General features: G+C 72.2%; 104 protein-coding genes (1 of these 104 only partly in view). 50 read left to right on the top strand and 54 right to left on the bottom strand.

Annotated features, from left to right (window positions below):
* From AB0M80_RS30705 to AB0M80_RS30695, 3 genes are all read left to right on the top strand, one after another.
* Positions 1-1054, top strand: the 3' portion of a protein-coding gene (locus AB0M80_RS30705; RefSeq protein ID WP_364571899.1) for a sensor histidine kinase. The gene continues 146 nt to the left of window position 1, outside the view; only the last 1054 of its 1200 coding nucleotides appear in the window; the start codon falls outside the window, past its left edge; it ends in the stop codon at positions 1052-1054.
* On the top strand, positions 1042-1698 hold the full coding sequence (locus AB0M80_RS30700) for a response regulator transcription factor (protein ID WP_364571897.1): 657 nt from the start codon (positions 1042-1044) through the stop codon (positions 1696-1698). The genes AB0M80_RS30705 and AB0M80_RS30700 overlap by 13 nt, the downstream gene beginning before the upstream one ends.
* Before the next feature lie 71 nt (positions 1699-1769).
* Positions 1770-1961: a hypothetical protein gene (locus AB0M80_RS30695; RefSeq protein ID WP_364571895.1), complete on the top strand. Its 192-nt coding sequence runs from the start codon at positions 1770-1772 to the stop codon at positions 1959-1961.
* Here the strand turns inward: AB0M80_RS30695 and AB0M80_RS30690 are convergent.
* Complete coding sequence (locus AB0M80_RS30690) at positions 1958-2371, bottom strand: MarR family transcriptional regulator (protein WP_364571893.1); 414 nt, start codon at positions 2369-2371, stop codon at positions 1958-1960. The two genes, AB0M80_RS30695 and AB0M80_RS30690, sit on opposite strands and share 4 nt — an antisense overlap.
* A gap of 80 nt (positions 2372-2451) precedes the next feature.
* Between AB0M80_RS30690 and AB0M80_RS30685 the strand changes: the two genes are divergently transcribed.
* On the top strand, positions 2452-3600 hold the full coding sequence (locus tag AB0M80_RS30685; protein ID WP_364571891.1) for an MFS transporter: 1149 nt from the start codon (positions 2452-2454) through the stop codon (positions 3598-3600).
* Here AB0M80_RS30685 and AB0M80_RS30680 read toward each other — a convergent pair.
* The 9 genes from AB0M80_RS30680 to AB0M80_RS30640 form a co-directional block, all read right to left on the bottom strand.
* The gene (locus AB0M80_RS30680) at positions 3530-3916 is read right to left on the bottom strand and encodes a hypothetical protein (protein WP_364571889.1); all 387 of its coding nucleotides are present in this window, start codon (positions 3914-3916) and stop codon (positions 3530-3532) included. The genes AB0M80_RS30685 and AB0M80_RS30680 overlap by 71 nt on opposite strands.
* Positions 3917-4032: 116 nt before the next feature.
* Positions 4033-4599 carry a TetR/AcrR family transcriptional regulator gene (locus AB0M80_RS30675; protein ID WP_364571887.1) on the bottom strand — a complete coding sequence of 189 codons (567 nt, stop codon included), beginning with the start codon at positions 4597-4599 and terminating at the stop codon, positions 4033-4035.
* 59 nt (positions 4600-4658) lie between these two features.
* Entirely contained in the window at positions 4659-5975 is a 1317-nt protein-coding gene (locus AB0M80_RS30670) for an ABC transporter substrate-binding protein (protein ID WP_364571885.1), read from the bottom strand.
* Positions 5962-7038 carry a branched-chain amino acid ABC transporter permease gene (locus AB0M80_RS30665; protein WP_364571883.1) on the bottom strand — a complete coding sequence of 359 codons (1077 nt, stop codon included), beginning with the start codon at positions 7036-7038 and terminating at the stop codon, positions 5962-5964. The genes AB0M80_RS30670 and AB0M80_RS30665 overlap by 14 nt, the downstream gene beginning before the upstream one ends.
* Entirely contained in the window at positions 7035-7886 is an 852-nt protein-coding gene (locus tag AB0M80_RS30660) for a branched-chain amino acid ABC transporter permease (RefSeq protein ID WP_364571881.1), read from the bottom strand. Before AB0M80_RS30660 ends, AB0M80_RS30665 begins: the two co-directional genes overlap by 4 nt.
* Before the next feature lie 33 nt (positions 7887-7919).
* Positions 7920-8627 carry an ABC transporter ATP-binding protein gene (locus tag AB0M80_RS30655; RefSeq protein ID WP_364571879.1) on the bottom strand — a complete coding sequence of 236 codons (708 nt, stop codon included), beginning with the start codon at positions 8625-8627 and terminating at the stop codon, positions 7920-7922.
* Positions 8620-9426, bottom strand: coding sequence for an ABC transporter ATP-binding protein (locus AB0M80_RS30650; protein WP_364572182.1), 807 nt, complete (start codon positions 9424-9426; stop codon positions 8620-8622). Before AB0M80_RS30650 ends, AB0M80_RS30655 begins: the two co-directional genes overlap by 8 nt.
* Before the next feature lie 230 nt (positions 9427-9656).
* Positions 9657-10637 carry an ABC transporter substrate-binding protein gene (locus AB0M80_RS30645; protein WP_364571877.1) on the bottom strand — a complete coding sequence of 327 codons (981 nt, stop codon included), beginning with the start codon at positions 10635-10637 and terminating at the stop codon, positions 9657-9659.
* 350 nt (positions 10638-10987) lie between these two features.
* Entirely contained in the window at positions 10988-12364 is a 1377-nt protein-coding gene (locus AB0M80_RS30640) for a serine hydrolase domain-containing protein (RefSeq protein WP_364571875.1), read from the bottom strand.
* 118 nt (positions 12365-12482) lie between these two features.
* On the opposite strand from AB0M80_RS30640, the gene AB0M80_RS30635 reads away from it, so the two are divergent.
* The gene (locus AB0M80_RS30635; protein WP_364571873.1) at positions 12483-13202 is read left to right on the top strand and encodes a TetR/AcrR family transcriptional regulator; all 720 of its coding nucleotides are present in this window, start codon (positions 12483-12485) and stop codon (positions 13200-13202) included.
* 69 nt (positions 13203-13271) lie between these two features.
* Here AB0M80_RS30635 and AB0M80_RS30630 read toward each other — a convergent pair whose 3' ends face one another.
* Positions 13272-13898, bottom strand: a complete 627-nt coding sequence (locus tag AB0M80_RS30630) for a thioesterase domain-containing protein (RefSeq protein ID WP_364571871.1) — start codon at positions 13896-13898, stop codon at positions 13272-13274.
* A 186-nt stretch (positions 13899-14084) separates the two neighbouring features.
* Here AB0M80_RS30630 and AB0M80_RS30625 point away from each other — a divergent pair, with 186 nt between their 5' ends.
* A complete protein-coding gene (locus AB0M80_RS30625; RefSeq protein WP_364571869.1) occupies positions 14085-17171 on the top strand; it encodes a BTAD domain-containing putative transcriptional regulator in 3087 nt (1028 codons plus the stop codon).
* Between the two features lie 176 nt (positions 17172-17347).
* On the top strand, positions 17348-18118 hold the full coding sequence (locus tag AB0M80_RS30620) for a GntR family transcriptional regulator (RefSeq protein ID WP_364571867.1): 771 nt from the start codon (positions 17348-17350) through the stop codon (positions 18116-18118).
* Between the two features lie 13 nt (positions 18119-18131).
* Here the strand turns inward: AB0M80_RS30620 and AB0M80_RS30615 are convergent, their stop codons facing one another.
* From AB0M80_RS30615 to AB0M80_RS30600, 4 genes are all read right to left on the bottom strand, one after another.
* A complete protein-coding gene (locus tag AB0M80_RS30615; protein ID WP_364571865.1) occupies positions 18132-19448 on the bottom strand; it encodes a hypothetical protein in 1317 nt (438 codons plus the stop codon).
* Complete coding sequence (locus AB0M80_RS30610; protein WP_364571863.1) at positions 19445-19843, bottom strand: PTS mannose transporter subunit IIAB; 399 nt, start codon at positions 19841-19843, stop codon at positions 19445-19447. Before AB0M80_RS30610 ends, AB0M80_RS30615 begins: the two co-directional genes overlap by 4 nt.
* Before the next feature lie 115 nt (positions 19844-19958).
* Positions 19959-21584, bottom strand: coding sequence for a PTS system mannose/fructose/sorbose family transporter subunit IID (locus tag AB0M80_RS30605; protein ID WP_364571861.1), 1626 nt, complete (start codon positions 21582-21584; stop codon positions 19959-19961).
* 7 nt (positions 21585-21591) lie between these two features.
* Positions 21592-22068, bottom strand: coding sequence for a PTS sugar transporter subunit IIB (locus AB0M80_RS30600; RefSeq protein WP_364571859.1), 477 nt, complete (start codon positions 22066-22068; stop codon positions 21592-21594).
* Between the two features lie 403 nt (positions 22069-22471).
* Between AB0M80_RS30600 and AB0M80_RS30595 the strand changes: the two genes are divergently transcribed.
* A complete protein-coding gene (locus AB0M80_RS30595; RefSeq protein WP_364571857.1) occupies positions 22472-23416 on the top strand; it encodes an MBL fold metallo-hydrolase in 945 nt (314 codons plus the stop codon).
* Positions 23417-23428: 12 nt separating this feature from the next.
* Here AB0M80_RS30595 and AB0M80_RS30590 read toward each other — a convergent pair whose 3' ends face one another.
* Complete coding sequence (locus tag AB0M80_RS30590) at positions 23429-23926, bottom strand: MarR family transcriptional regulator (RefSeq protein ID WP_364571855.1); 498 nt, start codon at positions 23924-23926, stop codon at positions 23429-23431.
* A 74-nt stretch (positions 23927-24000) separates the two neighbouring features.
* On the opposite strand from AB0M80_RS30590, the gene AB0M80_RS30585 reads away from it, so the two are divergent.
* Positions 24001-24924: an EamA family transporter gene (locus tag AB0M80_RS30585; protein WP_364571853.1), complete on the top strand. Its 924-nt coding sequence runs from the start codon at positions 24001-24003 to the stop codon at positions 24922-24924.
* Between the two features lie 37 nt (positions 24925-24961).
* A complete protein-coding gene (locus AB0M80_RS30580) occupies positions 24962-26158 on the top strand; it encodes a glycoside hydrolase family 64 protein (protein WP_364571851.1) in 1197 nt (398 codons plus the stop codon).
* Here AB0M80_RS30580 and AB0M80_RS30575 read toward each other — a convergent pair.
* Positions 26155-26331 (bottom strand): hypothetical protein, encoded by a 177-nt coding sequence (locus AB0M80_RS30575; RefSeq protein ID WP_364571849.1) that lies wholly within the window; start codon positions 26329-26331, stop codon positions 26155-26157. The genes AB0M80_RS30580 and AB0M80_RS30575 overlap by 4 nt on opposite strands.
* Positions 26332-26658: 327 nt before the next feature.
* On the opposite strand from AB0M80_RS30575, the gene AB0M80_RS30570 reads away from it, so the two are divergent.
* Together AB0M80_RS30570 and AB0M80_RS30565 are read left to right on the top strand one after the other, a co-directional pair.
* Complete coding sequence (locus AB0M80_RS30570; protein WP_364571847.1) at positions 26659-27219, top strand: sigma-70 family RNA polymerase sigma factor; 561 nt, start codon at positions 26659-26661, stop codon at positions 27217-27219.
* Positions 27216-27662 (top strand): hypothetical protein, encoded by a 447-nt coding sequence (locus AB0M80_RS30565; RefSeq protein ID WP_364571845.1) that lies wholly within the window; start codon positions 27216-27218, stop codon positions 27660-27662. The genes AB0M80_RS30570 and AB0M80_RS30565 overlap by 4 nt, the downstream gene beginning before the upstream one ends.
* A 1-nt stretch (position 27663) precedes the next feature.
* Here AB0M80_RS30565 and AB0M80_RS30560 read toward each other — a convergent pair whose 3' ends face one another.
* Positions 27664-28785 (bottom strand): S8/S53 family peptidase, encoded by a 1122-nt coding sequence (locus AB0M80_RS30560; protein WP_364571843.1) that lies wholly within the window; start codon positions 28783-28785, stop codon positions 27664-27666.
* 201 nt (positions 28786-28986) lie between these two features.
* Here AB0M80_RS30560 and AB0M80_RS30555 point away from each other — a divergent pair, with 201 nt between their 5' ends.
* Positions 28987-31566 carry a CHAT domain-containing protein gene (locus AB0M80_RS30555; protein ID WP_364571841.1) on the top strand — a complete coding sequence of 860 codons (2580 nt, stop codon included), beginning with the start codon at positions 28987-28989 and terminating at the stop codon, positions 31564-31566.
* A gap of 192 nt (positions 31567-31758) precedes the next feature.
* Positions 31759-32565: a lipase gene (locus AB0M80_RS30550; protein ID WP_364571839.1), complete on the top strand. Its 807-nt coding sequence runs from the start codon at positions 31759-31761 to the stop codon at positions 32563-32565.
* Here AB0M80_RS30550 and AB0M80_RS30545 read toward each other — a convergent pair.
* Genes AB0M80_RS30545 through AB0M80_RS30535 form a run of 3 tightly spaced genes read right to left on the bottom strand, consistent with a single transcriptional unit; the run spans position 32555 to position 35429 of the window.
* A complete protein-coding gene (locus AB0M80_RS30545) occupies positions 32555-33397 on the bottom strand; it encodes an ABC transporter permease (RefSeq protein WP_364571837.1) in 843 nt (280 codons plus the stop codon). The two genes, AB0M80_RS30550 and AB0M80_RS30545, sit on opposite strands and share 11 nt — an antisense overlap.
* The gene (locus tag AB0M80_RS30540; RefSeq protein WP_364571835.1) at positions 33394-34305 is read right to left on the bottom strand and encodes an ABC transporter ATP-binding protein; all 912 of its coding nucleotides are present in this window, start codon (positions 34303-34305) and stop codon (positions 33394-33396) included. Before AB0M80_RS30540 ends, AB0M80_RS30545 begins: the two co-directional genes overlap by 4 nt.
* On the bottom strand, positions 34302-35429 hold the full coding sequence (locus tag AB0M80_RS30535) for a hypothetical protein (RefSeq protein ID WP_364571833.1): 1128 nt from the start codon (positions 35427-35429) through the stop codon (positions 34302-34304). The genes AB0M80_RS30540 and AB0M80_RS30535 overlap by 4 nt, the downstream gene beginning before the upstream one ends.
* 196 nt (positions 35430-35625) lie before the next feature.
* Here AB0M80_RS30535 and AB0M80_RS30530 point away from each other — a divergent pair, with 196 nt between their 5' ends.
* The gene (locus AB0M80_RS30530; RefSeq protein ID WP_364572180.1) at positions 35626-36678 is read left to right on the top strand and encodes a class I SAM-dependent methyltransferase; all 1053 of its coding nucleotides are present in this window, start codon (positions 35626-35628) and stop codon (positions 36676-36678) included.
* Here AB0M80_RS30530 and folP read toward each other — a convergent pair.
* On the bottom strand, positions 36668-37546 hold the full coding sequence (folP, locus tag AB0M80_RS30525; protein ID WP_364571831.1) for a dihydropteroate synthase: 879 nt from the start codon (positions 37544-37546) through the stop codon (positions 36668-36670). The two genes, AB0M80_RS30530 and folP, sit on opposite strands and share 11 nt — an antisense overlap.
* A 97-nt stretch (positions 37547-37643) precedes the next feature.
* Between folP and AB0M80_RS30520 the strand changes: the two genes are divergently transcribed.
* On the top strand, positions 37644-38300 hold the full coding sequence (locus AB0M80_RS30520; protein WP_364571829.1) for a rhomboid family intramembrane serine protease: 657 nt from the start codon (positions 37644-37646) through the stop codon (positions 38298-38300).
* On the opposite strand, the gene AB0M80_RS30515 is transcribed toward AB0M80_RS30520, so the two are convergent.
* Together AB0M80_RS30515 and AB0M80_RS30510 are read right to left on the bottom strand one after the other, a co-directional pair.
* Positions 38293-38796 carry a YceI family protein gene (locus AB0M80_RS30515; RefSeq protein WP_364571827.1) on the bottom strand — a complete coding sequence of 168 codons (504 nt, stop codon included), beginning with the start codon at positions 38794-38796 and terminating at the stop codon, positions 38293-38295. The two genes, AB0M80_RS30520 and AB0M80_RS30515, sit on opposite strands and share 8 nt — an antisense overlap.
* Positions 38793-39350 carry a hypothetical protein gene (locus tag AB0M80_RS30510; RefSeq protein WP_364571825.1) on the bottom strand — a complete coding sequence of 186 codons (558 nt, stop codon included), beginning with the start codon at positions 39348-39350 and terminating at the stop codon, positions 38793-38795. The genes AB0M80_RS30515 and AB0M80_RS30510 overlap by 4 nt, the downstream gene beginning before the upstream one ends.
* A gap of 122 nt (positions 39351-39472) precedes the next feature.
* On the opposite strand from AB0M80_RS30510, the gene AB0M80_RS30505 reads away from it, so the two are divergent.
* On the top strand, positions 39473-42220 hold the full coding sequence (locus AB0M80_RS30505; protein WP_364571823.1) for an AAA family ATPase: 2748 nt from the start codon (positions 39473-39475) through the stop codon (positions 42218-42220).
* A gap of 141 nt (positions 42221-42361) precedes the next feature.
* Positions 42362-43102, top strand: a complete 741-nt coding sequence (locus tag AB0M80_RS30500; RefSeq protein WP_364571821.1) for a serine protease — start codon at positions 42362-42364, stop codon at positions 43100-43102.
* Positions 43103-43165: 63 nt separating this feature from the next.
* Here the strand turns inward: AB0M80_RS30500 and AB0M80_RS30495 are convergent, their stop codons facing one another.
* Together AB0M80_RS30495 and AB0M80_RS30490 are read right to left on the bottom strand one after the other, a co-directional pair.
* Positions 43166-43993, bottom strand: coding sequence for a hypothetical protein (locus AB0M80_RS30495; RefSeq protein ID WP_364571819.1), 828 nt, complete (start codon positions 43991-43993; stop codon positions 43166-43168).
* Positions 43994-44165: 172 nt separating this feature from the next.
* Positions 44166-44792, bottom strand: coding sequence for a helix-turn-helix domain-containing protein (locus tag AB0M80_RS30490; RefSeq protein ID WP_364571817.1), 627 nt, complete (start codon positions 44790-44792; stop codon positions 44166-44168).
* A gap of 85 nt (positions 44793-44877) precedes the next feature.
* Here AB0M80_RS30490 and AB0M80_RS30485 point away from each other — a divergent pair, with 85 nt between their 5' ends.
* The 4 genes from AB0M80_RS30485 to AB0M80_RS30470 all read left to right on the top strand — a co-directional run bounded on the left by AB0M80_RS30485 (position 44878) and on the right by AB0M80_RS30470 (position 49834).
* The gene (locus tag AB0M80_RS30485; RefSeq protein WP_364571815.1) at positions 44878-46593 is read left to right on the top strand and encodes a TIGR03086 family metal-binding protein; all 1716 of its coding nucleotides are present in this window, start codon (positions 44878-44880) and stop codon (positions 46591-46593) included.
* Between the two features lie 401 nt (positions 46594-46994).
* On the top strand, positions 46995-47576 hold the full coding sequence (locus AB0M80_RS30480) for a TetR/AcrR family transcriptional regulator (RefSeq protein ID WP_364571813.1): 582 nt from the start codon (positions 46995-46997) through the stop codon (positions 47574-47576).
* Between the two features lie 20 nt (positions 47577-47596).
* Positions 47597-48769, top strand: a complete 1173-nt coding sequence (locus tag AB0M80_RS30475) for a Glu/Leu/Phe/Val dehydrogenase dimerization domain-containing protein (RefSeq protein ID WP_364571811.1) — start codon at positions 47597-47599, stop codon at positions 48767-48769.
* A 36-nt stretch (positions 48770-48805) separates the two neighbouring features.
* The gene (locus AB0M80_RS30470; protein WP_364571809.1) at positions 48806-49834 is read left to right on the top strand and encodes an LLM class flavin-dependent oxidoreductase; all 1029 of its coding nucleotides are present in this window, start codon (positions 48806-48808) and stop codon (positions 49832-49834) included.
* Here the strand turns inward: AB0M80_RS30470 and kstD are convergent.
* Together kstD and AB0M80_RS30460 are read right to left on the bottom strand one after the other, a co-directional pair.
* Positions 49831-51561 carry a 3-oxosteroid 1-dehydrogenase gene (gene kstD, locus AB0M80_RS30465; protein WP_364571807.1) on the bottom strand — a complete coding sequence of 577 codons (1731 nt, stop codon included), beginning with the start codon at positions 51559-51561 and terminating at the stop codon, positions 49831-49833. The genes AB0M80_RS30470 and kstD overlap by 4 nt on opposite strands.
* Before the next feature lie 142 nt (positions 51562-51703).
* The gene (locus tag AB0M80_RS30460) at positions 51704-52894 is read right to left on the bottom strand and encodes a cytochrome P450 (RefSeq protein ID WP_364571806.1); all 1191 of its coding nucleotides are present in this window, start codon (positions 52892-52894) and stop codon (positions 51704-51706) included.
* Positions 52895-53109: 215 nt separating this feature from the next.
* On the opposite strand from AB0M80_RS30460, the gene AB0M80_RS30455 reads away from it, so the two are divergent.
* The gene (locus AB0M80_RS30455) at positions 53110-53814 is read left to right on the top strand and encodes an SDR family NAD(P)-dependent oxidoreductase (RefSeq protein WP_364572178.1); all 705 of its coding nucleotides are present in this window, start codon (positions 53110-53112) and stop codon (positions 53812-53814) included.
* Here AB0M80_RS30455 and AB0M80_RS30450 read toward each other — a convergent pair.
* Entirely contained in the window at positions 53811-55091 is a 1281-nt protein-coding gene (locus AB0M80_RS30450; protein ID WP_364571804.1) for a 6-phospho-beta-glucosidase, read from the bottom strand. The genes AB0M80_RS30455 and AB0M80_RS30450 overlap by 4 nt on opposite strands.
* 193 nt (positions 55092-55284) lie before the next feature.
* Between AB0M80_RS30450 and AB0M80_RS30445 the strand changes: the two genes are divergently transcribed.
* Positions 55285-56310, top strand: a complete 1026-nt coding sequence (locus tag AB0M80_RS30445; protein WP_364572176.1) for a carbohydrate kinase family protein — start codon at positions 55285-55287, stop codon at positions 56308-56310.
* A 92-nt stretch (positions 56311-56402) separates the two neighbouring features.
* Here the strand turns inward: AB0M80_RS30445 and AB0M80_RS30440 are convergent, their stop codons facing one another.
* Both AB0M80_RS30440 and AB0M80_RS30435 read right to left on the bottom strand, forming a co-directional pair.
* Positions 56403-58463: a PQQ-dependent sugar dehydrogenase gene (locus AB0M80_RS30440; RefSeq protein WP_364571802.1), complete on the bottom strand. Its 2061-nt coding sequence runs from the start codon at positions 58461-58463 to the stop codon at positions 56403-56405.
* Between the two features lie 144 nt (positions 58464-58607).
* Positions 58608-59462, bottom strand: a complete 855-nt coding sequence (locus AB0M80_RS30435) for an alpha/beta hydrolase (protein ID WP_364572174.1) — start codon at positions 59460-59462, stop codon at positions 58608-58610.
* Between the two features lie 101 nt (positions 59463-59563).
* Between AB0M80_RS30435 and AB0M80_RS30430 the strand changes: the two genes are divergently transcribed.
* Positions 59564-60130, top strand: a complete 567-nt coding sequence (locus AB0M80_RS30430; protein WP_364571800.1) for a CGNR zinc finger domain-containing protein — start codon at positions 59564-59566, stop codon at positions 60128-60130.
* A 50-nt stretch (positions 60131-60180) separates the two neighbouring features.
* On the opposite strand, the gene AB0M80_RS30425 is transcribed toward AB0M80_RS30430, so the two are convergent.
* From AB0M80_RS30425 to AB0M80_RS30410, 4 genes are all read right to left on the bottom strand, one after another.
* Positions 60181-60936: an SDR family oxidoreductase gene (locus AB0M80_RS30425; RefSeq protein WP_364571798.1), complete on the bottom strand. Its 756-nt coding sequence runs from the start codon at positions 60934-60936 to the stop codon at positions 60181-60183.
* 64 nt (positions 60937-61000) lie between these two features.
* Complete coding sequence (locus AB0M80_RS30420) at positions 61001-61828, bottom strand: hypothetical protein (RefSeq protein WP_364571796.1); 828 nt, start codon at positions 61826-61828, stop codon at positions 61001-61003.
* A complete protein-coding gene (locus AB0M80_RS30415) occupies positions 61825-63045 on the bottom strand; it encodes a cytochrome P450 (RefSeq protein WP_364571794.1) in 1221 nt (406 codons plus the stop codon). Before AB0M80_RS30415 ends, AB0M80_RS30420 begins: the two co-directional genes overlap by 4 nt.
* Before the next feature lie 98 nt (positions 63046-63143).
* Positions 63144-63872 carry an SDR family oxidoreductase gene (locus AB0M80_RS30410; RefSeq protein ID WP_364571792.1) on the bottom strand — a complete coding sequence of 243 codons (729 nt, stop codon included), beginning with the start codon at positions 63870-63872 and terminating at the stop codon, positions 63144-63146.
* Between the two features lie 170 nt (positions 63873-64042).
* Between AB0M80_RS30410 and AB0M80_RS30405 the strand changes: the two genes are divergently transcribed.
* Both AB0M80_RS30405 and AB0M80_RS30400 read left to right on the top strand, forming a co-directional pair.
* Positions 64043-65617, top strand: coding sequence for a discoidin domain-containing protein (locus AB0M80_RS30405; RefSeq protein ID WP_364571790.1), 1575 nt, complete (start codon positions 64043-64045; stop codon positions 65615-65617).
* Between the two features lie 77 nt (positions 65618-65694).
* Complete coding sequence (locus AB0M80_RS30400; protein ID WP_364571788.1) at positions 65695-66321, top strand: class I SAM-dependent methyltransferase; 627 nt, start codon at positions 65695-65697, stop codon at positions 66319-66321.
* A gap of 58 nt (positions 66322-66379) precedes the next feature.
* Here the strand turns inward: AB0M80_RS30400 and AB0M80_RS30395 are convergent, their stop codons facing one another.
* On the bottom strand, positions 66380-67396 hold the full coding sequence (locus AB0M80_RS30395; RefSeq protein WP_364571786.1) for a S1 family peptidase: 1017 nt from the start codon (positions 67394-67396) through the stop codon (positions 66380-66382).
* A 152-nt stretch (positions 67397-67548) separates the two neighbouring features.
* Positions 67549-67845: a GNAT family N-acetyltransferase gene (locus tag AB0M80_RS30390; protein ID WP_364571784.1), complete on the bottom strand. Its 297-nt coding sequence runs from the start codon at positions 67843-67845 to the stop codon at positions 67549-67551.
* A 201-nt stretch (positions 67846-68046) separates the two neighbouring features.
* Between AB0M80_RS30390 and AB0M80_RS30385 the strand changes: the two genes are divergently transcribed.
* The 7 genes from AB0M80_RS30385 (at position 68047) to AB0M80_RS30355 (ending at position 75020) form a co-directional block, all read left to right on the top strand.
* On the top strand, positions 68047-70224 hold the full coding sequence (locus tag AB0M80_RS30385; protein ID WP_364572172.1) for a germacradienol/geosmin synthase: 2178 nt from the start codon (positions 68047-68049) through the stop codon (positions 70222-70224).
* A 118-nt stretch (positions 70225-70342) separates the two neighbouring features.
* The gene (locus AB0M80_RS30380) at positions 70343-71134 is read left to right on the top strand and encodes an MBL fold metallo-hydrolase (RefSeq protein WP_364571782.1); all 792 of its coding nucleotides are present in this window, start codon (positions 70343-70345) and stop codon (positions 71132-71134) included.
* Positions 71131-71712 carry a VTT domain-containing protein gene (locus tag AB0M80_RS30375; protein ID WP_364571780.1) on the top strand — a complete coding sequence of 194 codons (582 nt, stop codon included), beginning with the start codon at positions 71131-71133 and terminating at the stop codon, positions 71710-71712. Before AB0M80_RS30380 ends, AB0M80_RS30375 begins: the two co-directional genes overlap by 4 nt.
* Positions 71709-73814: a phage holin family protein gene (locus tag AB0M80_RS30370; protein WP_364571778.1), complete on the top strand. Its 2106-nt coding sequence runs from the start codon at positions 71709-71711 to the stop codon at positions 73812-73814. Before AB0M80_RS30375 ends, AB0M80_RS30370 begins: the two co-directional genes overlap by 4 nt.
* Entirely contained in the window at positions 73811-74041 is a 231-nt protein-coding gene (locus tag AB0M80_RS30365; RefSeq protein ID WP_364571776.1) for a glutaredoxin domain-containing protein, read from the top strand. The genes AB0M80_RS30370 and AB0M80_RS30365 overlap by 4 nt, the downstream gene beginning before the upstream one ends.
* On the top strand, positions 74038-74268 hold the full coding sequence (locus AB0M80_RS30360) for a ferrous iron transport protein A (protein WP_364571775.1): 231 nt from the start codon (positions 74038-74040) through the stop codon (positions 74266-74268). Before AB0M80_RS30365 ends, AB0M80_RS30360 begins: the two co-directional genes overlap by 4 nt.
* 11 nt (positions 74269-74279) lie before the next feature.
* On the top strand, positions 74280-75020 hold the full coding sequence (locus tag AB0M80_RS30355; protein WP_364571773.1) for an SAM-dependent methyltransferase: 741 nt from the start codon (positions 74280-74282) through the stop codon (positions 75018-75020).
* Between the two features lie 117 nt (positions 75021-75137).
* Here AB0M80_RS30355 and AB0M80_RS30350 read toward each other — a convergent pair whose 3' ends face one another.
* Positions 75138-75929: a TetR/AcrR family transcriptional regulator C-terminal domain-containing protein gene (locus AB0M80_RS30350; RefSeq protein ID WP_364571771.1), complete on the bottom strand. Its 792-nt coding sequence runs from the start codon at positions 75927-75929 to the stop codon at positions 75138-75140.
* A gap of 75 nt (positions 75930-76004) precedes the next feature.
* Between AB0M80_RS30350 and AB0M80_RS30345 the strand changes: the two genes are divergently transcribed.
* The 3 genes from AB0M80_RS30345 (at position 76005) to AB0M80_RS30335 (ending at position 79575) form a co-directional block, all read left to right on the top strand.
* Positions 76005-78278 (top strand): excinuclease ABC subunit UvrA, encoded by a 2274-nt coding sequence (locus AB0M80_RS30345; protein WP_364571769.1) that lies wholly within the window; start codon positions 76005-76007, stop codon positions 78276-78278.
* On the top strand, positions 78275-79078 hold the full coding sequence (locus AB0M80_RS30340) for a siderophore-interacting protein (RefSeq protein WP_364571767.1): 804 nt from the start codon (positions 78275-78277) through the stop codon (positions 79076-79078). The genes AB0M80_RS30345 and AB0M80_RS30340 overlap by 4 nt, the downstream gene beginning before the upstream one ends.
* Positions 79079-79158: 80 nt before the next feature.
* Positions 79159-79575: a nuclear transport factor 2 family protein gene (locus AB0M80_RS30335; RefSeq protein WP_364571765.1), complete on the top strand. Its 417-nt coding sequence runs from the start codon at positions 79159-79161 to the stop codon at positions 79573-79575.
* Here AB0M80_RS30335 and AB0M80_RS30330 read toward each other — a convergent pair whose 3' ends face one another.
* Both AB0M80_RS30330 and AB0M80_RS30325 read right to left on the bottom strand, forming a co-directional pair.
* Positions 79576-80139 (bottom strand): TetR/AcrR family transcriptional regulator, encoded by a 564-nt coding sequence (locus AB0M80_RS30330; RefSeq protein ID WP_364571763.1) that lies wholly within the window; start codon positions 80137-80139, stop codon positions 79576-79578.
* 133 nt (positions 80140-80272) lie between these two features.
* Positions 80273-80977: an SDR family oxidoreductase gene (locus AB0M80_RS30325; protein WP_364571761.1), complete on the bottom strand. Its 705-nt coding sequence runs from the start codon at positions 80975-80977 to the stop codon at positions 80273-80275.
* Positions 80978-81079: 102 nt separating this feature from the next.
* Between AB0M80_RS30325 and AB0M80_RS30320 the strand changes: the two genes are divergently transcribed.
* Complete coding sequence (locus tag AB0M80_RS30320) at positions 81080-81571, top strand: helix-turn-helix domain-containing protein (RefSeq protein WP_364571759.1); 492 nt, start codon at positions 81080-81082, stop codon at positions 81569-81571.
* 49 nt (positions 81572-81620) lie between these two features.
* A complete protein-coding gene (locus AB0M80_RS30315; RefSeq protein ID WP_364571757.1) occupies positions 81621-82775 on the top strand; it encodes an AAA family ATPase in 1155 nt (384 codons plus the stop codon).
* Between the two features lie 4 nt (positions 82776-82779).
* Here AB0M80_RS30315 and AB0M80_RS30310 read toward each other — a convergent pair whose 3' ends face one another.
* Complete coding sequence (locus AB0M80_RS30310) at positions 82780-83784, bottom strand: LacI family DNA-binding transcriptional regulator (RefSeq protein WP_364571756.1); 1005 nt, start codon at positions 83782-83784, stop codon at positions 82780-82782.
* A gap of 155 nt (positions 83785-83939) precedes the next feature.
* On the opposite strand from AB0M80_RS30310, the gene AB0M80_RS30305 reads away from it, so the two are divergent.
* From AB0M80_RS30305 to AB0M80_RS30285, 5 genes are read left to right on the top strand one after another with little or no spacing between them, the layout of a single operon-like run.
* On the top strand, positions 83940-85019 hold the full coding sequence (locus AB0M80_RS30305) for an ABC transporter substrate-binding protein (RefSeq protein WP_364572170.1): 1080 nt from the start codon (positions 83940-83942) through the stop codon (positions 85017-85019).
* The gene (locus AB0M80_RS30300; RefSeq protein WP_364571754.1) at positions 85016-86572 is read left to right on the top strand and encodes a sugar ABC transporter ATP-binding protein; all 1557 of its coding nucleotides are present in this window, start codon (positions 85016-85018) and stop codon (positions 86570-86572) included. The genes AB0M80_RS30305 and AB0M80_RS30300 overlap by 4 nt, the downstream gene beginning before the upstream one ends.
* Positions 86565-87527 carry an ABC transporter permease gene (locus AB0M80_RS30295; RefSeq protein WP_364571752.1) on the top strand — a complete coding sequence of 321 codons (963 nt, stop codon included), beginning with the start codon at positions 86565-86567 and terminating at the stop codon, positions 87525-87527. The genes AB0M80_RS30300 and AB0M80_RS30295 overlap by 8 nt, the downstream gene beginning before the upstream one ends.
* Positions 87524-88504: an ABC transporter permease gene (locus AB0M80_RS30290; protein WP_364571750.1), complete on the top strand. Its 981-nt coding sequence runs from the start codon at positions 87524-87526 to the stop codon at positions 88502-88504. Before AB0M80_RS30295 ends, AB0M80_RS30290 begins: the two co-directional genes overlap by 4 nt.
* 28 nt (positions 88505-88532) lie before the next feature.
* Entirely contained in the window at positions 88533-91031 is a 2499-nt protein-coding gene (locus AB0M80_RS30285) for a LamG-like jellyroll fold domain-containing protein (RefSeq protein ID WP_364571748.1), read from the top strand.
* Positions 91032-91157: 126 nt separating this feature from the next.
* On the opposite strand, the gene AB0M80_RS30280 is transcribed toward AB0M80_RS30285, so the two are convergent.
* The 5 genes from AB0M80_RS30280 to AB0M80_RS30260 all read right to left on the bottom strand — a co-directional run bounded on the left by AB0M80_RS30280 (position 91158) and on the right by AB0M80_RS30260 (position 95482).
* On the bottom strand, positions 91158-91814 hold the full coding sequence (locus tag AB0M80_RS30280; RefSeq protein WP_364571746.1) for a TetR family transcriptional regulator: 657 nt from the start codon (positions 91812-91814) through the stop codon (positions 91158-91160).
* An 18-nt stretch (positions 91815-91832) separates the two neighbouring features.
* A complete protein-coding gene (locus AB0M80_RS30275; protein WP_364571744.1) occupies positions 91833-92249 on the bottom strand; it encodes a PGPGW domain-containing protein in 417 nt (138 codons plus the stop codon).
* A complete protein-coding gene (locus tag AB0M80_RS30270; RefSeq protein ID WP_364571742.1) occupies positions 92228-93676 on the bottom strand; it encodes a serine hydrolase domain-containing protein in 1449 nt (482 codons plus the stop codon). Before AB0M80_RS30270 ends, AB0M80_RS30275 begins: the two co-directional genes overlap by 22 nt.
* 118 nt (positions 93677-93794) lie before the next feature.
* The gene (locus tag AB0M80_RS30265; protein ID WP_364571740.1) at positions 93795-94397 is read right to left on the bottom strand and encodes a CE1759 family FMN reductase; all 603 of its coding nucleotides are present in this window, start codon (positions 94395-94397) and stop codon (positions 93795-93797) included.
* The gene (locus tag AB0M80_RS30260) at positions 94394-95482 is read right to left on the bottom strand and encodes an LLM class flavin-dependent oxidoreductase (RefSeq protein ID WP_364571738.1); all 1089 of its coding nucleotides are present in this window, start codon (positions 95480-95482) and stop codon (positions 94394-94396) included. The genes AB0M80_RS30265 and AB0M80_RS30260 overlap by 4 nt, the downstream gene beginning before the upstream one ends.
* Before the next feature lie 107 nt (positions 95483-95589).
* On the opposite strand from AB0M80_RS30260, the gene AB0M80_RS30255 reads away from it, so the two are divergent.
* From AB0M80_RS30255 to AB0M80_RS30245, 3 genes are all read left to right on the top strand, one after another.
* A complete protein-coding gene (locus AB0M80_RS30255) occupies positions 95590-97023 on the top strand; it encodes a hypothetical protein (RefSeq protein WP_364571736.1) in 1434 nt (477 codons plus the stop codon).
* Positions 97024-97156: 133 nt separating this feature from the next.
* Positions 97157-99208 (top strand): DNA topoisomerase IV subunit B, encoded by a 2052-nt coding sequence (locus tag AB0M80_RS30250; protein ID WP_364571734.1) that lies wholly within the window; start codon positions 97157-97159, stop codon positions 99206-99208.
* A 28-nt stretch (positions 99209-99236) separates the two neighbouring features.
* On the top strand, positions 99237-101720 hold the full coding sequence (locus tag AB0M80_RS30245; RefSeq protein ID WP_364571732.1) for a DNA topoisomerase (ATP-hydrolyzing): 2484 nt from the start codon (positions 99237-99239) through the stop codon (positions 101718-101720).
* A 45-nt stretch (positions 101721-101765) separates the two neighbouring features.
* Here AB0M80_RS30245 and AB0M80_RS30240 read toward each other — a convergent pair whose 3' ends face one another.
* Together AB0M80_RS30240 and AB0M80_RS30235 are read right to left on the bottom strand one after the other, a co-directional pair.
* On the bottom strand, positions 101766-103034 hold the full coding sequence (locus tag AB0M80_RS30240; RefSeq protein ID WP_364571730.1) for an RICIN domain-containing protein: 1269 nt from the start codon (positions 103032-103034) through the stop codon (positions 101766-101768).
* Between the two features lie 28 nt (positions 103035-103062).
* Positions 103063-104889: a glycoside hydrolase family 3 N-terminal domain-containing protein gene (locus AB0M80_RS30235; RefSeq protein WP_364571728.1), complete on the bottom strand. Its 1827-nt coding sequence runs from the start codon at positions 104887-104889 to the stop codon at positions 103063-103065.
* A gap of 153 nt (positions 104890-105042) precedes the next feature.
* On the opposite strand from AB0M80_RS30235, the gene AB0M80_RS30230 reads away from it, so the two are divergent.
* The gene (locus AB0M80_RS30230; protein WP_364571726.1) at positions 105043-105534 is read left to right on the top strand and encodes a DUF664 domain-containing protein; all 492 of its coding nucleotides are present in this window, start codon (positions 105043-105045) and stop codon (positions 105532-105534) included.
* Positions 105535-105610: 76 nt separating this feature from the next.
* On the opposite strand, the gene AB0M80_RS30225 is transcribed toward AB0M80_RS30230, so the two are convergent.
* From AB0M80_RS30225 to AB0M80_RS30200, 6 genes are all read right to left on the bottom strand, one after another.
* Positions 105611-106102 carry a YbaB/EbfC family nucleoid-associated protein gene (locus AB0M80_RS30225; protein WP_364571724.1) on the bottom strand — a complete coding sequence of 164 codons (492 nt, stop codon included), beginning with the start codon at positions 106100-106102 and terminating at the stop codon, positions 105611-105613.
* Complete coding sequence (locus tag AB0M80_RS30220; protein WP_364571722.1) at positions 106099-106488, bottom strand: YbaB/EbfC family DNA-binding protein; 390 nt, start codon at positions 106486-106488, stop codon at positions 106099-106101. Before AB0M80_RS30220 ends, AB0M80_RS30225 begins: the two co-directional genes overlap by 4 nt.
* A 6-nt stretch (positions 106489-106494) precedes the next feature.
* Positions 106495-107622, bottom strand: a complete 1128-nt coding sequence (locus tag AB0M80_RS30215; protein WP_364571720.1) for a C40 family peptidase — start codon at positions 107620-107622, stop codon at positions 106495-106497.
* Complete coding sequence (locus tag AB0M80_RS30210) at positions 107619-107966, bottom strand: hypothetical protein (RefSeq protein ID WP_364571718.1); 348 nt, start codon at positions 107964-107966, stop codon at positions 107619-107621. Before AB0M80_RS30210 ends, AB0M80_RS30215 begins: the two co-directional genes overlap by 4 nt.
* Before the next feature lie 109 nt (positions 107967-108075).
* Positions 108076-108822, bottom strand: a complete 747-nt coding sequence (locus AB0M80_RS30205; RefSeq protein ID WP_364571716.1) for a thioredoxin domain-containing protein — start codon at positions 108820-108822, stop codon at positions 108076-108078.
* Between the two features lie 66 nt (positions 108823-108888).
* Entirely contained in the window at positions 108889-109395 is a 507-nt protein-coding gene (locus tag AB0M80_RS30200) for a MauE/DoxX family redox-associated membrane protein (protein WP_364572168.1), read from the bottom strand.
* Between the two features lie 87 nt (positions 109396-109482).
* Between AB0M80_RS30200 and AB0M80_RS30195 the strand changes: the two genes are divergently transcribed.
* A complete protein-coding gene (locus AB0M80_RS30195; RefSeq protein WP_364571714.1) occupies positions 109483-110313 on the top strand; it encodes a glutamate ABC transporter substrate-binding protein in 831 nt (276 codons plus the stop codon).
* Positions 110310-112700, top strand: coding sequence for an ATP-dependent helicase HrpB (gene hrpB / locus AB0M80_RS30190; RefSeq protein ID WP_364571713.1), 2391 nt, complete (start codon positions 110310-110312; stop codon positions 112698-112700). Before AB0M80_RS30195 ends, hrpB begins: the two co-directional genes overlap by 4 nt.
* Positions 112701-112791 lie beyond the last annotated feature (91 nt).

Genomic DNA, 112791 nt, shown 5'->3' with positions numbered 1-112791 from the left:
CCCGGCGATCCGGCTGTCGCGGTGGCCGGTCGGGGTCGACCGCCGCCGCGCCGCGCGCCGCCTCGGCGAGCCGATCCCCGAGCCGTACCGGGCCGGCTCCCCGCTGAAGGACCCGGCCACCCGCCGCGACCTCGCGTGGCTGGCGATCCACGCCGCGACCGGGATGATCATCGGTGCGCTGGCGTTCGGCCTGCCGGTGGGCGCGGTCCAGCAGGTGATCACGGTCTTCGTCTGGCCCCTGGTCCCCGGCGGGCTCGAAGGCTCGCTCGGGATCGTCGTCGACTCCTGGCCGCGGGCCGCGCTGAACCTGCTCGTGGCCGCCGCCATGATCGCGGCGAGCCTGCAGCTGCCGCGCGTCGCGCGCTGGCAGGCGCGCACCGCGCGGAAGCTGCTCGCCCCCGCCCCGGGGGTCGTGCTGGCGGACCGGGTCGCCGAACTGACCGCGACCCGGGCGGCGGCGCTGGAGGCGCACGGCGCCGAGCTGCGCCGCATCGAGCGCGACCTGCACGACGGCACGCAGGCGCGGATCGCGGCGGTCGTGCTGCAGCTGGGCGTCGCCGGCCAGCTGTACGACCGCGACCCGGCCACCGCGCGCGATCTGCTGGTCAAGGCGCAGGACACCGCGACCGACGCGCTGGCCGAGCTGCGCACGGTCGTTCGCAGCATCCACCCGCCGCTGCTGAGCGAACGCGGCCTGGCCGGGGCGGTGCGCGCGCTCGCCGAACGCTGCCCGGTCCCGGCCGCCGTCGACGTCCGGTCCGAGGCCGGCCGCCCGGCCGCGGTCGAGGCCGCCGCGTACTTCGTCGTCGCCGAGGCGCTGGCCAACGTCACCAAGCACGCCGACGCGTCCCGGGTGGACATCACGCTCGGCGGCACGGCGAGCCTGCTGTGCCTGGAAATCCGCGACGACGGCCGCGGCGGCGCCGACGAGGCCGGAGGCAGCGGATTGGCCGGCATCCGCCGCCGCGCCGAAGCCTTCGACGGAACCCTCACCCTGACCAGCCCACCCGGTGGGCCGACCGTGCTGCGAGTGGAGCTGCCATGCGGGTCGTGATCGCCGAGGACGACGCTCTGCTGCGCGAGGGCCTCGCCCTGCTGCTGAAGACGGCGGGCATCGAGGTGGCCGCCGCGGTGGACAACGCCGAGGACTTCCTCGCCTTCATCGAGGGCGACCGCCCCGACGCGGTCGTGATGGACGTGCGCATGCCGCCGACCCACCGGGACGAGGGTCTGCGAGCGGCCGTGCGCGCCCGCGAGATCCACCCGGCGCTCCCGGTGCTGGTGCTGTCCGCGCACGTGGAGACGAGCTACGCGGTCGAGCTGCTCGCCGACGGCGTCGGCGGGGTCGGCTACCTGCTCAAGGAGCGCGTCGGCAAGGTCGAGCGGTTCCTCGACGCGCTCCGGCGGGTCGCGAAGGGCGGCACGGCGATGGATCCCGAAGTGATCGGGCAGCTGATGTCCCGCCGCCGCGCCGCGGATCCGCTGGCCGCGTTGACCGCGCGGGAGCGTGAAGTGCTGGCGCTGATGGCCGAGGGCTACAACAACAGCACGATCGCCGAGCTCCTGGTCGTCAGCGACGGCGCGGTGCTCAAGCACATCAGGAACATCTTCGCGAAGCTCGGGCTGCCCTCCGACGAAGGTGCCGGGCACCGGCGGGTGCTGGCGGTGCTGGCCTACCTCGGCCGGGACGCGGGGTAGCGCAGGCACCACCCCGGATCCGGGTGCGGACGGCATCGTCTCGGTTCCTCTCCGGTCCTAACGTTCCTGTCATGACCGAAACCAACGTCTCCACCCGCACTTCGACCGCCGTTTCCCTCTGGCTGGTCCTCGTCGTCAGCTCCGCGGTCAACGCGGGCGGTCCCTTGGTGGGCCTGGACTTCACCGTCCGAATGATCGCCGGCGGCGTCGCGATCGCGGCGATCGCGGGGCTGATCACCCACTACGTCCGCCGCAAGCGCTAAGCCTCCGCCGAGAGGGCTTTCAGCAAGTCTCGCAACGCTTCCTGCTGGTCGGCCCGCAGCGAACCCAGCGGCGACCCGTCACCGAGCAGCTTCAAGGCCTCCTCACGACGCTGGAGACCTGCCGCCGTGAGGACGATCTGCTTGGCCCGCCGGTCCGTGGGGTGCGGGTGGCGCTTCAGCAGGCCGCGCTCCTCGAGGCGGTCCAGCACGAACGTCGCGTTCGAAGCTTCGCACGCCATGCGCGCCGCCAGCTCGCGGGCGGTGATCGGCTCCGACAGCTCGCGCAGCGCCACCACCTGGCTCGGGGTGAGCCCCATGGTGTCCGCGACCCGGCGGACGTGGCCGTCGAGGGTGCGCGCGAGCCCGTGGACCAGCTTGCACACGTCGCGGTCGATCTCCTCGCTCCCCATGCCCCGACTCTAGCGGTCATGGTTCGAGCTGTGATAGTTCTAGTTCGAAAGATATCAACTCGAACTATCTGGGGGTTCGCGTGGCCGTCTTTTCCCTGATGCTCGTCGTGTTCAGCCTCACGACCGGCGAGTTCGTGGTGTCCGGCATCCTCCCGGACGTCGCGGGCGGGCTGGCCGTCCCGCTTTCGGCGGCCGGGCTGCTGACGACCGCCTACGCGCTCGGCATGATCGTCGGCGGCCCGGTCGTCACGCTGCTGACCGCGCGGGTCTCCCGCAAGCCCCTGATCATCGGGCTGGTCACCACCTCCGTGCTGGCGAACGCGGCGTCCGCGGTCGCGCCGGGGTACGCCGTCCTGCTGGTTTCGCGGGTGCTCGCCGGCCTGGTCGTGGCGACCTTCTTCGCCGTCGCGATCGCCACTGCGGCGACGGACGCCCCGCCGGGCAAGCAAGGCTCGGCCGTGGCCAGGGTGGCGCTGGGCATGAACCTCGGCATCGTCCTCGGCGCCCCGCTGGGCACGTTCGTGGGACAGCACCTCGGCTGGCGCGCGACGTTCTGGTCCGTCTCGGCCGCCGCGGCGGTGGCGCTGCTGGCGGTGCTCCGGTTCGTCCCGGACCGGCCGTCGGCGACGACCGGTCCGGTGGCCGGGGAACTGCGGGTCTTCGCGGACCGCCGGGTGCAGCTGGCGATCGCGCTCACCGCGGTCGGCAACGTCGGCGTCCTGACGGTCTTCACCTACCTCGCCCCGCTGCTGACCGAGGTCGGCGGCTTCCCCGCCGGCGCCGTGCCGGTGCTCCTGCTCGGCTACGGCGCCGGCGCGGTCGCCGGCAACGCCCTCGGTGGCCGGCTGGCAGACCGGACGCTTCTGCCGTCACTGGCCGGGTTGCTCGCCGCGCTGGCCGGCGTGCTCGCCCTCGCCTGGCTGAGCGGCGGCAATCCGGTCGCGACCGTCGTGTCGACCGTCCTGCTGGGCGCGCTCGCCTTCGCGATCGTGCCCGGCATGCAGACCCGCGTGATCACGGCCGCGGGCGCCGCGCCGACGCTGGCCGTGGCGGTCAACGCGGCCGGCTACCAGCTCGCCGCGGCGTTCGCCGGCTGGCTGGGCGGCCGGGTCCTCGACGCGGGCGGCGCGCGGCCGATCTACCTCGTCGCCGCTCTCTTCACCGTCGCCGGGCTGGGGATCGCCCGGTATTCGCTGCGCCGGGACCGGCGGGCGTCGGCACCGTCGTGACGAGCGACGTCCGCAGCGGCACGGCCAAGGCCAGCGCCGCCACGACGAGCGCCGCGGCGATCCAAAAAGGACTCACCGCGGTCAGGAGCGCGCCGGCGAGCACGGGACCGGCCGTGGCGCCGAGGTTGAGGGCCGCGGTCGCGAAGGACCCCGCCATCGTCGGTGCGCCGGTCGCGAGGTGCAGGATCCGCGCGGTCGGGGCCAGCGCGATCCAGCCGGCCAGCAGCAGCGGACCGCCGAGCGCGACAACCTGGCCGGGCCACCGGTCCGCGAGCCGCCCCGCCGCCGTGACGCCGGCGCCAGGTAAGTGATGCACCCGGGAAGCGGGAGTTACCGGGCTGCCGGGATGACCGGCAGCCCGGTCCTGGACGCTTCGGGGCTCGACATGCGCCCGACCCTACCGGATCGGCCGCCGAACGGACGAGCCGTCCACTAAGGACGGAGACTGCGGAGCATCAGGTCGGCGAAGTGCGCCCCCACCTGTTCGCCCGACAGCTCGCCTTCGGGGTGGTACCACATGCCCAGCCGGTGGATGGCGCCGAAGTGGTAGTTGATCACCAGGTCGGCCGGGACGTCGTCGCGGAAGAGCCCGGCCCGCTGGCCTTCGGCGACCAGGTCCCGCACCCGCTCGTGGTAGGTGCGCCGCTCGGCCCGCACCTGGACCTGCTTGGACTTCTCCAGCAGCGGGAACGACTGGAAGAACACGGTCGCCGCGTCGAGGTCGGCGATGCTCGTGACGACGACGTCGGCGACGATCGCGTGCAGCCGCTCCGGCAGCGGCAGGTCCGACTCGGCGATCGTCACCATCCGCCGCGTCTGCATCCGCAGCATCGCGGCGTAGATCTCGAAGAGCAGGTCGTCCTTGGACTCGAAGTAGTGGTAGAGGCCGCCCTTGGTGACGCCGGCCGCTTCGACGATCTCCCGGACCGTCGTCGCCTCGAAGCCCTTCTCTGCGAACAGCCGCACCGCCGCCCGCACGACCTTGTCCCTGACCGTCATGGCGCCACCCTATGTGAGCGGGTGGGCCGGGCCGTGTCCACCACAGCCCGGCCCCTGCCTCACTTGCTCAGCAGGTTGACCTGCTCCGGCGTCGCGCGCTCACCGGCGTATGGCGTGATCGCCCCGGTGCCGCGGTCGGTGACAGCCGGTGGCTGGATCACCGTCGTCGTGGTGTCCGGGTTGATCTTGAACACGTACGCGCCGGTGTAGCCGGCGTGCGAGTCCTTCGAGAACCCGAACGGCGTCAGCCCGGGCCCCTTGAGCACGCCGGAGCTCATCGCGTCGACCACCTTCTGCCGCGTCGGGTCCGGCCCGGCCGCCTTGAGCGCCTGCCCGAACGTGTAGGCCTGGACCATGCCGAACAGCACGGTGTTGGTGAACGGCTCCTTCGCGATGTACTTGTCGTGGATGCCCTTGAAGTAGGCGACCCACGGGTCCGACGTCTGCGCGACGTCGGGCAGGTACCCGGTGCCGATCAGGCCGGCCAGCAGCTGCCCGCTGGAGACGCTGGCGCCGCCGCGCTTGGCGAAGTCCTGCAGCAGCCCGGCCAGCGTCGCCGGGTCCGCGCCGATGCTGCTGACCACGAACTGCGGGTGGTAGCCGATCTTCGCCGCGGCCAGGATGGCCAGCGCGGTGAACGCCGGGATGCAGGCGCAGACGACGACCTCGGCGCCGGCCGCCTTGAGCGCGGACAGCTGCGGCGTGACGTCGGTGTTGGCGCTGTCGTAGCCCTGCCGGACGACGGCCTGGTCCTTGACGAACTGGTCGAGCCCGGCCTGGGTGTCGCGGCCGACGTCGTCGTTCTGCGTGAAGTACCCGATCTTCTTGCCGGCGAAGTGGTCCTTGATGTACTTGCCCTGGACCTTGCCCTCGCGGGTGTAGTCCACCTGGTACCCGAAGGTCATCGGCGCCTTCTGCGGGTTGTCCCAGGCGAGCGCGCCCGAGGACACCAGCAGGTCCGGCACGCCTTCGGTGTTCAGGTAGTCGACGACCTTGGAGTGGGTCGGCGTGCCGAGCCCGCCGACGATCGCGAACACCTTGTCCTGCAGGACGAGCTTCTTCACGACCTCGACGGTCTTCGTCGGGTTGTAGCCGTCGTCCTCGACGCGGTAGTCGATCTTGCGGCCGTTGATCCCGCCGCCGTCGTTGATCGCCTGGTACACCGCGCGGGCGCCGGCGGAGATCTTGCTGTACCCGGGCGCGGCCGGGCCGGTGAGCGGCTGGTGGGTGCCGATGACGACCGTGTCTTTGGTGACGCCGACGGCCGAATCGGTGGCGGCTTGCCCGCCACCGCCGTCGCTCTCCCCCGCGCCGCCGCACGCGCCGAGTGCCAGTGTCAGGACCGCGATCCCGGCGACGGTTCTAGTGGTTCTCATGGATCTCCTTCTGCTCGGCGGATCGACGGAGAAGCCCGCGCAGCCACTGGAACCCGCCCTGGATGCCGCGCGGGAAGGCGAGCACGACGACGATGAGGATCACGCCGTACACCGCCAGCGGGAGGTTGTTGGCCACGTCGGTGTTCAGGTGCAGGACGTCGGCGAGGTCCTCGGACCAGGCCTGGAAGTACACGAGCGCGACCGCGCCCCACAGCGCGCCCCACAGGGAGCCGAGCCCGCCCAGCACCACGGCCGCGAGCAGGCTCAGCGACAGCGCGGGGGTGAACGAGCCGGGCGCGGCGGTGCCGAGCAGGAACGCCTGCAGGCCACCGGCGAGCCCGCCGCACACCGCGCTGACCAGGAACGCGAGGATCTTCGTGCGTCCGACGGCGATCCCGCCCAGCGCCGCGGCGACCTCGTCGTCGCGGACCGCGCGGAAGTCGCGGCCGAGCCGGCCGCGGACGATGTTCACCACCAGCACCAGCGCGACGAGCACGCTGAGCCAGACGATCCAGGTCTGCCACCGCAGTTCCGGGACGACGCCGACCACCGCGGCCGGTCTGCTGTGGACGGTGAAGCTCAACCCGTTGCTGCCGCCCAGCAGATCCGGGAACCGGCGGGTGAGCGCGGGCAGGCCGACGGCCAGTGCCAGGGTCGCCCCGGCGAGGTACGGGCCGCGCAGCCGGGCCGCCGCGGCGCCCGCCAGCAGCCCGGCGAGCCCACCGGCGGCCGACGCCAGCAGCAGGTCCGCCCACAGCGGGAACGACGGGACGCGGCGCACCAGCAGCGCCACCGTGTAGGCGCCGATGAACATGAAGGCGCCGTGGCCCAGGGAAACCTGCCCGGTGAGGCCGGTCAGCAGGGTCAGCCCGGCCACCGCGATCAGGTAGTAGCCGATCGTCGCGATGCGCAGGTTGGTGAACTCGTCGGTGACCAGGGTCAGTGCCACGATCACCGCGAGCGCCCCCAGCGCGGCCAGCGCGTGGACGAGCAGCGGCGGCAGGGCCCGGCGCTTCTCCGGCGTGTCCACCCGGGTTTCCGGGAGTTCCGTGCGCACGCTCATACCCGCCTCACCTTGGCCCGGCCGAACAACCCGGCGGGCCGCAGCGTCAGCACGACCACCAGGATCGCCAGCGCGGCGATCGTCACCATCTCCGGTCCGAGGTAACCGGACACATAGGACAGTCCGACGCCGAGGACGAACCCGCCGGCGATGGTGCCCAGCGGGTTGTCGAGGCCGCCGAGCACCGCCGCGGTGAGCGCGTAGACGAAGACGCCGTCCAGCACGTTCGGGAAGAGGAACGGCGGGGTGGCGAGCAGCCCGGCGAGCGAGCCGACGGCCGCGGCCAGCCCCCAGCCGGCGGTGAGCATCAGCCCGACCCGCACGCCGAGGGTCCGCGCCACTTCGGGAGCGAACGCCGCCGCGCGCATCCGCAGGCCCAGCGGCGTGTACTTGAACACCACCAGCACCACCGCGGCGATGGCGAGCACCACCAAGACCACGAACAGGTCGTTGGCGGAGAACCGGCCGCGGAAGTCGAACGCGTACGGGAACGCCAGCGGCTCGTTGGACCAGATCATGCCCGCGACCGCCTGCAGCACCAGCAGAAGCCCGAGGGTGACGATGATCGAGCTGAGCTCGGAGCGGTGCCGCAGCGGCCGGATCAGCAGCCGTTCGGTGGCGACGCCCAGCACGGTCCCGGCGACGATGGCGACGGCGAAACCGAGCCAGTAGCTGCCCGTCGCCTTCGTCACCGAGTACGCGAGGTACGTCGAAATCAACGCGAGGGCGGGTTGCGCGAAGTTCACCACCCGGGTGGCCCGGTAGATGATGACCAGGGCGAGCCCGAGCGCCGCGTACACCGCGCCGGCCGAGATCCCGCCGAGGGTCAGGTCGAAGAAGTCCTGCATACCGGACCAGTCACCTCCCGATCGGAGAAAGAGTCAGAAACCGAGGTAGGCGTGGCGGAGGCCGTCGTCGGCCAGCAGTTCCGCCGCGGTGTCGACCGCCACGACGCGGCCGAGCGCGAGGACGTACCCGCGGTCGGCGATGGACAGCGCGCTGTGCGCGTTCTGCTCGACGAGCACGACGGTGAGCCCGGTGGAAGCCCGCAGATCGCGCAGGATGCCCATGATCCGGGCGGTGATCAGCGGTGCGAGGCCGAGCGACGGTTCGTCGAGCAGCAGCAGGCCGGGCCGGCTCATCAGGGCGCGGCCGATGGCCAGCATCTGCCGTTCGCCGCCGGAGAGCGTCGAGGCGGGTTTGGCCGAACGTTCTTCCAGCGCGGGGAAAAGCTCGTACATCTCCCGGCGGGCGGCCGCGCGGTCGGCCCGGTCGCGCCGCCACAGAGCGCCCAGCCGGAGGTTCTCGTCGACGGTCAGCTCGGTGATCACCCCGCCGCCTTCGGGCACGTGCGCCACCCCGCCGCGGGCGATGCGGTCCGGCGCCAGCCCCGTCAATTCCTTGCCGGCCCAGGTGATCCGGCCGCCGCGGGCGGGCTGCAGGCCGCTGATCGTGCGCAGCAGCGTCGTCTTGCCCGCGCCGTTCGCGCCGAGCACGGCGGTGATCGCGCCGCGCTCGACGGTGATGCCGACGCCGTCGAGCGCGCTGACCGCGCCGTAGGCCACGGAAAGCTCTTCGATCTCAAGCACCGGGCGCCTCCTCGGCGGGGTCGCCGAGGTACGCCTCGGCCACGCGGGGGTCGGCCTGGATCTCGGCCGGGGTGCCGGCCGCGATCACCTCGCCGAAGTTCAGCACCACGACCCGGTCGCAGACCTCCATGACGAGGTCCATGTGGTGTTCGACGAGCACGACCGCCATGTGCCGCCGGAGCGAAACGATCAACGTCGAAAGCTCGGCGAGCTCGGCGGCCGACAGCCCGCTCGCGGGTTCGTCGAGCAGGAGCAGATCGGGGTCGGCCACGAGGGCGCGGGCGAGCGCGACGCGTTTCCGCACGCCGTAGGGCAGAACGCCGGGTAGCCGGCCGGCGAGGTCGGCGATGCCGAGCTCGCCGAGGGTTGCGCGGGCGCGGGTGGCCAACGCGGCTTCGTCGCGCGCCGAGCGACCGGCGCCGGCGAGCGCGGGGAGCAGGCCGGTCCGCGCGTGGCGGCCCGCACCGGCCATCACGTTCTCGAGCACGGTCAGCCCGGGGAACAGGCCGAGGCCCTGCAGCGTCCGGACGATGCCGAGCCGGGCGAGGTGCTCGGGGCGGTGCCGGACGAGCGGCCGTCCCCGCCACAGCACGCGGCCCGCCTGGGGCCGGACGAACCCGCAGACGACGTTGAACAGCGTCGTCTTGCCCGCGCCGTTGGGTCCGATCACCCCGACGACGGTGCCGGCGTCGACGCTCAAGTGGACGTCGTGCAGGGCGGTGAGCCCGCCGAAGCGCACGGTGAGGCCGTCGACCACGAGCAGGTCCTCGCCGGGCAGAGCCTCACCAAGAGGGGTCATCATCGACTCTCCCGTCTCTCCCGTCCCACTATGTGGACCAGGCCGTACCGCGCGGTCGGTATGAAGAGGGTGGGCTGCGGCGGCGGTCGTGTCAAGGTGCGAATCGCCGAAACCGGACCCGGCGCGGAACTTTCGAAGTATCCGGCGGCCGCGGGAAGTCCTGGCCGCACGAAGAAGGGCGGGTGCGCAGCTTCGCGCACCCGCCCTTTCTTCGTACTGCCGGTCTCCGCTCAGCCGTTGCCGGTCTGCGGCGCGATCATCGAGGAAGCGTCGATCCTCGTCTGGACGACGCCCAGCTGCCGCAACAGGTCCGGCACCCGCTGGATGCGGCGGGCGTCCAAAGTGGAGGCGAACGCGGGCATCACCATCAGGCTGGCGATGTCCTGGTCCACGCGGGCGTTGCGGACGACGAGCGGTTCGATCCGGGCGCGGTCCACCGCCGCACGCGTGGCGTTGAGCATCGCGCGCTGGAACGCGGCGAGGGTCTTCGGGTGGTCCTGGACCCACTTGGCGGTGGCGCCGTAGCCGGTGAGCGGGAAGTTCTGCGTGCTGCCGCTGGCCGCGTCGACCACCGGGTACGCGCCGGCCGTCCGGGCGGCCTGGGTGAGGAACGGCTCCGGCTGGTAGGCCGCGTCGACCCGGCCCTGCGCCAGCGCGGCGCTCATTTCCCCCAGCGGCATGGGGACCCACTGCACGTTGCCGGGGTCGACGCCGTGGTCGCGCATCACCGACCGGGTCAGCACGTCCGAAGCCGCGTTCTTCGAGCTGATCGCGATCCGCTTGCCGCCGAGGTCCTTCACGGTCTTCACCGGGGAGTTCGGCACGGTGACGACCTCGTTGCTGCGCGGGCTCGCCGAGGTGCCGTCGGTCACCAGCTTCACGTCCGCGGAACCGCTGTTCTTCGCCAGGAAGAACAGCGTGTAGGTGGACAGCGCGAGGTCGTCCTGGCCGTTCGCCATCCGGGTCAGCGTCTCCTGACCGCTGGCGCCGACGTCGGTCTGCACTTCGAGGCCTTCGGCCTTGAAGTACCCGCCCTCCTGCGCCAGCCACAGGGGAGCGAGGTCGACGGTGGTGAGGATGGCGACCCGGATCGACGGCTTTTCGACGGCACCGCCGCTCTTGGACCCGCCGGGCTGACTGCACCCGCTCAGGAGGGCGACGACGACCAGAGCGAGCACGGCGAGCCGGCGTGTCGAGGCGCGTTGGGGCATACCACTCCTCGGAAAAGAATCTTCAGACCACGGAATCCGGCTCGTCGAGCCGTGATTCGCCGGACTGTAGATGACGATTTCCGCGGCCGCAAATCGTTGCCAGTAACTGCCGGCGCGGTGATCACCGCAGGAAACAAACCCACGAGAACCCGGTACAGAGGGTGATCGATGTCCGCCAACCGGACCAGCACATCACTGCAGATGCTCGCCACCAGAGCGTGACGACGCCGTCACCCGACACATCCGGCGACCCATTCGAAAACGAATCGCGCACGTGCCGTCGAATAGCCGAAGACGAATTGCGCACACCGGCTTCGGTCCGAAAAAAAGGGCGCCCGCCGTTGGTCCGGTCAGGCCACCTTCGGCGTCGCCCGCATGCCGACGTACACACAGCCGGTGCCGTCCTCGAGGGTCCAGAACACGACCGGCAGCCAGTCGTCGCCGAACGCACCGTCGGCCCGTCCGGCGAACACGGTCTCCGACACGGCGATCAGGTCCGACTCGATCGCCGGCGCCAGGCCGGCCATGCCGTCGACGAACGCGTACCGCAGGTGCGGGACGCCGTCGCGCTCGGACATGGTGATTTCGACGCCCTCCCGCCGGTAGGTGCCCGCACGGTCGCCGAGGCGGACCGGAACCGGCTGCGCGGGCGGGCCGAACGGGGCGGGCATGCGGACGCCGGCCAGTTCGCCGAGCAGTTCCCGGAAGAGGTCCGAGTAGAGCCGCCGGGCTCCGCCGCCGTTGGTCAGCAGCACGGCCGCCACACCGGCTTCCGGGGCCACGCGCAGAAAACCGTACTGGCCGATCGTCGCGCCGTCGTGGCCGAAGCCGGGGGTGCCGTCCCAGTCGTAGAGCGTCCAGCCGAGGCCCCAGCCGTCGGAGTCCACCGTCCACTTGTCGGGGCAGTCGGTTTCGCGCCGCTGCATCGCGGCGACGGTTTCCGGGCGCAGCAACCGGGTTCCGTCCGGCGCGGTGCCGCCGTCGAGGTGCATCCGGGCGAGCCGCAGGACGTCGGCCGCGGTGGCGCACAGGACGCCGCCGTACGGCCCGGCCGAACGCGGCAGCGGGTTCCACACCGGCGCCGGATCGGGGTCGGTACCCGCGGCGCCGAGGTGCCCCATGGCGGCGCGGAACCGGAGCACCTCTTCGGGCAGCGTCACCGTGTGCGTGAGGCCGAGCGGCACGCAGAGCCGGTCCCGGAGCGCGGCGTCCCAGGTCTGCCCGGTGAGCACCTCGACGATCCGGCCGAGCACGTTGTAGCCGACGCTGCTGTAGGAGATGCCCGTCCCGGGCGGACAGTCGAGCGGGACGTCCGCGGCCGCCTCGACGTAGGCGGCGAGGCAGTCGTCGCCGCGCCCGGTGTCGTGGGTGAAGTCACAGGTGAGCCCGCTCGTGTGGGACAGCAGCTGACGCGCGGTGATCGTCTTCGACGCGCCCGCGTCGGCGACCGTGAAGTCCGGCAGCACGGCCCGGACCGGGGCGTCGAGGTCCAGCGCGCCCTCTTCGGCGAGCTGCATGACGAGGGTCGCGGTGTGGATCTTGGTGATCGAGCCGACCTGGAACAGCGAGTCGGTCGTCGCGGCCACACCCGTGCCGCGGTGCAGCACGCCGGTGGCGAGCTCGTGGACCTCGCCGTCGACGAGCACGGCCAGGGTGGCGCCCGGGACGTGGTGCGCGGCGCGCAGTTCGTCGAACCGGCGCTGCCAGCGGGCGGAGTCGAAAGTCATCGAGCGTCTCCTTCATGCGTACAGTGTTCCCTTGTTGCGCACACTGTACGCATAACTGAACGTCGTGCGCAAGGGGCGTACATCGTGCGCTACGCTGCACCTGACGAGAGGAGGCCGGATGGCGGCCGATGAGCAGCCCGTGGCGTCGGTGTGGACGCGGCCGCAGCGGCGGCGGGAGCAGCCGGCACTGAGCCGGGCGCAGATCGTGGCCGAGGCCCTCGACCTGCTGGACACCGAAGGCATCGAAGCGCTGAGCATGCGCAAGCTCGGCGCACGCCTGGACGCCGGTGCGACTTCGCTGTACCGGCACGTGGCGAACAAGGACGAGCTGCTCGAGCTCGCCGTCGACGAGGTCTACGGCCAGATCGAGGTGCCGGACCTCTGGGGCAGGGACTGGCGTGCGGCGGTCACCGTCTGCGCCGAAAGCGCGCGGGCGGTGCTGGTGAAGCACACGTGGATCGCCTCCGTGCTCGGCCAGGTCGGGTTGTCGTACCTGGGACCGAACGTGATGCGGCTGAACGAGCGCATGCTGGGCCTGTTCGAAGCCGCCGGGTTCGGCCTGGCCGAAGCGGACCTGGCTCTCAGCACGGTGATGGCGTACGTGATCGGCACGGGCACCACCGAGGCCGCCTGGCTCACGACGCTGGCGCGAAGCGGCCACACCGAGCAGGACTGGGTCGACCGCCTGCGCCCGGCGGCGATCGAAGCGACCAAGCCGTACCCCCGGCTGCACAAGCTGGCCACCGGGGCCGAGACCGACGCGGCGACGGCCCGCGGCGACGGATTCCGCTACGGCCTCGACCGCGTACTGGACGGCCTGGCCGCCCGCCTCGGCTGATCCGCGGCCGCCACGGCGGGCGCGGCGGGCGCGGCGAACCGACGCGGGCCGGGCGTGGCCGCGCCCGGGTTACGCCTCGGTCAGCTTCGACGGCGTCCCGGGCTCCTGCACGGCCAAGGCGGAGATCAGGTAGGCCGACCGCAGGACCGCGTCGCGCAGCAGGGCGGCGCTGTCCTGCGCCCGCGCCGGCGTGAGGACGAACCCGGCGCTCGTGTGCTCGCTCCAGCCGGTCATCGCCTGCGGATCGCCGAACCCGCGGATCGGGCACGGCAGCGGCGGTGCGACGGGCAGGTGCGCGTCGCTGCCCAGCAGGCTGACGTCGGCGCGGCCCGCCTGCTCCGGCACGGCCCGCGCGGCCCGGTCCGGCGGCGGCTGGTGCGCCACGACGAGTGCCCGCGAGACCCCCAGTCCCGCGGCCACCCGCCGCTGGGCCAGCCGGTAGGCGACCAGTGCGCCGAGCCCGGCGCCGAACAGCACGTGCGGGCTCTCGAGGACCTCGGCCAGTTCCGCGGCCAACGCCTCGACCAGCAGCCACATGTCCCGGTACGGGTGCTCGTCGCAGCGTCCGCCCCGCCCGGGCAGCTCCACGACCTGCACGGCGATCCTCGGATCGCGCCAGGCGCGGTAGCGGCCGGCGGCTTCCCCGGCGTCCGGGAAACAGACGAACAACAGGCGCTCGACGTCGTCTCTGTCCACCCGTGGCCTCCCTTCCTGCCCGCCGGCGGTTGCCAATCCGGCCGAAAGCAGGCGGACACGGCCTGGAGCCGGCCCGCTCACCGGCACCTTCCGCCGTGACTGCCGGTCGGATTGGCAACCACCGGCACAGTAGGGTCGACCACAGCACTTCCGTTCCGCTTCGGTCCGCCTTCCGGGGGGCAATACGTGCGCTACCGCCTGCTCGGACCGGTCACGGTCCTCGGCGACACGGGCGCGATCCGCCCCGGTGGCCAGAAACAGACCTCCGTGCTGGCCGCGCTGCTGCTGAACCCCAACCGCGTGGTCACCGAAGACCGCCTCATCGACCTGACCTGGGGCGAAAACGCGCCGCCGAGCGTCCGCGGGCGGCTGCAGGTGCACATCTCGGAACTGCGGAAGCTCCTCGGCCGCGACGTCATCGTGCGGCGCGCGCCCGGTTACCTCATCGAGGTCGCCCCCGGCGACCGCGACCTCGACGTGTTCGACGACGAGGTCGCCAAGGCCAGGGCCACTTCCGGGCCGGACGCCGTCGCCCACCTGCGGGCCGCGCTGGCGCTGTGGGAGGGCACCCCGCTCGGCGGGGTCAGCGAGGCGCTGGCCGAGCACGAGGGCCCGGTGCTGGCCGAACGCCGGCTCGTCGTGCTGGAGGAGCTGTACGAGCAGGAGCTGGCTTCGGGACGGCACGGCGAGGTGGCCGGGGAACTGCGGCGGCTCGTCGACGAACACCCGTTCCGCGAGCGCCTGCGGGCCGCGCTGATGCTCGCGCTGCACCGCTGCGGCCGCACCCCGGAAGCACTCGAGACGTACACGCGGGCGCACGACCTGCTGGTCGACGAACTGGGCATCGAACCCGGCCAGGCCCTGCAGGACCTGCGGATGCGGATCCTGCGCGGCGAAGGCGAACCGGCGCCGCCCACCGCCGCCCCGGTCACGCCGCGGCCCGCCGAACTGCCGCTGGACGTCCGCGGGTTCGCCGGCCGGGCGCCGGAGCTGGCCACGCTCGACGAACCCGGGGACGTCTGGGTGATCACCGGTACCGCCGGCGTCGGCAAGACCGCGCTGGCCGTGCACTGGGCCCACACCGCGCGGGCGCGCTACCCCGACGGCCAGCTGTACGTGAACCTGCGCGGCTTCGACGCCGACGACGAGCCGCTCACCCCCGCGGTCGCGCTCGCGCAGCTGCTGCGGACCCTCGGCGTCGACCTGCGGGACGTGCCGCCGGGCGTCGACGACCAGAGCAAGCTCTACCGGTCGCTGCTGGCCGACCGGCAGGCCCTGGTGGTGCTGGACAACGCCCGCGACACCGCCCAGGTGCTGCCGCTGCTGCCGTCGTCGGGCCGGGTGCTGGTGACCAGCCGCCACCGGCTCGACGAGCTGGTCGCCCGCGTCGGCGCGCGGTCGCTGGGCCTGGCGCAGCTGCGTGAGGACGACTCCCGGGCGCTGCTGACCGCCCTGCTCGGCGACCGGACCGCCGCCGAGCCCGAGGCCGCGGCCGAGCTGGCCCGTCTCTGCGGCCACCACCCCCTGGCCCTGCGGATCGCCGCGGCGAACACCGGGGTCGCCAGCATCGGCGAGCTGGTCGACGAGCTGCGCGGGGATCCCCTGGCCCACCTCGGCTTCGACGGGGCCGGGGAAAGCGCCGTCGCCAAGGCGTTTTCGGTGTCCTACCAGGCGCTGCCACCAGGGCTGCGGCAGGCGTTCCGGCTGCTCGCGCTGGTGCCGGGGGCCGACTTCACGGCGGTCGCCGCGGCGGCCCTGCTGGACGTGCCGGCCGTGGAGGCGACCCGGCGGCTGCGCGGGCTGACCGCGGCGAACCTCCTCGAGGCGCACTCGCCCCGCCGCTACCGGTTCCACGACCTCGCCCGGCGCTACGCCGAGCAGTGTGTCCGCGCCGAGGAGGACGAACCCGCGCGGGACCGGGCGTGGGAACGGCTGTTCACCGGCTACTGCGCGGCCGCGGACGCCGCCGTCGCGCTGCTCGGCGCGCGGATCGTGGCGCTGCCCCGCGAAGACGCGCCGTCGGCGCCGAGCCCGGTCGTCTTCGCCGGCGCGGCCGAAGCCGTGGCCTGGCTGGACGTCGAGGTGCCGAACCTCTCGGCGGCGCTGCGGCAGGCCGCGACGCGCGGGCCGTACCCCGGCGCCTGGTACCTCGCCGACGCGTTGCGGCGGTTCTTCCACGACCACGGCCGCCGCGCGGAATGGCTCGAGCTGGCCCCGATCGTGCTGCGGGCGGCGCAGGACCACGGCGCCCAGCCCGCCGAAGCGCTGGTGCACCTGTCCATCGGCGGCGCGTACTTCCGCGAAGGCCAGCACGAAGCCGGCATCCGGCACTCGGAGAAGGCGGTGCTGGCCAGCCGGGCGTGCGGGTGGCGGCAGTGCGAGGCCACGGCGGTGGCGAACCTCGGCGCGATGCTGGAGTGGACCGGCCGGCTCTCGGAGGCCGTCGAGCACAGCCGTCGCGCGATCCAGCTGTTCCGCGAGCTGGCCAACCGGTCGGGCGAAGCCCTCGCACTCAATTCGCTCAGCTGCCACTACCGGCAGCTGGGCCGGCTGGAGCAGGCCGAGGACTGCCTGGTCGAGGCGATCGCGCTGGCCCGCAAGGAGGACCTCGCGTTCTGGGAGGCCGCCAACCTCGCCGACCTCGGCTGGGTGCTGCTCGCCACCGGGCGGCTGGCGGAGTCCGGGGAGGTCCTCGACCAGGCGTTGCAGGCCTTCCGCGCCATCGGGTCCAGCTTCGGCGAGGCCACCGCGCTGAACGTCGTGAGCGCGCTGCAGATCGCCCGCGGCGAGCACGCCTCGGCGGCACGGACGGCGGAAGGGGCCCTCGAGTGCGTCCGCCGCGACGGCGACCGGCAGGTCGAAGCCGCCGCGCTGATCGCGCTCGGCCGGGCGGAAGAGAGCCGGGGCGACCTCGACGCCGCGGAACGCGTCCTGCGCGAGGCCAGGGAGCTGACCGCGGAGTCGGGACTGCGGGGCCAGCTGGCCGAAGCGGCCGCGACGCTGGCGCGGGTCCTCGCCGCCGGCGGGCGCGCGGCCGAAGCGGGCGAACACGCGCGCACGGCGCTCGACGCGGCCCGGGCGGGCGGGTTCCGCCTGGTCGAAGCGGAGGCGCTGCTGGGACTGGCGGCGGTCGAAGCGGCGACGGGCCGGTCGACGCTGGCCGGCGGAACGGCCCGGGAGTCCCGCGCGCTCTACCGCGCCGTCGGGCACGTCACGGGCGAGTCCCTCGCCGCGGACTTCCTGGCCCACCTCGACGACCGTGCCCCAGGCTGAGCCGCAGCCACCGCCACGCCATCGGGCACCTCACAAGGGGAAGTCCTCGCTGCGAATTTCCTGGCCCACTTCGACCACCGCACCCCGCGAATTTCCTGGCCCACCTCAACGACCGCACCCCAGGCTGAGCCGCGCCGGGTGTTACCTCCGTGCCCGCGGCGCGACATACTGAAGCCATGCCCCGTCCGAAACACGTCCCCGCGAGCGATCTGCGCCTCCCGGACGCGCTGCAGCCGGGGCGGCCGAAGGGCGATCAGCTCCGCGAAATCCTGGAAACCGTCGCGAACGAGGTCGGTCCCGGCCGGCTGATGCCGTCGGAGCGGTTCCTCGCCGAGCACTTCCAGGTCGCGCGCGGCACCGTGCGGCAGGAGGTCAACCGGCTCGTCGCGGACGGCGTCCTGTACCGCCAGCACGGGACCGCGACGTTCACCGCGGAACGGCAGACGGCGCACATCGACATGCTGACCTCGTTCACCGAGGACATGCAGGCCCGCGGGGTGGTGCCGAAGACGAAGGTGCTGCACGCGGAGGTGGAGAGCGCGGGCCCGCGCATCGCGGGGCGGCTGAACGTGCCGCCGGGCGCCCGGGTGTTCCGGCTGGAGCGGCTCCGCTACGTCGAGGACGAGCCGTTCGCGGTGGAGCGCACCAACCTGTCCGTCGACCGGTTCCCGGACATCGAGCTGTTCGACTGGGAAACCCAGTCCCTGCACCGGACGATCGAGGAACGCTGGGGCGTGCGCGCCGAGTGGAACGACACGGCGATCTCCGCGGTGCTGCCGAACGGCCACGACGCGGCGTTGCTCGGCATCGAAGCCACTCAGCCGTGCCTGATCATCGAAGGCACGCTGCACGACCAGAGCGGCGGCGTCATCGAAGCGGGCCGGTCGCTGTACCGGGCGGACCGCTACACGGTGTTCACGCAGGCTCGGCGCAGCCCGGCCTCCTGAGCGGGGCGACCGCTCACTCACGGCAGCAGCTGAGCTGGTGCGCCCGCAACACCTTCAGGCAGTGCTCCACCAGCACGTCCGCGGCCTCCGGGCCGAACAGCGTCACGTACGACTCGTAGATCCCGTCGCGGTGTCCCTCGGCGTCCGGCAGGTAGCCCAGGTACCCGTCGGTGTAGCCGATCACCCGCGTGTGCCGGAACGGGCTCCCCCGCCGGATCCGCAGCCCCAGCGACGCGAACAGCTCGAACGGCGTGTGCAGCCAGGCGATCTCCCCGAGTGACACCACGCTGACCGGCACCTCGGCGCAGCCGGTCGGCCGGCCGCCCGCCGCCATCGTCGCCAGCATCGCGCAGCCCTCGTAGCGGGTCTGCGCGATCCGGACCGCCGGGTGGTCCTCGCCGTGGTGGGCCAGCTCGCGCTGCCACTCCGTCTCCGCCGCCTGCCGCAGCTCCAGGCTGTCCTCCAGCGAAGGCACGTCGCGGTAGGGCAGGTGCAGCGTGGACCGGGTCAGCTGGACCGGGCCGGCGGCCGCGAGCGGTGAAGCCACCGCCGCGAGCGTGCGCGCGATCGACGTCGCGAGGTGGCCGCCGAGCGTGCGGACCTCGGCGTGGTCGCGGCCGCGGCGGACGAACCGCGAGCTCGCGTCCCCCGCGGCGCCCTGCAGGAAAGCCGCGATGGGCTGCCCGGTCAGCGTGGCCAGCTCGCGGCGGGTCGCACCCGGCCAGTCCGCCGACCAGGCGAGGTTGTCGGGGCCGAGCACCGTGGGGTGGCTGGCGTAGTCGAACAGCAGCGCGGCCGGGGTGCCGTCGTCGCGACGCAGCTCGAGCACGCCGAACGACGTGTCGTGCGGCCCGTCGGGCCGGTAGCGGTTGCCGCCGACGGCCTCCGTCTCCCCCGCGTGCCAGCGGGCCCGGACGCGGCCGCGGCCGGCGCGCAGCCGCAGCGCGGCGCCGGTGACCTTCTCCGCCACGGCGCCGACCAGCCCGGCGTCGCGCCGCCCCGGCAGCCCCGGGTGCAGCGGGCCGGTCCAGCCCTCGGGCCCGGAATGCGTGTGCGACGCGCAGACGAGCACCCGGTCCGGGTCGATGCCCACCGCCGCGGCGACCGCGTCGGCCAGGGTGCGGGTGAGCCCGGCGTCGACCGCGAGCGCGTCCAGCGCGACCCACACCACGCCCGGGTCGTCCTCGGTGGACAGCCAGATCAGCGACGCCTCGAGGTCGTCGTGGGTGCCGGTCGCGACGCCGTCGCGGGCCAGGTAGCCGCCGAGCGGGTGCCCAGGCCCCGGCGTGATCCGGACGTCTTGCGCGGCGAGCAGGAGCGCGGCGGTCACCAGGTCGATTCCAGGACGTCGACGACGCCGTCGCGGCCGGCGGCGCGGGCCACCCCGGCGAGCTCGGTGACGTCGCCGGTCGTGTGCAGCAGGACTTCCAGCAGCATCGGCAGGTTCAGCCCCGAGACCAGCTCGATGCGCGGGCGCACGCCGGGCACGGCGGCCAGCGCGCGGACGGCGTTGAACGGCGAGCCGCCGTGCAGGTCGGCGAGCACGAGCACGCCCTCGGCGTCGTGGGCCAGCGCGAGCAGCCGGGCACCGAACTCCTCCGGGCTGTCGCGCGGGCTCAGCTCGCAGACCTTCAGCCGCGACTGCGGGCCGAGGATCATCTCGGCGGCCTCCCCGACGCCGGACGGCAGGCGGCCGTGGCCGGCGAGGATGATCGGGACGGACATGGCGCCTCTCCTAAGCTGTGTCGTTCGTCAGCCATCCGACCACAGTCACGGCCGGATGGCTTTCGTGGCAACGGCTCCCTATCGCTCGTGGGGCGGCCTGCTTTTGGCCGGATTGCTAATTCTTCGCCGGGGCCGGCGCGAACCAGCCGAGCCACCCCAGGACGACTCCGGCGGCGACGACGACCGCGATGACCCAGACCGGCCGCAGCCGGGCCTTGGCCGTCAGCAGGTAAACCCCGGCGGTGACCAGCACCGGCAGCAGGAACGGCAGGAGCTCGTCCAGCCGGTCCTGGATCGCCACGGCCTGGGTCACCGGCTGCCCCTGGACCGTGGTGGTCTGCCGGTAGGTCAGCGTGGTGACGACCTTGACGATCGACGGGATGAACCCGCCGAGCACGACGAACCCGAGCACGGTCGCCCCCTGCGCCACGCGCGCGAGCGCGCCGGCGGCGAGGTGCCCGGCCAGCCGCTTCCCTTCACGGTAGGCGAACCCGAACTGCCAGCGCCGCACCAGCGCGTACGGCACGAGCACCATCACCGCGGCGAAGGCGGGCCCCAGCCAGTTGCCCTGCAGCGCCCACGACGCGCCCATGGTGAAGACGATGCTGTTGTACAGCGCGAAGACGAGCGTGTCGCCGATGCCGGCCAGCGGGCCCATCAGCGCGACCTTGGTGCTCGCCGCCGATTTCGGTGTGCCCGCCTCCTCCAGCGCGACGCTGGAGCCGAGGATCAGCGGGCCGCCGATGAGCACGGAGGTGTTGAAGAACTGCAGGTGCCGCTGCAGGCCGGCGACGTAGTCGGCCTTCTCCGGGTAGAGCCGGCGCAGCACCGGTTCCATCGAATACGCGAACCCGAGTGCCTGCATCCGCTCGTAGTTCCACGAGATCTGGCTCGACCAGAAGTACCGGCGGAACGCGCGGCGCAGGTCCTGTTTCGTCAACCGAGGGTCCACCGGGGACTCTTCGGGGGACCCTTCCGTGGACTCGGGGACGACGATGGCCGGTTCGTCGCGTTTCAGCGTCACGAACAGCATCGCGACCGCGACGCCGATCAGCGCGATGCCCAGCACCGGCAGGTGCAGGTAGGCGAACCCGACGAACCCGATGAGCAGCAGGTACCAGTACCGCGACAGCTCCATCATGCCGAGCAGCAGCGCGAAGCCGACCGCCGGCAGCAGGGACCCGGCCAGCGTCATGCCCTGCACGAACCCGGCGGGGATGCTCGCGGTGATGTCCTTGACCAGCCCGCCGGACGCGGCGAGCGCGGCGAGGAACGTCGGGACGGCGCGCACCGCGACCCACGGGAGGAGGCTCACCCAGTGGATCACGGCCAGCCCGCGCGCGTTGCCGTCCGCGGCGTGGCCGTCGGCCCGGTGCACCAGCGCGGTGGTGACCATCTTGCCGACCGGGTCCAGCGCCGACAGCAGGATCGCCGCCGGCAGCCCGACACCGAGGCCGATCGCGGCCTGCGCGGCGGGGTTGCCGGTGGCGCCCGCGGCCAGCGCGGTGCCGACGATCGCGCCGGTCTGGTAGTCCGGGATCGTCGCGCCGCCGTAGGTGTAGACGCCGAGGGCGGCCAGCTCCAGCGTCGCGCCGATCAGCAGGCCGAGCAGGGGGTGGCCGGTGATCAGGCCGGCCACCGAGCCGGCGATGAGCGGGCGCTGGGCGTAGATCAGGAACGGGCCGAGCCCGTCGTAGGTGCAGTAGATCGCCCAGAGGGTCAGGGCCAACGCGACGAGCATGCTCCGGCTACAGCCCTTTCCGGTCGAGCAACGGGACGAACTCGGCGGGCTTGTCCTGCGGCAGCAGCTGCGTGACCAGCGGGACGCCCGCGGCGGCGAGCTTGCGGTAGGCGTCGGCCTCGTCCGCGGTGACCGCGACCGAGCGGGTGACCATGGTGTACGCGGCGCCCGGCCGGGGTGCGACGTTGCCGACGTTGACGACCTCGGGCCGCAGCCCGCCCTCGACGAGGCGGAAGACGTCCTCGGGGTGCTTGGCGATGATCATCATGTCCGTGCCGGCTTCCACGGCCAGCGTGGCTTCGACGGACAGCACGTCGGTCGGCAGCCCGCGGGCGGCCTGCGGGAGCAGCATCCGCTGGAGGTCGTCGGCGGCGACGTCGTCGTTGCAGACGATCAGGCGGCGCACGCCGAGGCGGCGGGTCCACGCGACGGTGACCTGCCCGTGGATCAGCCGGTTGTCGATCCGGACGTGTGCCCCCGCCATGTTTCTCCTCCCGGACGGCAGGAGACATACTGGTTCGTACCAGTATGTGTGTCAACTGCCGGTGACCGGCCTCCGCGCGGCCGACGGAAGGACCCCTCAGACCTTCCGTCAGCCCACGAGCGCGAAGTCCCCCTGGATTTTCTCCCGGACCCTCCCATAAAGGTATATACCAGTATGAACGGTCGTGATCGACTGTCAAGACCTTGACCGCGGAACAATCCGGGAAATTCTCGACCGATCAACCGACCGAAATTGCCGAAATTCACCTTCGCGAAATGCAGGCGGCCGACACGACCGCGACCGGGCCGCCACCGTGGTCACCCAGCGCGAACATTCCGGGAGAATCCGCGCAACCTGGCCCGGCCACCGTCGTTAACCGCATCGTCCGTCCAGGGGAGGAAACATGCCGGCCGTCAGATCGAACATCGTCCCGCTCCGGCACGCGCGGCCGGGAGTGGTGGCGTACGTGAAGAGCCCGGCCGAGTGGTTCGTCGCGAACAGCGGCTGGATCCAGGGCAGCGAGGGCGTCGCCCTGATCGACACCTGCGGCACCGAGCAGGCGACACTGGAGCTGCTGCGCGACGTCCGCAAGTACGCGGGCGACCAGGAGCTCACGGTCGTCATCACGCACGCGCACGGCGAACACCACAACGGTCTCGGCGTCGCGCTGCGTGACGGCGGGACCGCGCTGGCCGCCCCCGGCAGCCTCGAACTGGTCAAGGCCGGGCCGCAGACCTACGGCAACGTCTTCACCTACACCCGGTGGGGCGTGCTGGAGCCGCCGGAGCCGGACGCGGTCCGGCCGGTGACCGGCCGGCACCGCCTCGACCTCGGCGGCGCGACGGCCGACGTCGTGGCCGTGCCCGGCGTCGCGCACACGGCGGGCGACCTGGTGGTGTACGAGCCGCGGTCGGGCACGTTGTTCACCGGCGACCTGGTGTTCATCGGCGACACCCCGATGGCGGTGCACGGCTCGATCCCCGGCTGGCTCGACGCGCTCGACTGGCTGCAGGACACGTTCCGCCCGCGCACCCTGGTGCCCGGCCACGGCCCGGTGGCGAATCCCGGCCACACGGCCTTCCACGCGATGCGCGTCTACCTGGAGTGGCTGCTGGAGGCGACCGCGCGCCAGGCCGACTTCGCGAAGCTGGCGAAGCAGGCGTCCCTGCGGTGGCCCACGTGGCGCAACCCGGAGCGGCACATCGGGAACCTGATGCGCGCCTACGCCGACCAGCACGACCGCAAGCTCGACGTCGACCTGGCGATCGACGCGGTGCTGGCCGCCGCGGGCGGCCGCATCGACCTCGACTCCCTGCTGGGCAGCGAACCGGTCCGCCGGATTTCCTAGGCCCCAGACGGGTCAGGAGCCCGCGCCACCCAAACTCTCCAGGAGCGTCCGCAGGGTCGCGGCGAGCTCCTCGCGCTCGCCGGCGTCCAGCGCGGCCAGGATGCGGTGCTCGGTTTCGACGTGGTCGGGCAGCGCCCGGTCGATCAGCTCGCCGCCGGTTTCGGTCAGCTGCACGCAGACTCCGCGGCCGTCCGCCTCGTTCGGGGTGCGCTCGACCAGGCCCAGCGCCTCCATCTTGTCGAGGCGCTGGGTGATGGCTCCGGACGTGACCATCGCCGAGCGCATCAGCTCCGTCGGGGTCAGCCGGTAGGGCGGCCCGCTGCGGCGCAGGGTCGCGAGGACGTCGAAGGTCGCGCGGTCCAGGCCGTGGCGGGCGAACGTGCGGCGCAGTTCCGCGTCGACCAGCGCGCCGAGCCGGGACAGCCGGCCGATCACCGCCATCGGGGACACGTCGAGGTCGGGGCGCTCGGCGTGCCACTGCGCCAGGACCCGGTCCACGTGGTCGGCCATCCTCACAGCGTAACCGATGCCTTAGCGGTAAGTAAGTAGTGCTATTTACCTTAGCTGTGAGGTAAACTGACTTAGTGCTAAACAATCGGCTCGCCCTCCTCCTCGTGACCGCGCTGGCCCCGGCCATCTGGGGCACCACCTACCTCGTCACCACCGAGTTCCTGCCGCCCGGCCGCCCGCTGCTGGCCGCCGTCATCCGCGCCCTGCCCGCCGGCCTGCTGCTGGTCGCCCTCACCCGCCGGCTGCCGAAGGGCGACTGGTGGTGGCGGTCGCTCGTGCTCGGCACGCTGAACATCGGCGCCTTCCTCGCGCTGCTGTTCGTCGCCGCCTACCGGCTGCCCGGCGGGGTCGCCGCCACCCTCGGCGCCCTGCAGCCGCTGCTGGTCGCGGGCCTGTCCACCGGACTGCTCGGTGAACGCCTGACCCGGCGCACCGTGCTCGCCGGCGTCGCCGGGGTGGCCGGCGTCAGCCTGCTGGTCCTGCAGTCCGACGCGCGCCTCGACGCGATCGGCGTCGCCGCCGCGGCCGGCGGTGCGGTCGTCATGGCCACCGGCGTCGTGCTGAGCAAGCGCTGGACGTCCCCCGCACCCCTGCTGGCGACGACCGGCTGGCAGCTCGTCGCGGGCGGGCTGGTGCTCGTGCCGGTCGCACTGGCCGTCGAAGGCGCACCGCCGCCGACGCTGTCCGGGGCGAACCTGGCGGGCTACGGCTACCTCGCGCTGATCGGCGCGGCGCTGGCGTACGCGTTGTGGTTCCGCGGGATCCGCGCGCTGTCGGCCACGCACGTGACGTTCCTCGGGCTGCTGAGCCCGCTCGTCGCGACCCTGCTCGGCTGGCTCGTGCTCGGCCAGCGGCTGACGCCGTGGCAGCTGCTGGGCGCCGGGATCGTGCTCGCCGCCGTCGTCCTCGCCCAGCGGCGGGCGTTGCTCCGGTCGGGGGCTGATAATTATCAGCCTTTGACAACCGCTCACCGGGACACCGACTCTAAAATGGTCTGAACAACTTGCGATCATCGGCCTCGACGAGGAGGCGCCCGTGCGCACGACAATGCCCTTCCGACGGCGGCTGGGGGTGCTCGCCGCGGCGACCGCGACCGCGGCCGGCCTCGCCACCGCCATCGCCCCCGCCGCCGACGCGGTACCGGCCACCATCCCGCTGAAGATCACCAACAACTCCGGGCGCAGCGACCCGGTCTACGTCTACGACCTGGGCACGAACCTGGCGACCGGGCAGCAGGGCTGGGCCGACGCGAACGGCACGTTCCACGCCTGGCCCGGCGGCGCGGTGCCGCCCATCCCGGCCCCCGACGCCGCCATCCCCGGCCCCGCCAACGGCCAGTCGAGCACCATCCGGATCCCGAAGTTCTCCGGCCGGATCTACTTCTCCTACGGGCAGAAGCTGGTGTTCAAGCTCGCCACCGGCGGGCTGGTGCAGCCGGCGGTCCAGAACCCGGCCGACCCGAACGTGAACATCCTCTTCAACTGGTCGGAGTACACGCTCAACGACGGCGGACTCTGGATCAACAGCACCCAGGTGGACATGTTCTCCGCGCCGTACGCGGTCGGGGTGCAGCCCGCCGGCGGCACCACGAGGAGCACCGGCCACCTCAAACCGGGCGGCTACAACGGTTTCTACACGGCGCTGCGCGGCCAGCCCGGCGGCTGGGCCAACCTCATCCGCACCCGCTCCGACGGCACGGTCCTGCGCGCGCTCGCCCCGAGCCACGGGATCGAAGCCGGCGCGCTGCCCGCGAACGTGCTGCAGGACTACATCGACCGCGTCTGGACGAAGTACAGCTCCTCGACGCTGACCGTGACACCGGTGGCGGACCAGCCGAACGTGAAGTACTACGGCCGCGTTTCGGGCGGCACCATGAACTTCACCAACACCTCCGGCGGGTTCGTGACGGCGTTCCAAAAACCGGATTCCGACAGCGTTTTCGGCTGCTACAAGAACCTCGACGCGCCCAACGACGTCCGCGGGCAGATCTCACGCACCCTCTGCGCGGGGTTCAACCGCTCGACGCTGCTGACCAACGCGAACCAGCCGGACACCAGCGCGGCCGGCTTCTACCAGGACGCGGTCACCAACCACTACGCGCGCAAGATCCACGCGCAGATGGTGGACGGCAAGGCCTACGGGTTCGCGTTCGACGACGTCGGCCACCACGAATCCCTGGTCAACGACGGCAACCCGGCGACGGCCTACCTGACGTTGGATCCGTTCAACTAGAGCCTCACCACGACCGGCGACACCGGCGTATCCCCGAGCGACGTGCCCCGGGGTGCGCCGGTGCTCGCCGGAACGGGCACCGCCCGGCCCCTCACCTCCACCACCGGCGGCCCGCACACCACCAGCTCCACCACGAGCACCGGTACGACGACCACCGCGGTCCACCGGGACATCCGGGCCTTCGCCCCGGGCCGGGGGCTCCGCCACCCGCAACCCCCGAAAAGCCCCTGTGACATCCGGGCCTTCGCCCCGGGCCGGGGGCTCCGCCACCCGCAACCCCCGAAAAGCCGTATTCGCATGATCGGTTCACCCCGATCCGTCTCCACCACTCCCACCGGGCACACGGCGGCCGCCGCGGAGACGGTTCAGCGCGAACGAGGTATTTCCCGCGCCCTCACCGGATCGGATGAGCGGGGGGAAGACCGTGAAGGAGTCCCCTGATGGCGTACGGGTCCAAAGGGTCGCTCTTGGCTAGGCTGAGTGGGTCAAGCGGAGGTGAAGTGGACACCACGACCCTGCTCGAGGCCGCCGCGCGCGGCGACCAGGCGGCCTGGGACGCCCTGGTCGACCGGTACGCCAGCCTGCTCTGGTCGATCGCGCGCGCCCACCGGCTTTCCGACGCCGACGCGGCCGACGTCGTCCAGACGACGTGGCTGAAGCTCGTGGAAAACTTCGGCCGGATCAAGGATCCGGAGCGGCTGCCCGGCTGGCTGGCCACCACCACCCGGCACGAGTGCCTCCGCCAGATCCGCCGCGCCGGCCGGGAACGCCCCACCGACGACCAGGTCTGGGAGAGCGAGCCGGCGCCCGGCGCGGGCGTCGACGCGGCTCTGCTGCTCGACGAGCGCGACGCCACGCTCTGGCGCGCGCTCGGCCTGCTGTCCGACCAGTGCCGCCGGCTGCTGCGCGTGCTCATGGCCACGCCCCCGCCGTCGTACGCGGAGGTGGCGGCCGCCCTCGACATGCCGATCGGCAGCATCGGCCCGACCCGGCAGCGCTGCCTGGGCCGGCTGCGCGAGCGGGCCGGCCAGGCCGGGCTCAGGACGGAGGACCGGACATGACCGGCGACGACGAACTCATGGACGTCCTGCGGGCAGCCGCGGCGCAGGCGGACCCGGTGCCGGACCTCGTGCTGCGCCAGGCCCGCGCGGCCTTGGTCACCCGCAACCTCGACGCCGAGCTCGCCGCCCTCGCCTTCGATTCGGACCTGGCGGAAGCCGGCGCGGTCCGCGCGGACGGCGACGACGTCCGGTTGCTGTCGTTCGAGTCGGCGCAGGTGTCGGTGGAACTGCAGGTGGAGTACGCGAACGGCCGGGTCGCGCTGCGCGGCCTGATCACCGGCGCGACGGGCGACGCGGTGATCGAGGTGGCCGGCGAACGGCACGTCCGCCCGATCGGCGCGGAAGGCTGGTTCACGGCGGCGGGGCTCCCACGCGGCGCGACCCGGGTGCGGGTGACCGCCGCGGACGGCACGGCGGTCACCACCGGCTGGGCGAGCCTCTAGGTCACTCGGACACGTGGGGCACGTCGATGCTGCCGTTCAGGTCGAACACGGTCATCGGCTCGGCGGCCTTGAGCACCTCCGCGGCGGCTTCCCGGGCGTTGAGCCCGTTCGCGGCCATCAGCGCGGCGATCTTCCCGGTGACGATCGCCGCCGAGAAGGAAGTACCGCTCCAAACCGCGTAACCGTTGAACTTCGGTTCTTCGTCCGGCGGCTGTGCCGGGTAGCCCGGGTGGAAGTACGGGCCGACCACGTCGACCCCGTCGGCGTAGGCCGCGATCCACGGCCCGAAGTTGCTGAAGTCCGCGACGCGAAGGGTGCCGGAGTGGTCGGCCGAGCCGACCGGCAGCACCAGCGCGTGCTTGTCGTCGACCTCCCCGGGGACCGTGGGCGCGAGCTTGATCCCGGCCGGGTAGACCCGCTGCCGCATCCCCCGGTTCCCCGCGGAGGCGACCACGACGGTGTCCGGGGACAGCCGGCGCAGCGCATCCTCGATCGCCTTCGGCGGCCGGTCCTCGAAAGTCTGGCCCGAGAACGACAGGTTGATCAGGGTGACCCCCTCCCCGCGGAGGTCGTCGAGGGCGTTCGCGACCGCCAGGTCCTCGGCGTCACCGCTCTGCTCGTCGATCACGCCCTTCACCCGGACACCGACGTCCGGCCCCACCTGCTTCAGCACCACCCCCGCGACGAACGTCCCGTGCCCGGCGGAGCCGGCCGGGTTCCCGTCTTCGCCGCGGACGACCCGGACCGTGTCCTCCGGCTCGTAAGCGACGCGTTCGCCGAGGAACTCGTGCGGGTGGCGCTCCCGGAGCACGATCCCGGTGTCGATCACCCCGGCCCAGTGCCGGATGTCGCCCGCGGGCACCGGCGTCAAGGTGTCGTCCGTGGGCTTCGGGCGCAGATCGCTCCAGATGATCCGGTCCAGCCCGAACAGGTGGTTCGGGCTCGCGCCACCGCTCCGCAGCGCCGCCAGCACCTCCGGGACGGAGCGCGCGCCGGTGAAGCGGCGCAGCGAGCCGGCACCCCCGGCCGGGTGATAGCCGAACCCTGCCAGTTCGGCTTGGATCGCGGCACAATCGTCGGCATGGACCAGCAGCTCGCCTGCTCGATGGCGGTATCGCGGCATGTCTTCCCCTCCGGGACCGGTCATGGGTGAACGGGTCGGCAGCCCGATCCGCGAACTCCTCCATCTGATACTGCGCCGATCGGTACCGATCCGACCACAGCCACGGCCGAATGACTTCGCAATGACGATTACCTGCCGCGCGGGGGCCGGCCTGCTTTTGGCCCGATCGATACACCCCGGCCGGCGCGGGCACCAGCGCTGATGACCGGTGCACTGGCCAAGGCCGTCGCCGCGGCGGACCTCGCGTTCACCGCGCCGGCCAAGGCGCGGGCACTGGCCGGCGCCGCACTCGCGGAAGCCGGCGGCCACCCCGAGGCCGCCGCGGTGGCCGAGCACGCGCTCGGCCTCGCCGGGGTGTCCATGGGCCACCTGACCGACGCCGAAACCCGGTTGCGGACCGCGTTGCGGCTGGCGGACGGCGCCGGGCTGCGCGAACGGGCCGCCCAGACGCGCGGGGTGCTCGGCTACGTGCTGACGCTGACCGGGCGCACGGCCGAAGCGCTGCGCGAGCTGGACCGCGCGATGCCCGAGCTGACCGGGCCGCCGGCGGCGCGGCTGCGCATGCAGCGGGCTGTCGTGCTCACCGAAATCAGCCGGTTCGGTGCCGCCGCCGCGGAGTTCGCGGCCGCGCTCGACACGCTGCGCGCGGCGGGCGGGGACGACCTGATCGAGGCGACGATCCGCACCAACCGCAGCATCGTGCTGGCCCGGCTCGGCGACTGGCGGGGCGCCGAGGAAGACCTGCGCCAAGCGGAAAGCGGGTTCGCCGCGACCGGCCACATCGGACGGACGGCGATGGTGTGGCAGAACCGCGGGCTCGCCGCCACCGTCCGCGGCGACGTCCCGGCCGCGCTGACCGCCTACGACGAAGCCGACGCGCGGTACCGGGAGGCCGGCACCGACCCCGGCCTGCTGCCGATCGAGCGCGCCGAAACCCTGCTGTCCGTCCGGCTGATCGCCGAAGCGCGCGAAGCCGCAACCGCCGCCGTCACCGACTACGAACGCCGGCGCAACGCCGTCGACCTCGTGCAGGCGCGGCTGCTGCTGGCGAAGGTCGCGCTGCTCGACGGCGACCCGGGCACGGCGTTGCGCGAAGCGTCGCTGGCGCGGCGATCCGCGGCCCGGCAGCACCGGCCGGGCTGGGCCGCGCTCGGCGGTTACCTGGCTCTGCGGGCCCGCCGCGACAGCGGGCTCCCGACGACGGCGATGCTCCGGTCGGGCCGGCGCACGGTGGCGGCGCTGACCGAGGCGGGCTGGGTGGTCCCGGCCTTGGACGCGCGGCTGATCGTCGCGTCGCTCGCGTTGGCGCTCGGCCGTCCGTCAGTCGCGGAGGCGGAGCTGACGGTCGTCGGCCGGGCCGGGCGCGGCGGCCCGGCCGAGATGCGGGCCCGCGCCTGGCACGCGACGGCGTTGCTGCGGCTGGTCCACGGCGACCGCCGGGGCGCGGACGCCGCGGTGCGCGCCGGGGTCCGGGTGATCGACCGGTTCCGGGCCGGGCTGGGGGCGAGCGAGCTGCGCGCCCACGCGTCGGGCCACGCGAGCGAGCTGACCGGGCTGGGCCTGCGGCTCGCCGTCGAAGCGGGCCACCCGGAGGCGGTGCTGCGCTGGGCGGAGCAGCGGCACGCCGGCGCGCTGCGGCTGCGGCCCGTCCGGCCGCCGGACGACGAAGGCCTGGCCGCGGACCTCGCCGCGCTGCGCCAGGTCGCCGTCGATCTCGCCACGGGCACCGGCCAGGCGCCGGCTCTGCTGCGCCGGCAGGCCCGGCTGGAGAAGGCGGTGCGCGACCGGGCCCGGCACACCGCGGGAGTGTCTGCTTCGGACACTCGCATCCCGGCACGCGCGGAGCTGGCCGCGGCGCTGGGCCCGGCCACGCTGGTGGAGTACCTGGAACTGGACGGGCGGCTGACCGCGCTCGTCCTCGGCGGCGGCCGGCTCCGGCGGTGCGAACTGGGCCTGGCGGCCGAAGCCGCGGAACACCTGGACGAGCTGCGGTTCGCCCTGCGGCGGTCGGCGTTCGGCCTCGGCTCGTTCGCGGAACTCGCCGGGCGGACGGCACGGCGCCTCGACGACCTGCTGCTGGCCCCGCTCCCGCTCGCCGACGGCCCGCTGGTGATCGTGCCGACCGGGCGGCTGCACGAACTGCCGTGGCCGGCGCTGCCGTCCTGCCGGGGACGTCCGGTGTCCCTGGCGCCGTCGGCGGCGCTGTGGCACCGCGCGGCGACCGCGCCCCGCGGCGAAGGCGGGGACCACGTCGTGGTGGCCGGTCCCGGGCTGCCCCACGCCGCCGCGGAAGCCGCCGCGCTGGCCCGCCGCTACCCGGGTGCCCGGCGGTTCACCGGCCGCACCGCGCGGGTGGAGCCGGTGCTCGCCGCGCTCGACGGCGCCGCGCTCGGCCACCTCGCCGCGCACGGGGTGTTCCGCACGGACAACCCGCTGTTCTCGTCGCTCCGGCTCGCCGACGGCCCCCTGACGGTGTACGACCTGCAACGGCTGGCGCGCCCGCCGCGTCAGGTCGTGCTGTCGGGCTGCGACTCGGGCCGGTCGGCGATCCACGCGGGCGACGAGCTGCTGGGCCTGGCTTCGGCGCTGCTCGCGCTGGGCACGACGAGCCTGGTGGCGACGGTCCTCCCGATCCCCGACGACGCCGGGCGCGCCCTGATGGTCCGCCACCACCGGCACCTCGCGGCGGGCCTCGGCCCGGCCGCGGCACTGGCCAGGGCCCAGGCCGACCTCCCGGACTCCCCCGCCGCAGCCAGTTACGTCTGCTACGGCGCAGGCTAACCCCGCAACCCGCGTGATCCAGCCCGTAACCCGCGTGATCCACCCCGCAACCCGCGTGATCAGGCCCGTAACTCGCGTGATTAAGGCCGTAACTCGCGAGTTCCGGCTTCAATCACGCCAGTTCCGGGTTCAATCACGCCAGTTACGAGCCTGATCACGCCGGGGTGGCGCGAACCGGGTCATCATGGAGCGGTGCGGATCACGGCTTGGTGGCGCGGCATCAGCCCGCGGCGGCGGCTGATGCTGAGCAGCGTCGCCGCCGTCGTGGTCGCCGTCGTCGTCGCCACGGTCATCGCCACCTCCGGCGCGAAGGCCGCGCCGGAGGCCGGGACGCCCGACCAGAACAAGCCTGGTCCGGTACTGCTCGTGCCCGGCTACGGCGGTGGCCGGGGTGCGCTCGAGACCCTCGCCGAGCGGATCCGGCAGGCCACCGGCCGCTCCGCCGAAGTGCTCACCCTGGCCGGCGACGGCACCGGCGACCTCGTCGAACAGGCCGCCGTCCTCGCCGAAGCCGTCGAGAAGGCGTACGAACAAGGCGCGCCTTCGGTCGACGTCGTCGGGTACTCCGCGGGCGGCGTCGTGGCCCGGCTGTGGGTCGGCCGCGAGGGCGGGGAACACCAGGCTCGCCGGGTCGTGACGCTCGGCGCGCCGATGCACGGCACCGGCCTGGCCACGGCGGGCGGCGCGCTGCTCCCGGACGCGTGTCCCACCGCGTGCGTGCAGCTGGCACCGGGCAGCAGCCTCCTGCAGGAGCTGGCGAAGCAGCCGATCCCGCCGGCCCTGCCGTGGCTGTCGCTCTGGACGGACCGGGACGAGACGGTGACCCCGCCGGACTCCGCCCGGCTCGACGGCGCCGTCAACGTCGCCCTGCAACAGGTCTGCCCCGGAAACCCGGCCGGCCACGGCGACCTGCCCACCGACCCCGCCGTCACCGAGATCGTCCTGCAGGCCCTCGGCACCACCCCGCTCGAAGCCCCCGCGGAATGCCTCAGCTCGTGACGTCCTTCGTCGCGAAGTTCGCCCACGAGGCACCGAAGAACACCACGATGTAGCCGGCCTGCAGCAGCAGCCCGTGGTCGATGTTGCGCCACAGCACCGGATCGCGGAAGAAGTCGATCCAGGACAGCCAGTAGTGCGTCGGCAGGTAGGGCTTGACCGACGCGGCCGCGTCCAAGGTCTCCAGCACCGAACTCGTGATGAGCACGGCGAGCCCGCCCAGCGCGGCCCCCAGCGCCGAGTCGGACACCGTCGACAGGAAGACGGTGATCGCGGCGAACCCGAGCATCGACACCACGATGTAGGTCACCGCGCCCAGCAGCCGCAGACCCAGCCCGGACGAGCTGAGCGACTGCCCCGACAACGACGTCACCCCGGTCGGCTGGCCACCGGGCCCGGCGACGCCGGGCGTGCCGCCGGTGCCGAACAGGATCACCCCGAGCACCAGCGACGTCAGCACCACGATGACGATCGCCGCGGTGACGTAGACGGCGAGCGCGACCATCTTGGCGCCCAGCAACCGGGTCCGGCCGACCGGGCGCACCAGCAGGTACCGCAGCGTCCCGCCCGCGGCCTCGCCCGCGATCGAGTCGCCCGCGACCACCGCGACCGCGATCGGCAGGAACAGCGGCAGCACCAGCGCGAGCGCGGCGGCCGGGTACAGCGCGCCGTCGTTCACCACCGCCGAGAGGAACGCCCCGCCCTGCCCGGGCGGCGGTGCGAAGTCGGCCGTCGCCAGGAAGACGCCGACGATGGCGGGCAGCAGGCACAGCAGCAGCACGCTGAACCACACCCGCGGCCGCAGCGCGAGCTTCTGCAGTTCGACGCCGATCATCCGGCCGCCCCGAACCGGTCCGACCCCGGACCCGTCACCTCCAGGACGACCTGTTCCAGCGTCCGCTGTTCGGCGTGGATGGACCGCACGCGCACCCCCGCCTCGACGAGCAGCGCGTTCAGCGCCGCCGGGTCGTCGTGCCGGATGACCAGCCGGTCGCCGTCACGGGCTTCGAGCTGCCCGTCGAGGACCGCGGCCGCCGCTGCGGTGTCCGGCGTGCCGACCAGGATCCGGCCGGTCGCCGCGCGCAACGTGTCCAGGTCCTCCTCCAGCACGAGCCGGCCCCGGTCGACGACGCCGACGCGCGTGCAGAGCTGCTCCACCTCGGCCAGCAGATGGCTGGACAGGAACACCGTGGTGCCGCCCGCGTTCAGCTCGGCCAGCAGCTCGCGGATCTCCTTGATGCCCTGCGGGTCGAGGCCGTTGGTCGGCTCGTCGAGGATCAGCAGCCGGGGCCGCCGCAGCAGCGCGCCCGCCAGCCCGAGCCGTTGCCGCATGCCGAGCGAGTACGCCTTCACCGGCCGCTGGTCGACTCCGCCGAGCCCGACCTGTTCGAGGGCTTCGTCGATGCGACGGCGCCGCGTGCGCCGCCCGCCACCGCGTCCGGCGGCGTCGAGCAGCGCCAGGTTCCGGCGCCCGGACAGGTGCGGGTACGCGGCCGGGCCCTCGACGAGCGCACCGACGTCGGGCAGCACCTCGGCGACCCGCTTCGGCACCGGTTTCCCGAGCACCTCGATCTCCCCGGCGGTCGCGTAGACCAGGCCGAGCAGCATCCGGACCAGGGTGGTCTTGCCCGAGCCGTTCGGGCCGAGGAAGCCGTAGCGGTCGCCTTCGCGGACTTCGAGGTCGACCGCGTCGACGGCCACCGTGCGGCCGTACCGCTTGGTCAGCGCGCGCGTGACGATCACGGTCCGCTCCGGCGCGCTCGGGCGAGCTCGTCCGCCACGGATTTCAGGACGTCCGGCGTCACCGTCCCGGCCAGCAGGTAGGAGCGCCGCGAGACCGACGACCGCACGATCGCCAGCGACAACGGGGTGATCGACAGCTGCACGACGCTCCCCGCGGCCAGCCTGGCCTGCACCGCACCGGCCTTCGCGGCGGCGTCGCTCGCCGCGTTGGCCACGGTGCGCGGGACGGCGATCACGGCGAAGGCGGCCAGCCCCGTGCCGTAGAGGGCGGCACCTTGGACGCCCCCGAAGTCCGACGACGCCACCGGACGGCCGGCGAGCCTCGACGGCAGCGGGACCTGGCTGTACGCGCCGAGCGTGTCGGTGACATCCGGGGCGCTCGCCACGGTGAACCCGGACCCGAGCACCGGCCGCGGCGCCTCGACGACCGGCATCGTCTGGTCCAGCTGCCGGAACTCGGTCACCAGGATCGGCGCCTCCTGACCGCGCGCGGTCACTTCGACCCGCACCGCCACCCCGGTCGCCGGGTCCGCCCAGACGTCCACCCGCCCGATGGTCGTGGCCGGATCGGCGGGGGTGAGCCGCAACCCGGACGCGGCGACGCCGGCGACGTTCCGCCCCGGCAGCGCGCTCACCGGATCGCCCTTCGCCGCGCGCAGGATCCGCCGCGCGAGCTCGGGCGGCAGCAGGTCCCCGGCCCGCGGCAGCCGGACGGCCGGCTCGCCGATCAGCTCGGTCAGCGTGTTGTCGCCGTAGTCCCACGTGTATTCGCCGTCGGGGAGCCGGTAGACGTCGTGCTCGCCGGCGGTGCCGAGGATGTCGACGCGGTAGCGGTCGGGCCCGGCGTACCACGCGCGCATCGGCGTCCGCATCGAGAAGAGCGCGGTGACGGCGGCGAGGTTCGGCAGCTCCGGCAGGGCGAGCGAACCGGCGCTTTCGGCGTAACCCTGGTACGGCCGTCCGGCGGAGCCGAGCACGAGAGCGCGCAGCTCGGCCGGGTCCGTCGCCGCCGGAACCGGGGCGAGCGCGGCGACGACGGACGGCGCGGAAACCAGCACCGCGGCCACGGCGGCGACGACCGCCCACCGGCGCCGCGTTTCGTGCCGCACCACCGAGGGCGTCATCCGGCATCACCTCTTCCGTCCTTTGTACGCCATGGACCCCGGCGCGCAGCTAGGGTCGAAGGGGTGACGACTCCCGTTCATGCTGCTGTCCTGAGCTAGTTCCCGCTCCCGTCCTCCACACACCCCGCACCTCTCGCGGGTTCTTCGACGCGCCCGCAGCAAGAACGGAAACCCCTTTCCCGTGGCTCACCTCGTCCTGCCCGGCGAACCCGATCGCCGGCTCTTCTCACCCCCAACGCGCCGCGCGGTCGCCGCCGACGACCGCCTCTCCGCCGACGCCGCCCTCCGCACGGTGTCCGACGGCGTCGCCCTGCTCTGGCGCGGCGACTACCCGGCCGCCCGGCAGCTGCTCGACGCCGTGAACCGGCGGATCCCCCCGCCCCCGCCCGACGACTACCCCGGCTACCGCGCCAACCGGGCCCGCCGGGCGCAGCTGCTCTCCCTGCTGTACGTGCCGCTGGACCCGGGGCACGTGATCCCGCTGCGGCGGGCGCCGGACGTCCGCGCGGCGTGCACCGCCGTCTACGGGCCGCTGCGGGAACCCGCGGCGGTGCCGCTGCGGGAGCTGCTCGGCGTCCTCGGCGCCGCGGAATGGCGCCGCAAGGGCGTCACCGTTCCGGCGCTCGGCGCGCGGATCCACCCGCACTACGGCGTTTTCGCGCCGGTGCGGCAGGAGTACGTCGACCTCGTCGCGCAGACGCCGTTGCCCGCCACGGAACTGGCGTTCGACATCGGGACCGGAACCGGCGTGCTCGCCGCCGTCCTCGTCCACCGCGGGGTGGGCCGGGTGGTGGCGACGGACTCCGACCCGCGTGCCGTCGCGTGCGCGACCGAGAACCTGACCCGGCTGGGTTTCGGGGACCGCACCGAGGTCGTGCCGGCGGACCTGTTCCCGCGCGGCCGGGCACCGCTGGTGGTGGCCAATCCGCCGTGGCTGCCCGGCCGGCCGCGCACCCCGCTCGACCACGCGGTGTACGACCCGGGCAGCCGGATGCTGCGCGGCTTCCTCGACCGGGCGCGCAAGCACCTCACCCCGGACGGTGAAGCGTGGCTGGTGCTTTCGGACCTCGCCGAGCACCTGGGCCTGCGCACGCGCGGCGAGCTCCTGGGCTGGATCGAGGCGGCGGGCCTGCGGGTCGTCGGCCGGTCCGAAGCGACCCCACGGCATCGCCGGGCCCTCGACCCCGCCGACCCGCTGCACCGGGCGCGAGCTGCCGAAGTCACGTCGCTCTGGCGACTCAGTCCATAGTGGACCGGAAGCCCGCGACCGCCTCCACGGCTTCCCGGGTCTCCCGGACGTTGTGGGCGCGGAAGACCGCGGCCCCGGCGTGCGCCGCGATCGCCGTGGCCGCCAGGGTGCCCGCCAGGCGGTCGTGGGCTTCGACGTCCAGGGTCTCGCCGATGAGGTCCTTGTTCGACAGCGCCACCAGCACCGGCCAGCCGGTCGCCACCAGCCGGTCGAAGTGCCGGAGCAGTTCCAGGCCGTGCCGGGTGCTCTTGCCGAAGTCGAAGGTCGGGTCGACGAGCACCCCGCCCCGCGGCACCCCGGCGGCGACGGTCCGCTCGGCCGCGGCCGTCAGCTCGGCGACCACGTCCGCGACGACGTCGTCGTAGCGGGGCCAGAACGGCCGGTCCGGGGTCGGCGCGGGGTACGGGTCGGTGCGGACCGGCATGCCCCCGACGTGGGAGCACACGTACCCGGCGCCGAACTCCGCGGCAACCCCGACCAGCTTCGGGTCGGCGCCCGCCCAGGTGTCGTTGAGCAGGTCGGCGCCCGCTTCGCACACCTGACGGCCGACTTCGTGCCGCCAGGTGTCGACGCTGATGACCAGCCCGGGGTGACGGCGGCGCACCTCGGCGACGAAGGGCACCACCCGCCTGCTCTCCTCGTCGACGTCGACCTCGGGGCCGTCGCCCGCCTTGACCCCGCCGATGTCCACGATGTCGGCGCCCGCGGCGACCGCCTGGTCCACCGCGGCCATGGCGGCGGTGTCGGCGAAGGTCGCGCCCTTGTCGTAGAACGAGTCGGGCGTGCGGTTGACGATGGCCATGACCAGGGCGCGGTCGCCGGGCATGCGACGGCCCCGGAAGACCACCTCCGGCCGGTGTGACGTCATGCTCCCAACCCTGCCAGGTCACGGCTGGGTCCGAAACGCCGCGTCCGGGGCCTCCCGGCGGCTATCCTCGGGCGCGAAAACCGATCAGGGGGGCGCAATGAGCACGACCAGCGAGGGCCCGGCCCGCAGCGATGCCGAGGCGATGATCGCCGAGGCCAAGAAGGCCCTGTGGGCGATGGTCGGCCTGCTGGCCGTGCTGTGGCTCGTGCAGATCATCAACGCCGTCGACGGGTACGACCTGAGCCGCGAATTCGGCATCGAGCCGCGGGACCCGGCGTCGCTGCCGGACATCCTGACCTCGCCGTTGATGCACAAGAGCTGGATGCACATCGAAGCCAATTCGGGGCCACTGTTCGTGTTCGGGTTCCTCGCCGCCTACCGCGGGGTGAAGAAGTGGCTCGGCGTGAGCGTGCTGATCATCATCGCCAGCGGCCTCGGCGTCTGGTTCATCACGCCGTCGAACACGGTCACCGTCGGAGCCAGCGGCCTGCTGTTCGGCTACTTCGGCTACATCATCGTGCGCGGGCTGTTCGACCGGCACCCGATCGACATCGTGATCGGGCTCGTGATGGCGTTGTGCTTCGCCTACCAGTTCACCTCCCTGCTGCCCACCGACGAGGGCGTCAGCTGGCAGGGCCACCTCTTCGGGTTCGCCGGCGGCATCATCGGCGGCTGGATCTTCCGCGACCGGCGGCCCAAGGCGGTCGCCGCCCCGGACGCGGCGACCACCCTGCTCCCCAGGGACCTCAGCTAGGCGGCCCGAGCTCCGCCTCGACGACGATCCGGACGTACCGGCCGATCAGCGGCCGGGGCGCCCGCATACCCAGCGGGGCCCGGTCCAGCGTCCCGGTGGCGCGGACCCGGGTGCCGCCGGCCGGCTCGACGGCCAGCGTCAGCGGGCCCGACGTCCCGCGCAGCCGGAGCTCGCCGGTCACTTCCCAGCCGTCGTCGCGCCGCCGGACTCCGGTGGCCGTGAAGGTCATGGCCGGGTGGGCGGCGCTGTCCAGCAGGTGCGGCTTGCGCAGGTCGGCGTCGCGGCGTGGGTTCTGCGTGTCGAGCGCGCCGAGGTCCAGCTCCGCGTGGACCGCGGTCACCTCGCCGTCGCGGACCTCGACGGTGCCCGTGCGGACTCCGATCGTGCCGCGCACCCGGTTGAACCCGAAGTTGCGGACCTCGAAGGCCGCCGTCGACCGTCCACTGCGGACGGTCCACGTCCCGGTGCGCAATGCCGGGGCGGTGTGCGGGCTCATCGCGCAGCCGCCGGCGCCGGCAGGGCCGCGTGCAGCACGCGGTGCAGGTCGACCCGGTCTGAGCCGGGCAGCAGCGCGGGGTCCTCGCCCGGCAGCAGCTCGGTGCCCATGATCGCGTCCTGGACGGCTTCGACCGTCTCCAGCGACGCCGTGAAGCCCACGATGACCGAAGACCGGTCCTCGGCCACGAGGACGTAGGTCGAGCCGACGCCCTCGATGTCGCGCACGGCGGGCCAGATCCGCTCGCGGCCCGCGCGCCGCTCGGCGGCCGACTGGTCGGCGCTGCGCGGCCCGTCGAACCAGGTGAGCTGGGCGTAGGCAGCCGCGGGCGACGCCGAGTACACGTCGGCGACCCGGTAGACACCCGTGTCGAGCCAGGTGGTCCCGGCGGGCCGCCGCGCCGCGGCCTCGTCCGCACCGGCCGCGTCGGGCCAGAAGGCGACGACGGCGCCGGTCTGCCCGCCCAGCTGGGTCAGCGTGCAGGCGCCGAGCGCGCCCTGGCCGGGGTCGCGGGTCCCCAGCGGACCCCGGAACTGGTGGATCGTGGCGTACATGAGGTGCTCCTTTTTCGCTGGTCAAGGCGTTGGGAGCCACTTTCGTCCGGTACCGCGTCCCGGACATCAGTGCCAGTACGGAGACCGACGCGGAAACCGGGCACGGAGGGGATACTGCTCGGGTGACGCGCAGCGAACCGTTCGTCGGGCGGGCCGATGCCGCGGCCGACCTGCGCGCGTGGCTCGCGGCGGCGGACGGCGGCACCGGCGCGCTGGTGCTCGTCGGCGGCCCGGCGGGGATCGGGAAGACCCGCCTGGTCGAGACGGTGACGGATCGCGCCGCCGTCTGGGGCCGGTGCGTCGACGACCCGGGCGCACCGCCGCTGTGGCCGTGGCGGCGGGTGCTCCGCGCGCTGCCGGAAGCGGGCGCGGAGGTCGACGGTGCCCTCGCCGACCTCGACGGCCACGACGACGCCGACCTGGTCGCCGCCCGGTTCCGGTTCGTCGCGGTGGCCGCCGACGCGCTGATCGCCGCGGCCGAGCCGGCCGGCCTCGTCGTCGTCCTCGAAGACGTGCACTGGGCCGACGAGGCGTCGCTGCGGCTGCTACGGCACTTGGCCGGGGAGCTCCGCCGGTCCCGGCTCGCCGTGGTCGCGACGTACCGGGACACCGCCTCGGCGGGCCCGCTCTTCGAAGCGCTGCCGGACCTGCTGGGCCGGCCGGGCACGGAAAGCCTGCGCCTGGACCCGCTGACCGAGTCCGACGTCCGCGCCTACCTCGCCGGGATCGGCCGGACGGGCGTCGACGTCCGGGACGCGTTGCGGCGGTCGGGCGGGAACCCGCTCTACCTCCGGGCGGTGGCCCGGTCCTCGGCGACCGCCGGCGGCGAGGCCGAGCTGCGCCACCTCGTCCGCACCACCGTCGCCGGGCTGGACGCCGGGACGCGGGAGCTGCTGGCGATCGCCTCGGTCCTCGGCGAGGAGGTCGACGCGCACGTCGTCGCCGAGGTGGCCGGGCAGCCGGTGGACGGCGTCGTCGCGGCGCTCGACCGGGCGGTGCGCGCCGGGGTGCTGCGGCCCGCCGTCGCCGGATCCCGGCGGTTCGCCCACGCCGTCGTGCGCGACGGGATCTACGGCGACCTCGACCAGGGCGTCCGCGAGGAACTGCACGCCCGGGCGGCGGCCGCGCTGGAACACCGGGCGGAGCCGGGCGTGGTGGCCGGGCACTGGCTGCGCTCCGCGGCGACCCCGGATGTCCTCGCCCGGGCGGCGGACTGGACCGAGACGGCGGCGCGGGACGCCACCCGCTCGCTCGCCTTCGCCGAAGCGGCGCGCTTCCTGGACCTCTCGCTCGGCTGCCGTCGCCGCGCCGGAACCCGTGACGGCCTCGCCGCCCTGCTCGTGGACCTCGCGACCGCGGAGTACCGGGCGGGCCGGTTCGCCCGCAGCCTCGACCACGCGCGCGAGGCCGCCGGGTTGACGTCCGACCCGGCGCTGGCCGTCGCCGCGGCGCTCGTCGTCCGGGACACCGCCGCGCCCGGCCTGCTGCCGGAGATGGCCGCGCTCGCGGCGTCCGCGCTGGCCGCGATCGGCCCCGGAGGCGACCCGGCGGTGCGGGCGAAGCTGCTGGCGCAGTCGGCCTCGGTGGCGGCCGACAGCGGGAAGACGAGCGAAGCGGTGAAGGCCGCCGACGAAGCGCTGGCCCTCGCGGAACTGTCCGGCGACCAGGAGGCCCGGCTCGACGCCGTCCGCGCCCGGCTGAAGACGCACCCGAGGGAACTGCCGCTGGCCGAACGGCTGCGGCTCGGCGCGCTCGCCGTGTCCCTCGGCGGCCCCGGACGGCCGCTCGTGGCGCTGTGGGGGCACAAGTGGCGGATCGACGCGGCGTTCGAGGTCGGCACGATCGCGGTGGTCGACACCGAGCTGACCGCGATCTCCGACCTCGCGGCGACGACGCGGCTGCCGCTCGTCCGCTGGCACGAGCTGCGGCTGCGGGCGTCGGTCGCGGCCTACCGCGGCGCGTTCGCCGAGGGCCGCGAGCTGAACCGGCTCGCGGGAGAGCTCGCCCGGGCGGAACTGGCCGAGGACCGGTCCACGGTCGGGATGTCCTTCGCGTTCGCCCAGCAGCTGGCGGATGTGGTCGGCGACCCGGCCGAGCTGCCGGCGGGGTACGACGAGCTGCTGGCGATCGCGCCGCCGCTGCCGGTCACGATCCTCTCCCGGCCGCTCTGCGCCCTGCTCACCGGCCGCCGCGACGAGGCCCGGGCGACGTACGACGCCCTGCGTCCCCGCCTGCGCGATCCCGGCTTCATCGGGCTCACACCGGGGGTCGGCCCGACCCTCCTGCCGCTGCTGGAGGCGTTCGAGGACCTCGAAACCGCGGAGTGGCTCGCGCAACGGATGGCCGGCGAGCCGCCGTTCGGCTCGGGCGGCGCGGGCACCTTCTGCAGCGACTGCTCCAGCAGCTGGGCCGGCCGCCTGGCCGCACTCCTCGGGCGCCACGCCGAGGCCGTGCCGCTGTTCGAGGAGGCGATCGCGTGGGACACGCGGCTCGGCGCCCGGCCGTACGTCGTGCACAACCGCGTCCGTCTGGCGGCCGCGCTGGCCGCCCTCGGCGAGCTGCCGCGCGCGGAGACCCTGGCCCGGCAGGCCGCCGCCGAAGCCCGGCGGCTCGGCATGCCCGGCTGGGTGCGGGACGCCACCGCGCTGCTCGACCGGGCGCGAGCCGAGGCCGACCCGCTGACCGGGCGCGAACGGGAGGTCGTGGCGCTGGTGGCCGGCGCGCTGAGCAACCGTCAGATCGCCCACCGGCTGGTGCTGTCGGAGCGCACGGTCGAGAGCCACGTCCGCAGCGTCCTGGCCAAACTGGGACTGGCGAACCGCACGGAGGTCGCGGCCTGGGCGCTCCGCCGGGACCGCACGACCGGCTGAACGCGAACACCGCGCCGATGTCCCCGTCCGGGGCGGAATCCACGCCCCCGACGCCGTTCCGCGCTTCCGGGCCACCGCTGTGCAGTCCCTGTGCATCCGGCCGCACACGCTGCGGATCCGGCTGTGCTGTGGTGATCTGAAGTGGTGGCGATCAAGTTTCCCCGCTCCGCGCTGACGGCCGCGGCGGCCGTGCTGGTCCTGGGGGCCGGCCTGGTGGCCGGCACCGACACGACCGCCGACGACGCCTACGCCGCGGGCAGCACCCCGGCCGCCACCTCGCCCGCTCCGGCGAAACCCGCCGCTTCGCCGGTCGGGGCGTTGTTCGCCGACGGGAGCCACTTCTGCACGGCGAGCGTCGTGCACTCCGCCGCCGGCAACGTCGTCCTGACCGCCGCGCACTGCGTCAAGGACGGCATGACGTTCGCCCCCGGTTACCGCGACGGCGTCGCGCCGCTGGGAAGGTGGACGGTGACCTCGGTGGCCGTCGCCGACGGCTGGACGTCCTCGGCCGACCCGGATCTGGATTTCGCCTTCCTGACCGTCCGCCAGGACGGAAACCCGGCCTCGCTGGAAAGCCTCACCGGCGCGAACACGCTCGGCACGAACCGCGGATTCGAGCACCGGATCACCCTCACGGGCTACCCCGACACCACCGATTCCCCGGTGGTTTGCGAAGGGAACACCACGCGGTCGGACACCTATCAGCTGCGCGTGGCGTGCCCGGGTTTCCCCGACGGCACCAGCGGCGGGCCGTGGGTCACCGACGGCGCGGTCATCGGCGTGATCGGCGGTTACCAGCTCGGCGGCGACACCCCGGACGTTTCCTACAGCGCGTATTTCGACGACGACATCGCGAAGCTGTACGCGTCCGTCACCGGCTGAAAACGCGAACCGGGCCCGCATCCCTGGCGGAGGACACGAGCCCGGTTCACCTCTCGCGAACCCTCAGCAGGTCACGATGAGCCCCGTGAGCGCCGAGCACGTCTTCGAGGCGCTGTCGTTGGCGGGATTGGGATCCGTCGGCGAGCTCGCCGTCCGCTGCGCCGTGGTGGTGTACGAACCGAGCGCGAGCAGGCCGCCGTTCACCGAGAACCTGGCCGTCGCCGACGCACCGCTGGCCAGCGAAGCGACGTCACAGTTCACGTTCCGGGTGGTGCCGACGTGGGCGCACCCGGTGCCACTGGCGAACGACAGGGCCGGCGCGTACGTGGCCACGACGCGGATTCCGGTCGCCGTGGCCGGGCCGGTGTTCGTCACGGTCACGGTGTAGTCGATCCGCGCGTTGAGCCCGCCGTGCCCGGTCGCGGCGAGCGCGACCTTGACGTCGGCCTGGGTCGACGGTGAGGCGATGGTGACGACCGGGCCGTCGAGGGTCTCGAAGGCGTAGTTGTCACCGACGAACTGGTGCTGCAGCGTGAACGACCCGGGTGCCGCGGTTTCCTTGACGCGCAAGGTGAACACGGCGGTCTTGGTGCCGCCCGCCTCCAGGTCGCCGAACGGTGCGCGGTAGCTGCTGCCCGCCTGGAAGCAGCCGAGCGCCGTCACACCGGTGCAGGACACGAGGTCGGCGACGTCGGTGATCGCGGTGGGCGAGCCGTAAATGGCGGCCTTCGCGAAAGTCACCGTGAAATCGGTGGGGTTGTGAATGGTTGCCGTGACGGTGAATGTCTGTCCCGGCAGCACCGTGGTGGGGCTGACTTCGACGGAACTGGTCGGCGTATCCGCGTGCGCAGCGGGCGCAATGGCGATGAACGCCGTGGCCAGTGCGGCCACCGAGGACAGGATTGTGGTTCTTCGCCAGCTTTTTCGCATAGTCGTCATCTCGCTGTTCCGTCCGGGGAATGCCGCTCTGACAGATGTTGCGTGGTCTTTTTCGGACAACGCTGATCAGTCGTCGCACTCCCGGAATTCGTTACCGCCATCCGGACGCGCCGCGGTGCCTCCGTCAGGAGGGACGCCAGCGGCCGTTCATCTCACCGGGCCGCGGTGGCGGGCCCGGCAGGTCCGGGCCGCCCGCCGACAGTCCCTCGACCAGCAGTGCGAGGTACCGGCGCCGCAGCTGCGCCGTGCGCTCCGGGTCGTCGACGCGGATCGCGGCGCAGCATTCGAGGATCATGCCGATGTCTTCGGTGACGGCGTCGTGGCGGAGCCGCCCGGTTTCGCGCGCCCGCTCCACCAGGCGGGCCGTCAGCTCGCCCGCCCGCCGCGCGTCCTGGCCCATCTCGGTCGTCGGGGTGAACGTGCCGGCGAGGTGGACCGTCAGCGAGTGCACGTCGGCGTCGACGACCCGGGAGAGGAACCCGGTCAGCGCCGCCCAGCCGTCCGGCTCCTCGGCGGCGGCTTCGGCTTCGTCGATGTAGGTGCGGAGCCCGTCGTGGCAGAGGCGGCAGAGCAGGGCCTCCTTGCTGGGGTACCGCCGGTAGAGCGCGCTGATGCCGACGCCGGCGCGTTCGGCGACGTGCGCGATCGGCGCCTTCGGATCCCCCAGGAAGACGTGGCGCGCGGCGTCGAGGATGACGAGGTTGTTGCGGGCGGCCTGGCCGCGGCGGCCGGGCAGGGCTGTCTCGGGCATGCCCCGGAGATTAGCACTGGAACGGATCGTTCCGGTCTGCTACAGTTCGGAACGAAGCATTCCGTTCCACCCTGAGGAGCCAGTCATGACGGTCCCCGCCCTCCGCCCGTTCCGCGCCGAGATCCCGCAGCCTGCCCTCGACGACCTGCAGAACCGCCTGCGCGGGGCGCTGTGGCCGGACGACCTGCCCGCCGACTACGGCGTCACGAACGAGCGGGTCCGCGCGCTGGCCGAGTACTGGCTGGAGAAGTTCGACTGGCGGGCGTTCGAGGCGCGGCTCAACGCGTACCCGCAGTTCCTGACGGAGATCGACGGCGAGACCGTCCACTTCCTGCACGTCCGGTCGTCGCGGGCGGACGCGACCCCCCTGGTGCTGACGCACGGCTGGCCGGGCTCGGTCGTCGAGTACCTCGACGTGATCGGCCCGCTGACCGAACCGGAATCGGCCGACGCGCCGGCGTTCCACCTGGTCATCCCGTCGCTGCCGGGCTTCGGCTTCTCGGGCCCGACCCGCGCGGCGGGCTGGGGCACGCACCGCACCGCGGCGGCGTGGGCGGAGCTGATGAACCGCCTGGGTTACGAGTCGTACGGCGCGGCCGGCAACGACGCGGGGTCGATGATTTCGCCGGAGATCGGCAGAATCGCGCCGGACAAGGTCGTCGGCGTGCACGTCACGCAGCTGTTCTCGTTCCCGTCCGGTGACCCGGCCGAGATGACGGACCTGAGCGAAGCCGACCAGGCCGCACTCGCGCACCTGCAGTGGTTCTACGAGAACATGTTCTCCTTCAACACGTTGCACAGCCAGCAGCCGCACACGCTGGCGTTCGCGCTCGCGGACTCCCCGCTGGGCCTGCTGGCGTGGAACGCGCAGCTGTTCGGCGAGCACCTCGACGCGGACTTCATCCTGGCGAACGTGGCGCTGTACTGGCTGACCCGCACCGGCGGCTCGTCGATCCGCTTCTACTACGAGGACGCGCACACGAAGGCGCACCCGGACGGACCGACGACGGTGCCGACGGGCCTGGCGATGTTCGCGGGCGACTTCCAGTCGATCCGCCGGTTCGCCGAGCGCGACCACGCGAACATCGTCAGCTGGAACGCCTATGACACGACGACGGGCACCGGCGGCCCCCGCGACGCGGCCGGCCACTACGCGGCGCACGAGGCCCCGGAGGTTCTGGTGGGCGACCTCCGCCGGTTCTTCGCGAGCCTGAGCCGCGGCTCGTCGTGGCCGGTCCTGGCGTCGGCCCACGAAGCCCTGCGTTCGGCGATCGCGGGCATCACGGACCGGTCGGCGTGGTCGGCCCCGACGCCGTGCTCGGCGTGGAACGTCACCCAGGTCCTCCAGCACGCGGCGGGCGACCAGCTGGGCTACGCGGCGTTCATCACGGGTGCGGGCGGCCCCGACTTCGACCCGTTCTCCCCCTCGGGTGAGCTCACCGGCCCGGCAGCGGACTTCCTGGAGCCGACGCTGACGGCCGCGGCGGCGGCGTTCGCCACGGTGAGCCGGGACGCGACGGAGGTCCCGACCCCCCTGCCGCAGGGCGCCCTCCCGGCCCCGGTGGCGGTAGGAGCGGCGGCCCTGGACGCGGCGGTGCACGCCTGGGACATCGCGGTGGCCACGGGCCAGGCGTCCCCGCTGACGCCGGAACTGGCCGAGCAGCTCCTGCCGGTGGCCCAGCAGCTGGCCGAACCCCTGCGCGGCTTCGCGTACGCCCCGGCACTGGACGCCACCCCCGACGACGACGCGGTGTCGACGCTGCTCCGGTACCTGGGCCGCAATCCACAGTGGACGGCCTGACAGAGGCCACGGGTTTGCCGGGGAACCACGGCGGTTCCCCGGCAAACCCGCGTGCGGCGGCGAGTGCGGCGGAGAGCGCGGCAGACAGTGCGGCGGCAGGGAATCCCGGCAAGCCCGCAGCCGGCGCCTGCTTCACCGGCGCACCAGCACCACCCAGCCACCGACCAACCCGGCCGCTTTCAGTGGCCCGGCCACCCCCGGCTCCGCACCGCCGTGCCCGACTCCCGGCCGCCACCCAACTCCCCCGCCCCCGCACCGGCAAGCACCGGCCAAGCGCGGCTCTTCCCTCGCCCGCCATCCCCGTCAAACCCGCCTCCACCTGCGATCCTGACTCTCCGCACAGCCGAGGTACCCACCTTCGGCGCCTCCCGCCACCCCGAACCCCTGGGTACGGTGACCGCATGATGCGCAAGGCGGTCGCGGTGCGGCGGGAGGAGATCGTGCTCGCCGCGCTCGAACAGATCCGGGCCCGGGGGATCGCCGGTGTGCGGGCCGCCGATGTCGCCCGCTCGCTCGACGTCAGCACCGCGCTGATCTTCTACCACTTCGGCACCCTCGAAACGCTCGTCATCGAGGCCTTCCGGCAGGCCGCGGAAAAGGAGCTCGCGAAGCTGAACGACGAGCTGGCGCGAGGCGGCCCGGCCGACACCCGGCTGCGCGCGGTGCTCACCCTGTACGGGCCCTCGACGCAGGACGGCTGGCAGCTGTGGATCGAAGCCGGGGCGGCGGCGATGCGCGACGCCGCCCTGCGGGCCGTGTTGCAGCGGCTGGATCTGCGGTGGCGTGACGCCGTCGTGGCGCTGATCGCCGAGGGGGTCGGGGCCGGGGTCTTCCGGTGTCCCGATCCGCACGGTGCCGCGTGGCGGCTGACCGCGCTGCTGGACGGGCTCGCCGTCCAGGTCGTCGCCCGGCGGGGCACGGTCACCGCCGACGACTGCGCCCGGTGGGTCGAGCAGGCGATGGCGTACGAGCTCGGCTGTTGACCGGGGGATCAGGAGGGGCGATGACGGAACCGGCCTTGCTCGAAGTGGCGTGGACCGACCCGGTCACCGGGTGCCGCGGGTACCTGGTGATCGACCGGCTCGTCCGCGGCGTGGCCAGCGGGGGCCTGCGGATGCGCCGCGGCTGCTCGCTCTTCGAGGTCCGCGGCCTGGCCAGGGGCATGACGCTGAAGGAAGGCCTCAACTACGACCCGGACGGCCGGTACGTCCCGCTGGGCGGCGCCAAGGGCGGCATCGACTTCGACCCCTACGACGAGCGCGCCCGCGACGTCGTCGCCCGCTACCTGCGCGCCATGCGGCCGCTGATCGAGCAGTACTGGACCATGGGCGAGGACCTGGGCCTGCGACAAGACGTCATCGACGGCGTGATCGCCGAGATCGGCCTGCTCAGCCCGGTGCAGGCGGTCTACCCGCTGCTCGAAGACCGCGAGGCGGCGACCGCCCGGCTGGCGGCGGCGTTCCGGATCGACGTCGGCGGCCTGGGCCTCGACGAGCTGGTCGGCGGCCTCGGCGTCGCGCAGGCCACCCTGACCGGGCTCGAGATGCTGGGGCTCGACCAGCACCCGAACCGCGTCGTGCTGCAGGGCTTCGGCTCGATGGGCGGCGCCACCGCACGCTTCCTCGCCGACGCCGGCCTGCGCGTGGTCGGCGTCTCGGACGTCCGCGGGGTCGTCGCCAACCCGGCCGGGCTCGACGTCGAAAACCTGCTGCGGCACCGCGACCGCTTCGGCGGGATCGACCGCGACAACCTGAAGCCCGGCGACGAGCTCCTGCCGCCCGAAGCGTGGCTGGACGTGCCGGCCGAGGTCCTGGTGCCGGCGGCGATCTCGTACTGCGTCGACAGCGACAACCAGGCCAAGATCGGCGCGAAGCTCATCGTCGAGGCCGCGAACCTGCCGGTCACCCCGGACGCCGAAGAGCTGCTGGACGCCCGGGGCATCCGCGTGGTGCCGGACTTCGTCGCCAACTCGGCGACCAACTCGTGGTGGTGGTGGACCCTGTTCGGCGACGTCGGCGCGGACGCCGAGGAAGCCTTCGGAAAGGTCCGCGCCCGGATGCGGGCCCTGGTGACCAGCATGTTCGAGGTCGCCACCCTGGACGGCTCGAGCCTCCGCGCCGCCGCGCTGCAGCTGTCGGAGCAGAACCTCGAGGCCATCCAGGCCCGCTTCGGCTGAGGGAACGAATCGGGCCGGAATATAGTTGAACGTTTCATGAAACTCGGCATCTACAGCTTCGGCGACCGCGCGCCGGATCCGCGCACCGGCGAGCAGCCCACCGTCGCGCAGACGCTGGCCAACACCCTGGAGCGGATCAAGCTCGCCGACGAGCTCGGCCTCGGCTTCTACGGCCTCGGCGAGCACCACCTCGACCAGTACGCGATCTCCAGCCCGGGCACCGTGCTGGCCGCGGCCGCGAGCATGACGAACCGGATCACGCTGAGCTCCGCCGTCACCGTGCTGAGCACCGAGGACCCGGTCCGCGTCTACCAGCAGTTCACCACGCTCGACCAGCTCAGCCACGGCCGCGCCGAGCTGCTCGCCGGGCGCGGGTCGTTCACCGAGTCGTTCCCCCTGTTCGGCAACGACCTCGGCGACTACGACGAGCTCTTCGAGGAGAAGCTCGCGCTGCTGCTGCGCATCGACCGCGAGGACCCGTTGACCTGGTCCGGCAAGTTCCGCCCGCCGCTGGAGAACGCGCGGATCCTGCCCCGGCCGTACGGCAGGCGCCTGCGCATTTCGATCGGCACCGGCGGCAACCCGGAGTCGTCGATCCGCGCCGGGCTGCTCGGCCTGCCGGTGGTGTACGCCGTGATCGGCGGACGACCCGAGCGCTTCGGCCCGCTGGTCGACCTCTACCGCCAGGCCGGCGAGGCGGGTGAGCACGACCCCGCGGACCTGCACGTCACCATGGGCGCGATCGGCTTCCTCGCCGAGAAGTCCCAGGACGCCAGGGAAATCTTCTACCCGTACTGGCTCGAGACGATGAAGTACGGCGCCCGCGCCCGCGGCTGGGCGGTCCCGACCCGCGCCGAGTACGACGGGTACACCCGCGACGCCCAGGCGCTGTTCGTCGGCAGCCCCCAGGAGATCGCCGAGCGGCTGATCGAGGTGGGCAAGCTCACCGGCGCGGACCGGTACGCGATGCAGATGGACTGGTCCGGCGTGCCGCACGCCGACGTCATGCGGGCCATCGAGCTCCTCGGCACCGAGGTCCTTCCGCTGGTGGAAAAGGAGTTCTAGACGTCGTTCCCGGCGATGTAGCCGAACGTCATCGCCGGGCCGATGGTCGACCCCGCGCCCGCGTAGCTGTGGCCCATCACCGCCGCGCTCGCGTTGCCGGCCGCGTACAGGCCGGGGATCACGGATCCGTCCGGGCGGAGCACCCGCGCCCGGGCGTCCGTGCGCATGCCGCCCTTCGTGCCGAGGTCGCCGGGGACGAGCCGCAACGCGTAGAACGGCGGCGCCCACAGCGGCGCGAGGCCGGGGTTGGGCCGCACCGACGGATCCGTGTAGTAGCGGTCGTACGCGCTGGCGCCGCGCCGGAAGTCATTGTCCACACCGGACCGGGCGAACCCGTTGAACCGGTCTACAGTGGACTTGAGCGCGGCGGCCGGCACGCCGATCTGCGCACCGAGACCCTGAACGGTCGACGCCTTGAAGACCGCACCGGCGGCGTACCAGGCGTCCGGGAACGGCAGCAACGGCAGGATGTCGCGGAACAGGTACCGATTCCGGTAGTTCTGGTCGACGATCAGCCACGCCGGGATGTCCGGCGCCGACGGGTTCTTGTCGTACATGGTGTGCACGACGTCGCTGTAGGGCGCGGCTTCGTTGACGAACCGCTGCCCGGCCTGGTTCACGATCAGCCCGCCGGGCAGGGTGCGTTCGGCCAGGCAGAAGTACGGGTCGCCGGGCGCCGGGATGGCCGGGCCCCACCAGGCGTCGTCCATCAGGTCGAGGGCAGCGCCGGCGCGCTGGCCGGCGCGGTGGCCGTCGCCGGTGTTCTCCTTCGCGCCGACCGTCCAGTCGGTACCGATCGGCTGACGCTGGTACTGCGCGCGCATCGCCGCGTTGTGCTCGAACCCGCCCGAGCCGACGATCACCCCACGCCGGGCGCGGACCAGCCCCTGCGGCACCACGACGCCGGTGACCGCGCCGTTTTCGACGTTCAGGTCGATCAGCGGGGTGTTCAGCCACACCGGGACTCCCGCCCGGAGCAGGCCCACCCGCAGGCCGGCGGCGAGCGACTGCCCCATGGTGAGCGGCTTCTGCCCGGCCAGCGCGGCGGCCGTGCCACGGGCGAGGCACTCGGCGGCGACCGCGGTGCCCTTGGCGTTGACCGCCGCGAGGTTCAGCCACTTGTAGTCGGCGCTGAACACGACGAGCCCGGGCGGCGTGGCGAGGTAGGGCGGGTTCAGGTTCGCCAGCTCGGCGCCCAGCAGGTTCCCGTCGAACTGGTCCGGCTCGATCGACCGGCCGTTCGGCAGGCCGCCCGGGAGCTCCGGGTAGTAGTCGCTGTAGCCCTCCATCCAGCGGAACCGCAGCGGGCTGTTCGCCAGGACGAACGCGATCATCGCCGGGCCGTGGCGCAGGAACGCCTCCTGCCGCGCGGCCGGCACCTCCGGGCCGACGACGGCGGCGAGGTACTGCGCGGCCTTCGCGGGGGTGTCCGGCACACCGGCGGCCAGCAGCACCTGGTTGTTGGGGATCCAGATGCCGGCACCGGACCGCGCCGCGGACCCGCCGAACGTCGGCGCCTTCTCGACCACGACGACGCTCAGCCCGCGTTTGGCCGCCGTCAGCGCCGCGGTCATGCCCGCCGCCCCGGAGCCGACCACGACGACGTCGTACTCGCCCAGCGGCGCCGCGGCGTTCGCGGCCGGGGCCGCGAGCCCGGACGTCACGGCGAGGCCCACGCCCGCGGCACTGCCGCGGAGGAGCTGGCGGCGGGTCAGGTCGGCATCCATGGCGCACTCCTAGCTCGCGGAACGGCGAGGGCCATGATCTCGACACCAGCGCAGAACTGAAACCTGTTCTACCCGGTTGGAGCAGCCGCGACCCGGTCCGCTCGTCCGGTGGCGCCAACCGGCGGCGGCATTCGGCCCAGGCTCAGACCTTCCAGGTCACCGGCACCTCCTCGGGTCCGCGCACCGACAGCGGCGGCCGCCAGGCGATCGTTTCCGGCGCCACGGCCAGGTCCAGTCCGGGTAGCCGGTCCAGCAGCGCCCGCAGGGCGATCTCGCCCTCCAGCCGGGCCAGCGCGGCGCCGAGGCAGAAGTGGATGCCGTGCCCGAAGCCGAGCTGCGGGGCGTCCTTCCGGCGGATGTCGAACTCGGCCGCTGCCGGGAACACGTTCTCGTCGCGATTCGCGGCACCGACGTGCGCCAGCACCGCCTCGCCGCGCCGCACGAGCACCCCGCCCAGCTCGACGTCTTCGAGCGCCACGCGCAGCAGGGACGAGTCGACCGGGCCGTCGTAGCGCATGATCTCCTCGACCGCGCCCGGCGCCAGCGCCGGATCGGCGCGCAACGCGGCGAGCTGCTCCGGGTGCCGGCACAGCAGGACGACGCCGGAAGCGATCAGGCTGACCGTCGTCTCGTGCCCGGCGAGCAGCAGCTGCGCGGCCAGATCGACCAGCTCCGGCTCGGTGAGCCGGTCGCCGTCCTCGTCCCGGGCGTGCACGAGGGCGCTCAGGAAGTCGTCGGCGGGGTGCGAGCGCTTCGCCGCCACCAGTGCGGCCATGTCCTCGGCGCCGTCGCGCCGCGCCCGCTCGACGTCGGCGGGTGCGTGCTGCATCGGGGTCACGATCACCCGCGACCACTGCCGGAACCGCTCGCGGCCGGCGAACGGGACGCCGAGCAGCTCGCACATCACGGCGGTCGGCAGCGGGAAGGCGAACTCCTCGACCAGGTCCGCCGGCGGGCCGTGCGCGACCAGCGCCCGGAGGAGCTCGTCGGCGAGCTCCTGGATCCGGGACCGCAGCGCGGCGATCCGGCGCACGGTGAACGCCTGCGCGGACAGCCGGCGCAGGCGCGTGTGGTCAGGCGGGTCCATGTTGAGGATGCTGTGCTCACCGGTCGAGAAGTCGCCCGGCTCGATGAGGCACGGCGCACCCGGGTACAGCAGGTTGCGGCTGAACCGCGGGTCGGAGAAGACCGTGCGGACGTCGTCGTAGCGCGTCACCAGCCAGCCCTCGTGGCCGCTCGGGAAGGCGATCCGGGACACCGGCGGGTGCCCGGCGTAGACGGCCCCCAGCGGGACGGCGGGATGGTCCTTCGCGGCGGGATAGGCAGCGGTCATGACGCCGATGATGGGCGCCGTTCACGGCGTCGCGGAAGGCGTGGGCCGGCAGAAAACCCGTCCGGACGCCGGAGACCGCCCGGACGGCCGCACGACCGGGCCTTCTCCGTCCGTTGTGGACAGTCGCGGCTTCCGAAGAAAGTTGACGGCGTCCTCAGTTTATGACTAAGTTGAGGACACTCTCAATTTCTCTGCAGGAGGTTCCCTTGCCGAAAGTGCTCGCAGTCCTGGGCGTAGGTCCCGGGCTGGGTCTGTCGATCGCCCACCGCTTCGGCCGCGAAGGCTTCACGACGGCGCTGGTTTCCCGCACCGACGCCCGGCACGCGACGTACCGCGCGTCCCTGGCCGGGGTCGACGCGCCCACCTACACCGCCGACGTGACCGACGAAGCCCAGCTCCGCGACGTGCTCGTCCGCATCACGGCCGACGCCGGCGAGATCGACACGGTGTACTTCGGGCCGGCCGACGCCACGTCCGGTCCGGGGATCACACCCCTCACCGAAGCCGGCGCCGTCGCCTTGCGCACATCGTTCGATTCCATCGTGCTCCCGGCGGCGAGACTCGTCGAAACCGTGCTGCCGGGCATGCTGGAGCGCGGCTCGGGTTCGCTGCTCTTCGCCGGCGGCCTGAGCGGCAAGTACCCGATACCGATGCTGGGCAGCCTCGCCCCGGCGTCGGCGGCGCTGCGCATGTACGTGCTGACGCTGCACGCGGCCCTGCGGGAAACGGGCGTCTACGCCGGGATCCTGACCGTCGGCGGCCTCATCGAGCGCGGCGACATCCACCGCGTGTTCACCGCGCAGGACCACGGCTTCACCCCGGGAACGCTCGATCCGGACGACATCGCCGAGAAGGCGTGGTCCCTGTACGCCGAGCGGGACGCCGCCGAAGCGGAGTTCAACGCGCTGGCTGCGGTCTAAGCGAGGTAGGACAGTTCCGGGTGCGCGGCGGCGTAGCCGTCGAGCAGCCGCCGCGCGACCGACACGGAGTCGACCAGCGGATGCAGCGCGAACGCCCGCAGCGCCGCCTCCCGCGAACCCGTCGTCGCCGCTTCGATCGTCGCCCGCTCGACGGCCTTGACCGCCGTCACCAGGCCCAGCGCGTGGTCCGGCAGCGGCGCGGCGGCGATCGGGCGGGCACCGTTCGCGTCGACGGCGCACGGCACCTCGACGACCGCGTCGCCCGGCACGCCCGGGAGCGCAGAACCGTTGCGGACGTTGAGGATCAACGTCGTGCGCTCGCCGTGGGCGAGGGCGCGCATCAGGGCCAGGGCGACCTTCTCGTAGCCGCCGCCTTCGAGGTCGTCTCGCGCCCCTTCGCGCGTCTCGGCCATGTACGTCGCTTCGCGCTCCAGGCGCGTGCGTTCCCACGACGTCAGCGAAGGTTCCGCGTAGAAGCCGCGTTGCTGCTCCAGCAAGAACGCGCCGCGCGACTCCGAACCCGCGGCCTCGCGGGCGAAGTAGTAGTAGTGCAGGTATTCGTTCGGCACCGCGCCGAGCGCGCGCAGCCAGTCCGCGCCGAAGAGCTTGCCCTCCTCGAACGACTCGCACGCGGCCGGGTCGGCGAGCAGCCGCGGCAGGACGTCCTCGCCGCCGACGCGGACCGAGCGGAGCCAGCCCAGGTGGTTGAGTCCCGCGTAGCCGAACCGCGCCGTCGCCGGATCGATCCCCAGTGCCCGGGCGACGCGGCGGCACAGCCCGACCGGCGAGTCGCAGATGCCGATCACGCGGCCGCCGAGGTGCGCGGCCATCGCTTCGGTGACCATCCCGGCGGGGTTGGTGAAGTTGATGACCCACGCGCGGGGCGCCAGCTCGCCGATCACCCGGGCGAGGCGCACCGCGACCGGGACCGTCCGCAGCCCGTAGGCGATCCCGCCCGCACCGACCGTTTCCTGGCCCAGCACGCCTTCCGCGTGCGCGATCCGCTCGTCCAGCCGGCGGCCGTTCAGGCCACCGACCCGGATGGCCGAGAACACGAAGTCCACACCGGACAGTGCGGTGGGCAGGTCGGTGGTGGTGCGCACCCGCGGCGCGTTCCCCGCTCCGGCGGCCTGCTCGGCCAGGACGCGTTCGATCGCGGCGAGGCGTCCGGCGTCGACGTCGTGCAGGACGAGCTCGGTGACCTCGCCGCCGGCCAGCAGCGCCCCGTGCACCTGCGGCACGCGGAACCCGCCGCCGCCGAGGATCGCCAGCCTCATCGCCGGGCACCGCCTCGGATTCCCCCGGTCGAGTGATGGCCGCTCCGCGCCGGCCCGCTCAGCTCGTGCCGCATCCGGCGACCATAGCAGCCGGAATCGCGCGATCCATCGTCGAAGAACGGTGGCACTTGCGAATCCGGCGCGGCTGACGCAGGCTCGGGCCGACCGTTGCGTGACCGGATTGGAGGCGCCCGTGCCGGCCGAGCCCGCACCCGACATCGATGTCTTCCTGTCCGGTCTGCTGTTCTTCGACCTGGTCTTCACCGGGCTCGAACACCCGCCGGCGCCGGGCACCGAGGTGTGGACGGGCGGCATGGGTTCGGGGCCGGGCGGGATCGCGAACTTCGCGGTCGCGCTGAGCCGGCTCGGCCTGCGGACGTCGCTGGCGGCGGCGTTCGGCACCGACGTCTACGGGCGGTACTGCTGGGACGTGCTGGCCCGCCAGGAGCGGATCGACCTGTCCCGGTCGCGGCGGTTCCCGGAGTGGCACTCGCCCGTGACGGTCTCGCTGGCCTACGCCGGCGACCGCGCGATGATCACCCACGGCCACCCGCCGCCCGTCCCGGTCGCGGAGCTCGCCGGTTCGCCGCCGCCGAGCCGCGCGACGGTGGTGCACATCGGCCTCGACACGGCCGAGTGGGTGCACACCGCGCACCAGTCGGGCAGCCTCGTGTTCGCCGACGTCGGCTGGGACCCGTCCGAGGCCTGGTCACCGGCGTTGCTGAAGCAGCTGGCGTGCTGCCACGCGTTCCTGCCGAACGACGTCGAAGCGATGCGCTACACCCGCACGGACACGCCCGAAGCGGCGCTGGCCAAGCTCGCCGACCTGGTCCCGATCGCGGTGATCACCCGCGGCGGCGAGGGCGTGCTGGCGGTGGACGGCACGACCGGCGAGACGGCGGCGGTCCCGGCGCTCCCGGTGGAGGTGCTGGACGCCACGGGCGCGGGCGACGTGTTCGGCGCCGGCTTCGTGGCCGCGACGCTGACGGGCTGGCCGTTGGTGGAGCGTCTCCGGTTCGCCTGCTTGACGGCGAGCCTGTCGGTCCAGCACTTCGGCGGCGCACTGGCGGCCCCGGGCTGGCACGAGATCGCCCAGTGGCACGCGCGGACGCGCAGCCCGCAGTACGCGTTCCTGGACGAGGTGCTGCCATCGGAGACGGTGGCGGGCATCCGCCGCGGCCCGGTGACGCTCGGTTTCGGCGACGACCCCTGGCGCTGACCCACCCGCCCCGGCTGCCTCCCGCCCAAGTCCGTGAATGCCACCTTGAGGGACGTAAAGTCCCTCAAGGTGGCATTCACGGCACGTCGGAGCTAGCCCACCGACACCCGCAGGATCTGGTTGTGGCTGTTGTGCGGGACGCCGTCCTTGTCGCCGTCCACACTGGTGGCGAGCCAGAGCTGACTGTCCGGCGCCGGCTCGACCGTGCGCAACCTGCCGTACGTTCCGGTGAAGAACGACCGGGAGTTCGTCAGCGCGTCGCCGCTGATCACCGCCCGGTAGAGGCGCGCCCCGCGCTCGCACGCCACGTACAGCGCGTCGCCGACGATCGCGATGCCGCTGCACGAGCCCTGCGCCACCGGGTACGTCTGCTTCGGCGCGATGGACCCGTCACACGAACCCGACGTCCCTTCGCACGAGGGCCAGCCGTAGTTGCCGCCCTTCACGATCAGGTTCGTCTCGTCCATGATGCTGTTGCCGAACTCCTGCTCCCACAGCCTGCCCTGCGAGTCGAACGCCAGGCCCTGGACGTTGCGGTGCCCGTAGCTCCACACCGCGTTGCGGAACGGGTTGTCCGCGGGGATCGAGCCGTCCGGGTTGATCCGCAGCACCTTTCCGTTGAGGCTGCTGGTGTTCGGCGCGGTGGCGCTGTTCTGCGCGTCACCCGTGGCCGCGAACAGGTACCGGCCGTCCGGACTGAACCGCAGGCGGCCGCCGTTGTGGTACTTGTTGCGCGCGATGCCCGTCAGCAGGACCTGCTCGGTGCTCGTGACCAGCGCGTCGGCGGCCGGGTCGTACTGGATCCGCACGATCCGGTTGTCGCTCGACGTGGTGTGGAAGAGGTAGAGCCAGTGGTCCGTGGCGAACGACGCCGGGTTGATCTCCAGCCCCAGCAAGCCGCCTTCGCCGTCGGTGTTGTCCACGTCCGGCACGGTGCCGACCGTCTTCTTCACCCCGGTGGCCGGATCGAGGTGGACGATGACGTGCGCGTCGCGCTGGTTGTAGAGGATCGTGCCGTCCGGCAGGGTGACCAGGCCCCACACGACGTCGTCGTCGGTGGCGATCTGCGTGGCGCCGCAGACACCCTGCGACGGCGTGCAGGTCGATCCGCCGGCGGTGCGGACGTCCAGGACCGGCGTGCTCGGCTCGCTGAGGTTGCCGTTCCGGTCGACGGCCCGCACCTGTAAGTGGTACGCCGTGTCCGGGGTCAAGCCGCCGAGCGTGGTGCTCGCCGTGTCCGACGTCCCGATCTGCGTGCCGGAGTCGTAGATCCGGTAACCGGTGACGCCGGTGTCGTCGGTCGACGCCGTCCACGCCAGGCCGATCGAGGTGCTGTTGACCGCGGTCGTGTGCAGGCCCGACGGCGCGGACGGCGGCGTGTGGTCGTCGGACGGCGGCGTCTTCACGGACAGGGTGCCGCTGGCCTGCGACACGTTCCCGGCCGCGTCGCGCGCGTTGACGTAGAAGCCGTAGTTGCCGTTCGGGCCGAGGTTGCCGCAGGTCGCCGTCAGCGCGCCGGTCGTGCTGGCGCAGAGCTGGCCGTCGCGGTAGACGTCGTAGCCCGTGACGCCGACGTCGTCGGTGGCCGCGGTCCACGAGATGGTCGCACTGGTCGACGTGACCCCGACGAGGGTCGGCGTGCCGGGCGGCGACGGCGGCACGACGTCCCCGGCCAAGCCGTAGACGCCGAACTCCTGCAGCGAGTAGCCCCTCGACGCGTCGGTGCGGCAGCGTTTCGTGCCGTACACCCGGACGTAGCGGCCGGTGCCGTCGAGGGAGGTCAGGTCCTCGACGCCGCCCTTCCCCGCGGTGGTCGCGTAGATCTTCGTCCACGTGACGCGGTCGGCCGAGGTGCCGACCTCGTAGGCCGTGGCGCACGACGCGTCCCACTGCAGCCGCACCCGGCTGACGTGCACGGCCGCGCCGAGGTCGACGTAAATCCACTGTGGATCGACGCCGGCCGAGCTGGCCCAGCGGGTTCCCGCGTTGCCGTCGACCGCGTTCGCCGCCGGGCAGCACCCGCCCGACGACGACACCGTCACCGGCTTTCCCCGTGACAGCAAGGGATCGGCGGCCTGCGCCGGCCCCGCCGTGGCGATCGTTCCGGCGGCGAGCGCCAGCGCGATCGCCCCCACCCGAATCCGTCTGCTCATTCCGTCCTCCATACGTGATGACGACGGCGGAGCGCTCCCGGACCGACCTGACGCCAGGACGATCTCGAAAAAGAGGCTACGAGCGGACCGTCCGGGTGGTCAACCGGCATCCCGCTCAACGGGTCCGAATGGCCGAAAGCGCATTCAGCCCGGCAGCACCCGCCCGAGGAAGCCCCGGATGTACCCGGCGATCGCGTCCAGGTGCGTCTCCAGCGCGAAGTGGCCGGACTCGAGCAAGTGGATCTCGGCGTCCGGCAGGTCACGGGCGTAGGCGCGGGCACCGTCGGCGATGAAAATTTCATCGTTGCCGCCCCAGACCGCCAGCAGCGGGACCTGGCTGGTCCGGAAGTATTCGTGGAACTTCGGGTACAGGCCGATGTTGTGGTGGTAGCCGGCGAGCAGCGCCTGCTGGATCGCCGCGGCACCGGGCCGGTCCAGCAGCGCCTGGTCGTGGATCCAGACGTCCGGGCTGACCAGCGACGGGTCGGGCACGCCGTCGAGGTACTGCGCCTTGGTCGCCTCGAGGGTGACCATGCCGCGCAGGTCGTCCTCGGTCAGCGTGCCGGCGGCGAGCTTCTGCGGGAGCCCGGCGCCGAGGCCCTCGACGTAGGCGTTGCCGTTCTGCGTGACGATCGCGGTGACCCGCTCGAGGTTCGCGGCCGCGATGCGCAGGCCCACCGGCGCGCCGAAGTCCTGGATGTAGAGCGAGAAGCGGCCGAGGCCGATCCGGTCGAGCAGGCCGAGCGTGAGTTCGGCGAGCGCGTCGAAGGTGTAGTCGAACTCACCGGCCGGCGGCGCGTCGGACGCGCCCGCGCCCAGGTAGTCCGGCGCGACGACGTGGTAGCGATCGGCCAGCGCCGGGATGAGGTGCCGGAACATGTGCGAGCTCGTCGGGAACCCGTGGAGCAGCACGATCGTGGGTGCGCCGGCGGGCCCGGCCTCCCGGTAGAACAGCCGGTGCCCGGCGACGGTGGCGTAGCGGTGCTGCACGGTGACCACGGTGTTCTCCTCACGTATCATGGATACTTTTCTATTTATCCATGAGATGGAGTAGGCTGTCAACGAGTCGGGGAAACTGGGGACGGACTCGGGAGGCGAACGTGGTCACTGCGGCACCCGGCGAGGACCGCTCGCCCGCGCTGGCACTGGTCAACACCTGGCGGCTGACGCCGGGAGGCCCGGTCGACGACCTGGGCTCGCCCGGCGAGGCGACGTCGTGGCTGCATCGTCATGCGCTCGCGGCCGCCGTCCCCGGCGCGGAGGAGCTGAGCCGCCTGACGGAGCTGCGCACCGCGGTCCGCGAACTGCTGGCCGCACTGGCGGAGGGCCGCGCACCGGACGCCGCCGCGGTGGAGGCGGTGAACGCGGCCGCCCGGGCCGACGCGGCCGCACCCCAGCTCGCGTGGCGCGGCGGCCCGCGACGCGAGTGGCACAGCACCCGGCCGGGCACGATCGACGCGGCGGCGGCGGCCTTGGCCCGCGACGCGATCGACGTGGCGGGCGGCGACCTCGGCCCGCTGGTGCGCCCGTGCGAGGCCCACGGGTGTGTCCGGTTCTTCTTCCGCGAGCACGCCCGCCGCCGCTGGTGCTCGACAACATGCGGCGACCGGGTCCGCGCGGCCCGGCACCACCGCCTGGTGGTCGAGCAGCGCGAGACATCCCCGTGAAGCGGCCCGCTGTGGCGGTGGGGGCGTAGGGAGGAGCGGGCCGCGCCGAGCTAGTCGACCAGGGCGCCGCAGCTTACGTTGACCGTTGCGGCCGTCATCGTGCGGGCGCGGTCCGAAGCGATGAACGCCGCCACCGCGCCGACGTCCGCGAGGGTGGCCGGGCGGCCGAGCATCGTCTTGCCCGCGATGTTCTCCTCGATCGCCTTCCGGCCCGGGAAGCCGGCCGGGAGGGTCTCCGGGATGCCGCCCGTCCGGAGCGTCACCGTGCGGATCCCGTGCGGGCCCAACTCGGCGGCGAGCTGGCGGCGCATCGCCTCGACCGCGTGGAACGCCACCTGCAGCCCGCCGACGGCGAACTCGCGCATGGGCTCGCCCTCGCCTCCGAAGAACAGGATCACCCCGGACCGCTGCCCGGTCATGTGCCGGGCCGCCGCGCGGGCGGTCAGGAACTGGGTGCGCACGGCGGTCACCACCGGGCGTTCGTAGTCCGCGAGCGTCATGTCCACCAGCGGCGTGCCCTGGACGTCGCCGTGGGCGACGAGGTTGAACGAGATGTCGATCCCGCCCTCGGCGGCGACCGCGGCGGCGTGCTCGTCCACCGCCTGTTCGTCGAGCGCGTCGACCTCCGCCGTCTCGGCCCGCCCACCGGACGCGCGGATGCGGCCGGCGACCTCGTCCAGCCGGGCCCGGGTCCGCCCGGCGAGGAACACCCGCGCGCCTTCCTCGGCGAAAGCGGTGGCGACGGCCGTGCCGATCCGCCCGGCCGCGCCGTAGACGATCGCGTTCTTGCCGGCGAGCAACGTCATGGAGTCCTCCATCATCCGGGTGCGTTCACCAGTGCGTCGAACGGCCGCACCCGGAATCGACACGTCACGGCCGTGGCACGCCCATCGGGTTCGGCACCGGGACCACGCCGCGGTCGATCACCGCCCGGCTCAGCGGCACCGCCAGCTCCAGCAGCCGCTCGACGTCGTCGCCCAGCTCCGCCACCGGCGCCGCCGCCAAGCGGTCCGTGTCCTCCTCGATCCGGCGGCGCAGCTCACGGCCCGCTTCGGTCAGGCGGCCGTCCGGACCGAGGATTCCGCGGGCCCGCAACCGGTCCACCGCCGCGTCCCACTGCGCGTCCGACCAGCCACGGTGGGGCTGGACGTCCGCGCGGCCGATCACTCCGTCACCGATGTGGGTGAGCGTCGTCTCCAAGCCGCCCAACCCGGCGTGGACCGCCGCCAGGACGTGGCCGTCGCCGCGGTGCTCGCGCAGGATCGTCGCCGCCAGCCACAGCCGGGACAGCGGATCCGCCGGCTTCGGCACCGCCGCCCACGCCGCCGCCAACGGGCGGCCGTCGAAGCCGCACGCGTCCACCGCCCGCCACAGCAGCCCGGTCAATTCCGAGACCTCGCCCGCCACCGGCCGCAACGCCGACGCCACCGCCTCGAGCCGGGATTCGACGACCGCCGCGGGCGAGGCGAACGACCACGCGTCCGGCAACGCCCGTGCCACCATCGACGGCGCGAAGCCGAACAACACCGCCGTCGCCGGTCCGGGGCCGATCGGGCCCAGGGGCGCCAGCCGGCCCGCGAAGTACCCCATCCAGTAGCCGCGCAAGCCGGCCGCCTTCGCCGCTTCGGCCGTCTCGGGCGCGAAGTAGACGACGGCGTGCAACGGCTCCACGGCCGCCCAGAGCCGACGAGCTGTCACCGCCCTCCTCCCGGACGTCCGCCCCAGGCCACCGGCAGCTCCCGGACGCCGTACACCAGCGTGTTGTGCTTGTACGCCAACGTCTCCCGCGGCACCGCCAAGCGCAGGTCCGGCACCCGGCGGAACAACCGCGTCAACGCCTCCTGCAGCTCGACGCGCGCCAGCTGCTGGCCGATGCATTGGTGCGCCCCGAACCCGAAGGCCACGTGGGTGCGCGGGTGCTCGCGGTCGAAGTCCAGCTTGTCCGCGGCCGGGAACACCTCCTCGTCGCGGTTGGCCGAGTTCAGGGCGGCGACCAGCCACTCCCCCGCGCGCACCTCCCGCGACCCGACCCGGACGTCCGAAGTCGCGTACCGCAGGACGCCGAACTGGACGACCGACAGGTATCGCAGCAGTTCTTCGACCGCCCGCTCCGGCGCTGCGAGCACGACGTCACGCTGCCCGGGGTGCTCCAGCAGCACGAGCGTGCTCAGCGCGATCATGTTCGCCGTCGTCTCGTGGCCGGCCACCAGCAGGCTGAGCCCGAGCACGACGAGCTCCTCCATCGTGAGCGGGTCGGCGCCGCCGCCGGAAATCAGCCTGCTGAACAGATCGTCCTGCGGATTCCGCTGCTTCTCGGTGAACAGCCCGGCCAGGTAGCCGGAAAGCTCGTCGTACGCCTGCTCGCCTTCCTCCCGCGTGGCGTCGGTGCTGACGAGCGTGGTGCTGTGCCGTTGGAAACGCGAACGGTCGGCGTACGGGACGCCGAGCAGTTCGCAGATCACCAGCGACGGGATCGGCAGCGCGAAGTCCTGCACCAGATCCGCCCGGCCGGGCTTCGCGAGCATCGCGTCGAGGTGGCTCTCCACCAGCTCCTGGACGTAGCCGCGCAACGCTTCCACGCGCCGCACGGTGAACTCGGCGATCACCTTCTTCCGCAGCCGCGCGTGGCGGGCGCCGTCGAGCTGGATGATCGAGCCCGGGCTGACTTCCTCGTCGAGGTCGGCGTTCGGGTTCACGTGCACCGAAGACGCGCCGCGCGAGCTCATCGTGCGGTCGGCGAGCACCGCGCGGACGTCGGCGTAGCGCGTCACCAGCCAGGCGTCCATGCCCGCCGGGCACCGCACCTTCGACGTGGGCTCGGTTTCCCGGAGGGTTTCGTAGGTCCCGGGCGGGTCGAACGGGCAGCCGGCCGGTCGATTCGTCGGGAGGGCCGGGGTTGCGGGTGCGGCCGTCACGGCGGATCACCCCTCTCTTCCGGTGGTCAGGACCCTTCCCACCATGGAGAGGACCGTGGCTCCCGTGGGCCGGCCGCCCCACTTGCGACCCGGATGGCCTAGCGAGCTCCGTACGCGCCGCCGTTCACGTGCACGACCTGGCCGGTGACGTGCCCGGCTTCCGGCGCGGCCAGGAACCCCACGGTGTCGGCGATTTCCTCCGGCCGGCCGGCCCGCTGGTTGAACGCCACGGAGATCCGGGAGTTCAGCCATTCGTCGGTGAGCGTGCCGTGGAAGAACTCCGTGTCGAGGACGACGCCCGGCGCCACGACGTTGGCCGTTCCCCGGGCGCCCAGTTGCCGCGCGAGGTCGGTGTTCCACGCTTCGATCGCCGCCTTGGCCGCGCCATAGGAACCCGAGCCCTGCTTCGCCGCGATGGAGCCGAGAGTCACGACGCGCACGTTGTCCGCGAAACGCGGCTTCAGCGCCGCGGTGACGAGCACGGCGGAGAGGACGTTGGCCTCGAAGTTCGCCTCCCACGCGTCGGCCAGGCCCTGCAGGTCACCGGGCGCGGGCGCCTCCCGCACCCGGTCGGTGTTGCCGCCGGCGTTGTTGACCAGGACGTCCACCCGTTCGGGCAGCTCGGCCAGCGCCGACCGCACGGCCGCCGGGTCGCTCGCGTCGAAGGCCACCGCCCGCGCGCCGATCTGCTCCGCCGCCGCTTCGAGGACGTCCTTGCGGCGCCCGGTGACGGTGACCCGCTCGCCCGCCGCCGTGAACCGGGCGGCGATCGCCAGCCCGATGCCGGTGCCGCCCCCGGTGACCACGATTTCCCGCTGTTCGCTCATGCCGCCATCTTCGCCCAGGAAACCGCTTTCCCACCGGGTTTTCCCAGCGAGCGGGACACGAACCCGCGTTAGTTAGGAAACTTTACGAACAGGACTTGACGAGCCGCCGCTCCCCGGCGAACCTGAACGCACGCCGCAGTCATCGTCCGCCCAGTCCTCCCGGAGGCAGCATGACCCGGCGCGCGCTCGTGCTCGTCGTGACCCTGTTCCTCGCCCTGGCCGCCGCGCTCGCCGGCGGCACAGGAGCGAGCGCGGCCACCACCCAGCCGACCTTCCTCACCTTCTACGGCTGGTGGGACAACACCCCACCGGGCGGGGACATCTCCTACCCGCAGATCCACGCCACCGCGGGCGGCAAGGGCGCCTACGCCGACCCGATCACCTTCGCCACCAGCAGCGACGAGCTGAAGCCCGGCACCAAGGTCTGGGTGCCGCGGGTGCGGAAGTACTTCATCATGGAGGACGGCTGCGACGAATGTTCCGACGACTGGAACAGCCAGGGCCCCAACGGCGGGCCCGGCCTGCGCCACATCGACCTGTGGCTCGGCGGCAAGGGCGGCAGCGCCTTCGACGCGATCGACTGCGAAGACGCGCTCACGCACTACAACCCCGACAACACGCCGGTCATGGAACCGGTCGTCGTCGACCCGCCGTCCGACGAGCCCTACGACGCCACGCCGATCTTCGACACGAGCACGGGTGAGTGCTGGGGCGGCGCGCAGCCGAACACCACGGTCGGCCAGTACCGCAACAACTCCACCGGCACCTGCCTCGAAGCGCCGAGCAGCGGCACCACGCTGAAGGTGGCCGCCTGCACCGGAAGCGCCGCGCAACGGTTCACCTTCCACGGCGCGTTCCTCGTCATCGACGACCGCTGTGCGGGGATTTCCGGCAGCTCGATCGTGCTGCAGACCTGCACCGGCGGCCCGGCCCAGCAGTGGTCGATCAACCCGGACGGCACCATCTCCGACATCCAGTCCAGCAGCAAGTGCTTCCGCGCGTCGGGCACCACGCTCACCGCGGGCAGCTGCTCCGGCACCGCCGCCCGCTGGACGTTCACCTCGGCCGGTGCGTCAGGCCTCAGCGTGACGCCTTCCTCGGTGTCGGTCGCGCCGGGCGCTGCGGCGACGGCCACCGTGACGGCCACCGAAGCCGTCACGCTGTCCGCGACCGGCGCTCCCGCGGGCGTGACCGTGTCCTTCTCGCCCGCGTCGGTGCCGGCCGGCGGGACCTCGACCGTCACGGTCACCGCCGCCGCCACGGCCTCCCCCGGCTCGGCGACGATCACGCTCACCGGAGGGACGAAGACGGCTTCACTGGGCGTCACGGTGACCGGCGGCGGCACGGAAAAACTGCTGTCGCAGGGCAAGGCCGCAACGGCGTCGTCCACCGAATCGTCCTCGTACCCGGCCGGCGCGGCCGTGGACGGCAACCTGACGAGCACGCGCTGGGCGTCCAAGGAGGGTGCCGACCCGCAGTGGCTGCGGGTCGACCTCGGTGCGACCGCCTCCCTTTCGCACGTCAAGCTGAGCTGGGAAGCCGCGTACGGGAAGGCGTACAGCATCCAGACGTCCGCCGACGGCACGACCTGGACGACGATCTACAGCACCACGACCGGCAACGGCGCCACGGACGACCTCACCGGGCTCTCCGGCAGTGGCCGGTACGTGCGGATGAACGGCGTCACGCGCGGCACGTCGTACGGCTACTCGCTGTACGAGATGCAGGTGTACGGCACCGCTTGAGTTGCTGAACCGGCAACGAAGTTTGCCTTCCCGGGGACGTCTTCCGCATGCTCGGGGGACGTCACCGAGGAGGAGCCATGCCCCACGCACACGACCAGCCGATGACCGTCGAGAACCTGCTCAAGCAGGAGTTCTGGGAGGCGCTCTACCAGCGCGACGACCAGATCTGGAGCGGGAACGTCAACGTCAACCTGCGCACCGAGGTCGAGGGGCTGAAACCCGGGCGCGCCCTCGACCTCGGCTGCGGCGAGGGCGGCGACGCGATCTGGCTCGCCAAGCAGGGCTGGACGGTCGACGCCGCCGACATCTCGACCGTCGCGCTGGCCCGGGCGGAAGCCGCGGGCCGGGAGGCCGGGGTGGACGTCCGGTGGCTGCACCGCGACATCCTGACCTGGCCGCCGGAGGAGACCTACGACCTGATCTCCGCGCAGTACATGCACCTTCCCCCGGATCTGCGCCGCGATGTCTTCACGGCGGCCGCGGCCGCGATCCGGCCCGGCGGCTCGCTGCTGGTCGTCGGGCACTCGCCGAAGGCCATGCGGGAGTTCGACGGCCAGAAGCCGCCGGAGGAGCTGTACTTCGAGCCCGAGGAGATCACCACCTACCTCGGCGACCCGTGGCCGTGGGTGGTCGAGACGTGCGAAACGCGCGGCGAGGGTCACCACACCGACGCCGTCTACCGCGCGCGGCGGCTCGAAGCCTGAGCCACGAGCGAGGGCCCGCTCACCTCCCCCGACGGCGGTGAGCGGGCCCCCGCCGGGATCAGGCGAGCTCGAGGCCGTAGGCCTGCAGCTCGAGGGTGAGCGGGTAGAAGTAACTGGTCACGGTGTCGCCGCCGGACAGCGTGCCCAGGCCCTTCGAACCGTCGTAGGCCGGGCCGCCGGAGTCGCCGTGGTCGGTGTGCGCGGTGGTGCCGAACTCGTGGTTGAGCACGCCCACGTCGAAGTTGACCGACTCGTCGACCGAGGTGACCTCACCGCTGCCGCCGCCGGTGGTCGAGCCCTGCTTCTGCATCTGCTCGCCCACGGTCGGCGTCGCCGCGCTGGTGATCTGCCGGCCGGTGTTGATCTCGCCGGGGCCGGTGCCGTTCGGGCGGGTCAGCAGGCCGGAGTCCGCGCCGGGGCAGTCGCTCTCGACGACCTGCGCGCCGGAGACGTCGCCACCGGACCAGGTGCCACCGAGGTTGGTGCAGTGGCCGGCGGTGAGCAGGAACGGCGAGCCGCCGCGGGTCACGTTGAAGCCGAGCGAGCAGCGGCCCTGGCTGTTCTGGATCGCGTCGCCGTCGGCGATGTACAGCTCCAGCTTGCCGGTGCGGTGCTCGACGCGGACGCTGTCGCCGTACTTCGCGGCGGCCGCGGCGACCTTGTCGGCCGTCTCCTTGCTGGCCGCGTCGTAGACCTTCACCACGACCTGGTTCGTCTTGGTGTCGATGCCCCACGCGGTCTGCGGCACGTTCTTCACCGCGTCCAGCTGGTTCTTGACGCCGGTGAGCGCGGCGAAGGTGTGCTTGACCTTCTTCGCGGTGAAGCCGGCGGCCTGCACCTGCTGCATCGCGGCGTCGTCGACGACGTTCACGACGGCCTTGCCGTTTTCCAGGTAGATGCCGCCGGACGCGGCCCCGAGGGTGTCGGCCACCTGGGTGGCGCCGGTGATCGCGCGGGCCTGCAGTTCCGCGAAAGCCAGCGGGGACGCGGTGGCCGCCGAGGCGCAAACACCGCTGGTCAGCGCGGCGGCCGACAAGACGGCGAGAGTCTTGAGGGCGGTCTTCCGGGGAGTCATCAACTTCCTCCAGGTTGGGCGTTCGAAGCCGGTGCCGACACTTTCGTTGCCAGGCAACCAACGCACTACCGACGAAGGTTGGTTAATAACCAATGGAAGCGGACATACCTCTCAGATTACCCCGAACGGCGTAACGCGCCACCCCTTCCGGGCTACTCGTGCGGCCAGCGGACGTGCTCCGCGTAGCCCGGATGCTTCTTCAGGTACCCGGCGATGAACGGGCAGATCGGTACGATCGTCCGGCCGTTCGCGACGACGTCGTCGAGGGCGCCCGCGGCCAGGACCTTGCCCAGGCCCTGCCCGGAGAAGGCGTCGTCGATCTCGGTGTGGGTGAACACCGTGCGCTCGCCACGCAGGTCGTACGCGGCGAAGCCCGCCAGCTTCTCCCCCGCCCACAGCTCGTAGCGGCTCTCGTCCGGGTTGTCGACCACTCGGTTCTCGTCGGTCATCAGCTCTCCTCGATCGGGTACGTCCACCATCGTGCGACGGCTGCCCACCGCGCGCTGACCGGGCCGGGCCCCCGCTGGGCCGGCCGGGGGAGACGGCCGTCCCGTTCGTGTGCATCCGGCCGGCTTCCCTTGGCGGGCACCGGCCTCGTTTGGTTGCCTCACGGGGTGCCTCAGCAGCCGTTCGTCCTCCCCGAGTTCTACATGCCCTACCCGGCGCGGGTGAACCCGCACCTCGAGCGGGCCCGCACCCACAGCAAGGCGTGGGCGTACGAAATGGACATGATCGACGTGCCACAGCACGGCACGGTGATCTGGACCGAGCACGACCTCGACTCCCACGACTACGCGCTGCTCTGCGCCTACACCCACCCCGACGCCGGCGCCGAAGAGCTCGACCTGATCACCGACTGGTACGTCTGGGTCTTCTACTTCGACGACCACTTCCTCGAACTGTTCAAGCGCACCGGCGACATCGACAGCGCGCGGGACTACCTCGACCGGCTCACCCTGTTCATGCCCGCCGAAGGCGAAATCACCGCGACGCCGGAGAACCCGGTGGAGCGCGGGCTCACCGACCTGTGGAACCGGACGGTCCCGCACCGGTCGGCCGGCTGGCGGCGCCGGTTCGTCGAGAGCACGAAGGCGCTGCTGGACGAGTCACTGTGGGAGCTGGCCAACATCAACGAAGGCCGGCTCGCCAACCCGATCGAGTACGTCGAGATGCGGCGGAAGGTCGGCGGCGCGCCGTGGTCGGCGAACCTGGTCGAGCACTCGGTGCACGCCGAGGTCCCCGACGCGATCGCGGCGTCCCGGCCGATGGAAGTCCTTCGCGACTGCTTCGCCGACAGCGTCCACCTCCGCAACGACCTGTTCTCCTACCAGCGCGAGGTGCAGGACGAGGGCGAGCTGTCCAACGGCGTGCTGGTGTTCGAGAAGTTCCTCGAACTGAGCACCCAGCAGGCGGCCGACGCGGTCAACGACCTGATCACCTCCCGGCTGCACCAGTTCGAGCACACCGCACTCACCGAGGTGCCCGCGCTGTTCGACGAACACGGCGTCGACCCGGCCGCACGCGCGGCGACGTTCGCCTACGTCAAGGGCCTGCAGGACTGGCAGTCCGGCGGGCACGAATGGCACCTGCGGTCCAGCCGGTACATGAACGAAGGGGCCTTGGCCAGCCGGGGCGGCCCGGACCTTGGCGGCGTGACGGGCATCGGGACGTCCGCGGCACGCATCTTCTCGTCGGTGCTCGCGACCGCGCCGCAGCGGCTGCGGGCGTACAGCTCGACGCCGTTCCGCGCGGTCGACGTTCCCCACCCGTCGATCGACGTGCCGTTCCCGCTGCGGCTCAGCCCGCACCTGGGCACGTGCCGGGTCCGCAACGTCGACTGGGCGCGGCGCACGGGCTTCCTCGACGGCGTGGTGTGGGACGAGCGGAAGCTGCGGGCCACCGACCTGCCGCTGTGCGCGGCGGGCATCCACCCGGACGCCACGGCCGAGGGCCTCGACGTCACCAGCGACTGGCTGACCTGGGGCACCTACGCCGACGACTACTACCCGGTGGTGTTCGGCGCGACCCGCGACCTCGCGGGCGCCAAGGCGTGCAATCTCCGCTTGTCGGCGTTCATGCCGGTGGACGACTCGCCGATGCCCACGCCGTCGACCGCCCTGGAAACGGGCCTGGCCGACCTCTGGCCGCGGACCACGGCGGAGATGTCGCCGGAGAACCGGCGCGCGGTGCGCCGGGCGGTCGAGTCGATGACGTCCAGCTGGCTCTGGGAACTGGCGAACCAGGCGCAGAACCGCATCCCCGACCCGATCGACTACGTCGAGATGCGGCGGCGGACGTTCGGTTCGGACCTGACGATGAGCCTCTCGCGGTTCTCGCACGGCCGCGCGGTGCCGCCTTCGCTGTACCGCACGCGGCCGGTGCAGGCGATCGAGCACTCGGCGACGGACGTGGCGTGCCTGATCAACGACCTGTACTCCTACCGCAAGGAGATCCAGTACGAGGGCGAGCTGCACAACGCGGTCCTGGTGGTGCGGAACTTCCTCGACTGCCCGGAGCAGCGCGCGTTCGAGGTGGTGACCGACCTGGTCCACGCCCGGCTGGCGGAGTTCGAGCACGCGTCGGCGATCGAGCTGCCCGCCCTGTTCCGCGACTACGCCATCGAGCCCGACGTCCAGGAGATGCTGCTGGAGTACGTCCAGGAGTTCCGCGACTGGATGGCCGGGATCCTGAACTGGCACGAAAACGTGGGCCGCTACACCGAGACGGAGCTGCGCTACCACCCGGTGGCCGGATCGGTGTTCGGCGGCCCGACCGGCATCGGCACGTCGTCACTGCGCATCTCCTCCCTGCTCCCCGCAGGCCACTGACCCCCGTGCTCCAACGGGCCGACTCTTTGATCACGTGTGTCGGCCTCCGGGTCACACGCCCGCGTTGCCCTGGCCACTCCGCCGGGCGATTGCCGCCGGCGGAGGCGATACTCGGGGCGTGAGCGGCTTCGCCCTGCGATTCCTCGGCCATTCGACCGTCCGCCTGGAACTCGGCGGCCGGGTGGTGCTGACCGATCCCGTGCTCACCGCGCGCGCCGGCGGGCTGGTCCGGGTCGTTCCCGTGCCGCCGCCCGAGAGTTACGCGGGCGTCGACCTCGTCCTGCTCTCGCACCTGCACGGCGACCACCTGCACCTGCCGTCGCTCAGGCTGCTCGGCAGGCGCACCCGGATCGTCGTGCCGCGCGGGGCCGGGCGCTGGCTCGCCGGGAAGGGCTTCGAGCGCGTCGAGGAGATCGCGCCCGGGGAGACCCTGACCGACGGCGACCTCACCGTCACCGCCACCGAAGCCGTCCACTCCGGACACCGGTGGGGGCCGCGGCTGACCCACGGTCCCCAGAGTCCCGCCATCGGGCACCTCCTGGAGAGCGACGAGGGGAAGGTCTACCACGCCGGCGACACCGACCTCTTCGACGGCATGTGCGACCTCGGCCCGGTCGACGTCGCCCTGCTGCCCGTCTGGGGCTGGGGACCGAACCTCGGCCCCGGTCACCTCGATCCCGTCCGCGCCGCGCGGGCCGCCGGAATCGTCGGGGCCCGCGCCGCCGTGCCGGTGCACTGGGGCACGCTCGCCCTCCCCGGCCTGCGGCGGACCGCCCGGATGCGGCGGCTGCTGGCCGACCCGCCGCGGGTCTTCGCGGCCGAAGTGAAAGCCGCGGGCATCGCCACCGAGGTCCTGTTCACCGAGCCCGGCGCCGACGTCGTCCTGCCCGCGCCGACGGACCACGCGTGAACTGGACCGACCCGGCCGCCGTCGGGTACCCGGCGGTGTTCGGCGGCGTGCTGCTCGGCTCGATCGTCCCGATCGTGCCGACCGGCGCGGTGGTCGGGGCCGCGGCCGCCGTCGCGACGACGACCGGGCACCTGTCCCTGCCGCTCGTGCTCGTCCTGGCCACGCTCGGCGCGTACCTCGGCGACGTCGTGACGTTCGGGATCCCGCGCCTGGGCAGCGAAGCCGCGTTCCGCTGGATCAGCCGCCGTCAGCCCGCGGAACGGCTCGAGAAGGCCCGCGAGCAGTTCGCCCGCCGCGGCTGGCAGCTCGTCGTGGTCGGCAGGCTCGTCCCGGCCGGCCGCATCCCGGTGCTGCTCGCCGCGGCCGCGCTGGGCTACCCGTGGCGGCGTCTGCTGCCCGCCGCGCTCGGCGCGTGCGTGCTCTGGGCGGCCGCGTACGCCTTGCTCGGGATCCTCAGCGGCGGCCTCTTCGACTCGCCCCTCATCGCGACGCTGCTGGCGACGGTGCTGGTCCTGGTGGTCACGGTGCTGGCCAACCTGGTCGCCCGGTGGCGGCGCAAGACCAAGGAGCGGGTGTGACGACGACGGCGCCGAAGGGCAGGCTGCTGCGCGGCGGCCGGACCGTCGCCCGCGCGCTCCTCGTGTGGGTCGCGGTGACCGGCGCGCTGCGCCTGCTCGACGTGCTCCTGCCCGGCTTCCGGATGACGCACTGGTGGCAGCCGGCGGTCTGCGCGCTGCTGCTCGGCCTGCTGGCCGCCGTGGGCTGGCCGCTGGTCATGCGGATCGCCTACCCGCTGGCGTTCTTCACCTTCGGCCTCTTCGGCCTCCTGCTGCTGGGCGGGGGCACGCTCGCCGTGTTCCGCACCGTGCCCGGCGTCGAAATCGCGGACTTGCGGACCGCGGTGACCGTCACGCTCGGCATGGCCGCCGTCGGCGCGGTCATCTCCAGCGTCCTCGCCATCGACGAGGACGAGATCTTCTTCCGCCGCGCCGCCCGGCGCCGGCGGCGGCACCGCCACGAGCCCGGCCGGAGGGAGCGGCCGCCCGGCGTGGTGTTCCTGCAGATCGACGGCCTCGGGTACGACACCGCCCGCCGCGCGATCCGCGACGGCGACATGCCGACGTTCGCCGCGTGGCTCACCGAGGGCAGCCACACGCTGACCCGGTGGCACACCGACTGGAGCTCGCAGACCGGGGCGAGCGTCTGCGGCATCCTGCACGGCTCCAACCACGACATCCTCGGCTTCCGCTGGTACGAAAAGGACCGCGACCACGTGATGGCGTGCGCGCACCCGACCGACGCGGCCGAGATCGAGCGGCGGCACTCCGACGGGCGCGGCCTCTTGGCCGGCGACGGCGCGAGCCGCGGCAACCTCTTCTCCGGCGACGCGGACCACGTCAGCCTCACCATGAGTTCGATCCCCGTGCTGGTGCCGAAGAAGCTGCTGCGCCGCCACCGCGACCGGCTCGGCGCGGGCTACTACGCCTACTTCGCGAACCCGGTCAACGCCCTGCGTACGTTCGCCGTCGCGCTCGTCGACGTCTTCCGCGAGATCAGCGCCTCGGTGCGCCAGCGCCGCGCCGGCGTCGTGCCGCGGGTCCCGCGCGGCGGCTGGTACCCCCTGGCCCGGCCGGGCACGACGGTGATCGCGCGGGACGTCGTCGTCTCGGCGATCCTCGGCGACATGCTCGCCGGACGGCCGGTGGTGTACGCGGACTTCCTCGGCTACGACGAGGTGGCGCACCACTCCGGCATCGAGCGGTTCGACACGCTGTCGGTGCTGCGCTCGATCGACCAGCAGATCGCGCGGCTGCACCGCGCGAGCAGGCTGGCGCCGCGCCGCTACCACGTGGTGGCGCTGTCGGACCACGGTCAGACCCAGGGCCAGGCTTTTTCGCAGCGGTTCGGCGAGACGATCGAGGCGTGCGTCGGGCGGCTGTGCGGCGGCTCGCCACCGGCGTCGGCGGGCAAGCGGCGACAGGCCGAGAGCTGGCAGATCAACGCGGCGCTGGCGGAGGCGACGAAGAGCGGCGGCCTGATCGCGCGCCGGCTGCGCGCCCGGGTGGAGGACGCGGAGTGCGCCGAAGACGCACCGCGCACGACGTCCGGCGCGCCCGGCGCGGTCACCCGCGTGGCGCCCGGCGTGGTGGTGGTCGTGTCCGGGCACGTCGCGATGGTGTCGTTCACCGAGCACGAAGGCCGCGTCGAGCTGGAGACGATCGAGCGGGAGCACCCCGACCTGCTGCCGTCGCTGGTGGACCACCCCGGCGTCGGGTTCCTGCTGGTGCGCAGCCGCGAGTTCGGCCCGGTGGTGCTGGGCCGCGACGGCCTGCACCGGCTCGCGACGGGTGCCGTCATCGGCGAGGACCCGCTGCTGCCGTACGGCCCGCACGCCGCGGACCTGATCCGGCGGGTGGACACGTTCCCGCACTGTGCGGATGTGATGATCAACAGCCGGTACGACCCGGACTCGGACCAGGCGTCGCCGTTCGAGACGCACGTGGGCTCGCACGGCGGGCTCGGCGGACCGCAGCAACGCGGTTTCGTCGTGCACCCGCGCGAGCTCGCCTTCCCCGGCGAGGTCGTCGGCGCGGAGGCGCTGCACCGGGTGTTCCGCGGCTGGCTGACGGACCTCGGGCACGCCCCGGTGGAAACCCCGGTTACGGAGGTAGTTTCGTGAAACTGACGGTCTACGGCGCGAGCTGGTGCCCGGACGTGAAACGCAGCCGCGCGCTGCTCGACCGCGAAGGCGTCGAATATTCCTATGTGGACGTCGAGGCGGACGCCGACGCCGAGCGGCGGGTCCGCGAGCTGCAGGACGGCGCCCGCCGGATCCCGACCATCGTCTGGGAGGACGGCTCGTTCCTGGTCGAGCCGTCGGACGCGGAGCTGAGCGGCCGGCTGTGAAACTGCTGCGGGAACTACCGCTGGGCACGCGCGTCGTGGTGCGCTACCGCATCGAGGGTGGCTTCACCGACGCGCTCGGCGACTTGGTGGCGCGCGACGAAGTCTCCTTCACCGTGGAGACCCGGCGCGGCTCGGTCGTGGTGGCGTTCGACGCCGTCTCGCTGGCCAAGCCGGTGCCCCCGCCGCCGGTCCGGAAATCGGGTGGCGGCTCGTCGACGGCTTTGTGACGATCGCAGCCATGTTCGAGGACCTGGTGGCCGAGGCTTCGGCGGTGTCCGTCGACGGCTGGGACTTCTCGTGGCTCGACGGCCGCGCCACCGAAGCCCGCCCTTCGTGGGGCTATCAGCGGCTGCTGGGTGCACGCCTCGGTGTCGCGCAGGCGGCGCTCGACCTGGAAACGGGCGGCGGCGAGGTGCTCGACGGCTGCCCGTCGTTGCCGCCGCTGATGGCCGCCACCGAGTCGTGGCCGCCGAATGTCGCTCGCGCCTCGGCCCGGCTGCGGCCGCGCGGGGTCCTCGTGGTGGCCACCACGGGCTTCCCGTTCGCCGGTGGCGTGTTCGACCTGGTCTCCAGCCGCCACCCGGTGACGACCGATTGGGCCGGTATCGCCCGCGTCCTGCGCTCCGGCGGCACGTACTTTTCGCAGCAGGTCGGCCCGGCGAGCGTGTTCGAGCTGGTCGAGTTCTTCCGCGGCCCGCAGCCGCCCGCGGTGCGGGAGAACCGCCACCCGGACCACGCCGTGGCGGCCGCTTCCGCCGCGGGACTGGAGGTCGCCGACCTCCGGTCGGAGTCGCTGCGCACCGAGTTCTTCGACATCGGCGCGGTGGTCTACTTCCTGCGCAAGGTGATCTGGATGGTTCCCGGCTTCACGGTCGAGAGGTACCGGGACAAGCTGCGGGAGCTGCACGAGCTGATCGAGCGCGACGGCCCGTTCGTCGCCCACACGACGAGGTTCCTCATCGAGGCCCGGAAGCCCTGACTAGCGAGCTTCGAACACGTCGACGCAGTGAGCCGCCGCGGCGGCGGGCGTCGACGTTCGGCAGCTGCGCGGGTTCCGGCACCACCTGCTCGAAGAACCCCATCCCGGCCTCCAGCGTCAGCCCTGCCGCACGATCGCCTGCTCGACTCCGTCCAGCAACAACTCCAGGCCCGCCTCGAACGACAACCGCGCCTCGCGCTCCAGGTAAGGCTCCTCCGAGGACGACGCCTCGTACTCGCCCTCCGCACCCAGCCTGGCCACCGTCGGGAACCGCGCCGAGAGATCGGGCGCCAGCTCCTCGAGCAACGCCGACCGCGCGTACCACCAGTCCTCTTCGGACTGTCCCGTCTCGCGCGTCGCCTGGCGGGACTCCGCTGCTGCCTGGACCGAGCCGCGGACGATGTTGAACAGCGCCGACACCACCCAGCGTACCCGCGGCAACGGCAACCCCGTGGCCGCCAGAACGGAAAGCAACGTCTCCTGGACGTGGAACTCCCCCGGTCCGAGCACCGGGCGCGCCGGCGAGACCTGCAGCAGCCACGGGTGGCGCAGGTGCAGGTCCCACAGCGAACCGGCCAGTGCCAACGCCGCCGAGCGCCACCCCGAAGACAGCGGGTACGACGAAGGCAGCTCCCCCAGCGTCCGGTCGTACATGAGGTCCACCAGTTCGGTCTTGCCCGGCACGTACGTGTACAGCGCCATCGCCGTGCGGCCGAGGCGCTCCCCGACCGCGCGCATCGACAGCGCCGCCATGCCCTCGGCGTCGGCGATGTCGATCGCCGCCGCGACGATCGCCTCGACGGACAGGCCCGGCTTGGGCCCCGGGCCCGTGCGCGGCGCCACCACCCGCGGCCCCCACAGCAGCTCCATGGACCGCCGGGCGTCGCCCTGACCCGCGAAGACGACCACCTTGCCGACTCCTTACACCCTAAAGTAATCTACGATGGACCATCACTTTACAGCCTAAAGTATCAAGAGGACGGTATGACCTCACCCAGGCGGGCCGCCGACACCCACGACGTGATCCAGGTCCGGGGCGCCCGGGAGAACAACCTCACCGGCATCGACCTGGACATCCCGAAGCGCCGGCTCACGGTGTTCACGGGCGTCTCCGGCTCCGGCAAGTCGTCACTGGTCTTCGGCACCATCGCGGCCGAATCCCAGCGGCTGATCAACGAGACCTACAGCGCCTTCCTCCAGTCGTTCATGCCGAGCCTGTCGCGCCCGGACGTCGACCTGCTGGAGAACCTCAGCGCGGCCATCGTCGTCGACCAGGAGCGGATGGGCGCGAACTCGCGCTCCACGGTCGGCACCGCGACCGACGCCTACGCGATGCTGCGGATCGCGTTCTCCCGGCTCGGCGAACCGCACGTCGGCACGTCCGGCGCGTTCAGCTTCAACCTGCCCGAAGGCATGTGCCCGGCGTGCGAGGGTCTCGGCCGCGTGTCCGACCTCGACGTCCGCACCCTGCTCGACTTCGACCGCTCCCTCAACGAGGGCGCGGTCCTGGTCCCCGGCTGGGCGCCCGACAGCTGGTACGTCCAGATCTACGTCTCCTCCGGTTTCTTCGACCCGGACACGAAGATCCGCGACTTCACGCCGGAGCAGCTCGACGACCTGCTGCACAAGGGGCCGTGCAAGGTGAAGGTCGGCACCAGCAACCTCACCTACGAAGGCCTCGCGGTCAAGATCAAGCGGCTCTACCTGCAGAAGGACACCGAGTCGCTCCAGCCGCACATCCGCGCGTTCATCGAGCAGGCCGCCACCTTCAAGACCTGCGGCGAATGCGGCGGCGCGCGGCTCAACCAGGCCGCGCTGTCGGCGAAGATCGACGGGAAGAACATCGCCGACTGCGCGGCCATGCAGATCAGCGACCTCGCCGAGTTCGTGCGCAACCTCGACGCGCCGTCGATCCGGCCGCTGCTGGGCAACCTGCGCGACACGCTCGACTCGCTGGTCGAGATCGGCCTCGGCTACCTCTCGCTCGACCGCGAGTCCGCGACGCTCTCGGGCGGCGAGGCCCAGCGCGTGAAGATGGTGCGCCACCTGGGTTCCAGCCTCACCGACGTCACCTACGTCTTCGACGAGCCGACCGTCGGGCTGCACCCGCACGACATCGAGCGGATGAACAACCTGCTGCTCTGCCTGCGGGACAAGGGGAACACGATCCTGGTCGTCGAGCACAAGCCGGAGACGATCCGGATCGCCGACCACGTCGTCGACCTCGGCCCCGGAGCGGGCACCGCGGGCGGGCGGCTCTGCTACACCGGGAGCGTCGACGGCCTGCGCGCGTCCGGCACGCTCACCGGCCGCCACCTCGACCACCGGGTCACGCTGAAGGAGCGGTTCCGCACCCCGGCCGGGCACGTCCCGATCACCGGCGCGAAGCTGCACAACCTCCGTGACGTCAGCGTCGACGTCCCGCTCGGCGTGCTGACCGTGGTCACCGGGGTGGCGGGTTCCGGGAAGTCGTCGCTGATCCACGGTTCCCTGGCCCACCGCGACGACGTCGTCGTGGTCGACCAGTCGGCGATCCGCGGGTCCCGGCGGTCCAACCCGGCGACCTACACCGGCCTGCTCGACCCGATCCGCACCGCGTTCGCCAAGGCCAACGGCGTCAAGGCGAGCCTGTTCAGCGCCAACTCCGAAGGGGCCTGCCCGCGCTGCAAGGGCCTCGGCGTGATCTACACCGACCTGGCGATGATGGCCGGGGTCGCGTCGGTCTGCGAAGAGTGCGAGGGCAAGCGGTTCACGCCCAAGGTGCTGACCTTCGAACTGCGCGGCAAGAACATCAGCGAGGTGCTGGCGATGTCCGTCGCCGAAGCGCGCGAGTTCTTCCCCACCGGCAACGCGCGGCGGGTGCTCGACCGGCTCGCCGACGTCGGCCTCGGCTACCTCACGCTCGGGCAGCCGCTGACGACGCTGTCGGGCGGTGAGCGGCAGCGGCTCAAGCTCGCGATCCGGATGGCCGAGCGGGGGTCGACCTACATCCTCGACGAGCCGACGACCGGGCTGCACCTCGCCGACGTCGACCAGCTGCTCGCCCTGCTGGACCGGATCGTCGACGCGGGCAACACGGTGATCGTGATCGAGCACCACCAGGCCGTGATGGCCCACGCCGACTGGCTGATCGACCTCGGCCCCGGCGCCGGCCACGACGGCGGCCGCGTCGTCTTCACCGGCACGCCCGCCGCCCTTGTGGCCGACGCCTCCACGCTCACCGCCCGCCACCTGCGCGAATACCTGGAGAAGCGATGAACCCGACCGGTCTGCTCGAGGTGACGGCGGTGCGGCAGGTGACCCCGCGCACCGTGCGCGTCACCTTCACCGGCGACGGCCTCGGCGAACTGGAGCCGTGGCCCGACCAGCAGCTGAAGCTGTTGTTCCCGCCGGCGGGCCGCCCGGTGCGGCTGCCGTCGGCCGACGACGACGTGATGCGCTGGTACCAGGCGTACCTCGCGATCCCCGAGGACGAACGCCCGGTGATGCGCAGCTACACCGTGCGCAGCCGCGACCCGGGCCGGGCGGCGATCGACGTGGACTTCGTGCTGCACGCCGGCCCGGCGGGCCCGGCCACGGCCTGGGCCCGGACGGCGACCCCCGGCGACGTCCTCGGCCGGTACGGCCCGGACGCGGCCTACCGCCGTCCGCTGTCCACAGCGGACACCCTGCTGTGCGCGGGCGACGAGACGGCGCTGCCCGCCATCGCGACGATATTGTCCGAAGTGGACAATGCGGTGGTGTTCATCGAGGTCGCGGACGCGGCCGAAGAGCAGCCGTTGCCGGGCGAGGTGCACTGGCTGCACCGGGACGGCGCCGAGCACGGCGCCAAGCTGCTGGCGGCCGTGCGCGACGCGAAGCTCCCCGACGGTTCGGTGGCGGCGTGGCTCGCGGGCGAAGCGGGGATGGTGCGGTCGCTGCGCCGCCACCTCGTCGCCGACCGCGGAATCGGCAAGAGCGCCATCGAGTTCACCGGGTACTGGCGGCGCAGCCTGACCCAGGACGACGCACCGACTTCGGAGGACCTGGCGGACGCAGCGGAAAAGCTGGGCGCCTGATGGCAGCGCGTCGCCCGGCTCACCGGTGACGTCGGAAAGCTGCCAGCGTCGGCTGCCCGCGCCCGGTTAGGGTCGCGGGCATGCCGAGTCGCGACGTCGTCGAGAACGCTTGGAAGGCCTTCGCCACCCACGACGCGGACCGGATCTCCGCCGTCTTCACCGAGGACGCCGAGTGGCTGGCACCGCCGGGAAACGCCACCGCCGTCGCGTTGGGTGGCCCCTCGCACCTGATCGGCCAGAAGGCGATCGTGCGGTTCCTCGCCGAGGACTTCCCACGCTTCTTCGTCAGCGATGTCACGGTGACCTTCCACGGGTTCCACACCGACGGCGAGCGCGTCGTCGTGGAAGAGACCATGACGGCGACGCTGGCCAACGGCAACCACTACGCCAACGACTACTGCTTCGTCTTCGAACTGCGCGCCGGGCTCATCCACCGGGTCCGCGAGTACATGGACACGGCTCGCGGCCACCGCATGGTCTTCGGCGACGGCGGCTGATCACGCGAAGACCAGTGACACCAGTTCGTCCACGAACGGCTCCACCAGCTCGGCCCCGGTCCGGTTGAGCACGCTGTGGAACAACGCCACCCGCCCGTGCGCGCCGACGAAGACCACCGCCGCCGCGCGGCCCGGGGTCACCCGCAGCGGGTGGCCCGCCTCGATGCAGCGCTCGAAGCCCGCGGCCAGGCGGTCGATCACGTCCAGCAGCGGGCCTTCCGCGCGGGCGTCCGGGGCCGGCCGCGACGCGCCGTTCGCGAGCATCAGCCGGTAATGCCCCGGATTTTCCATGGCGAAGGCGCAGTAGGCGTGAATCTGCGCCCGGACCCGGCCGACGACGTCGGTTTCGCCGAGCGTCTCCTCCGCCGCGCGCATCGAATCCCGCAGCCGGCTGTATTCGTGGTCGAGCAAACCGCGCACCAATTCCGCGCGGTCGGAAAAATGCTGGTAGATGCTCGCCGGGGCGATGCCGACGGCGCGCGCCACCCCGCGGATCGTCAGCCCGTCCTCGCCGCCGAGCTCGGCGAGCAACCGGCCGGCCGCGGCCAGGATCTCGCCGCGCAACCGTTCACCTTCGCCCCAGCGGTTCCTCGTTCGGCCGATTCCGGCTTCGACGTGTTCCGGCACCCGCCCATTCATACGCCCGCGGGGTCCGGTGTCGTATTCCGGGGTCCGGAAAACGACACCCGGAACGCGGTCAGGAAACCAGCGCGGGGTACAGCGCCGGCAGTTCGCCGGACAACCCGGCCCGCACGTTCCGGCTGAGGTCGTCGGCGAGCACCTCGAACCGGCCCTGCTCGACGCCGTCGAGCGCCAGGCCGGCCACGACCGCCGGGTCGCTCTTCGGCCCGTCGACGTGCTTGGCCATGTCGGTGTCCATGTAGCCGACGTGCAGCGCCGTCACCTGCGTCTTCTGCGGGGCCAGTTCCAGGCGCAGCGCGTTGGTCAGCGACCAGGCCGCGGCCTTCGCCGCGGAATACGCGGCGACCTGCGGTGCGGTGAACCAGGAAAGGACCGACAGCACGTTGAGCACCGCGCCCCCGCCGTTGCGCTCGAGGACCGGCGCGAACTCGCGCGTGACCGCGAGGGTGCCGAAGTAGTGCGTGTCCATCTCCAGCCGGATGTCCTCGATGGACCCGCCGAGCATGGACGAACCGGTCGACGAACCGGCGTTGTTCACCAGCAGCGTGACGTCGCCGGCGGTCTTCGCGGCTTCGCGGATCGACTCCGGATCGGTCACGTCGAGGCGCAGCGGGACCACCCCCGGCAGGTCGATCGACTCTGGATTGCGCGCCGCGGCGTAGACCTTGGCCGCGCCACGTTCGATGAGAGCCGCGGCGAACCGCCGGCCGAGCCCCCGGTTGGCTCCGGTGACCAGCGCCACCGCACCCGTGATCTGCATGACGAGCTCCTCTCCGACCTGGCTTGCTCATTGCAAGCTAGCTGAAGCCGACCCTACGGCGTAAACTTGCTCGCAGCAAGCCAGGGTCGAAGGGATCACACCATGAGCCGCCGCATCACCTGGGAGGACGCCGCCTGCCCGATCGCCCGCGCCGCCGACGTCCTCGGCGAACCGTGGACGCTGCTGATCCTGCGCAACGCCACCGCGGGCACCACCCGGTTCGAGGACTTCCGCGCCCAGCTCGGCATCGCCGACAACGTGCTGACGACGCGGCTGGCCAAGCTCGTCGACCGCGGGCTGCTGACGAAGCTCCCCTACCGCGACGGCGGCCGCACCCGCCACGAGTACCGCCTCACGCAGGCCGGTTCGGACGCGCTGCCCGTGCTGCACGCCCTCGGCGCCTGGGGTGACACCCACACGTCGTCGGAGAACGCGCGCGGCCCGATGAAGCTCGTCCACACCCGCTGCGGCCGGCTCACCCGCCCGGGCGCGAAGTGCGACAACTGCGGAAAACCCCTGGCCAGGGACGACCTGGCCTGGCGCGGCTCCTGGCTCGGCGACGGCGAAATCCCCCTCGCGGACCCCGTCGGCTGAGCCGAACCGGCCGGCCCGGTAGCGGAGGGCAGGTGGGTAAGTTCGGGGCATGCTCACCACGCTGGCCGTCGAGAACTACCGTTCGCTGCGTGACCTGGTGCTGCCGCTGTCCGGGCTGACCGTCGTCACCGGGCCGAACGGCAGCGGCAAATCGAGCCTGTACCGGGCGCTGCGGCTGCTGGCGGACGCGTCGCGCAACGGCGCGGTGGCGGCGCTGGCCCGGGAAGGCGGGCTGCCGTCGACGCTGTGGGCCGGCCCGGAGAACGGCGTGCGACGGGGGACTACGCGGGTTCAGGGCAAGGTGCACACGAAGGCCGTCGGGCTGCGGCTCGGCTTCGCGGGCGACGAGTTCGGCTACGCGCTCGACCTGGGACTGCCGGTGCCGTCCGCGACGCTGTTCAACCTCGACCCGGAGTTCAAGCGGGAAGCGGTGTGGTCGGGGCCGTACCTGCGGCCGGCCGCGTTGCTCGCGGACCGGGCGGGCCCGTCGGTGCGCACCCGCGTGTCTTCCGGGGCGTGGGGTGACGATCGGTTCAAGATCCGGTTGACGGACAGCATGCTGAGCGAGTTCGCGGACCCGCGGGCGTGCCCGGAGCTGCTGGTGCTGCGGGAGCGCATCCGGTCGTGGCGCTTCTACGACCACTTCCGCACGGACGCGGACGCCCCGGCCCGCCAATCCCGCATCGGCACGCGCAGCCCGGTCCTGTCCCACGACGGCGCGGACCTGGCCGCGGCGCTGCAGACGATCATCGAGATCGGCCACGCCGAGGACCTCGCGGAAGTGATCGACGCGGCATTCCCGGGCTCGACCTTGGAGGTGCGTTCCCAGGACGGACTGCTGTCGGTCCAGCTGCGCCAGCACGGGCTGCTGCGCCCGCTGTCGGCGGCGGAGCTGTCGGACGGGACGCTGCGGTTCCTGCTGTGGGTGGCGGCCCTGCTGACTCCGCGCCCGCCGGAGCTGCTGGTGCTGAACGAGCCGGAAACGAGTCTCCACCCGGACCTCCTCCCGGCCCTGGCGGCCCTGGTCGCGACGGCGGCCAAGGAGACCCAGCTGGTGGTGGTGTCCCACGCCCAGCCCCTGGTCCGCGCCCTCGCGGCGGTGGCGGAGGTGAGCACGGTGGAACTGGAGAAGGAGTACGGCGAGACGAAGGTGGCCGGCCAGGGCCGGCTGGACCGCCCCTCCTGGCACTGGCCGGCCCGCTGACCGGTCAGCGGCCGCCGGTGCTTTCGCGGATCTCCAGCGCGAAGGGCGTCTGGATGTCCTGCGGCGGTGACGTCTTGTCCCCGGTGATCCGCCGGTGCACGAGGTCCACCGCCGCCTCGGCGAGTGCCGTCTTGTCCGGGGCGATCGTCGTCAGTGACGGCAGTGAGAATGCGCTCTCTTCGTTGTTGTCGAAACCCACGATGGCCACGTCCTCCGGGACCCGCAGCCCCAGCTCGGCCACCGCGCGCAACGCGCCGATCGCCAGCAGGTCGTTGAAGCAGAACACCGCGTCCGGCGGCGATGGCAGCGCCAGCAACGCCTTCATCGCCGCCGCTCCCACCGATCGGTGCCACTTCTCCGCCGGGGCCACCAGACCGTCCGAATAGGACAAGCCGGCCTCGGCCAGCGCCGACCGGTAGCCGGCCAGCCGCTGCGACGACGTCCCGCGCGCCGGGTTGCGGCCGATCGCCGCGATGCGGGTCCGGCCCAGGGAGGCCAGGTGGGACACCGCCGTCCGCGCCGCCAGGACGTTGTCGATCGCCACGTGGTCGATGGGCACGTCCACCGCGTGCTCGCCCAGCATGACCAGCGGGAGCCCGCCCGGATCGGCCGGGAAGTCCGTCGCCTCCAGGGCCTCCGGGTGCACCAGGGCACCGTCGACCAGGTGGGGCCCCAACGACGAAAGCGTCTCCCGCTCCCGCGACCGCGTCCCCTGTGTCTGTTCGATCAGGACGCTCCAGCCGCGCTTCTGGGCCGCCGTGATCACCAGGCCGGCCAGCTCACCGAAGTACGGGATCGACAGCTCCGGCACCATCAGCGCCAGGAACCCGGTGCGGCCGCGGCGGAGGTTGCGGGCCCCGACGTTCGGCCGGTACCCGGTCGCCGCCAGGGCTTCCTCGACGCGCCGCCGGTTCTCCGGCTTGACGAAGGCGTAGCCGTTCACGACGTTCGACACCGTCTTCACCGACACTCCGGCAAGCGTGGCGACGTCCTTGAGCGTCACGGTCACAGGCGGGTCCCTTCAGAGAGTGAGCACGAAGTGTAGCGAGCCGCTGCCGGTTTACAACGTTGTTCCAACGATGTAAAAAGTACCTCAAGGCTCCCGCGGTGACCCCGATCACCTCGGCGAGCGGGCCACCAACGACGCTGCCCGAGGAGTTCGCCGTGCTTTTGTCCTCCCGTCCCCTACTGGTCCTGGTCACCGCGGCCACCGCCGCGCTGACCCTCACCTCCTGCACCAGCCGGGAGGAAACCGCCGCCGCCCCGTCGAGCGGCGGCGGTCCCGCCGCGAGCGCCCAGTCCGTCGCCCCGAGCGCCGACGGCTGCACGCTCGACAAGACCGGCTACCCCAAGGTCGACCTGAAGACCGCGGTGGTCGGTTTCTCACAGTCCGAAAAGGAAGCCAACCCCTTCCGGATCGCCGAGACGCAGTCCATCCGGGACGAAGCCGCCAAGCTGGGCATCCCGAGCGACAAGCTGCTCGTCACCAACGCCCAGAGCGACCTCAACCGGCAGATCAGCGACATCAAGTCGCTGCTCGACCGGGGCGCCCAGCTGCTCGTCGTCGCGCCGCTGAACTCCGACGGCCTCCAACCCGCCCTCGACGCGGCGAAGGCCAAGAAGGTCCCGGTCGTCACCATCGACCGCAAGGTGACGTCCCAGCCGTGCACGGACTACCTGACCTTCATCGGCTCCAACTTCGTCGAACAGGGCCAACGCGCCGCCCAGGAGACCGCGCGGGTCACCGGCGGCACCGGCAAGGTCGCGATCCTGCTCGGCTCGTCCGGCAACAACGTGACCACCGACCGCACCAAGGGCTTCAAGGACGAACTGGCCAAGACGCCCGGGCTCTCCGTGGTCGCCGAGCAGACCGGCGAGTTCGACCGGTCCAAGGGCCAGTCCGTGATGGAACAGCTCATCCAGAGCCACCCGGACATCACCGCCGTGTACGCCGAGAACGACGAAATGGGCGTCGGCGCGGTCAACGCGCTCAAGACGGCGGGCAAGGCGCCGGGCAAGGACGTCAAGGTCATCTCGATCGACGGCACCCGCAACGCCGTGCAGCTCATCGTCGACGGCAGCTACAACGCCGTCATCGAGTCCAACCCGCGCTTCGGCCCGCTGGCCTTCCAGACGCTGCAGAAGTTCGAGAACGGCGAGCCGATCCCGGCGAGCATCGTGATCACCGACGACCAGTACGACGAGACCAACGCGGCCCAGAAGGTCGGGAACTCGTACAAATGACGGCAGCCACCGAAGAGGACGTCGCCATGACGACCGCACCGGTGCTCGAGGTGACCGGGGTGACCAAGCGGTTCCCCGGCACCCTCGCGCTCGACTCCGTCGGCTTCGCGCTGAAGCCGGGCGAAGTGCACGCCCTGGTCGGCGAGAACGGCGCCGGCAAGTCCACCCTGATCAAGGTGCTCACCGGCGTCTACCAGCCCGACGAGGGCGAGGTGCGCCACCTCGGCGAGCCGGTGACGTTCAAGCGGCCGATCGACGCGCAGCGCGCCGGCATCTCCACGATCTACCAGGAGGTCAACCTCGTCCCGCTGATGAGCATCGCCGGCAACGTCTTCCTCGGCCGCGAACCGCGCACGCGCACGGGGCTCGTGGACTGGTCCAGGATGTACGCCGAAGCCCGCGAGCTGCTCAAGGGCTACGGCATCGACGACGACGTCAAGCGCCCGCTGCACACGCTGGGTGTCGGGGCGCAGCAGATGGTCGCCCTCGCCCGCGCGGTGTCGACCGACGCCAAGGTCGTCATCATGGACGAGCCGACGTCCTCGCTCGAGCCGCGCGAGGTCGAGACGCTCTTCGAGGTGCTGAACCGCCTGCACGCCGAAGGCATCGCGATCGTCTACGTCAGCCACCGGATGGACGAGCTGTACCGGGTGTGTGACAGCGTCACCGTGCTGCGCGACGGCCGGGTCGTCCACAGTGGACCGTTGAAGAGCCTGCCGCGCATCGAGCTCGTGTCGCTGATGCTCGGCCGCGAGATCCGCCAGATCCGCGAGGAGGGTGTCACGGCGTTCGGCGAGGAGCACGACGTCGAGCGCGAGCCGCTGCTCAAGGCGGAAAACCTGAGCGGCCTGCGGAGGCTGCACGACGTCTCGGTGAGCATCCGGCCCGGCGAGGTCGTCGGGCTGGCCGGGTTGCTCGGCTCCGGCCGCAGCGAGACCGCACGGGCCATCATCGGCGCGTTCCCCCTCGACGGCGGAAGCGTGCTGCTCGCCGGGAAACCGCTGAAGAGGGGCCGGATCAAGGCCGCCATGCGGGCCGGGATCGCGCTGCTGGCCGAGGACCGCAAGACCGACGGCATCATCCCCAACCTGTCGGTGCGCGAGAACATCGTGCTGGCGGCGCTGCCGACGCTGTCCCCGTTCGGCGTCGTCAGCAAGGCCAAGCAGGACAAGGTCGTCAAGATCTTCATGGAGCGCCTTCGGATCAAGGCTTCGAGTCCGGAGCAGAAGGTGTCGGAGCTGTCCGGCGGCAACCAGCAGAAGGTGCTGCTCGCCCGCTGGCTGGCCACCGGCCCGAAGATCCTCCTGCTCGACGAACCCACCCGCGGCATCGACGTCGGCGCGAAGGCCGAGGTCCAGGCGCTGATCGACGAACTCGCGCAGGAAGGGCTCGGCGTGCTGCTCATCTCGTCCGAACTGGAGGAGCTGATCGACGGCTCCGACCGCGTGGTCGTGCTCCGCGACGGCTCGGTCGTCGGCGAGCTGACCGGCGACGGCATCACCGAGGAGAACGTACTGACGGCCATCGCAGCGGGGGGTGACAACGATGTCTAGCGCCACCCTGACCCGGGCACCGGACCGCGCGAAGGTCACCGCGTGGCTGCAGAACTACGGCGTCTACCTGGCCGTCGTCGTGCTGCTGCTGTTCAACATCGTGTTCACCGAGAACTTCCTGTCCGCGGCCAACTTCCGCACCCAGCTGGTGCAGGCGGCGCCGGTCTGCATCGTCGCGCTCGGCATGGCGCTGGTGATCGGCACCGAGGGCATCGACCTGTCGGTCGGCTCGGTGATGGCGATCTCCGCCGCGCTCATCCCGCTCTACCTCGGCGCCGGGCCGCTGATGGCGATCATCGTGGCCGTCATCGCCGGGATCGTCTCGGGCCTGTTCAGCGGCTACCTGGTGGCGTACCTGGGCATCCAGCCGATCATCGCGACCCTGGCGCTGCTGGTCGGCGGCCGCGGGCTCGCCCTGGTCATCGCCCACGGCCAGCTCGTCCAGCTCCACAACCAGGACTTCCTGGAACTCGGCACCGGCGACTTCCTGGGCGTGCCCGTCATGGTCATCGTCGCGGGCGTGCTCGCGGTGCTGGCCGGGCTGGTCGTGCAGCGCACGACGTTCGGGCGCCACCTGGTCGCGGTCGGCGGCAACCGCCCCGCGAGCACCCTGGCCGGGCTGCCGGTGAAACGCGTGCTCATCAGCGTCTACGTCATTTCCGGGGCACTGGCCGCCATCGCCGGCGTGCTGGCGACGTCGCGGCTGGGCGCCAGCGACCCGAGCGACGTCGGCCTGCTCATGGAGCTGTCCGCGATCACCGCGGTCGTCGTCGGCGGCACGCCGCTGACCGGCGGCCGGGTCCGCGTGCTCGGCACCGTGTTCGGCGCGCTGCTCATGCAGCTCGTCCAGGCCACCCTGATCAAGCACAACCTGCCGGACTCGACCGCGCAGATGGTCCAGGCGGCCATCATCGTCGTCGCGGTCTACGTCGCGCGCGAGCGGAGCAGCCGATGACCGTCACCACCAGCGAGCCCGTCGCGCGCAACGCCGCGTTCGCGGGTGTCCTGCAGCGGCAGGGCGCGGCCGTCGTGCTCGTGCTCGGCATCGCCGCCGCGTGGTTCGCGTTCCCGCACTTCGGCACCGCGGACAACCTCCGCAGCCTCGTGCTGCAAGGGTCGTTCCTCGCGGTGATCGCGCTCGGCATGACGTTCGTGATCATCTCCGGCGGCATCGACCTCTCGGTCGGCTCGAACTACGCGCTCGGTGGCGTCCTGGCCGCCTACGGCGCGCAGTACGGCCTGGTCGTCGCGATCTTGTTGCCGCTGGCGGTGTGTTCGCTGATCGGGTTCGTCAACGGCCTGCTCATCGCCCGCACCGGGATGGCGCCGTTCATCGTCACCCTGGCGTCGTTGTTGTTCGCCCGAGGACTTTTGCTCGCACTGACGTCCGAAGGCGCGACGACGTACAAAGTGGACCCCGGCTCGGCGTTCCTCTGGCTGGGCCAGGGCACGATCTTCGGCATCGGCGTCCCGGTGTACCTGACGCTGGTCCTGTTCGCGCTCGGCGGCCTGCTGCTGCGCCGCACCCGGTTCGGCCAGTCCGTGTTCGCCATCGGCGGCGCCGAGCAGTCGGCGCTGCTCATGGGACTCCCGGTCGCCCGCACCAAGATCAGCCTCTACACGCTCAGCGGCGGGCTCGCCGGCGTGGCGGGCATCCTCACCGCCGCGTACCTGCAGTCCGGCGTCACGGTGATCGGCGTCGGCACCGAACTCGACGCGATCTCCGTGGTCGTCATCGGCGGCACGCTGCTCACCGGCGGCGCCGGGACGATCATCGGCACGCTCGTCGGCGTGCTGCTGCGCACGCTGATCCAGAACGTCATCAACCAGATCGGCACCCTCGACTCCAACTACCAGACGGTGGTGAGCGGGGCCTTCCTGCTCGTCGTCGTGGTGATCCAGCGCCTGCTGGCGCGTTCCCGAACCCGCTGAACCCTGTCCCCTACCCGGAGGTTCAACGATGTTCCGCCCCGCCCGAAAATCCCGGAGATGGCTGACCGCGGCCGCCGCGTTCGCGGTCGCGGTGGCCGGCCTCGGCACCGTGCCGGCGGCCAGTGCCGCCGACGCGCCGCAATGGCAACGGCTCACGCCCCCGCTGTCCACGCCGTGGACCAAGGACGTTTCCCCGGCGAACGCCCTCCCCGACTACCCCCGCCCCCAGCTGACCCGCGACCGGTGGCAGAACCTCAACGGCGTCTGGGAGTTCGCCAAGGCCACCCCCGGTGAGGCCGCGCCGATCGGCAAGACGCTCGGCGAGCGGATCCTCGTGCCGTACCCGGTGGAATCCGCGCTGTCCGGGATCATGCGCCACGAGACGAACATGTGGTACCGCCGCACGTTCGAGGTCCCGAAGAACTGGCAGGTCGGCAAGGGACAGCGGCTGCTGCTGCACTTCCAGGCCGTCGACTACGACGCCACCGTGATCGTCAACGGCAAGACCGTCGGCCGCCACACCGGCGGCTACGACGCGTGGTCCGTCGACGTCACCGACGCGCTGACCACGAAGACGACCCAGGAGGTCGTCGTCGGCGTCGCCGACCCGAACGACCAGGGCGGGCAGCCGATCGGCAAGCAGCGCAAGCCCGGTGACGGCATCTTCTACACGCCGTCGTCCGGTATCTGGCAGACCGTGTGGATGGAGCCGGTGGCCTCGGCGCGCATCGACCGGCTCGACCTCACCCCGGACGTCGCTGCCGGCTCGGTCACGGTGACCGCCGTGGTCGGCGGGCCGGTGAAGCAGCGCGTCGAAGCCACCGCCTACGACCACGGCCGCCCGGTCGGGCGCGTCAGCGGTGACGCGAACAAGCCGTTGAAGCTCGAGGTGGACCGGCCGCACCTGTGGTCGCCGGACGACCCGTTCCTCTACGACCTGCGCGTGCGGCTCGTCCCCTCCGGCGACGAGGTCGGCTCGTACTTCGGCCTCCGGTCGATCAGCGTGGGCAAAACCGCCGACGGCAAGCAGCGGATGCTGCTCAACGGCAAGTTCGTCATGCAGGTCGGCCCGCTCGACCAGGGTTTCTGGCCGGACGGCATCTACACCGCGCCGACCGACGCGGCGCTGAAGTTCGACCTGCAGCAGGAGAAGGCGCTCGGGTTCAACATGGTGCGCAAGCACATCAAGGTGGAGCCGGACCGTTGGTACTACTACGCCGACAAGCTCGGGCTGATGGTGTGGCAGGACATGCCGGCGATGAAGGACGATGTCGAGCCGAGCGCCGCGTCGCGCGTCAACTACGAGTCCGAGATGAAGCGGATGATCGACCAGCACCGCAGCTTCCCGTCGATCGTCAGCTGGGTGCCGTTCAACGAGGGCTGGGGCGACTACGAGGTCGGCCGGATCGCCGACCTGGTCAAGTCCTGGGACCCGACGCGGCTGGTGAACGCCGAATCCGGCGTCAACTGCTGCCGGTCCGAACCGGACAGCGGCAAGGGTGACATCTACGACGACCACACCTATACGGGCCCGGGCACGCCGATGCAGACCGGCCCGCGCGCGGCGGTCGACGGCGAGTACGGCGGCCTCGGCCTCAAGGTCGCCGGGCACGAGTTCGACCCGGCGGGCAGCTTCGCCTACGAGATGGAGCCCGACAGCGCGACGCTGACCCGGCGCTACGGCGAGCTGCAGCAGCGCCTGCTGCTGGTCGCCCAGCGGTGCGGCGTCTCGGCCGGCGTCTACACGCAGACCACCGACGTCGAGAAGGAGGTCAACGGCTTCTTCACCTACGACCGGCAGGTGAAGAAGATGGACTTCGCGGCGGTCCGCGCGGCGAACCTCGCGGTGATCAAGGGCGCCACCGGCGCACCGGTGTCCGGGCCGTCCGTTCCCGCGGGCACGCCCGGGATCGACGGCATCGCCGCGTACCCGTTCGACGAGAACGCGGGCACGGTGGCCGAGGACGTCGTCGGCAGCCACGACGCGACGCTCGCCGGCGGCGCGTCCTGGACGCCGGGGAAGAGCGGTTCGGCCTTGGCCACCAACGGTTCCGGCCAGTACGCCGACACCGGCGCCGCCCTGGTGAACACCGAGGGCAGCTACAGCGCGGCGGCGTGGGTGAAGTTCAACGCCGTGGGTGACGGTTTCCAGACCGTGGTGAGCCAGGACGGCGACAGCACCAGCGCGTTCTTCCTGCAGTACTCGGGCGCGGACCACCGGCTGGCGATGAGCTTCGTGGGCACGCGGGCCCTGGCGCCCACCGCGCCGGAGGCGAACCGCTGGTACCACGTCGTCGGCGTGCGCGACGCGGCTTCGGGCACGCTGAAGCTCTACGTGGACGGCCGGCTGGCCGCGACGAAGAGCGTCTGCCTCGGCGAAGCGTCGACGGGCCACACGGTGATCGGCCGCGGCAAGTACGGCGGCGGCCCGGTCGACTACCTCGACGGGGCGGTCGACCAGGTCCACGTGTACGACCGGGCACTGTCCGATGCGGACGTGAGCGCGTTGTACGCCAGCGGTAAGTAACCGTTTGTACCGGAAAGGCCGGATCGGGAACTTCCCGGTCCGGCCTTTCCGCGTCTCCGTCCCGGAAACCGCGTAACGGTCTGCCGCTGCGGACCCCCGGCTACGAACGAACCAACGCCGGCATCGTCACCGCCGCCGCGCGAGGGAACCCACCAGCAGGTTCGTGAGCCCCTCCGCCAGCACCGCTTCGAACCCCGGCGCGCCACCCGCCTCGGCCGTCGCCAGGGCCACGGCCTCCGTCGGGTTCGCGTACGGCCACGCTCCGGACACCACGACGACCACCCCGACGGCGAACTCCCGGGCCGCTTCGGCCGGCAGCTCCGGCACCCCAAGCCGCACCGACGCGGCCAGCCGCTCGAGGTTGGCCGCCGCGCGGCGTTTGAAGCTGCGGGCGAAGTCCAGCGAAATGTTGCGTTCCAGCACCGGGGCCATGGCGCTGATCAGCTCGCACAGCAGCCGCCGCCCGGCCAGGGAAGCCGCGATCGTCCTCGCTATCCGCTCCTCGCGGGCGAAGCCGGGCTCCGGCGGGCCCGGCTCGCCGACCTCCAGGTCGTCGAGCCAAGCCGTCCAAGCGCTGTCGAGGACCTCCAGGAAGATCGCCTCGCGGCTGTCGAAGTACCGGAGCACGTTGGACTTCGCGAGCCCGACGCGGCAGCTGAGCTCCCGCAGGCTGATGTCGGCGACCGGCCGTTCGGCGAGCAGCTCCCGCGCGGCGGCGAGGATCGCGGTGCGGCGCTCCTCGACCTGCTCCGGCCGGCGGGCTCGCTGGAATCCGGCGCTCATGGCGCCGACCCTAACGCGTCAGCCGTGGTGCACGGCCTCCCGCCGCGTCTTGACCCGCCGGTAGCTCCAGCCCAGCAGCGCGAAGAGGATCACCGACGACAGGATCAGGCTCGACCCGGTGCTCCAGCCGCTGAACGGGAGGGATTTCACCGTGCCCCACACGATGCCCGCCGCCAGCAGCGCCAGCCCGGCCAGCACCGAGCCGGCGATCCGCAGCGGCGAGGACACGCTGTCCTCCGCCGCCTTCATCGCCCGGTCGCGGACCGGGTCGACGTACCGCTCCAGCGCCGGGAACTCCGAGGCGAGCAGCAGCAGCCCCGCGAGCACCAGCAACAACCCCGGGCCGGGCAGGACGAGCAGCAGCACCCCGACGATCAGCAGGATCGCGCCCCCCACCACCTTCAGGACCCGCTTCATACGCTTTCCGAGTCCCATGCCATCGCTCCCGTCGTTTCGCCCGATTCTTCCCGTCGAAGCCGGGCCGTGCCACTCACAAGAGCCGATACCCGCCCCACGACCACGACTAACGCGCAGAGCGTGGCCAATCCGAGCCAGGCCACGACGCCCGGCCAGACGTACAGGATCTGCCCGAACGTGCCCTGGCGCCCGGCGAAGACGAAGCTCATCAGCTCGGGCAGGAACACCAGGACCAGCGGGGGTACCAGGCACGGCAGCAGCCGGAGCCCGGCCCGCCACCACGAGGTGCGGCGCGCGGCCCACCGTCGCGCGCGGACGACCCCGAGCGCGGCGAGCAGCACCGAGAGCAGGATCAGCCCCGCGAGCACCCGGTCCGCGACCACCCCGGCGGGCAGCGCGAGCTCCGGCGAACCACCCTGGACCAGCGTGGCCAGGCCCCGCGCCAGCGTCTCCGCGTCGTTGTCCAGGGCCAGGCCGGTGGTGGCCATCACGGCGATGCCGTAACCGTCCGGCAGCAGGATCTGCGCGGCGGTGTGGGTGAACCACTCGCCCGTGTGGGACAGCTGCCCGGAGGGGCCGGCGCGCCAGCCCAGCGCGTAATCGCGGCCGGGTGCCGGGGTGTGCGCGAGCGTGACGGAGGACGGCGAGAGGACGCCGCCGCCGTCACGCTGCGCGATCAGCCACCGCGCCATGTCCCCGGCGGTGGTCAGCACGCCGTGGCTGCCACCGGTGAACCAGTCCGGTTCGGTGACCGGGATCTCGAAGCCGAACGCCCGCACGTACCCCGGGGAGAGGTCCGCGGGCGGCTCGTCCACGGTCGTGCTCGACGCCATCCCGAGCGGGGCGAACAGCCGCGTCCGCAGGTAGCCGTCGAACGGCTGCCCGGCCACGACCTCCACGATCCGGGCGGCCACCTCGTAGTTCGGGTTGTGGTAGTGGTACCGCGCGCCCGGCTCGTCGGCGAGCCCCGCGTCCCGCAGGCGGGCGACGGCCTCGGCCAGGGTGTGCGGCTGCGGCAACGTCAGATCGGGGAACGCGGAGTCGGCCATCCCGGACGTCTGGTCCAGCAGCATCCGGACCGTGATCCGCGCGCCGCGGGGATCGGCGAGCCGGAAGTCCGGCAGGTACCGCCGCACGGGCTCGTCCAGCCCGAGCCGGCCGGCCTCGGCCAGCTGCAGCACCGCGAACGCCGTCATGGACTTGCTCACCGACGCGACCGGCAGCCGGGTCGACGCGGTGACGGGCGTGCCCGCCGCGTCGTGGCCGTAGCCGTCGACGCGGACGACGTCGGCACCGTGGGTGACGGCGACGGCCGCGCCGGGCAGGCCGGTGTGGTCGAGGTAGGCGCGGACGTAGCCGTCGACGTCGAGGGGCGCCGCCGCCGCGGCGGCGGGGGTCGCGGTCCCGAGCAGGAGGGCCGCGAGCACGAGGAAAAGCCTGGTCATGGCGGCCAAGGTAGGCAACCGGAGGGGGCCGTGACTGCTGCCGGACGGCGGGGCGGACCCCCTACTTTCGGCAGCTTCTCGACGGGGCTTCGAGGTCGAAGTGCCGATGGCCGGTGCGCTACCCGTCCTGAGTGGACATCTCCGCCAGCAGCCGGTCGAAAGGCACGAAGGCCGGCTCGTCGGGCACGGCGGTCCGCCCCGCGGCCAGCGCAGCGAGCTCCGCACCGGCCTTCTCGATCCGCCGCTGCAACGCCCCCGACGCCTCCCCGCTCCCCCAGTCGGACGAAGCCGCGTACACCCCCGTGGCCACCGGATCCGCTTTGAGGTACCCGAACAACGGCCGCAGCTGGTAGTCGAGCACCAGCGAGTGCCTCTCCGTGCCACCCGTCGCGGCGAGCAGCACCGGCTTGCCCACCAAGGAATCCGCGTCCAGCACGTCGAAGAACGACTTGAACAGGCCGCTGTACCCCGCCGTGAACACCGGCGTCACGGCGATCAGGGCGTCCGCGCCGGTCACCGTCTCGATCGCGGTGCGCAACGCCGGGCTCGGGAAGCCCGTCAACAGGTTCTTCGTGATGTCCAGTGCGATGTCCCGCAGCTCCACCACGTCCACGGAGACCGGGCCCCCGGCCGCGGCGGCGGTCGCCGCGGCCAGGCGGTCGGCCAGCAGCCGGGTCGACGAAGGCACCGACAACCCCGCTGTCACGACGGCGATCTTCATGCTTCGCTCCCGACCAGCGCCGCGGCCTTCAGGGACTCGTGGGTCGGCGCGTCCGGCACGTGGGCCGGGCGGAGCGCCTCGAGTTCCTTGCGCAGCACCGGGACGACGTGCTCGCCGAGCAGGTCGAGCTGCTCCAGCACCGTCTTCAGCGGCAAGCCCGCGTGGTCCATCAGGAACAGCTGGCGCTGGTAGTCGCCGAAGTGCTCGCGGAAGGTCAGCGTCTTGTCGATGACCTCCTGCGGGCTGCCGACCGTCAGCGGCGTCTGCTCGGTGAACTCCTCCAGCGACGGGCCGTGCCCGTACACCGGCGCGTTGTCGAAGTACGGCCGGAACTCGTTCCACGCGTCCTGCGACTTCGGCCGGATGAACGCCTGCCCGCCGAGGCCGACGATCGCCTGGTCCGCCTGACCGTGGCCGTAGTGCTCGAAACGCTGGCGGTAGAAGGCGATCAGCTGCTGGAAGTGCTCCTTGGGCCAGAAGATGTGGTTGGCGAAGAAGCCGTCACCGTAGTACGCGGCCTGCTCGGCGATCTCCGGGCTGCGGATCGAACCGTGCCAGACGAACGGCGGGACGCCGTCCAGGGGCCGCGGCGTCGACGTGAACCCCTGCAGCGGGGTGCGGAACTTGCCGGACCAGTCGACGACGTCCTCGCGCCAGAGCTTGCGCAGCAGCGCGTAGTTCTCGATCGCCAGGGGGATGCCCTGGCGGATGTCCTGGCCGAACCACGGGTAGACCGGGCCGGTGTTGCCGCGGCCCATCATGAGGTCGACGCGGCCGTCGGCGAGGTGCTGCAGCATCGCGAAGTCCTCGGCGATCTTCACCGGGTCGTTCGTGGTGATCAGCGTCGTCGAGGTCGACAGGACGATCTTGGACGTCTGCGCCGCGATGTGGCCCAGCATCGTCGTGGGCGAGGACGGCACGAACGGCGGGTTGTGGTGCTCGCCGGTCGCGAAGACGTCGAGGCCCACCTCCTCGGCCTTCAGCGCGATGCGGACCATCGCCTTGATCCGCTCGTGTTCGGTCGGGGTGGTTCCGTTCGTGGGATCGGTCGTGACGTCGCCCACCGTGAAGATTCCGAACTGCATGACCTGCTCCCTTCGCGAGCACCATCTTACATGCGCGTTCAACTACTTCCAAGCAAGAGATATTCCGGCCGTCAAGCGTCCGAAGGGCACCGGCTAAGGTCGTGGGCATGGACGCGGAGCTCGCTCGGCTGGGTTTGGCAGAACGTTCGGTACGACTACTCGCCGGTCGCGACATCTGGGCCTCGATCACCCCCTTGCTCGCCCCGCGCCGGAACCTGGTGGCCGCCTTCGGCCACGTCGGCCCCGGCGCGGCGGCTTTGCTGCCCTTGCAACCCGGCGACACGCTGATCACGGACGCGAGCCTGGACACGGTGCTGTCCGGCGCGACGAGCCCGCACGCGCTGCTGCACTGGGTCAAGGCGGGCGTGATCGTGCACTCGCTGCGCGGGCTGAACGCGAAGCTGGTGATCGCCGAGGACGACCCGTCGTTCGTCGTGGTCGGCTCGGCCGACGTCAGCGCCGCCGGTCCCCGGCAGCTGTTCGAGGCGGTCACCGTCTCCCACGAACGGCACACCGTCGAGGAGGCCCAGGAGGCCTGGCTCGAGTGGTGCGACCTCGCGGGCCCCTCGCTGACCGCCGGTGATCTGGAGCCGCTGCTGGAGCAGTACGGCGCCGGCAAGCCGGTCACGGCTTCGCGGCCCGCCGCCTCCCGGACCACCGCGTCCACCCGATCGGTGGTGACCACGCGCCAGGTGACGCCGGTCCGCCCCGCGGCCGCGACACCGCCGCCCTCGCCGGTCCGCCCGGCCGCCGCCTCGCCGGTCCGCCCGGCGACCCCGCCCGCTTCCCCGGTGCGCCCGGGTCTTCCGGGCAGCCCGGCCGCGCCCGCCGCGTCCGCGGCCCGCCCGGATGTCCCGGCCGAAGCCACGCCGCCGGCCGTCCCGGCCCCTCCACCGCCCGTGACGACCACCCCGTCCACCTCCCCCGCCGAGCCGGGCACCCCGGAGCCGGAGCAGGCCGGTACCGCCCCCACTTCGGAACCCGGCTCCCCGGCCGGCACGGCGGAACCGGTTGCGGCCGAGCCGGAAGCCACTGACGTGCCCCGGCCGTCCTGGCCGCGCCCGGCCGAGCTGTACCTGGTCAGCCTCGTCGAAGGCGGCGAACCGAACGCCGAGGCCGCGTACCGGCTCGAAGAGCTGCAGCGCGAATACACCCACCCCGGCGAGAACGGCGAATCACCGTTCCGGGTCGAGCTGCTCTGGGCCGACGACGGCCAGGGCCAGGACCCGCCGCGCACGCTCCGCCAGGGGGTGCACGTGATCCCCGTCTACAGCCAGAAGCAGGGCCGGCCCCTCGTCGGGTCGCGGATCGAGGCCCCCGGTCTCGTCCTGCAGGCGTACATCGACGAGTTCGCCTACCCCCGCCGTACGTACTGCTACGTCCTGACCCGGCAGTCGGCCGCCAAACCGGCCTTCGGCGACCTCCGCAAGGCCCTCGCCGCGATCGGCGAAAAGCCGAACTTCCGGAACAGCTTCCAGGTCCCGCGGAAGATCGAAGCCCTGCTGGCCCTGTGGCCCGACCTGGGCTACGACCCCCGCTAGGGGGCGGCGCCCGCCACTCCGGAGACGGAGCGCGCGAAAGTTGTCGGGGTCGGCGGATATCCTGCACTACGGTGCAGGCGAGTCCGCACCACCACCAGCACTTTCGCGAGCCACGATCCGGGAGAACGACCCTGTGACTGCCGAGACCTTGTACGGGGCCGACGACCTGACGCATCTCGAGGGTCTCGAAGCCGTCCGCAAACGACCCGGGATGTACATCGGCTCCACCGACAGCCGGGGCATCAACCACCTCTTCGCCGAGGTGGTGGACAACTCGACGGACGAGGGTGTCGCCGGCTACGCGACGAAGATCGTCGTCACGCTGCACGCCGACAGCAGCGTCCAGGTGGACGACGACGGCCGGGGCATCCCGACCGGCACCCACGCCAAGTCCGGTTTGTCCGGCGTCGAGCTGGTGCTGACGCGCCTGCACGCCGGCGGCAAGTTCGGCGGCTCCGGTTACAAGACCTCCGGCGGCCTGCACGGCGTCGGCGCTTCGGCGGTCAACGCGCTGTCGCACCGCTTCGACGTCACGGTGAAGCAGGACGGCAAGGTCCACCAGATGTCGTTCAAGCACGGCGTCCCCGGCACGTTCGACGGACCGGGCCCGAAGGCCAAGTTCACCCGCCGGTCCGGGCTGAACCTCGTCGGCAAGATGAAGCGCGGCGAACGCAGCGGCACGTCGATCCGCTACTGGTACGACGCGCGCTACTTCGAGGCCGGCGCGGCGCTCGACGTCGAAGGCGTGCGGGCGAAGCTGCGCAACACCGCGTTCCTCGTCCCCGGCGTCACGTACGTGCTGCGCACGGCGATCGAGGACACGATCAACGAGGAGACCTTCTCCTTCCCGCACGGCCTGGTCGACATGGTCGACTTCCTCGCCCCGTCGGGCGAGAAGCCGGTCTGCGGCACGCTGCTGATCACCGGCGAAGGCACGTACAAGGAGAACGCGGCGGACGCGGCGGGCGTCATGCAGTCCAATGTGGAGCGCCGCGCCGAGATCGAGGTGGCGCTGCGCTGGGGCACCGGCTACGAGCGCACCGTCGAGTGCTTCACCAACACGATCCGCAACGTCCACGGCGGCACGCACCGCCGCGGCTTCGACCGCGCGCTGACGAAGGCGATGCAGGAGGCGATCTCCAAGACCCGCGGGCTGCTCAAGCCCAAGGAGGACATGCCGACGACCGAGGACGTCCTGGAGGGCATGACCGCCGTCGTGCACGTCCGGCTGCCGGAGCCGCAGTTCACCTCGCAGACCAAGGACGAGCTGTCCACCGCCGGGATCACCCGCGTGCTGCAGGGCATCGTCGACAAGCACGTCAAGGCGTGGACCGAGGACCGCAAGACGAAGTCCGAGGCCAAGGTCGTGCTGCAGAAGGTGGTCGACGCCTCCCGCGTCCGGCTCACCCAGAAGCAGCAGAAGGACGCCGCCCGGCGCAAGACCGCGCTGGAAGGCGCGGCGATGCCGCCGAAGCTGGTCGACTGCCGCACCACCGGCGTCGCCCGCAGCGAGCTGTTCCTGGTCGAGGGGGACAGCGCGCTGGGGTCGGCGCGGATGGCGCGCGTGTCGGAGTACCAGGCGCTGCTCCCGCTGCGCGGCAAGATCCTCAACGTCCAGAAGGCGTCGCTCGGCGACACGCTGAAGAACGCCGAAATCGCGTCGATCGTCCAGGTGCTCGGCGCGGGCACCGGGCGCACGTTCGACCTGACGACCATGCGCTACGGCCGGGTGATCCTGATGGCCGACGCCGACGTCGACGGCTCGCACATCCGCACGCTGCTGATCACGCTGTTCGCGAAGTACATGCGCCCGGTGATCGAGGACGGCCGGCTGTACGCGGCGATGCCGCCGCTGCACAAGCTCGTCACGAAGGGCCGCAACCCGGAGACGCACTTCACCTTCACGCAGCGGGAGATGGAGCAGAAGTTCGCCGAGCTGGAGAAGGCGGGCAAGAGCATCGTCACCCCGGTGCCGCGGTTCAAGGGGCTCGGCGAGATGGACGCCGACGAGCTGTGGGAGACCACGATGAACCCGGCCACGCGCTCGGTGCGCCGCATCACCATGGACGACGCCGAGGCCGCCGAGGGGGCGCTGGAACTGCTGATGGGCGAGAAGGTCGAGCCCCGGCGGAACTGGCTGGTCGCCTCGTCCGACCGGGTCGACCGCGAAGCCATCGACGCCTAAACTTTCTCAGCTACCAAGGAGTTCTGCCGTGGCACGCCGCAAGGGCACCACCACCAAGGTCGATCCGAGCGCGTTCGACACCGCCGGGGCGCAGGTCTTCGAGAACCCGCTGAAGACCGAAATCGAAGACTCGTACCTGGAATACGCGTACTCGGTCATCCACTCACGCGCCCTGCCGGACGCGCGGGACGGGCTGAAGCCGGTGCACCGCCGGATCCTGTACTCGATGAACGAGAACGGCTACCGCCCGACGCACGCGTACGTGAAGTCGTCGCGCGTGGTCGGCGACGTGATGGGCAAGTACCACCCGCACGGTGACGTCGCGATCTACGACGCGATGGTGCGGCTGGCGCAGGACTTCTCGCTGAACGTGCCGTTGATCGACGGCCACGGAAACTTCGGTAGCCCGGACGACGGACCGGCCGCCTCGCGTTACACCGAAGCGCGGATGTCGCCCGAAGCCATGCAGCTGGTCGGCGAGCTCGGCGAGGACACCGTCGACTTCCGGCCGAACTACGACGGTTCGCTCGAAGAGCCGACCGTGCTGCCGGCGGCGTTCCCGAACCTGCTGGTCAACGGCACGTCCGGGATCGCGGTCGGGATGGCGACCAACATGATCCCGCACAACCTCGGCGAGGTCGTCGCCGCGGCGCGGTGGCTGATCACCCACCCGTCGGCGACGCTCGACAAGCTGATGGAGTTCGTGCCCGGCCCCGACCTGCCGACCGGCGGCAAGCTGCTGGGCCTGGACGAGGTGCGCCGCGCCTACGAGACCGGCCGCGGCGTGGTCCGGATGCGCGCGAGCGTCGAGACCGGGCCCCTGGAGGGCAGCCGCGGGCGGCAGGCGATCACCGTCACCGAGCTGCCCTACGGCGTCGGGCCGGAGAAGGTGATCGAGAAGATCACCGACGAGGTCAACAAGTCCAAGCGGCTCACCGGCATCGCCGACGTCAAGGACCTCACCGACCGCGAGAACGGCACGCGGCTGGTCATCGAGTGCAAGGTCGGTGTCAACCCGCAGGCGTTGCTGGCCGACCTCTACCGGCTCACGCCGCTGGAGCAGTCCTTCGGCATCAACAACCTGGTGCTCGTCGACGGCCAGCCGCAGACCCTGGGTCTGAAGGAGCTCCTGGAGGTCTTCCTCCGGCACCGCTACGACGTCGTCACGCGGCGGACGAAGTACCGGCGGCGCAAGCGCGAAGAGCGCCTGCACCTGGTCGACGGCCTGCTGATCGCGCTGCTGAACATCGACAAGGTGATCAAGCTCATCCGCGAGAGCGAGAACGCGCAGGCCGCGAAGGACGGCCTGATGACGCGCTTCAAGCTGTCGGAGATCCAGGCGACGTACATCCTGGACACGCCGCTGCGCCGGCTGACCAAGTACGACCGGCTCGAGCTGGAGTCGGAGCAGGAGCGGCTGCGCGAGGAGATCGCGGAGCTGTCCAAGATCCTCGACGACGAGTCGGTGCTGAAGAAGCTGGTCTCGTCGGAGCTGGCGAAGATCGCGAAGGACTTCCCGACCGAGCGCCGCACCGCGCTGATCGACGGCGACCTGAAGGAGGTACTGGCCGCCTCGAAGCCGTCCGGGCCCCTGGAGGTCGCGGACGACCCGTGCCAGGTGATCCTGTCGGCGACCGGGCTGGTGGCCCGCACCGCGGCCGAGTCCGAAGAGGCGACAGAGACGCGTCGCCGCAACGGCCGCGTGAAGCACGACGCGGTGGCGGCGCTGGTCCACACGACCGCGCGGGGGCAGGTGCTGCTGGTGACCAGCCGCGGCCGGGCGTTCAAGACGGACGTGCTGCCGCTGCCGGTGCTGCCCGAGCAGGCCGGCACGGTGTCGCTGCGCGGCGGTATGGCGGCCCGCGAGCTGGTGCCCTTGGAGAAGGGCGAAACGGTCGTCGGCATCGCGCCGCTGGGCGAGCAGGCGGCGGCCTCCCCGGGCCTGGCGCTCGGCACCCGGGCCGGCGTCGTGAAGATCTGTTCGCCGGAGTGGCCGGTCCGTTCGGACGAGTTCGAGGTGATCAGCCTTAAGGACGGCGACGAAGTCGTCGGCGCGACGTGGCTGACGGACGGCTCGGAGACACTGGCGTTCGTGTCGTCGGAGGCGTCCCTGCTGAAGTACCCGGCCTCGCTGGTCCGCCCCCAGGGCCTCAAGGGCGGCGGCATGGCGGGCATCAACGTGGGTTCGGGTGCGGTGGTGTTCTTCGGCGCGGTCCGCACGGACGACGACGAACACGGCGAGCCGATGGTGATCACCTCGACGGGTCAGAGCGTGAAGGTGACCCCGTTCAGCGAGTACCCGGCCAAGGGCCGGGCCACGGGCGGCGTCCGCGCCCACCGGTTCCTCAAGGGCGAGACGGCTCTGCGAGTGGCTTGGATCGGCCCCCGCCCAGCGGGTTCGGCCCGCAACGGCGACCCGGTGGAACTCCCGGAGGTGGACGTCCGCCGCGACGGTTCGGGCCACGCCCACCCCGGCCCGGACGTGGTGGGCCACCTCATCGAACGCGACTGAGCGTGCAGGCCACCTCGGGAGTCCCGAGGTGGCCTGCCCACCCGGCTAGCCGACCTTGAACGACTGAGCGGCGCTGCCGCTGCAGGCCGCCTGGACCAGCTGGACACTGTCCGCGGTGGACGATCCCGGCACGGTCAAGCACTTGCCGCTGTGCCGGGCGACGAAGTGGTAGTAGCCGCCGCCCTCGGACACCGGCTGCCACTGCTGGTTGCCGCCGCCGCTGTAGGACCACAGCTGCAGCCCGGCGTTGTCCGTCGTCGCCACGTTCGTGACGTCGATGACCTGGGCGGGGTTCGTCCGGCTGTCGATCCGGTCGTAGCCACCGCTGGTCGGGGCGAACCGGTACTGCTGAGCCGTGGTGCCGTTGCAGGTGTACTGCTGGATCACGGTGCCGTTGGCGCTGCTCGCACCGCGCGCGTCGACGCACTTGCCGGACGCCTTGTTCGTCACGGCGTACCAGGCCGACGGGTCGATCGTGCCGGGATCGGTCGGCGTGGTCGAGCCACCACCGAGCCACTTCAGGCCGTCGAGCACGAACCGGTTCTGGTCGGCGCTTTCGAACGTCGACGACAGCGCGGTGTTCGTGTCGTAGTTCATCGCGTTGTGGCCGAAGTTGGCGTAGAGCATCTTGAAGTTCTTGTTCGTCCACGCGATCGGGTAGTAGCCGCTGTACCAGGTCTGGTTCGGGTCGGTGCCGATCGGGAAGGTGGACTGATCCATCGACGCCAGGACGGTGATATTGCTGTTCTGGCGCAGGTCGTTCTGCCAGGCGTACCACTCCGACGTCGACGACCGGATCGTCGCCGGCAGGTGCACCGTCGAGGCGTGCGTGCGGTTCTCGATCCGCAGCGTCTCCGGGGTCGGGCCCCACGTGTTCGACGTGAACCGGCCGGTGCCGAGGAAGTCGTTGTGGAACCAGTTGGCGTACGACGGCGTGGAGCTGTCGTTGTAGGCGGTGACGTGGAAGCCGAAGAACCCGCCGCCGGCCTGCATGTACCGCTGGAAGCCCTGGAACTGCGCCTGCGACTGCGGCTGGTCGTCGAGGAACAGCACCACCTGGTACTGGTCCGGGGTGAGGGTGGTGAGCCGGTTCCAGTCGGTCGTGGCGGTGTAGGTGAAGCCGTTGGCCGCCGCCTGCTGCGGGAACCAGACGTTCGCTTCCTTCTCGAAGCTGATGTGCGCGGCGTCGTAGCTGCCGCTGTAGAAGGCCAGGACCTTGAACGGTGTCGCGGCTTCCACGGCGGGGCTCGCGAAGCTGAGCCCGAGGCAGGCCGCGAGGAAGGCCAATATCCTGATCAAGGGACGGCGAGGCATGCGTGTTCCTTCCGGTGGGGGACGGGGATCACCAGTGGCGCGAGTAGTGCAGGCCGAAGCCGAACGGGAACAGCGCGGGCTTACCGTCGCCGGCGTTGATCGGCTGCTGGTCGGCGCTGCGCATCCAGGTCACCGGCAGCTTGCCGGTCGGGTTGTAGTCGCCGAAGAGGACGTCGGCCACCCCCTGCCCTTCGCTGCCCGGCAGCCACGACTCGACGAGCCCGGCCCAGTCCGGCAGCTGCGCCGCGATGTCGAGCGGGCGCCCGGACACCAGCACGACCACCGTCGGCACGCCGGAGTCCTTCAGCTTCTGCAGCGTGGCGAGGTCGGTGGCGTCCAGCCCCATCCCTTGGGGACGGTCGCCCTTGCCTTCGGCGTACGGCGTCTCCCCCACGACCGCGACGGCGACGTCGTAGCTGGAGTCGATCCCCGTGCCGTCCTTGGCGTAGGTCACCGTCGACGACTTCTGCCGCATGCCCTGCAGGATGGTCGTGCCGGGGATGACCGGCCCGCTCGTGCCCTGCCAGCCGACGGTCCAGCCGCCGGACTGGTTGCCGAGGTCGTCGGCGCTCTTGCCGGCCACGAAGATCTTGCCCCGCCGGGAAAGCGGGAGGACGTGGCCCTCGTTCTTCAGCAGCACCTGGGATTCCCGCACGGCCTGGCGCGCGAGGTCGCGGTGCGGCTTGCTGCCGATCGTGTTCAGGAACCGCCGGTCGGTCAGCGGGTGCTCGAACAGGCCGAGCTCGAACTTCTTGGTGAGGATGCGGCGGTTGGCGTCGTCGATCCGGGACATCGGCACGCGGCCGTCCTGGACGAGGGTGCGCAGCGTGTCGATGAACTTCTGCCACTCGTAGGGCACCATCACCATGTCGATGCCGGCGTTGATCGAGGCTTCGACCTCTTCGGGGGTGAACCCGCTCTTGCCGTCGATCTTGTCGACGCCGTTGTAGTCCGAAACGACGATCCCGGTGAAGCCGAGTTCCTTCTTGAGGACCTCGTTGATCAGGTAGGACCCGGCGTGCATCTTGACGCCGTTCCAGCTGCTGTAGGAGATCATCACCGAGCCGACGCCGCGCTGGACGGCGGCCTTGAACGGCGGCAGGTGGATCTGGCGCAGTTCTTGTTCGCCGATCTCGGTGTTGCCCTCGTTGACGCCGCCGGTGGTGCCGCCGTCGCCGACGTAGTGCTTGGCGGTGGCCAGCACCGAGCCCGGCTGGTTCAGCTTGCGCCCCTGCAGGCCGGTGATGATCGACGTCATCTGCGTGGCCAGCTGCGGGACTTCGCCGAAGGACTCGTAGGTGCGGCCCCAGCGGTCGTTGCGGGCGACGCACAGGCAGGGGGCGAAGTCCCAGTCGATGCCGGTGCCGGAGACCTCTTCGGCGGTGGCGCGGCCGATCTTCTCGACCAGCCGCGGATCGCGCGTCGCGCCGAGGCCGATGTTGTGCGGGAAGACCGTGGCGCCGTAGAGGCCGTTGTGGCCGTGGACCGCGTCGACGCCGTAGATGAGCGGGATGCCCAGCGGCGTGGCGAGCGCGGCCTTCTGGAAGCCGTCGTACATGTCCGCCCAGGTGACGGGCGTGTTGGGGATCGGCTGCGAGCTCCCGCCCGAGAGCAGCGAGCCGAGCCTGCCGGTGGTGACGTCCGCCGGGCTTTTGACCCCGAGGCGTTCGGCCTGCATCATCTGGCCGAGCTTGTCGTCGAGGGTCATCCGGCCCAGCAGGTCGGCCACCCGGATCTTGACCGGGCGCCGGGAATCCTTGTAGGCCGGGCCGTTCCCGGCGAGCGCGGGGGTTTCCGACGCCAGCAGCAACCCCACCGCCAGCGCGCCGATGCCGAGCCTGCGTCCGAGGCGCATGCGGGTCCTCCTCGTCGAGAGACCAAAATTCACGCCTTGAATTAATGCATAGGCGCCGGTGGTTGGTCCAGACCTCTGAGCGAACTCGGGTGCCAGTCAGCGGGATTGTGCCTCCGGTCAGAAGTTGGCCTAATTGCGCCGTACGGTCGCCTCATGACTCGCGAACACGACGACCTGCTGCAGCTCCTCGCCGAAGTCCGGAAGCGCTTGCTGATCCCCGCCCGGGACATCTCGGACTCCGACGCGGCCAAGCGGACGACGGTCAGCGAACTGACCCTGGGCGGCCTGATCCGCCACCTGGCCACGGGCGAACGCCTGTGGCTGCAGATCCTCCGCACCGGCGACGGCAGCCTCCCGGAGGGCATGCTGGACACCACGCAGTACACGATGAGCGAGACGCTGTCGCACTGGCTGGCGGCTTACTCGGAGGCCGCCGCCGCCACGGATGCGTACGTGGCTTCGCTGCCCTCGCTGGACGTCGAGGTCCAGCTGCCGGCGACACCGTGGTCGCCGCCGGAACCCCAGTTCTGGTCGGCCCGCCGGATAGTCCTGCACCTGATCCACGAGACGGCCCAGCACGCGGGCCACGCGGACATCATCCGGGAATCCCTGGACGGCGCGAACTCCACCGCCCAGCTGGCCTGACGCACCGCTGTGGACAAGCCCGGCCGAGACGGCGAAACCGCCGGTGCCCCCGGGTAGCGTGGAAAACGGGGGCTGCTCAGCGATCCGAACGCAGCGAGGCCGGGTCGAAGGACTCCCAGTAGGCGTCCTCGTCCCCGGCGCTCGAAGGCGCCGGTTCCGCCGAAGCCGCACCGAGGCGTTCGGCCCGCTGCCGCTGGAACTCCTCGACCGTCATGCCCGGGTCGTCGTCCTCCGCGCGGGCCGGCGCCGGGATGCCCGTCATCTGCTCGATCATGGCCGTCATGTCCTCGCCGAGCAGCAGGGCGACCTTGTTGTAGCCGTCCTGGGTCGCTTCGCGCATGGCCGCCTGGGCGATCTCCACCACCAGCGGCCCCAGGCGCTCGCCCAGGTTCACCGCCGACGGGGCCAGCCACAGCCGCAGGAGCTTGCCGCGGGCGTCGACCGTGACCTCGACCTGCCCGTCGATGTCGTGGGCCGTGCCGGAAGCCGACGCGAGCAGCTCCTCCACCCGGGCCATCGCCTCTTCGCGGGCGCGGGCCTGGGCGATCAGCTGGCGGGTCGTGATCACCTCGGTCCCCCTCCGTACGAGTAGGTCTCGGCGTCCGGGTCGTCGTCCGGGATCGGTTCGTAGCCCAGGGTTTCCAGCTGCGCCGCGTCCACCACCGGGGCCAGCGCGTGGTACATCCGGTCACCCGCGCGCCGGGTCGCGCGCTGGGCCAGCTCGAATATCCGGTCGGCGAGCACTGCCGACCCGTGCCGCAGCGCCGAGCGGTGGATGGTGAGCCCGGTCAGCAATCCGCCGGGCGCCACCTGGACTTCGATGGTGCTGTCCGGAGACGAAGCCTTGCCCACCACCGGACCCGAGCGCGCCACACGAGCAGAAGCCTCCGCACCCGCGCGCGATGCCTGCTCGGCGACGCGGGCCGCGGCCAGGTCGATGTCGAAGTCAGCCAAGGAACGTCACCCCGTCGGGCGGTAGAAGCCGATGAACGACTGTCCCGCGTTCGTGGTGCGGATCTTGCTGATCTGCACCGGGTCACCGGCCTCGATCATCTGGCCGTCGCCGATCACCATCGCCACGTGCCCGGACCACACGACGAGGTCGCCGGGCAGCAGCTGGTCGATCGAGGGCACCTCGGCCCCGACCGTCTGCTGCGCCGCCGTCCGCGGCAGCTGCATGCCCGCGTCCTGGTACGACGTCATGGTCAGCCCGCTGCAGTCCAGGCCGACGCCCCGGGCGGTGCCGCCCCAGACGTACGGCACGCCGAGCTGCGAGAGCGCGTTGCGCACGGCCTTGGCCGCGGTTTCGTTCGGCGCCATGACCTGCTTGCCGCCGGGCAGGTTGATCGCGACGCCGGTGCCGGGCTGCGGCGGGATCGCGACCGGCAGCCGCGGCTTGTGCACCGCGCCGCCGCCACCGCCGCCGCCACCTCCCCCACCGCCGCCGCCCCCGCCGTCGGAGCCGCCGGAGTAGCCGCTGCTGCTGTTGAACGACGACCCGACCTTCGTCGCCGACGCGCTGCTGGCCGACGTCGACTGCTCTTCGCCACCGAGCCGGGTGCCGATGGCGGTGAGGTCGTTGATCGTCTGCTCGCTGAACGTCGCGGCCTGGCCGGTGAGCTGGCTGATCTTGGTCTGCAGCTTCATCAGGATGTCGCGCGAAGCGGCGCCGCGGCTCTCCGGCGGCTGGATGGTCTTGACCGCTTCCAGCGCCTTCATCGACGCCGAGATCTCTTTGATGATCTGGTCGCGGATCTGGTCGTTCTTGATCTCGCCGACGTGCAGCGTCTCGGCGGCTTCGGTGACCGCCTTCTCGATCTCGGCGCTTTCGTCGAGGAGGTCCTGGACCTCTTTCTCGAGACTCTGCGACGTCGCCGTGGCGCGGTCGGTCGTCGAACCCGAGCTGGCGGAAACGAGGTTGACGCGCTGGGCCGAGGCGTGGTCGCGGGTCGTGCCGACCGACGTCTGCAGGGCGATGTGCGCGTCCCGCGCGCCACCGATGGCGGCCGGGTCGTGGCGCAGCTTCTGCGCGAACTGGTTGGTCGTGTCCAGGCCGTGCCGGACGAGCTGGTCGGTGTGCTCGGTCACGCGTCCTGCCCGAGGTCGCCGCCGAGCCGCCGGACGACGTCGCCGTGCTCGGCCTCGACCGCCGTGTAGTTGCGGTCGGTCTGCCGGGCGGCTTCGCCGACCTGCCGCCAGCCGCCGCCGACGCGGTGCATCTTCTCCTGCAGCGCGCGCATCCGGCCGCTGTAGGCGCCGGAGAAGCCGGACTCGCCGCCCATCTCCGAGAAGCCGTGGCCGCCGAGGGTCACGTTCGGGCCGACGTGCCTCTCCGCGGCCCCCTTGACGTCTTCACCGAGCGGATCGACTTCGCGCGCGTACCGCGTGTACGCGCCGTCGTCGACGTGAAACCCCGAATGCGAACCGTCCACTGGCCCTCCCTGTCACCGGAGGTGCGACGCGCACGCGGCGCCCCCGGTTCCCCTTTGCGGGATTCAGCCTAGTCCACGGTCCGCACCCGGGTGGGCGAATTGCCCGGAGTCAGCCGGTGACCTTCTTGAGCCAGTCCGGGTCCTGCCAGGAGACGATCGAGCCGTTCGCGGTGACCGTCGGCGTGCCGAACCCGCGCTGGCCGCCGCCGAAGTCCTGCTCCAGCTTCGGGTCGCTCCCGATCTGCTGGAACGCGGCGTTGAGCTGCTGGTCGTAGGTGCCGGCGTTGACCGTCTCGGCGAACTGCGGGTCGGTGATCCCGACGTTCTTGCCGAGCTCGATCAGCTGCGCCTTGTCGTAGCCGCGCTTGCCCTCCTCGGGCTGGTTGGCGAACAGCGCGTCGTGGAACGGGACGAACTTGCCGGCGTCGGCCGCGGCGAGCGCCGCGTTCGCCGAGTCCAGCGAGTAGCCCGGCGGGCTCGACCGGTCGTTGAGCAGCGGCACCATGTGGTAGCGCACCTGCAGCTTGCCGTCGTTGACCGCCTGCTCGATCCCGCTCTTGTACTGCTTTTCGAACTGCCCGCAGATCGGGCAGAGGAAGTCGGCGTAGACGTCGATCGAGGCCTTGGCGCCGGTCTTGCCCACGGTGACGACGACGCCGTCACGCTTCTGGGTGACATCCGACGCCAGTGCGCTGCTGGTCTCGCCGGGGCCGATGATCTGCCCCTCGGTCTTGTTCTTGTCCGAAATCGTCCAGATCACCCCGCCGATCACGAGCGCGGCCACGACGACCACGGCCCCGATCCCGATGATCCACTTCCGCCGGTCGCCGGACGCCTCACGGGCCTGCGCGACCACCTTCGGACCGGCCTGCGCCGCCTGACGACGCTTCCGAGCGGTCCGCTCAGCTCCACCCACTGTGTATCAATTCCCTTCCGCGATACCCGAGTAGTCGGGCTCGGGCTCGGTGGAGTTCCCGCGATCTCGCGCGAGCCAGCCGTCGAGTGACAGCCAGGTGCGCGGGCGCGCCAGCAGCCAGACGGCGAGCAGCGCGAACCCGGTGTCGCGGAGGATCTCCTGCGGGTACTCCGTCTGCCCGGCCGCCACGTGGCCGCCGCCCCCGAAGCACCCGCAGTCGATGCTCAAGCCGCGCGCCCACGATTGGGCGATGCCGGCGATGAGCACGAGCAGCAGCCCCAGCGCGGCGCCGGCGGCCCACCGGGTCGCCAGGCCCGCCAGCAGGAACAGCCCGAGCACGAGTTCGACGAGCGGCAGCGCGATGGCCACCACGTTTTCGAGGGTGCCCGGCAGCACGTCGTACGCCTGCACGGCGATCAACGTCTGCCCCGGATCCGCCAGCTTCAGCGCACCGGAAACGAGCCAGACGGCCGCCAGCCCGAGCCGGGCGAGCGTGCCGACGGCGTTCAGCACGGGTTGGGACGGTCGCACCACGCACCTAGGCTAACGGGGGGACCTGAGAACTTCGTGAGGCAGGACAGCGGCGGAGGGAGCGGCTGGATGCGGTGGCGCACGCTCCTCGGCTCGGCTTTGCTCCTGGTCACGGCGTCGGCGTGCGGTCCGCGCGCCGTCTCGCCCACCGACTCGCTCGTCACCCGGGCGAGTGCCTCGGATCACCTGACCATCGGCATCCGGTTCGACGCGCCGGGGCTTTCGGAGCACACCGTGGACGGCCGCTTCGTCGGATTCGACGTCGATGTCGCCACTTTCGTCGCGAGTGAGCTCGGCGTCTCCGCGAAGGACATCACGTGGCGGGAGACGACGTCGGCGACGCGGGAAACGGACCTCACCTCCGGCACGGTCGACCTGGTCGTGGCGACCTATTCGATCACCGACAAGCGCAAGCAGCAGGTGTCGTTCGCCGGCCCGTACTTCACCACGGGCCAGGACCTGCTGGTGCGGCGGACGTCGGCCGACATCGCCGGGCCGGAGGCGCTCAACGGGCGGCGGCTGTGCTCGGTCACCGGCTCGACGCCGGCGCAGCAGGTGAAGGACAAGTTCGCCCAGGCCGTCCAGCTGGTCGAGTACCCGCGGTACTCCGACTGCGTGACCGCCCTGCTCGCCGGGCAGATCGACGCGGTGACCACGGACGCGGTCATCCTGGCCGGCTACGTCGCGCGCGATCCGGAGCTGCTGAAGATCGTCGGGAAGCCGTTCTCGAAGGAGAACTACGGCATCGGCCTGCGCAAGGGCGACACCCAGGGGGTGGCCGCGGTCGACGACGCGATCCGGAAGATGATCTCCTCCGGCGAATGGCTGCGCTCGCTCAACGCGAACATCGGCCCGTCCGGTCACCAGCTGCCCCCACCCCCCGAGGTCACGCCGAAGTGAAGCTCCCCGACCTGCCGGTCCGGTCCGTCCTGCCCGATGTCGTGGCCGCGCTGGACGCCCACGGTGCCGCGGTGCTCGTGGCGCCACCCGGCACGGGCAAGACGACGCTGGTCCCGCTGGCGCTGGCGGCGGCGGGTGCCGGCCGGATCGTGGTCGCCGAGCCGCGGCGGCTGGCGGCGCGGGCCGCCGCGGCCCGGATGGCGGCGATCCTCGGGGAGCCCGTCGGCGAGACCGTCGGGTACGCGGTGCGCGGCGACCGGAAGGTGTCCGCGCGGACCCGGATCGAAGTCGTGACGTCGGGGCTGCTGGTGCGGCGCGTGCAGGGCGACCCGGAGCTGCCCGGCGTCTCGACGGTGTTGCTCGACGAGTGCCACGAGCGGCACCTGGACGCGGACCTGCTGCTCGCGTTGCTCCTGGACGTCCGCGCCGGGCTGCGCGAAGACCTGAGGCTGCTGGCGACGTCGGCGACGGTGGCGGCCGGACGGCTCGCTTCGTTGCTCGGCGACGCCCCGGTGGTGACGGCTTCGGCGCGGACCTACCCGGTGACGTTCTCGTACGTTCCGCCGGCGCGCGGTGAGCGCATCGAGGCCTGTGTCGCCCGGGCGGTGCGGACGGCGCTGTCTTCGGGCGACGGCGACGTACTCGCTTTCCTTCCCGGCGCGGGTGAAATCGCGCGGACATCGGGACTGCTACGACAGTTTGAATCGGACACTGTAGACGTACTGCCGCTGCACGGCCGGTTGTCGGCGGCGCACCAGGACGACGCGCTGCGGCCGCGTTCGGGGCGCCGGGTGGTGCTGGCGACGGCGGTGGCGGAGTCGAGCCTGACGGTGCCGGGCGTGCGCGCGGTGGTGGACTCGGGGCTGGCGCGCGTGCCGCGGGTCGACCACCGGCGCGGGTTGCCGGGCCTGGCCACGGTCCGGGTCTCGGCGGCGGTGGCGACGCAGCGGTCGGGCCGCGCGGGTCGTGAGGCGCCCGGGCGGGCGTACCGCTGCTGGGCCGAGCACGAGCAGGCGACGCTGCCGGCGTACCCCGAGCCGGAGATCCGCACGGCCGAGCTGGGCCGGCTGGCGCTGGAGCTGGCGTGCTGGTCGACGCCGGACGGCAGCGGGCTGGCCTGGTGGGATCCGCCGGGCGAGGGCGCACTGGCGGCGGGCCGGGCCCTGCTGGTGACGCTGGGGGCAACGGACGCTTCGGGAGCGGTGACCCCGCGCGGACGGCGGATGGCCGAGCTGGGCCTGCACCCGCGGCTGGCTCGCGCACTGCTGGACGGAACCGAGTCCGTGGGCGCACGCAACGCGGCGGAGGTGGTGGCGCTGCTGGACGCGGGCGCGACGCTGACGGACGTGGCCGCGGAGCTGCGCCGCCTGCGCTCGGCTACGGACGAGCCCGCGCGGCGCTGGAAGCGCGAAGTCCAGCGGCTCACCAAGCTCGTCAGAGGTGAAGGAAAGCCCGACCCCGCACTGGTCGTCGCCCTCGCCCACCCCGAGCGGCTCGCCAAACGGCGTCCCGGCGGGGCTCCCGTCTACCTCATGGCCGGCGGCACCGCCGCCGAGCTCCCACCCGGCAGCGGCCTCGACTCCGAATGGCTCGCCGTCGCCGAAGCGACCCGCGACCCCGGCCGCGTGCACGGCACCATCCGCCTGGCCGCGGCCGCCGACGAAGCCCTCGCCGTCCGCGCCGGCGCCGTGTCCGAAGTGGACGAAATCACCTGGGACGGTGATGTCGTCGCCCGGCGGGTCCGCAAGCTCGGCGCCATCGTCCTGTCCGAAAAGCCCCTCAAGAACGCCGACGTCCACGACGCCCTCGTGACCGGCCTCCGCGAACAGGGGCTCGGCCTCCTGAGGTGGAGCCAGGACGCGACCCGCCTCCGCGAGCGGATGGCCTTCCTCCACCGCATCCTCGGCGAGCGGTGGCCCGCGGTGGACGACGCGACCCTGCTGTCCGATGTGGACCGCTGGCTGAACCTCGGCCACGCCCGCCGGAAAGCCGACCTCGCGAACATCGACGCGGGCCCGGCGTTGAAGGCCCTGCTGCCCTGGCCGGAAGCGGCGAAGCTGGACGACCTCGCCCCCGACCGCCTCGAAGTGCCGTCGGGCTCGCGCATCCGCGTCGACTACACCGGCGACCGGCCGGTCCTGGCCGTGAAGCTCCAGGAAACCTTCGGCTGGACCGAAACCCCGGTGCTCGCCGGGGTTCCGGTGGTGCTGCACCTGCTCTCCCCGGCCGGCCGGCCCGCGGCGATCACCGCCGACCTCGCGGGCTTCTGGACGTCGGGCTACCCGGCCGTGCGCGCCGACCTGCGCGGCCGCTACCCGAAGCACCCCTGGCCGGAGGACCCCGCCGCCGCCGTCCCGACCCGGCACACCCGCCGCCGGGGTGCCTAGATGTGATGTCCGGGGAGGTTGGTCAGCCGGGTGATGGGTGGCTTGCCTCCGACGGATGAGTGGGGTCGGTGGTGATTGTAGAAGTGCAGCC

It is taken from the genome of Amycolatopsis sp. NPDC051045 (genome assembly GCF_040682955.1).
Lineage (GTDB): Bacteria > Actinomycetota > Actinomycetes > Mycobacteriales > Pseudonocardiaceae > Amycolatopsis.
The sequence above is the reverse complement of the archived record's forward strand: the minus strand, read 5'-3'. Positions and strand labels throughout refer to the sequence as shown.

Bases quoted from the DNA above. Each gene is read 5' to 3' on its own strand.
- AB0M80_RS30670 (WP_364571885.1), bottom strand. From the start codon at position 5,975: ATGAGAACCACTAGAACCGTCGCCGGGATCGCGGTCCTGACACTGGCA.
- AB0M80_RS30410 (WP_364571792.1), bottom strand. From the start codon at position 63,872: ATGAGCGAACAGCGGGAAATCGTGGTCACCGGGGGCGGCACCGGCATC.
- AB0M80_RS30240 (WP_364571730.1), bottom strand. From the start codon at position 103,034: ATGCCTCGCCGTCCCTTGATCAGGATATTGGCCTTCCTCGCGGCCTGC.
- AB0M80_RS30635 (WP_364571873.1), top strand. From the start codon at position 12,483: ATGGCGGCCGATGAGCAGCCCGTGGCGTCGGTGTGGACGCGGCCGCAG.
- AB0M80_RS30620 (WP_364571867.1), top strand. From the start codon at position 17,348: ATGCCCCGTCCGAAACACGTCCCCGCGAGCGATCTGCGCCTCCCGGAC.
- AB0M80_RS30320 (WP_364571759.1), top strand. From the start codon at position 81,080: ATGAGCCGCCGCATCACCTGGGAGGACGCCGCCTGCCCGATCGCCCGC.
- AB0M80_RS30300 (WP_364571754.1), top strand. From the start codon at position 85,016: ATGACGGCAGCCACCGAAGAGGACGTCGCCATGACGACCGCACCGGTG.
- AB0M80_RS30295 (WP_364571752.1), top strand. From the start codon at position 86,565: ATGTCTAGCGCCACCCTGACCCGGGCACCGGACCGCGCGAAGGTCACC.
- AB0M80_RS30335 (WP_364571765.1), top strand. From the start codon at position 79,159: ATGCCGAGTCGCGACGTCGTCGAGAACGCTTGGAAGGCCTTCGCCACC.
- AB0M80_RS30605 (WP_364571861.1), bottom strand. From the start codon at position 21,584: ATGCTCGTCGCGTTGGCCCTGACCCTCTGGGCGATCTACTGCACCTAC.
- AB0M80_RS30590 (WP_364571855.1), bottom strand. From the start codon at position 23,926: ATGGCCGACCACGTGGACCGGGTCCTGGCGCAGTGGCACGCCGAGCGC.
- AB0M80_RS30555 (WP_364571841.1), top strand. From the start codon at position 28,987: ATGACCGGTGCACTGGCCAAGGCCGTCGCCGCGGCGGACCTCGCGTTC.
- AB0M80_RS30560 (WP_364571843.1), bottom strand. From the start codon at position 28,785: ATGCCGCGATACCGCCATCGAGCAGGCGAGCTGCTGGTCCATGCCGAC.
- AB0M80_RS30575 (WP_364571849.1), bottom strand. From the start codon at position 26,331: ATGTCCCGGTGGACCGCGGTGGTCGTCGTACCGGTGCTCGTGGTGGAG.
- AB0M80_RS30600 (WP_364571859.1), bottom strand. From the start codon at position 22,068: ATGGCGGGGGCACACGTCCGGATCGACAACCGGCTGATCCACGGGCAG.
- AB0M80_RS30640 (WP_364571875.1), bottom strand. From the start codon at position 12,364: ATGACTTTCGACTCCGCCCGCTGGCAGCGCCGGTTCGACGAACTGCGC.
- AB0M80_RS30520 (WP_364571829.1), top strand. From the start codon at position 37,644: ATGAGCACGACCAGCGAGGGCCCGGCCCGCAGCGATGCCGAGGCGATG.
- AB0M80_RS30440 (WP_364571802.1), bottom strand. From the start codon at position 58,463: ATGAGCAGACGGATTCGGGTGGGGGCGATCGCGCTGGCGCTCGCCGCC.
- AB0M80_RS30690 (WP_364571893.1), bottom strand. From the start codon at position 2,371: ATGGGGAGCGAGGAGATCGACCGCGACGTGTGCAAGCTGGTCCACGGG.
- AB0M80_RS30485 (WP_364571815.1), top strand. From the start codon at position 44,878: ATGACGGTCCCCGCCCTCCGCCCGTTCCGCGCCGAGATCCCGCAGCCT.
- AB0M80_RS30260 (WP_364571738.1), bottom strand. From the start codon at position 95,482: ATGCAGTTCGGAATCTTCACGGTGGGCGACGTCACGACCGATCCCACG.
- AB0M80_RS30315 (WP_364571757.1), top strand. From the start codon at position 81,621: ATGCTCACCACGCTGGCCGTCGAGAACTACCGTTCGCTGCGTGACCTG.
- AB0M80_RS30195 (WP_364571714.1), top strand. From the start codon at position 109,483: ATGCGGTGGCGCACGCTCCTCGGCTCGGCTTTGCTCCTGGTCACGGCG.
- AB0M80_RS30255 (WP_364571736.1), top strand. From the start codon at position 95,590: ATGGACGCGGAGCTCGCTCGGCTGGGTTTGGCAGAACGTTCGGTACGA.
- AB0M80_RS30425 (WP_364571798.1), bottom strand. From the start codon at position 60,936: ATGACGTTGCTCGCCGGCAAGAACGCGATCGTCTACGGCGCGGCCGGG.
- AB0M80_RS30405 (WP_364571790.1), top strand. From the start codon at position 64,043: ATGACCCGGCGCGCGCTCGTGCTCGTCGTGACCCTGTTCCTCGCCCTG.
- AB0M80_RS30510 (WP_364571825.1), bottom strand. From the start codon at position 39,350: ATGTACGCCACGATCCACCAGTTCCGGGGTCCGCTGGGGACCCGCGAC.
- kstD (WP_364571807.1), bottom strand. From the start codon at position 51,561: ATGGATGCCGACCTGACCCGCCGCCAGCTCCTCCGCGGCAGTGCCGCG.
- AB0M80_RS30355 (WP_364571773.1), top strand. From the start codon at position 74,280: ATGTTCGAGGACCTGGTGGCCGAGGCTTCGGCGGTGTCCGTCGACGGC.
- AB0M80_RS30400 (WP_364571788.1), top strand. From the start codon at position 65,695: ATGCCCCACGCACACGACCAGCCGATGACCGTCGAGAACCTGCTCAAG.
- AB0M80_RS30475 (WP_364571811.1), top strand. From the start codon at position 47,597: ATGACGGAACCGGCCTTGCTCGAAGTGGCGTGGACCGACCCGGTCACC.
- AB0M80_RS30480 (WP_364571813.1), top strand. From the start codon at position 46,995: ATGATGCGCAAGGCGGTCGCGGTGCGGCGGGAGGAGATCGTGCTCGCC.
- AB0M80_RS30235 (WP_364571728.1), bottom strand. From the start codon at position 104,889: ATGCGCCTCGGACGCAGGCTCGGCATCGGCGCGCTGGCGGTGGGGTTG.
- AB0M80_RS30700 (WP_364571897.1), top strand. From the start codon at position 1,042: ATGCGGGTCGTGATCGCCGAGGACGACGCTCTGCTGCGCGAGGGCCTC.
- AB0M80_RS30395 (WP_364571786.1), bottom strand. From the start codon at position 67,396: ATGACTCCCCGGAAGACCGCCCTCAAGACTCTCGCCGTCTTGTCGGCC.
- AB0M80_RS30650 (WP_364572182.1), bottom strand. From the start codon at position 9,426: ATGACCCCTCTTGGTGAGGCTCTGCCCGGCGAGGACCTGCTCGTGGTC.
- AB0M80_RS30345 (WP_364571769.1), top strand. From the start codon at position 76,005: ATGACCTCACCCAGGCGGGCCGCCGACACCCACGACGTGATCCAGGTC.
- AB0M80_RS30565 (WP_364571845.1), top strand. From the start codon at position 27,216: ATGACCGGCGACGACGAACTCATGGACGTCCTGCGGGCAGCCGCGGCG.
- AB0M80_RS30390 (WP_364571784.1), bottom strand. From the start codon at position 67,845: ATGACCGACGAGAACCGAGTGGTCGACAACCCGGACGAGAGCCGCTAC.
- AB0M80_RS30385 (WP_364572172.1), top strand. From the start codon at position 68,047: ATGCCCTACCCGGCGCGGGTGAACCCGCACCTCGAGCGGGCCCGCACC.
- AB0M80_RS30230 (WP_364571726.1), top strand. From the start codon at position 105,043: ATGACTCGCGAACACGACGACCTGCTGCAGCTCCTCGCCGAAGTCCGG.
- AB0M80_RS30665 (WP_364571883.1), bottom strand. From the start codon at position 7,038: ATGAGCGTGCGCACGGAACTCCCGGAAACCCGGGTGGACACGCCGGAG.
- AB0M80_RS30325 (WP_364571761.1), bottom strand. From the start codon at position 80,977: ATGCAGATCACGGGTGCGGTGGCGCTGGTCACCGGAGCCAACCGGGGG.
- AB0M80_RS30675 (WP_364571887.1), bottom strand. From the start codon at position 4,599: ATGACGGTCAGGGACAAGGTCGTGCGGGCGGCGGTGCGGCTGTTCGCA.
- AB0M80_RS30265 (WP_364571740.1), bottom strand. From the start codon at position 94,397: ATGAAGATCGCCGTCGTGACAGCGGGGTTGTCGGTGCCTTCGTCGACC.
- AB0M80_RS30535 (WP_364571833.1), bottom strand. From the start codon at position 35,429: ATGACGCCCTCGGTGGTGCGGCACGAAACGCGGCGCCGGTGGGCGGTC.
- AB0M80_RS30695 (WP_364571895.1), top strand. From the start codon at position 1,770: ATGACCGAAACCAACGTCTCCACCCGCACTTCGACCGCCGTTTCCCTC.
- folP (WP_364571831.1), bottom strand. From the start codon at position 37,546: ATGACGTCACACCGGCCGGAGGTGGTCTTCCGGGGCCGTCGCATGCCC.
- AB0M80_RS30545 (WP_364571837.1), bottom strand. From the start codon at position 33,397: ATGATCGGCGTCGAACTGCAGAAGCTCGCGCTGCGGCCGCGGGTGTGG.
- AB0M80_RS30645 (WP_364571877.1), bottom strand. From the start codon at position 10,637: ATGCCCCAACGCGCCTCGACACGCCGGCTCGCCGTGCTCGCTCTGGTC.
- AB0M80_RS30490 (WP_364571817.1), bottom strand. From the start codon at position 44,792: ATGCCCGAGACAGCCCTGCCCGGCCGCCGCGGCCAGGCCGCCCGCAAC.
- AB0M80_RS30340 (WP_364571767.1), top strand. From the start codon at position 78,275: ATGAACCCGACCGGTCTGCTCGAGGTGACGGCGGTGCGGCAGGTGACC.
- AB0M80_RS30270 (WP_364571742.1), bottom strand. From the start codon at position 93,676: ATGACCAGGCTTTTCCTCGTGCTCGCGGCCCTCCTGCTCGGGACCGCG.
- AB0M80_RS30595 (WP_364571857.1), top strand. From the start codon at position 22,472: ATGCCGGCCGTCAGATCGAACATCGTCCCGCTCCGGCACGCGCGGCCG.
- AB0M80_RS30470 (WP_364571809.1), top strand. From the start codon at position 48,806: ATGAAACTCGGCATCTACAGCTTCGGCGACCGCGCGCCGGATCCGCGC.
- AB0M80_RS30285 (WP_364571748.1), top strand. From the start codon at position 88,533: ATGTTCCGCCCCGCCCGAAAATCCCGGAGATGGCTGACCGCGGCCGCC.
- AB0M80_RS30515 (WP_364571827.1), bottom strand. From the start codon at position 38,796: ATGAGCCCGCACACCGCCCCGGCATTGCGCACCGGGACGTGGACCGTC.
- AB0M80_RS30275 (WP_364571744.1), bottom strand. From the start codon at position 92,249: ATGGGACTCGGAAAGCGTATGAAGCGGGTCCTGAAGGTGGTGGGGGGC.
- AB0M80_RS30610 (WP_364571863.1), bottom strand. From the start codon at position 19,843: ATGTCCGTCCCGATCATCCTCGCCGGCCACGGCCGCCTGCCGTCCGGC.
- AB0M80_RS30660 (WP_364571881.1), bottom strand. From the start codon at position 7,886: ATGCAGGACTTCTTCGACCTGACCCTCGGCGGGATCTCGGCCGGCGCG.
- AB0M80_RS30460 (WP_364571806.1), bottom strand. From the start codon at position 52,894: ATGACCGCTGCCTATCCCGCCGCGAAGGACCATCCCGCCGTCCCGCTG.
- AB0M80_RS30450 (WP_364571804.1), bottom strand. From the start codon at position 55,091: ATGAGGCTGGCGATCCTCGGCGGCGGCGGGTTCCGCGTGCCGCAGGTG.
- AB0M80_RS30290 (WP_364571750.1), top strand. From the start codon at position 87,524: ATGACCGTCACCACCAGCGAGCCCGTCGCGCGCAACGCCGCGTTCGCG.
- AB0M80_RS30280 (WP_364571746.1), bottom strand. From the start codon at position 91,814: ATGAGCGCCGGATTCCAGCGAGCCCGCCGGCCGGAGCAGGTCGAGGAG.